Raw genomic sequence first — 115,343 nt, forward strand, 5'->3', positions numbered from 1 at the left:
GCCAATGTGCCGGGGTGGCGGAACTGGCAGACGCACAGGACTTAAAATCCTGCGATGTTAACTCATCGTACCGGTTCGATTCCGGTCCTCGGCACCAGTCTTTTTTTTTATATCGCGGGATGGAGCAGTTTGGTAGCTCGTCGGGCTCATAACCCGAAGGTCGTAGGTTCAAATCCTGCTCCCGCAACCATAAGAATAATCGAAAGATTATTCTTTTTTTATTGTATAAATTAGTAAATAACTATATTTATGGAGTTTATAATTTGATTTTAGAGATTATTTATGATAAAATTAAACAGTAAGGAGGCAGATATGAAAGAGAATTATCAGTTATTATTGGACAATATAATAAAAGAAAATGAAAAAAATAATTATGCACCAACTCTTCTACTACATTCTTGTTGTGGACCTTGTAGTAGCTATTGTCTTGAGTATTTGTCAAATTATTTTAGAATTACAATTTTTTACTACAATCCAAATATTTATCCAAAGGAAGAATATTTTTTCAGAGTTGAAGAACAAAGAAAACTAATAGAAAAAATTAACGGAAAGTATCCAATAGATATGGTTGTTGGTAAATATGATGTAGATAGATTTTATAAAACTGTTAAGGGAATGGAAAAGATGAAAGAGGGATCTGTTCGTTGCCATAATTGTTATGAACTCAGACTTAGAGAGGCTGCAATTTTAGCAAAAACAGAAAATTTTGATTATTTCACAACTACTTTAACTATAAGTCCTCATAAAAATTCACAAATTTTAAATGAAATTGGACAAAGAGTTGCTGATGAAGTTGGAGTGAAACATCTTCCATCTGATTTTAAGAAAAAGAATGGATATAAGAGAAGTGTTGAACTTTCATTAATGTTTGGAATGTATAGGCAAGATTATTGTGGTTGTATTTTCTCTAAGATGGAAAGAGAAGAATTTAAAAAGTTAAAAGAAAGCTCATAGCATTCTTTTCTTATGTTCTTGTAGTTAAATGGATATAACAGTCCCCTCCTAAGGGACCGTTGTGGGTTCGATTCCCGCCAGGAACGCCAAAAAAGTACATTTAAGAATGTACTTTTTATTTACAAATTTATTTTACATAGGAGATATAATGAAAAAATTTTTTAATTTTATTTTTAGTAGGATTTTTTTCATATTTTGTATGGTATTACTCCAGCTGGCTTTCTTAGCAGTATTTTTAATGTATTTTAGTAGATATTTTATTTACTTGTACAGTTTGAATTTAATAGTTGGAATGATTTTTACTTTTATTATAGTAAATGATAATATAAATCCTGCTTTTAAAATAACCTGGATATTAATTGTAATTGTAATACCATTTTTAGGTGGATTTATATATTTAACTTTTGGTGAGAAAAGACTTTTGAAATCTATTAAGAAGAGACTTTACGGATTTTCAATTAAGTTTAAAGATTCTATGGATCTTTCAAAAGACTATGACATTGAGAATTTAACTGATTCGGATATGAATGTGTATAGACAAGTAAAATATATAAATTCTGTAGCTGGTAGTCCTATATTTTTTAATACAGATACTAAGTACTATGGTTCTGGTGAAGAAAGTTTTGAAGATTATTTGAATGATTTAAGAACTGCTGAAAAGTTTATTTTTATGGAATATTTTATAATATCAGAAGGTTTTTTCTTAGATTCAATTTTAGAAATTTTTAAAGAAAAAGTTGAAAAAGGTGTAGATGTAAGAATTATTTTAGATGATGTTGGGAGCATTCTAACTCTATCTAATAAAAAAATTGAAGAAATTAGAAGTTTTGGTATAAAAGTTGTAGAATTTAATCCTATAAAAGGAATTATTCTACCAAAACATAATAATAGAACTCATAGAAAAATGACAATAATTGATGGAAGAGTTGGATATACTGGAGGAATTAATATTGCTGATGAGTATATTAATTTAATTGAAAAATATGGTTATTGGAAAGACTCAGTATTAAGAATTGAAGGTCATGCGGTTTGGCAATTTATAAATATGTTTATATCTCTTTGGGATTATTCAACTGGTGAGAATACAGATATTGCAACTTTGTATGATAAGAATAAAAGCGAAGAAACAGCTACTATAAAGAAAGAATTGGGAGTTGTTATTCCATTTACTGAAACCCCTATACAAGAATCTATAGGTGAAAATATGTATATAAATATGATTAGACGTGCTAATAGATATATTTATATTACATCCCCATATTTAATCATAACTTGGGAAATGGAAAAAGCTTTAATAAGTGCTGCAAAATCTGGTGTTGATGTAAGAATCATAACTCCTCATATTCCTGATAAAAAATATGTTCATTTACTTACAAGGTCTTTTTATAAAAATCTTGTTGAAAATGGAGTTAAAATTTATGAATTCGAAAAAGGATTTATTCATGCGAAAAACTGTATTTGTGATGATGAATTTGTAGTAATTGGTAGTATCAATCTTGATTATAGAAGTTTGTATCTTCACTTTGAATGTGCTGTTTGGACTTATGGAGCACCAATAATTACTGATGTAAAAGAAGATTTTGAAAATACATTAAAACAGTCATTAAAGATAACACCTGAGTGGGTTAAATCTAGAAATTTAATAACAAGAATCTTACAATCACTATTGAGGTTATTTGCACCACTTATGTAAATTTAGACTTTTACTTTTTAGTAAAAGTCTTTTTTTATTACAACTAAATAATTGTACTTATCAATAATATTATGATAAAATAATATTCTAGAAGAATATAGTAATGGAGTTGAATTATGAGAAATATAATGCTCACAGTTAGTTATGATGGAAGTTTGTTTTTCGGCTTTCAAAAGCAAGAAGATGTTGTAACTGTTCAAGGAGAGATTGAGAATGCCTTGAAAAAAATAACAGGCGATGATATAAATATTATTTCAGCAGGACGAACTGATAGAGGAGTTCATTCTCTAAGACATATTATTAATTTTTATACTGATAGCAATGTTGGAGTTTTGAATTTTAAAACTGCATTAAATCACTTTTTACCAATTGGAGTAAGAGTACTGGATTCAAAAGAGGTTTCTGAAGAATTTCATTCAAGATTTGATGCAAAGATGAAGACATATAAATATATTTTAAATTTGGATGAAGTTATGGATCCAATATACTATAATTATAAAGCTAATTTTCCATATCCTTTAGATATTGAAAAAATGAAAAGAGCTAAAGAATATTTTATTGGTAAAAAGAGTTTTAAAGCATTTATGGGACCAAGAACTGGTAATACTAATCCTGTTAGGGAGATTAAGTCTTTTGAAATTTATAAAGAAAATAATGATTTAATATTTTTAATTAAAGGACAAAGCTTCATTAGAAATCAAGTTAGAATAATGGTAGGAACTTTGGTTGATATTGGTAGAGGATTGATTAGAGAAGATGAACTTGAAAGAATTTTAGATAGCGAAGATAGGACTAAAGCAGGAGTAACGTTAAGTCCAAATGGTCTATATTTAATGGAGATTTTATATGATGAATTTTAAAGATTTAGATTTTCTTGTCGAAAAATTGAGAGAACTAGATAACGGAAAAAATCACATTTTAATAACAGGAAATATAAAGGTAGGTAAAAGTACTCTTTTAGATGCTTTTATCAAAAAATACTATAAAAATTCGAAAATAGATGGTATTATGACCGAGCTTGTCATCACAGATAAATTTAGAATTGAACTTTTTAGATATGGAACTGATAAGAGATTTATTATTGGAGAAAGAGTAAGTGATATGAAATTTTATGATGATGTTTTCTTAAAAAAAAGTTATGAGTTCATGGAAGATTTCAAAAATAATGATATTTTAGTATTTGATGAAATAGGAAACAAGGAAGGACATTTAATTGATTATTGCAAAAAATTAATTTCTCTTTTTGAAGAGAATAGAATTTTTGCTGTATTAAAAAAAGCAGGTAATCCAATAGTTGATAATTTGGATAAACTTGAAAATTATGTAATTTTTGATTTGGATAAGTTTTATGAATAGAGATGAATATTTTATGGATTTTGCTTTGAAAGAGGCAAAAAAAGCTTATAAAAAAGGGGAAGTTCCTGTAGGTTGTGTTATTGTAAAGAATGATAAGATAATTTCAAGAGGACACAATCAAGTTTTAAGCAAAAAAAGTGGAGTATATCACGCAGAAATTATTGCAATTAATAAAGCGGGAAAAAAACTCGGTGATTTTAGACTTGAAGATACTGAAATTTTTGTAACTCTTGAACCATGCTGTATGTGTGCAGGGGCAATTGTAAACAGTAGGATTAAGAGAGTGGTTATAGGTACAATGGATCCAAAAAGAGGTTTTTGTGGTTCTATAGAAAATGTACTTGATAGACAAGAAATGAATCATAAGTCAATTATAGAAACCAAAGTTTTAGAAAAAGAGTGTTTAGAAATACTGCAAGAATTTTTCAAGATTTTAAGGAGTGAGAAGAAAAATAAATGAAATTAGTAGTTTGTTTAGATAAAAATAACGGAATTAGTTTTTTTGGTAAAAGGCAAAGCCAAGACGAATTACAAAGAAAAAATCTTTTTGAACTAATAGAAGATAAAAAACTTTATGTATCTGAAAACAGCTATGATTTATATAAAGATTATGCATTTAATTTTGAAATAATAAATGAAAATACTGAAATAAATAATGATGCAGTATTTTTATATGAAGGCGATTATTTAGATAAATTTTTACCATATACTGACGAAATAATCTGTTATTTTTGGAATAGAGATTATCCTTTTGATAAAATTTTTGAAGAGCATTTAAAAAATATTTGGAAAGAAAATGAAAAGGTTGAATTTAAAGGAAAAAGTCATGATGAAATTACAAGAATAAGATATGTAAAGGAAGATTGATATGAATTATACTATTAAAATTAATAATAAAAATTTAAAGATAATTCTAACTATACTATTAGCAATTATTACTGTTGTGGCTGGATATCTTTATTATAAAGAGATATCAAATAAGAATAAAACTACAAATAATATAGTTGGACTAGATGTAAATAATTTACCAGAATATTCTGGTAAGCCTTATGTAGTTATAAATAATAATGAACCTAATTTTGACAAAAGTGAGTTAGTACCAAAATCTTTTGAAAAATATGCGGAATTAGATAACTTAAAAAGATGTGGAACTGCTGATTCTATAATTGGTCAAGATATTATGCCAACTTTAAAAAGAGAAAATATTTCTTCAGTAAAGCCGACTGGATGGAAGTCTGTAAAGTATAATGGAATAGAAGGTGGAAATTTATATAATCGTTGCCATCTTATTGGATTTCAACTTGCAGGTGAAAATGCAAATAAAAGAAATTTAATAACTGGAACTAGATATTTGAATACAAAAGGCATGCTACCTTTTGAAAATATGGTTGCTGACTATGTAAAAGAAACAAATAATCATGTTAGATATAGAGTAACCCCAATCTTCGTTGGTAATGAATTAGTTGCTAGAGGTGTTCAGATTGAAGCAATGTCAATTGAAGATAACGGAAAAGCTATTAAGTTTAATGTTTATTGTTTCAATGTCCAACCTAATATAGAAATAAATTACAAAACTGGAGATTCAAGGAGTAAGTAGTATATGAAAAAATTAAAAAAATATTCAATATTTATTTTACTTTTGATAGGATTAACTGCTTGTAGTAAGAAAAAAATTGAATTGCCAAAATCAAAAGATTTAGAAAATATTAAAGTAACCGAAGTATTAAAAGAAAAAAAAGAAGAACGAGATATTGTTAATATAGACAAAGAAGAAGATATAAATAATTTTATAGATTCAGTATCATCTGCAACAAAGACTAAGCAATCATCTATATCAGATGAGCCTACTAATGTAGATAAATATTTTATAATAAGTTTAAATCATAAAGACTCTAAAAATAACAATTCAAAATTTTATATTTATAAATCAAAAAAATATTCAGATGATAAATATGTATATTTGGAACAGCCATATAGAGGAATTTTTAGAATAAAGAAAGATAAATTAAAAGATATTAATTGGTTAAATGATTAAATTTGATTTTTTATTAAATAATATGATAGAATTATAACAGATAGTTTTTATTAAATAATGTAAAAAGTATTGAAATATAGAAGGAGGAAATTTAAATGATTGAGTTTAAAAACGTTACAAAAGTTTATTCTAAAGGTGTTAAAGCTGTTGATAATATTAGCTTTAAAATTGAAGAGGGAGAAATTTTTGGCTTTTTAGGACCTAATGGTGCTGGTAAGAGTACTAGTTTAAAAATGCTAGTTGGTATTTTAGAACAATCTGAAGGAAAAATTACAGTTAATGGAGTTGATACTTTAGAAGATTCTATAAAAGTTAAAGAAATGATAAGCTATGTTCCTGATAATCCAGATATCTATACAAAAATGACAGGCATAAAGTATTTGAATTTCATAGCAGATATTTATGGAATAGATGAAAAAGTAAGAAAAGAAAAAATTGAAGAATACAACAGAAAATTAGAGTTAGGAGATGCAATTTACAGTACAATTGAAAGTTATTCACATGGTATGCGTCAAAAATTAGTTTTGATTGGAGCGTTAATTACTTCTCCTAAGGTATTAATTCTTGATGAACCAATGGTTGGTTTGGATGTTAAAACTTCTTTCAATTTAAAGACAATTTTAAGGGAATTTGCAGATTCGGGAAATACAGTAATCTTTTCAACACATGTAATGGAAGTTGCTGAAAAAATCTGTGATAAATTAGTAATCATTAATAAAGGAAAAATTGCATTTTGTGGAAAATTATCTGAATTAAAAACTAAAGATAATTCAAATGAAGATTTAGAAAAAATATTCTTGGAGTTGACAGAAAATGAATAAATCTAAATTATTAACTTTAATAAAATATTTTGTTTCAATTGATTTTTTTGCAATTTTATCTATAAAACAAAATTTAAAAACAAAAGGCAAAAAAGCTGCAAGTTTTCAAGGAATCGCAGGTATACTAGTATTTCTAGTATTATTTATTTATGGAGCTCCTAAAGTGGGAGAATTTATAGCTAGGAATTTTCAAAGTCCACTTGGAAGAGCTAGTATTACAAGTATATCAGTAGGTGTTTTTATATTTACATTATTTTTATCATTGGCAACAGCATTTGTGTTTATTGAAAAAAATAATGAAACAGAAATATTACTATCATTACCTATTTCAGGTAGTGACATCTTTTTAGCTAGAATATACTCATTAGCAATAACATTTTATGTATCATTTTTTATAATGTTTTCAATAGCTATTGGAGTAACAGGATATACTGTTGGAAAGGGATTAGACTTCTATATTTTTAGTTTCATAGGTTTAATGATTTTAGATTTAGAAACAATTTTAATAACAGGAGTTATAATAATATTTTTTGGTAAACTATTAAAAACAAGTAAATTATTTAATAGATTTTTAAAACTAATCTATGGTATATTTATGGTTGGTCTATTTGTAATCTATATGATATTTACACAAGCTGCATCAAATCCAGCTTTAGGAATAAATATTAGTAAGTTTGTTGTAGATTTTGAAAATAAACTTTCATCAATTTTCTTCTTTGTAATCTGGATAAAGAAAATTATACTTTCAAATGATTTAATAACATCAATTACAAATTTATCAATAGGATTAGCTATTTGTATTGTATTAGCACTATTATTAAAATTCTTAGCTGAAAGAAATTATTTATCTATTTTAAGAAGTGTAAATGTTGTTTCAAAAGAAAGTAAATCAGTTATTGAAAAGAGAAAAAAACAAGGTGTTGCACAATCTAGACAATATAAATGGTTTGTGTTATTTAAAAAGGAGTTAAAAGAAATTATAACTACTCCAACATTTTTTATGCAAATATTTTTAATTGATTTAATGTTAGTGATTTTTGGAGGAGTTGGAATTTATTATGGAATTCAATATAAATCACAATTAGTTTTAGCTATAAATATATTTGTTTCAAATAATACATTAACTAACTTATTAGCCATTTCACTTGCTGCTGGTGCTGTTTTAGGATTGTTCTTTGGACTATCTTCACTTACAACAAGCTCAGTTTCAAGAGAAGGAAAAGCGTTCTGGGTATTAGCATCTGCGCCAATAAGTGTGGATACACATTTAATATCAAGAATATTTGCTTGCCAAGTATTACATTTTGCAACAGCAACTATTGTAATATTACTTTCAATGATTATTTATGTTTTTAATCCTCTTGTTTATGTAGCGATTATTTTAGGAATGATGTTAACTTTCTTTGTAAGTGGTAGTTTAAATATGATTTTAGGATTAGTGAATCCATATTTTGATTGGAAAACACCTAAGGAAGCATTAAATGGTGGTTCAGGTCAAATTAACGTATTTGTTTCAATTTTAATAAATTATGGATTATATGGAATACTGATATTTTTAACTGTAAAAATGGTAAAGATGAACCAAAAATTGATTCCAATAGTTTTAGCTAATTTAGGTTTGATTATACTTACAGGAATAATTTCATATATAATAGATAGAATATTATTTAAGAAACTATTAAAAAGATTATAAAAAAAATAGAGTGAATAAATCACTCTATTTTTTTTTAGATATTTTTACAGTTTCATTTAATAAATTATTTTTTAATTCCCAAAGATTTTTAGAAAGGTCAACTTTGTAAATGTGAGGGTTATCAAATCTTTTAAACTCATCCCAAAGACTTTCAACTTCACTTTTACAATATCCTCTAATTTCTTCTATATCAGGTAATTCATAAACTAATTCTCCAGACTTGAAGATTTGTTTTAACATAGGTCTTAAAATATAGTCTTCATAAGTCGTTGTCTTCCAAGTATAAATAGGGTGGAAGATTGAAATAGGTTTAGTTTCATCAATTTTTTCGTCGAATAATGTAATTAAATCAGCTTCAGCTTTCATTGTTTTTTTATCATATATTCTATATAATTTTTTAACTCCAGGAGTTGTTATTTTATCAACATTTTCTGAAACTTTAATTTTTGGAATTATTTTTCCGTTTTCTTCAACTGCAACTAATTTATAAACACCACCAAAAACTGGATTAGTTTTTGATGTTATAAGTCTTTCTCCAATACCAAATGAATCAATCATTGCACCTTGATGTAATAAATCTCTAATAGTATATTCATCAAGTGAATTTGAAACTACAATTTGGACATCTTCATATCCAGCTTCATCTAGCATAATTCTAGCTTGTTTTGAAAGATATGCTAAATCACCACTATCAAGTCTAATACCTTTTGGTCTAATTCCCATAGGTTTTAAAACTTCATCAAAAGTTTTTATTGCGTTTGGAACACCGGATTGTAAAGTGTTATAAGTATCAACAAGTAAAACACAGTTATTAGGGAATGATTTTGAAAATGCTTTAAATGCATCTAATTCGGTATCAAACATTTGAACCCATGAATGAGCCATTGTTCCAAGCACTGGAATATTAAATAATTTTCCTGTTAGAACATTTGAAGTTCCATCAACACCTGCAATATATGCAGCTTTTGCTCCATATACAGATGCATCAACTCCTTGTGCACGTCTTGCACCAAATTCCATAACTGCTCTGCCTTTAGCAGCTCTTTTAATTCTATTTGATTTTGTAGCTATCAAACTTTCATGATTGATAACTAATAGAGCAATAGTTTCAATTAATTGAGCTTGAACAGAAGTTCCTCTAACTGTCATAATTGGTTCGTAAGGGAAGATAACACTCCCTTCAGGAACAGACCAAATATCACAATCAAATTTAAAATTCTTTAAAAAATCTATAAATTTATCATCAAATGTATTTAATGATTTGAAATATTCTATATCTTCTTCATTGAATTCCATTGATTTAAGAATTTTTACTAAATGCTCTAGTCCAGAAAAAATTGCATAACTTGCACTATCAGGATTATTTCTATAAAAAATATCAAAATATGTAATTTTATTTTCCATATTTTCATTGAAATAACCTTGAGCCATTGTGTATTCGTAAAAATCTGCTAATATTGAAATATTGTATTCCTTAAAATTTCTATTCATAAAATTCCTCCAAAAAATTATATATTTGATATATCTTTTAAATCATGATTATAAAACATAATTCTACCACGTGCTAGTTTTTGCCATTCATTGTCTACAGTTCCATCTTCATTAACAAAAAAGTCAGAATCCATATATCGAATTGCAATAAATCCGGAATTTGATTGGTCAAAACCGTTACCACGAGAAAAATCAATTCCATTTCCAGTGTTTCTAGTAACAATCGCTTCAATTAAAGGCAAAGTAATTTCATTACAAGGAATTCTCATATCAGGAATATTCCAAAAAGTCTTTTTTTCACTTTTATAAATACCAAGATTTGAAATTGTTCCATTAGATACACATTGAACCCTACGAATGTCATTAATATTTATGCTATGCTTTGCACCGGAGATAACTCCATTAGAGAGGCGAATAGCTTTTTCTTTCAAACTACGAGCTAAATCAATGTCTAAAGTGTCAAGATTATTTGGGAAATCTTTTGTAAGTTTATATGCTGCGTGAGCTATAAGTATTGATTTGGTTTCTAAAATATTATGACAACCATTAATTATTGTAGTATCTGATGTAAATTCAACTGGAGTTGATTTATCTTTCTTTTCAAATCTTAAAATATAATTTGAATTAGAGTTACAATAGCTAATAGGTATTATATATGAAATTTCATCGAATGAAATATCAAAATTTTTGTTACTATTTTTTGCATCTTCATAAGATACACCATCTTTTTTTACTATTAAGATACTTCCGTTTTTTCGTGTAAACTTCATATGCTGTTTATCAAATATACTTTTCATAATTTTTCTCCTTATAAAATTTTTACTTTAATAGTTATTATATCACTTTTAATATTTTTTTGCTATTAGCATAAGAAATTATTAAAACTGTAAAATCATCAAGCTTACTATTTATATGCATTATAACAAAAAATATAAATGGAAATAAAAATTATTCTTATTTAGCTAGTTTTTTTTTATTTTTTGTGATACAATATAAAATAATTAGAGAAATTCTAATTTTTAAGGATATAAATTTTTCAAATAGGGGGTAAAATATGAAAAATATTTCAAAAAAAGTCTTTGGTTTAGTTTTAGCAGGAGCGGTATTTTTCACAGGCTGTAGTGCTAAAACTGAAAAAACAGATAAAGTAGAAAATAATAAAAATAAATTAAAAGTTGTTACGACAATTTTTCCAGAATATGATATAACAAGAGCAATTGCAAAAGATAAAATAGACTTAGAATTATTGATTAAACCAGGGGTTGATGTGCACTCTTTTAGTCCTACTCCTCAAGATATAAAAACTGTTGAAAGTTCAAATGTTTTTATTTATGGTGGAACAGACCATGATACATGGGTTGAAACTTTAACAAAAAGTATAGATATGAAAGACAAAAAAGTTGTTAAATTAGTTGACGGAATTGAACAACTTGAGGAAGAAACAGTTGATGGCATGAAACATGAACATGACCATGATCATGACGATAAAGAAGAAAAAGACGACCACGATCACGACCATGATGAAAAAGATGAGAAACATGACCATGATCACGACCATGATAAAAAAGATGAAAAACATGATCATGATCATGATGAAAAAAATGAAAAAGAAGAAAAACATAATCATGACCATGATGACGATGAATTAGATCCTCATTATTGGACTTCACCTAAGAATGCTATAAAAATGGTTAATACTATAACTAATGCATTGGTAGAAAAAGACCCTGAAAATGCAGAATTCTATAAAGAAAATGCTAAAAATTATATAAAACAATTAGAAGAAGTAGATAAAGAACTTCATAATGTAGTTGATAATGCAAAGATAAAAAAAGTAGTAGTTGCTGATAGATTTCCATTTAGATATTTATTCGCAGACTTAGGATTAGAATATCGTGCACTATTTTCTGCGTGCAGTGTTGAATCAACAGCTAGTGCAGGACAAATCAAAAAAATGGTAGATTATGTAAAAACAAATAAAATTCCTGTGGTATATCGTATAGAAATGGGTAAAGGAGAAATGGCGGAAACTGTTGCAAAAGATTCGGGAGCAAAAGTTAAACTTTTACATTCAATTCACACAGTAACAAAGGATGAATTTGATAAGGGTGTAACTTATATAGATCTTATGAAGCAAAATATTGAGGCGCTAAAAGAAGGACTTAATTAATGAAAGACAAAATATTAGTTTGTGAAAATTTAGAAATTTTTTACAAAAATAATAGAATTATTGATAATCTTAGTTTTTCCGTAGATGAGGGAGATTTTTTCCTCATTTTAGGGAAAAACGGTGTTGGAAAGTCAACACTTTTAAAAGGAATTTTGGGTTTAAAAAATATTTCTACGGGAGAAATAAAAAAGAACTTTAAAATTTGTGGATATATGTCTCAAGAGGTTTTATTAAAAAAAGAATTCCCATCAACAATATGGGAATTTGTTTTATCTTCTAGAGCAGTATATTCTAAATTTTTCTATAATTCAAAGGATAGAGAAATTGTTAAGGAAAATTTGAAAAAATTGGACCTTTGGGATATTAAAGACAAGAGTATAAGCTCACTGTCAATTGGACAAAGACAGAGAGTTTTACTTTGTAGATGTCTTTGTGTATCAGATAAAATTATATTTTTAGATGAACCAACAAATTCTTTGGATATTAAAGTTAGAAAAATGTTGTATGAAATTTTAGAAAAATTAAATAGAGAAGGACTTACTATTGTGATGATAAGTCATGATGAAGAGGCTTTTAAATATTCTAATAGAGCTTTAATTTTAGGAAAAGAAAATAAAGTTATTGAGAATGTTTTAGAAAACTTTGAAAAGGGGGAAATAAAATTTGATTAGTTTAATTTCAGAAATGTTAAGTTATCCCTTTATGGTAAAAGCCATCATAGTTGGACTTTTAATTTCAATAAGTTCTGCATTACTTGGAATAACTTTGGTTTTAAAGAGATACTCTATGATTGGAGTAGGACTTTCAAATGTTTCATTTGCAGCACTTTCGATAGCACTTTCTTTTGATATTTCTCCAATGGAATTTACAATGCCAATAGTAATTTTTGCAGGGATTATACTATTAAAATATGGCGAAAAATATAATATAAGTAGTGATACATCTATTGCTATTTTAAGTTGCATTTCCGTTTCAATAGGAGTAACATTTACGGCAGTTACAAAAGGACTAAATGTAGATGTTTGTAATTACTTATTTGGTAGCATATTGATAATGAAAAGAAGTGATATGTATATTAGTTTTGTATTAGGAATAGTTGTATTAATTTCATATATTTTATTGTATAATAAAATATATACTATTACTATTGATGAAGACTTTGCAAAAGCAAGTGGAGTAAATGTAAGCCTTTACAATACTTTAGTTACAATTTTAATATCTGTAACAATAGTTATTGGAATGAAATTTATGGGAAGTATGCTAATTTCTTGCCTAATTATATTTCCAGCTTTGACTTCGATGAGAATTTTTAGAAGTTATAAAGTTGTTGTAATATCCTCAGTGATAGTTTCAGTAACAGCATTATTTATAGGTATAACACTATCATATATCTATTCAACACCAACAGGTGCTAGTGTTGTATTAGTTAATTTAGTATTTTTTATTTTATCTTGTATAGTAAGGAGGTTTATTAGTGAATAAAAAATTATTGAGTTTAATTTTATCTTGTCTATTATTATGTTCTTGTGCGAAAACAGAAAATAATAATTTTGTAAAAAGCAAGGAAAATAAAAATGATTTAAAAACTGCTTTAAAAGAAGATCCTAAAAATGCAGGAACGGACAAAAATCAAAATCCAGATGATTACAAGATAGAAAGACATCAAAATCAAAATGATACAAATAATGAATATAAACAGCCTGAAAAAAAAGAAGAACTAACTAAGAAAGAATTAAATGAAAAAAGAGATTCAGAGTCAAAAGATGGTATAATTAATATCTCTGACGGAATATTTTTGGCTCTTGTAAATGATATATATGTAAATAAAGATGAGTATATCGGAAAAAAGGTTAGAATATCAGGCCAAAATGTTAGATTTGAAGATAAAGATACAGGAGAAGTTATATATGCTATATTAAGAGAAGGACCTGGATGCTGTTATAATGACAGTGTAATAGGTTTTGAATATATAACTGATGGAAAATATCCAGAAAAGGATAAATGGTATGAAATGGTTGGAGAAGTAATAACTGACAATTATAAAAGTGGAAAAGTTGTAAAACTAAAACTTATAGAGATAAAAGAAATAGAAGCAAAAGGAAAGTTAATTCACATACCAAATTAAAAAATTGGAGATTAAAATCTCCAATTTTTTTAAATATATCAAAAATGTGGTATAATTAATATAACTTTATGCCTTGTGATAAAGTTGTATTAATTTCACCATAACAACTATAAAAAGATTATCAAAATGCAGTTATGGTATAATTATTGTAACTTTATGCCTTGTGATAAAAGTACAATAATAATAAAAAATAAAAAGGATAAAAATATGGTTTTAGATAATTTATATTTAATAGTAGCAATTACTGAAAAGAGTAATGCGATTGGTAAAAATAATGATTTGTTGTATTTTCTAAAAGAAGATATGAACTTTTTTAAAGAAAAAACTTGTGGAAATTCTGTTATTTGTGGAAGAAAAACTTTTGATGGTTTTAAAATTAAGCCTCTTCCAAAGAGAAACAATATAGTTTTAACAACAAGTGATTTTTCTTTTGAAGGAGTTAGAGTTTTTAATAACATAGAAGATTTAATTGAGTTTGTAAAAGAAAATCCAGATGAGAAGTTCTTTGTATGTGGTGGAATGAGTATTTACAAACAATTGATAGGTTATTGTTCTAAAATGTATATTACAAAATATGAGGAAAAAGAAATAATAGAAGCTGATAGTCATTTCCCAGAAATTGACGAAAAGTTATGGAAGGTAGCTGAAAAAGTAGAAGGTAAAAATGAAAATCCTAAATTAACTTTCTATACTTATGAAAGGATTTAATATAGATGAAAAAAGAAGATATTGTAGTAAAGAAACGTAAGAAAAAACAAAGTAAAGCAAAAAATTGGTTTTGGAATATACTATTTGTAATATGTTTAGGAGTATTTATATATTCATCTGCCAATATAATTAAAGACTATTATGGTTCATATAAAGCAGGTAAAGATTTAAGCAATCTTAAAGAGTCAGTATTTAATGTGAGTGAAAAGAGTGCTGATGCTAAAAAAGAAGTTAATTTAGAGGAATTAAAAAAATTAAATTCAGATTCAATAGGTTGGTTGGAAGTACCAGGGACTAATATTGACGAGCCAGTAGTTCAGGGAAAAGACAATGATTATTATCTATGGAGAGATTTTAAGAAAAATACTTATCCTGTAACTGGAACATTTTTCCTAGATATGTATAATAAAGCTGATTTTACTGATAGAATTAGTTATATATTTGGACATAATATTTGGGATAAAACAAAATTCTATGACTTAAGAAAATTTGAAGATAAAACATTTCTAGAAAATAATAAGACAGTTTATGTTTATACAGAAAAAGGAAAATTGGAATATGAAATTTTAGGAGTTGACTTAGTTGATCCAGATACTTCACTGTATGAATTAACTTCTAAAAGAAACGAAGATGTTGAAGCAATGAAAAAAGAATTGACAAAACATATTTCAAAATCTGAAGTTGATAAAATTGACAAAAATTCAAAAATTCTAATGCTTGTAACTTGTAAAACACCTGATGACAATACTGCAAGAAGAATTTTATTTGCAAAATTAAAAGAGAAGTAAATTAACATGGAGATTTTACATCTCCATTATTTTTTTGAAAAATTGTAAATATTGTATATTTATAGTATAATTTACATTAACATTGAAATATAATTTTAATATATAAGGAGAGTTATGGACAAGATAAGTATTATAGTGCCCGTATACAATGTAGAAAAGTACGTAAAAAAATGTCTTGAATCTATTTCAAATCAGACATATAAAAATATAGAAATAATTATAGTAAATGACGGAGCTACAGATAGTAGTGAGAGTATATGTAAAGAATTTGTTGAATCAGAAGATAGGGCAAAACTTTATACAAAAGAAAACGGTGGACTTTCAAGTGCAAGAAATCATGGAATTAAATTTGCAACTGGAAAATATGTATTATTCATAGATTCAGATGATTATATTGATGAAGGCATGGTTGAAGAGCTTTATACGAATATAAAAAAAGAAGAAGCAGATGTTTCGGTTTGTGGTGTTATAAATGTTTATTCAGATAGACAAGCTCCACAATGTAGCGAAGAGCTTTATTTTTGCTGTGAAAAAGAAGAATTCTTAAAAGAATATTTTATTGGACAGAAAATTCCAGGAACAATTTGTAATAAGCTTATTTCTTATGAAATTGCAAAGAATATTTCATTTCCAGTTGGGAAGATTTACGAAGATGCATTTTATCATTTTGAACTTATAAAATATGCTAAAAAATATGTAGTTACGACAAAATCATATTATCATTATTTCCATAGAGAAAATAGTATTACAACAAAACCATATACTATTAAGAATATGGATTGTATTGAAATATATTCTAAATTCTATGAATATATAAAAGAAGAGACACCTTCTCTATTAAATTATGCATTTTTTAGAAAATCTTATTCATATTTTGTAGTATTTGATAAGATGTTAATTAGTGAAAATTATAAAAGTATTTCTGAATATGGACAAGTTTTAAGTTTTCTTAAAAGAAATTTTTGGAGAATTTTTAAAAATACAAATTTTAGAAAAGGAAGAAGATTAGCAACATTAGCATTAAAAATAAATGTTAAATTGTATAGATTTTTGCTTATAAAAGATTTGAATAAAAAAGGAGCAAATAAATAATGGAAATAAAATATCTTTCTATGGACGAAATAAAATCTGTAGAATTAGAAATTTTAAAATATGTACACGACTTTTGTGAAAAAAATGATATAAAATATTTTATAAATTATGGTACTTTAATTGGAGCAGTTAGACATAAAGGCTTCATTCCATGGGATGATGATATAGATATTTGTATGTTCAGAAAAGACTATGAAAAATTTATTGAGCTTTTTTCAAAAGATGATGGAAAATATAAGATATTGTCTTTAGAATCAAGCGATAAGTATTATAATAATTTTATAAAAGTTATAGATTCAAAAACAAAAATAGAAGATGAAAGAAATTATAAAACTTATGATTCTGGAATTTTTATAGATATTTTTCCAATGGACTTTTTTGATGATTTAAGTTTAGTTGAAAAAACATATAAATTGGAAAGTTTTAAGCTTTTATCTTTTTCAAAAAAAGAGAATATTCAGTATGGAGACAGCAAACTGAAAGATTTTATAAGATTGTTTTTCTGGGTAATGTTAAAACCTGTATCTCCAAGATTTTTTGCAAAAAAAATAAAAAAAGCTGTTGAAAGTTATTCCAAAGAAAATGGAAAGTATTTAGGACTTGTAGGCTGTTCAAAGTGGAAATATGATGATGTGTTTGACTATAATCCGTTTGAAGAATTAATAGAGCTTGATTTTGAAGATTGCAAATTCTTTGCTCCAAAGAATTACGATGAAATTTTAAGAAAATATTATGGAGATTATATGGAATTTCCACCTGTTGAAAAGAGAGTATATCCTCATGAAATTAAAGCTTATTATGTAGATTAGGAGATTAAGATGAAAGAGAGACTAACAGTTGATGAACTAAAAAAATATGAATTAGATATTTTAAAGTTCATCGACTATGTTTGTAAAAAATATAATATAAAATATTTTGTAAGTTATGGAACATTGCTTGGTGCTGTAAGACATAAAGGCTTTATTCCTTGGGATGATGATATTGATGTTGCAATGTATAGAGAGGATTATGAGAGATTTCAAAAGGCAGTAATTGAAGAAAATAATGACAGATATACAATTTTATCTAAAGACAACAGTGATTGGTATTTTCAAAATTTTCTTGTAGTAATAGATAAGCACACTCTGTTGGAAGATAGTGTAAAGAGAAATAGAAAAGACAGCAATGTTTTTGTTGATGTTTTTCCGGTTGATAGATTTAATGACTTAAATTTTGTGAAAAAAGCGCATTTGATGGTAACTTTGAAACATATTTGCTTCATAAAGAAAAAATATATAATTCATAAAGATAGCAGAATAAAAGATTTTTGCAGAGTTGTCTTTTGGCATTTGTTGGCATTTGTAAATCCAAGATTTTTTACAAAGAAAATTCAAAAACTTGTAGAAAGATATTCTGATGAAAATGGGATTTATGAAGCTGCTGTAGGAGTTGATAAAACTGGAATGAAGGAAGTTTTTGAAACAGGAACTTATGAAGAGTTGATAGAATTACCTTTTGAGGATATGCTGGTACCAGCTCCTAAAAATTATGATAAGATTTTAACTCAATTTTATGGAGATTATATGCAAAAGCCTTCTGATGCAGAAATTGAATATAAATCACATCTATTAGATGCTTATAGAATAAAATAGGGAGAATAATTTTAAATATGGCAAAAAATATAAAAGTAAATGCTTTAGCGAGTATTTTAGTTAGAGTTTTTAATATTCTGTTTCCTCTAATTACAGGGCCATACCTTGCTAGAATTTTAAGCAAGGAAGCTTATGGAGAATTCAACATTGCGAACTCTATATTAAATTTGTTTATTCCATTTGCTGCATTTGGAATTTATAGCTATGGAATTCGTTCGATAAGTAGAGTTAAAAATAATATGAAAGAAATAAGTAAAAATTTTACTGTTCTTTTTTCTATAAATGTTATAAGTTCTTTAGGTATTGGAATTTTGTATATTGGATATATGCTTTTAAATGTAAATTCTAATATGTATATGTTGTATCTTGCACTTAGTATTCAAATTTTTACGCAATTTGTAACTATAGAATGGATGAATGAGGCTTTTGAAAATTACGGTTTTATACTTTTTAAGACATTATTTATCCGTGTACTAATGCTTGTTTCGATTTTTGTATTTGTAAAAAAAGCTGATGATATTGTTAATTATGCTTTTATTTTATCAATTACAAATCTTATAAATTATTTAATAAGTTTTTATTTTATAAAAAGAAAAGTAAATTTTGTAAAAATAGAATTAAAGGACATTCTAATTCATATAAAACCATTATTAGGAATGTTATTATTAGCAAATTCATATATGTTCTATACGGCTTTGGATAGGGCTATGCTTTCATTATTAGATGCTAAAATTTCAGTTTCATATTATACATTTTCATTGTCGATTGCACAGCTTATAACAAGTGTTGTTTATTCAATAATTATGGTAAGTATTCCAAGACTTTCATATTATTATGGAAGTGGAGATGAAAATAATTATAGTGATTTATTAAATCAAGTTGCTAGGACATTTTTATTCCTAGTAATTCCAATGGGAATAGGATTGTGTTGTGTTTCTGATGAAGTAATGTTAATATATGCAGGTGAAAAATATTTAGAAGCTGGTTTTATTTTAAAACTGTTTTCGCTTAGAATAGTTATGTGGGCTTTGGATCAACTTCTTGCAAATCAAGTTTTATTTGTAAGAGGATATGAAAAAAATATAACTGCATTCTATTTTATAGGTGGATTTATGAACTTAATTTTAAATATAGTTTTATTTAAATTGAAAATTATTCAACCTGAATATTATGTATATACTACATTGATTTCAGAATTTGTAGTATTGGTAATTCAAGTTTACTTTATTCTTAAAAAGAAGATTATTCCTATTGATGAAATATTAAAATCATATATGAAATATATACTATGTGCATTACCATTCTTTGGAATAACTTATGGAATAAACCATTTGTTAAAATATTCATTGGTTATAAATTTACAATTATTAATTAGACTATTTGCAATAATTGTATCTTGTGTACTATATTATTTTGTGATTATGTTAATTACAAAAGACAAGATTTTATTTGATACACTTAATGCTATGAAGAGTAAATTAAGATCTATTAAATATAAATTAAAAGCAAAAAAATATAAAGAACAACAATAGCAAACTGTAATAAAAAGTTCTAAATAATATTTAGAACTTTTTTCTTGTTCGTTTGAATATTGTATGTTATAATTGAAGTCGATGCATTAAGGAGGTATTTATGTTATCATTACAGGAATTTGATATTTTAAATTTTTTATTTAAAAATCAAGATAAAGAATATACTCAAGAGGAAATTTCAAATAATACAAAAATTTCTTTAGAAAAAGTTGAAGAAATTTTAGAAAAATTAAAAAATAATGAAATTATAGATAAAGATTTTAATATTACAGATAAAGGTTTTGTTGAATTAGAGCCATATAAGGTTGATAATGCAATTATAATGGCTGCGGGAATGAGTTCAAGATTTGCTCCTCTTTGCTATGAGAGTCCAAAAGGTCTTTTAAATGTAAAAGGAGAAAGATTAATCGAAAGAGAAATTTTACAGCTAAAAGAAGCAGGAATTGAAGATATCACTTTAGTTGTAGGTTATATGAAAGAGAAGATGTTTTATTTGGCTGAAAAATTCGATGTAGATATAGTGGTTAATGATGATTATTACAGATTTAATAATACTTCCTCTTTAATTTTAGTAACTGAAAAATTAAAGAACACATATATTTGTTCTTCAGATAATTATTTTCCAAAAAATCCTTTTGAAAAATACGTTTTTAGAGCATATTATTCCGCCGTATATCAAGAGGGAGAAACTGATGAATACTGTATAGATTTAGATGAGAATGATAGAATTAAAGGTGTAACAATAGGAGGAAAAGATGCATGGATAATGTTAGGACATGTAATTTTCAATAGAGATTTTAGTTCTAAGTTTTCAAAATTACTAAAAGATGAATATCATGAACAAATAGTTCGTGATAATTTGTGGGAAACTTTTTACATTCGTCATTTAAAAGAATTAGATAATATGTATATTAGAAGATATGATATAGAAGATATAAAAGAATTTGATTCTTTAGAAGAATTAAGAGCATTTGATGAAAGATATATTTCTAATTCAGGATCAGAAGTATTTAAAAATATATGTAATATTCTAAAATGTAATGAAGAAGAAATAAAAGATATAAAACCTATTAAAAATAAAATGACGAGTACTTCTTTTGAATTTAATTATAATGGAGTTCATTATGTATATAGACATCATAATAGTAATTCTGAATTTGATTCAAAAAAATATATTGAAGAACTAGGTTTAGATGAAAATTATGTTCATAATGATGAAGAAAGTGGTTGGACAATTTATAAGTATAAAAATTAATCTAGAAATATTTAAGACAGCTTTAATAAGTTGTCTTTTTTGTTTGATTTTTGGGTATTCAATACTTGTTATTATTGAAAAAAAGTATTGTTTATGTTATCATAAGTTGTTAGTGGGTGATAAATTTTGAGTGAAAAAATAATAGATATAAAAGATTTAAGATATGAATATTCTGGAGAAGACGATAAGAAAAGTATCGCATTAGACGGAATAAGTTTTTCTGTGAATAAAGGTGAATTAATTTCTATTTTAGGACATAATGGAAGCGGAAAATCAACATTAGCAAAATTATTAAATGCACAGATTATTCCTACCGATGGAGAAATTGAAATATTTGGAATAAATACTAAGAATGAAGAAAGAGTATGGGATATAAGACAAAAATGTGCTATGGTTTTTCAAAATCCTGATAATCAACTCGTTGCGACAGTTGTTGAAGAGGATGTTGCCTTTGGCCCTGAAAATTTAGGAGTTCCTTCTGAGGAAATAAGACAAAGGGTAGATGAAGCTTTAAAAATTGTAGAGATGGAAGAATATAAAAAACATTCACCTCATATGCTTTCAGGAGGGCAAAAGCAAAGAGTTGCAATTGCGGGTATCCTTTCAATGAAGCCTGAAGTAATCATTTTTGATGAATCAACTGCAATGCTTGATCCTATCGGAAGAAAAGACATTATGAATACTATTTTAAAATTAAATAGAGAAGAAAATAAAACTATAATGTATATAACTCATTATATGGAAGAAGCAGTTCTTGCCGACAGAGTTATTGTTTTAAACGAGGGAAAGATAGAGTTTGATAATTGTCCTAAAAAAGTTTTTTCAAATGTTGAAACTTTAAGAAAATTAGGACTTTCAGTACCACAGGTTACAGAACTTGCATATCTTTTAAAGAAAGATGGAATAGAAATTCCTTCTGACATTTTAACTAATGATGAAATGATAGAATTTTTGGAGAGAAATTTAAAATAATGGATATAAATTTTAAAAATGTAAGTTTTATCTATGGGGAGAAAACTCCATTTGAAAAACTTGCTTTGGATAATATAGATTTAACTATAAAAAAGGGCGAATTTGTTGGGATTATAGGACATACTGGAAGTGGAAAATCAACATTGATTCAACATTTTAATGGTATATTAAAACCAACAAGTGGAGATGTTTTTATAGGAGATATGAATACAAAAGATAAGACACTGGCGAAAAGTGGTTTAAGATATAAGATTGGTCTTGTTTTTCAATATCCTGAATATCAACTTTTTGAAGAGACAATTGAAAAGGATATTGCTTTTGGACCTAGAAATATGGGACTTAGTGAAGAAGAAGTTACTGAAAGAGTAAAAGAAGCGATGGAGCTTGTGGGACTTGATTACGAAACTAAAAAAGATAAATCTCCTTTTGAAATTTCTGGTGGTCAAAAAAGAAGAGTTGCAATAGCGGGAATATTAGCTATGAAACCTGATATTTTAATCCTTGATGAGCCAACTGCTGGACTAGATCCAAAGGGTAGGGATGAGTTGTTCTTTCAAATCAAAAATCTTTATGAAAAAAATAATATTACAATAGTTTTGATTTCTCATAGTATGGAAGATGTTGCAAAACTTGTAAATAGAATAATAATAATGAAAGACGGACATATTCATTTAGATAAAAAAACAAAAGAAGCTTTTAGTGATGTTGATGATTTAAAAAAGGTTGGACTTAATGTTCCACAAATTACAGAACTTATGGATGTTTTAAGAAAAAATGGACATAATTTTAGTAAGAATATTTTAACAGTTGATGAAGCTTTTAGTGAAATCAAAAGAGAATTGAGGAATAATTAATGGTAAAAAATATATCAATAGGTAGATTTTTTCCGGGAGATAGTTTAATTCACAAACTAGATCCTAGACTAAAACTATATTTTATTTTTATGTTTATACTTTCTATATTTTTTATAAAAAGTTTCCTTGTATTTATACCACTTGCAATATTTTTATTTGCAATTATAAAAATAGCAAAATTGCCAATTATGATGGTCTTAAAAGGATTAAAAGGAATTTTTTATATCGTATTATTTACAGTAATTTTAAATATAATATTAACACCTGGAGAGGTTTTATTTAGAATATGGATTATAAATATAACCAAAGAAGGTATAGAATTAAGTGCATTTATGAGTGTTAGAATAATTCTTTTAGTTATAGGAACAAGTCTTTTAACTCTTACTACAAGTCCAATTGTACTTACTGACGCTTTAGAATATGTTATGAAACCATTTGAAAAGATTAAGTTTCCAGCCCATTCTGTAGCAATGATGATGACAATTGCACTAAGATTTATTCCTACAATTTTAGATGAAATGGATAAAATTACAAAGGCTCAAACTTCAAGAGGAGCAGATTTTGAAACGGGAAGTATAGTAACAAGAGCTAAGAGCTTAATTCCACTACTTGTACCACTATTTGTAAATGCTTTAAAACGTGCAGATGAACTTGCAGTAGCGATGGAAGCTAGATGTTATAGAGGTGGAGACGGAAGAACTAGAATGAATGTTCTAAAATATTCAAGAACAGATTATATAGTTATGGCATTTATAACAGTAGTTTTTGCACTCGTAATAGCATCCAGATTTTTTGTTAATATTTGGATTTTTAATTAGATAGAAAAGGAATAAAAATGAGTTTCGATGGAATTTTTACAAAAGCGGTTGTAGATGAAATATATCCGCTTTTATTAAATGGAAAAATAAATAAAATAAATCAACCAGATAAAAATGAAATAAATATACAGATATACAATAAAGAAAATTATAGATTATTAATGTCTTGTGCAAATAATCTTTCAAGAATTCATTTGAGTGAAAAAAACAAGAAAAATCCAATAACTGCATATAATTTTTGTATGTTACTTAGAAAACATTTAGTTGGGGGAACTATAAAAAAAATATACCAACATAAAATGGATAGGGTTGTTTGCTTTGAAATTGAGAACTTAAATGAGTTAAAAGAACTTAGTAAAAAACTTTTAATTATTGAAATTATGGGAAAACACTCAAATATAATTCTTGTTGATAAAGAAAGCAATAAAATTATTGACTCTATAAAACATATAGACTCAAGACAAAGTAGTATAAGAGAAGTTTTTCCAAACAAAGATTATTTTTTTGTTAAAGATGAAAAAGAGAATATTTTAGAAGAAAACTATAAATTACCTTCTGAAATACTAGAAGTTTCTGAACCAATTTCAATGAAAAAGTTCTTTTATACTAATTATTTAGGATTTTCACCAATTATTTCATATGAGTTATTACATAATTCAAATGTTGATTCAGATACTAATTATGCAAACTTAGATGCAGAGAGTATAAGAAGAATAGATGAAAATTTTGTAAAATTAGTAGATAATATAAAAAGTGAAAATTATTTTCCGATTTTTATAAAAGATGATGCGAATAACAATAAAGATTTCTATTGTTTTGATTTGAGTTTATATGAAAATAAAGAAAAAGTAGAAAGTATTTCTAGCTTAGTAGAAAACTTTTATCATAATAATTCTTTAAGAGATAGAATAAATCAAAAAGCATCAGGATTTAAAAAGATTTTAACTACAAAGTTAAACAGACTTACAAATAAGTATTTGGTAATGAATGATGAACTATTGAATAATCAAAGCAAAGAGGATTTAAAGATTTTTGCTGATTTACTATCTATAAATATCTATAAACTTCAAAAAGGAATGGAAAAAGTAACAGTTGAAAATATTTATGATAATATGAAAGAAATAGAAATTTCACTTGATGAAAAGAAATCTCCAAGAGAAAATATTGAAGCATATTATAAAAAATATAAAAAATTAAAAACTGCTGACGAAATAATAAAGGCTGAATTACCAAAAATTGAAGAAGAAATGAAGTATATAAAACAAATTTTGGAAACAATAGAAATAATTACAGAATTAAATGAGCTTTCTGAAATTGAAGAAGAGCTTATTTCTTTGGGATATGTTAGAAAAAATAAAAAGAATAAGCAAAAACTTGAAAAGTCAAAACCTTATGTCTTTGAAACTGATTCAGGAGCATTGATTTATGTAGGAAAGAACAATCTACAAAATGAAAATCTAACATTAAAATTTGCAAATAAAAATGACATATTTTTCCATGCTCAAGATGTACCTGGAAGTCATGTAATTTTAAGAGGATCAAATTTGACAGAAGATGACTATAAAATTGCAGGATTTTTAGCAGGATATTATAGTTATTTTAAAAATGAAGGATATGCAAATGTAGATTACACAGAAAAAAAACATATCAGAAAAGCAAAGGGAACAGGACTTGGAATGGTTTATTATGATAATTTTAAGACCTTATTTATTGATTTTAAAGATGAATTATTTGATAAGTATAAAAAGTAAGTATTGAGGGTATAACATTAAAGTAAGTAGAATTATTTTGAAATTATAATAGTTAGGAGAAAATATGAAGGAATATCTAAACAAGGTTGGAGATGAGTGTATTCATTGTTCTGCCTGCACAAAAAAATGTCTCTTTTTAACTAAATATAAAATGGATTTAGGTGAGTTTGCAAAAAGACCTGAACTTGCAAAGAGTTGCTTCATGTGTGATAGCTGTTTAAGAGCTTGTCCAATTGATTTAGATGGTGCAAAAGTAGCAATTAATCATAGAGAAGACTTAAGTGGATATGGTGCAGTAAAATTTATGAAATCACCATATAAGTTTAGAAATAACTCGAAGATTAAAACAAAAGATATTTTAATGTTTGGTTGTGCTTTCCCTGGACATTATCCTGAAACAACAAAATATTTAATTGATATGTTTGAAGGAAAAATGGATTTTTCTATAGATTGTTGCGGTAAGCCTTTAGAAGATAGTGGGCTAATCTCTGATTTTGAAAAAAATTTAGATAGATTAAAAGAGATGTATAAAGAAAAAGGTGTAGAGAGAATTGTAACAATGTGTCCAAATTGTTTTTACTTTTTTAAAGAAAAGTTGGATATGGAAGTTATTTCAATATACCAAAAATTAGAAGAAGAAAATTTACTAAATGTAATAGAAGATGAAGCTGAAATTTTCATGCCTTGTCCCGACAAAGAATCTAAAGAATTATTAAATCAAATAAAACCTTATGTTCCAAATGGTAAGGTAAAGTTTAAAAAAGTAATGTGTTGCGGAATGGGTGGAGGAGCAAAGTCCAAAGAGCCTGAATTAGCTAAAGAAATGATGAATACAGTAAAATCTGAGATTAATGAAAATATTTATACATACTGTGCTAGTTGTTCTGCAAGTTTTGGAAAATCAGAAGTAAAAAATGTAAAGCATATTTTGAGTGAAATGCTTGGAGTTAAAGAAAAAGTAGATTTAGGATATTTTAAAAATTCTTTAAAACTTAAGTATTATAAGAGAAATAGAAAGTAAGGATTGATATGAAAAATTTTAAGAAAATATTTAAAATAAGTAATATATTGATTGTTTTATTAACTGTTGTATTATGGGTTTGGAATAATTTAAGTATCAGTAGAATGGGTGTTGCAAGACATATTCACTATAAAAATGCCTCATTATTTCCTAAAATCTTCAGTCATACAGGATTAATAATACTTACAATAATACTGTTTTTAATTTTAATAATAGAATATATTATGTTAAATGCAAAAAATAATAAAAAATGTATAGTTTATATATTGTTTGTTTTTAATATATTATCTACAATATTTATGTTTACTTATGATATAAAGAAAATTTTTATTTTTTATTATGTAGTAATATATATAATTCTAATTAATTTAATTTTATTTTTTGAAATTTTAATTAAATATTTAAAAAAGAAATAATGAATTAAAAAAGGTTCAGCTCAGAAAGCTCAACCTTTTTTATATTTTTTAAATTATTTAAAATCATTTTTTGCATCTGGTTTTTTATCTCTATTTTGAGGGTCACCTTTTTGTACAGGAAGATTCTTATCCATATACCAAGAATTCCATCCACCATCATAAATTACAGTATCTTTCCATCCTGTCATTTGTGTCATAAACCAAGGAATACCTGCTCTCCAACCTGTTCCACAATAGAATGCGACTTTATCGTTTTGTTTAATTCCTTGAGTATCCCATAGTGCATATATTTCTTCTGGATTTCTTATAGTTCCATCCGGATCATAATAATCATCCATATTTTGAGCATCTGTACCAGCAAACCCATAATATGATCCTTTTGGTTCACCAGCTTCAGGTATATAGTCATAACCACTTATTTTTCCTATATATTCATCCCAAGCACGAATACTAACCAATTTATAATTTTCTTTTTCGATTTTTTCAACCATATCTTTAGCTAAAGGAATTGAAACATTTGGGTTTTGTGGAATAGTAACACCGAATTTAGAATCAGCTGTTGGTTTATTTACAGTTGTTTCAACTTCAAAACCTGCATTTTTCCACGCTTTAAATCCACCGTTCATGTATCTAATATCTTTAACTCCAGCCCATTTTAAAGCCCAGTAAACTCTAAAACCTGCAGATGCATCATCTGAATATATTATAACTGTTTTATCACTAGTAATTCCATTTTCTAGAAGAGCTTTTTCTATTTGTTCAGGACTTCTTAGATTCCATACAGGTTCTTCTTCAATCAAGTCTGTATTAAAGTGAATAGCTCCTTTGATGTGTTCTTTATAGTTCTTAGCTTTATCAACTTCTCCCCAAGAAACTTCTAAAATTGTAAATTTATCATTAGTATATGTTTCTGGTTTTTTATTATCCATAACGTCTTTAACCCATTGTGGAGAAACTAGCATTTGATAATTTGGATATTTAACTAATTTTGCATTTGAATCCTCAGAATATTTTACTAAATCTGAAAATATCTTTGCTTTAAAACCATTTTTCACAAGTACATCAGCAACTTTTGTAGCTCTTTGGGCATCTGTATCATATACTATTTGTTCTTTATCTTTTGAAATACCTTTATCCTCGATATATTTTACTAATTTAGAACTATTTACCTTTTCAACATTTTCTGTAGAAAGTTGAATTGCTTTTTCTAAATGTCCAGAATTTTTCATTTTTCCATCAGAAAATCCATTAAATTCTTCATCTTTTCTTGAATCAATAAATTGGATGTTATCTTTTCCGATTGATTCTTTAAATTCTTCAACAGATATGGATTTAATTTCTTCTGTCTTTGTATTTTCTGTGTTCTTAGTAGTATTATTATCTTTAGATTTGTTGCAACCAACAAATAAAGCAGAAACTATAACTAAAGATAATACCACTGTCTTCTTAAATTTCATAAATCATTCTCCTTTTTATTTATTTATAAGAGATTATAACATAAATACTAGCTTTGTCAAATAAAGAAAATTTATTCAAATTATTTATATTATAGAAAAAGTTTATAATAATAAATATAAAAATAATAAAAGATAGCCATCTAGTAAAATAGATGGCTATCTGTCTTTCATATTATTATAAATTTCATTTAACTTATCAGGACTTTCACCTTTAAAATACATAATTTTTAGTTTATGCATTTTAAATATTGTTCTTAAAGTACCATTTTGTTTAAATCTTCTTGATGAAGAAATAATTTTATTATTAAGTAATTTAAAGTATTTGGAATTACTTTCATGATTTTTTATGTCTATAAAAAATTGCAAATCTTCCATTATTGGAATATCTCTAAAACCATTAATTTCATCAAAGAGTTTTTTTGTTACAAAGATGCTCTGATCACCAAAACATATTCTAAATATTTTAGCTCTAAGGTTAGATAAACAAGCTATTAAAGATAGTAATATCGAATTTGGATAAAATTTTATTTTCAATCCACCACATTTGATATTTTCTTTTTCTATTAAATTTTTTATTTTTCCATCTACTGTATAATCTAAAAATTCAGAGTCTGAATGAATAAACCATAATATATCACAATCTGTATATTTAACAGCTGTATTCATTTGGATACTTCTACCTTTTTTAGATATTAGTAGCTTATAATTGATATTGTTAAAAGACTTTTCAAATATTTCATTTTTTTTGAAATTATCAACTGCCTTAGAAATAATAATTTCATCAATATTCTTAAATTTATTTAATTTTGTCAATAAGTTTTCTATCATTTTATCATCATTGTAGATTGGTATTATAACAGCTAGTTTCATATTTATTCCTTATCATACTTTTTAATTAAAACAAATGAGATTACAGTAAGTACTACAAAGCCTATAATTGCAATTGTAAATTCTTTACTATATACATTAATTGCTTTATCTCCAACATTCAAAAATACAAATGTTCCAGGAATTATTCCCAAAAAAGTAGCCATTGAATATTTTAGAAAAGAAATTTCTGTAAGACCTGATAAGTAATTTATTACATTATAAGGAGCGATAGGTAATAGCCTCATTAAAAAAATAATAAAAACTCCATTGCTTTTTTCTGCATTAATAATCTTGTTATACCATTTTTCACTTATTTTTTTTCTGAATATTTCTAAAACTTTATCTTTTGCAAACTTTTTAGCCATTAAAAACATTATTGAACTATTTATCATAGCACCAATCATCGTATATAAGACTCCTTCAAAAAGTCCAAAAGAAATTCCTGCAGCTAAAGCAAGAATCGGAACTGGGAAGAAAAAAATAGGTAGTATTGAAAATAACAATATATAAATTAAAGCAGCATTTTTTCCGTATCCTTGAATTATACTTCTTATTTTTTCTGGAGTAAATATTTTAAAGATAAAATACGTAATCACGACAAGAAGTATAAGAGAAGTAATAGTAATAATTTTCTTCTTATTTTTCATTGTAAAACTCCCTTAATAATTTATTTAAATTTGAATATTCTGAATATTGCATTTCATTTTTTACATAAAATTCTAAATCACTTTTTTCATCAATATCCATCAATATTCTTCCTGTAGAATAAGATAAATTTTGTTTTTTAAAAATTTCTACAGTATTTTCAAAAACATTTTCTCCTTTAAAAATATTTTCATCAAAAACTTCATCAACTATATTTTTTAAACCTATTAAGTAATATCCTTTATCAAATGTTTTGTGAATACAAACATCAAAGTTATCTAAACTCTTTAAAGCAAAACTAATATCCTCTTTTTTCAAAGTAGGAATATCAGTGCCAATTAAAATCACTTTTTTGTATCCCATTTCAAAAGTTTTCTTAAAGGCATTTTTCATTTTTTCTCCAAAAGAAAAATCACCTTGGGGATATATTTTATTTTCAAAATTAAAAAATTCTCTAGTATTATCATTTAGTTTTTCATATTCTGTTATAAATAAAATAACATCAGCAAAGTCATTTTTACAAACATTAATAGTATCTTTAATCATTGCTTTATGTATTTCTAGAACTAAATTTGAATCTAAGTTTTTACTTAATCTCGTTTTTACCTTGTTTATTGAAGGAAATCTAGTAAAAATTATTATTGCATTATCTTTCATATAAATCACCACAATAACTTTAACATAAAATTAAGAATATTAAAAGCCATTTATCGACTTATTAGAAAATTCTATTAATAGGTGTTGATTTATTAGTTAATCTTATTTGATATAGACTGATTAATATTGTATAATTTATTTGTTAAAAAATATAAAAAAAGGAGAAAAATTATGAGTAATAATTATTTTGAAAAGAAAGATTTAGGATGTTTTGCTAATGGAGAATTAGGAGAAGAAGCAAAAAAATTATGGGATGAATTTTTAACATATTATGGAGATAGCACTTCTGAAGGAGCTTTAACTAAAAAAGAAAAAGCACTTTGTGCATTAGCTGTAGCATTTGCTACTCGTTGTCCATACTGTGTAGATGCTTATACTCAAACATTAGTTTCTATGGGTGTAACTGAAGAACAACTTACAGAAGTATTACATGTTGCATCTTCAATGCAAGCGGGTATAACACTTGTAAATGGATTTACAATGAAAAATACTGTAAAAGAAATTAAATTATAAAAAGTTTTCTTTAACTATTAAATTAAAGAAGCTTTTAAATTTTTTTGAAGAGGGTGATTTTATCTTTAATTTAATAAAAAGAAATTTTGAAGAAGAAAAAGAAGAAAAGGAAGAGAAGATTTCCTTTTCTAACGGAATAGAATTTTCTAGAAAAGTTTTGGAATATATAAATTATATTCCAAAATTTTTTGAGAGAGTAGAAAATAAAAATAATCTATATACCACAAATATGGATATCATGCAACTTAATATCGGTAAAATTTGCAATTTAGCTTGTAAGCATTGTCATGTTGAAGCTGGTCCTCATAGAAAAGAGTATATGAGTAAAGAAATTATGGATGATTGTTTATATGTTTTTAAGAAACATGGATTTAAAATTATGGATATAACAGGAGGAGCTCCTGAGATGATGCCTAATTTTGAGTATCTTGTTGAAGAGTCAAGTAAGATAGCTAAAGAGGTTATAGTAAGAACTAATCTATGTATTTTATTAGATGAAAAATATAAACATTTAATAGATTTTTATGCAAAAAATAAAGTAACTATATTTTGTTCATTACCTTTTTATACCAAAGAAATTACTGATGGTGTTAGAGGTGAAGGAGTATATGAAAGTTCTATTGAAGTTTTAAAAAAATTAAATGATGTTGGATATGGAAAAACTTTAACTTTGAATTTAGTTTATAATCCGGATGGAGCTTTTTTACCTGATTCACAAGAATGTTTAGAAAAAGAATATAGAACAAAACTTCTTGAAGAATACGGTATTGTTTTTACAAATTTATTTGCAATTACTAATAATCCGATAGGCAGATTTGGTATGAGATTATACAAAAAAGATAAATTAAAGACATATATGACAAAGCTCTATAATGCCTATAATGAAGATACTGTTGAATTTTTGATGTGTAGAAATGAAATTAATGTATCTTATGATGGATATATTTATGACTGCGATTTTAATCAAGCACTTGATTTAAAGATTAATTCAAGTAGAGTTCATATTTCAGATTATAAAGAAAATAACTTTGAAAAAAGAAAAATTGCACTAGGAAACCATTGCTATGGATGCACAGCTGGAGCTGGAAGTTCCTGAGGTGGTGAAATCGGTTAGACGTGTTCTAAGGAGGAAAAATGAAATTAAAAAAATCTACGATTATTAAAATAGTAGCAGTTTTAGCTGTTGTTTTAATTTGTATTTTTGTAAAACCTGTAAATGATAAACTTAAAGAGTTTGTTGCTTTGTTTAAAGGATCCAGTACTGATGAGGTATTAGAAAATGTAAAGAAATATATTTTATCTTATGGAAAGTGGGCTATTGTTATTTCGTTTTTATTAATGGTATTTCAATCAATTGCTGCACCTATTCCAGCATTTTTTATTACTTTTGCAAATGCAGCTATTTTTGGATGGCAATTTGGAGCATTTTTATCTTGGTCAAGTGCAATGGCAGGAGCAATTCTATGTTTCTATATTGCTAGATTATTAGGAAGAGATGTTGCTGAAAAATTTGCAACTAAATTTGCTCTTAATGAAGTTGAAGTATTTTTTGATAGATATGGTAAATATACAATTTTGATAGCGAGACTTTTACCTTTTGTTCCTTTTGATCCAATAAGTTATGCAGCAGGACTTACATCTATGAGTGCTTGGAGTTTTATTTGGGCAACAGGATTGGGACAATTACCTGCAACTATAATTTACTCATATATTGGTGGAGCATTAACAGGAAGTTCAAAAACTTTTGTTACAGGATTATTTATTTTATTTGCAGTTTCAATTCTTGTATTTTTAATTAAAAAAGTTTATACAGAAAAACATAAGAATAGTGCTAAATAGGAGTTGTTTTGAAAGATATTTTAACATATATTGATAAAAATAAAGATATTTTGGGGATAGATGAATATAAGATTGATTTTTTACAACAAGGTGAATACAATATAAATTATTTAATTACAACTAAAGATAAAAAGTTTGTCTTGAGATTAAACTCTAAAAGTCAGATGAATTTACCTAATCAAATTAGATATGAATATGATACATTAAAATTTTTAGAAATATCAGGTGTAACACCAAAAGTTTATTATGTTGATGACTCAGATAGTAAATTACTTAATGGCGTAATATTAATGGAATATCTAGATGGTAGATCATTAATCTATGAAGAAGATAGAGAAAAAGCGGCATATATTTTTTCAAAGATTCATTCAATAGATGCTTCAAAAGCTAATAATTTTATAGTTGAAAAGAATTTATTTCAAGACAGAATATCTGAAGCTAATTTTTGGTTAAAAGAGGTTTTTGAGAGTAAAAAGGTAAGCAAAGAGCATAAAGAGTTTTTTGAAAAATTTTTAAATTATCTTGAGAATAACAAGTATAAAGAAAAATATTTTGAAGAAAATAGGATATTATGCTTAAATAATACAGAAGTTAACTCAGGAAATTTCATTATTGGCGAAAAACCGTATTTAATCGACTGGGAAAAAGCTGTAATCTCCGATCCTTGCCAAGATATAACACATTTTTTAGTTATTACAACTACAAAATGGAAAACAGATTTTATAGCAAGTAAAGAATATGAAGATAAATTTTTTGAAGAATATGAAAAGTTTTTAAATAAAAAAATAAATATTAAAGAAAGAGTGCATTTATATAAACCATATATGTATTCAAGAGCTTTAAGTTGGTGTATGAATGCTTATTTAGAATATCTTAAAGAAGATAAACTAATAAAGAATGAAGATACATTTAGAAAAATTAAAGAATTTACTGATTTAGATTTTATGAAAAATCTAATTAGAGATTATTTTTAAAATAGGTGTTATTTTTAGGAGGAATATGTAAATGTTTGAAAATAAATTTATTGTAAGAAAAGAATTTATTCTTGAAAACAGAGATAATGAAAATTTTGTAGTTATTGATGCAAGGGGAGATATGCTAAAGGCTGGAGACTTTGTTTACGATAGAGCTATTGTTTTGGATTGGAAAGAATTTACTTTTTTAACTGGAAAAGATAATGAATATGTTGGATTACCATTTGATAGAGAAATTTTACTTGAAAAATTTTCAAAATATGGAATTACTCCTAATAAAAAGGTTCTAATATATATTAATACTTGCCCTGGATTTGGAATGGGAGAAGACGGAAGATTTAAGTTTTTATTAAATTTCTGTGGCATTGAAGCATATATTTTAGATGGTGGAATAAGCGAAATATTAAAAACAGACTTTTATAAAAAAGTAGAAGATGATGAAGAGCTTAATAAAGCAAGTATAGATATTGATAATAAACCATTTTTATCTTATGAAAAATCAATCTTAACTGATGAATTAAAAAGCATATGTAAAGATGAATTTGTAAAGATTTTAGATGTAAGATATGAAGAAGAATACAATGGTAAAATTATTTTTGGAGAAAAATTTGGTGGACATATAAAGAGATCAAAAAGTTATCCTTATACAAAACTATATGACGAAAATGGTTATTTACTAAACAATTCTGATATAGAAAAAGATATATTAAATCTTGGTATTTCAAAATCTGATTTGATAATTGTTTATTGTACAACAGGAATTAGAGCTTCAATAGTTTATGAAATACTTAGTATGTTAGGATTTAATGTAAGAGTTTATGATGAATCATTTGGAAGATGGTGTATTACTGAAGAATTTGAAGTATAATATATAATAAAAAAAGAACAGGTTTCTGTTCTTTTTTGTTTGCTATTTTAAAACTAAATTATAAAGTATTAATTATTATTTTAATTCGTTTTTAACTACTTCTCCACCTTTTACTTCAAGTATAATTTTATCATCAACTGGAGATTTTACTATTACTGTAATATCACTACTAACATTTTTTGAAACTTTTACAGCAGGATCAAGAACGTATTTTTTCCAATTTTCACGGTCTTTATCAGTAACTTTGCCATCTTTTAAATTGCTAAGAGCTCCATTAATATCAGTTGCAGCAGGATTGTCAAGTTTAAATCTAATTCTTTTTTCATTTTTTTCATAAACAGCTTTACCAAAATCTTTTATTGTATTATTGAAACTTTCAAGGTATTTTTCGATTTTTTGTCCTGATTCATTACTAATAAGTTCCTTTTGATATTGACTAAGTTTTTCCTTTAATTCTTTATTTTCTTTTTCTAATTCTGCAATTCTTTCTTGTGCACCATTTTCAACATTTTTAGCTGTATCATTTTTTCCTGAACAACTAACTAGTGTAAATACAACTAGTAACAAAGCAATAATTTTTTTCATAAAAATTCTCCTTAAATAAAAAATTTGTAAATGTTTAATTTACTTATTAGTATTATAAAACATAAATATATAATAATCAATAATTAAAGGTAAAATATTATTTATTATTAACAACATCTTTAATAACTTCTCCACCTTTTACTTCAACTATGGTTTTGCTTTTATCTAATGGTTGTAAAATTTTTACTGTTATATCATTATTAATATTTTTTGAAATAGTTAAAGCAGTTCCGGTAACTTCTCTTTTCCATAAATCTCGAATATTCTCGTTAGCTCTGCCTTCATTTTTAGCATCAATCATTCCTGACACATCAGATGCAGCTTGTTCAACTAATTCAATATTAACTATTTTATTTTTTTCATCTAAAGTAGCCTTGGCAAAATGCTTATTAGAATTATTAAATTCTTGTAAATATTTATTAATTTTTGCAATAGATTCACTTGAAAGAGTTTCATTTCCTAAACTTCCTTGTTTTTCTTTTAATTCTTTATTTTCTTTTTCCAAAGAATTAATTTTTTCTTGTAATTCATTATTTTTATTTTCTAAAGAGTCTTTTTGTTCTTGTAACTCTTTGATAGCTTTATTCTCTTCGTTATTATCTTTACCAGAACAACTAACTAACATAATACTTATTAATAGCATAATAACAACTTTTTTCATATAAATTCTCCTTTAACAAATAAAAGTTTTCCTTTTCTTTATTATAAACTTAAATATATATAAAGGCAATTATTTTTTATTTAAATATAAGAACTTTCATATTTTTTTAAAAATGGTATAATATAGATGTTAATATATTCTACATTAAATAAAATGATTATATCAAAGAAAGAGAGTATTTATGAATAACATTGAAGAGTTAAGAGAATTATATAGAGAAAAATTCAATGATAATTTACCAAATATGACTATTTCAGAAGATTATGAGATAGAAATTATAAAAAGATGTCTGAAAGAAGAAAAAGATGCATATGAATTGGGATATTTTGATTTAAATTATATATACTAGTAAATATTATTCGTAATTAAGTATAATCATAAGGAGAAAATTAAAAAGAATGTTAAAATTTAAAAAAATATTAGGATATTATCCTACAGGCTCAGTTGTTTTTTTGCTTGAAGATGGAAGATATGCAATGACAAATGTTCACCAGTATTCTAATAGTTTAGGTGGAGGAGTAGAAATATCATCTACTAGTATATGTTTTCTTAGAGGAAAGGAAATTACAAATAATATTCCAGAAAATTATGAAGATAAAATAAAAAAAATTTTAAATAATCCTAACACAAAACTTAGGTTTGAATATGTGGGTGGACCAATTACAGGTCCTATCACAGTAAAAGAATATTTAAATGATTTAAATACCAAAGAAAAGGAATTATAAAAATGTTAATAGAAAAATTATTTAATGATGTAGATTTATTTTTTCAAGGTAAACACGAAGAAAAAGAAACTGATTATTTTGCTTTTTATGTTCAAGATTATTTATGCGATAATTATGATGAAATGCACAAAGAAAATGCAGAGATAACTGAATTTTTAAACGAAGATTTACCAGAAATAACAGATATAGCAGAGTATGGAGATGATAAACGTAATGAAGAATTTAAAAGACGTTTAAGAATTGAAATAGACAAAGCTAAAGAGTTGTTTTATAAATAAAGATTGGAGAAAAATATGATAGAAAAATTATTTAATGATGTAGATTTATTTTTTCAAGGTAAACACGAAGAAAAAGAAACTCATTACTTTGCTTTTTATGTTCAAGATTATTTATGCGATAATTATGATGAAATGTACAAAGAAAATGCAGAGGTTACTGAATTTTTAAACGAAGATTTACCAGAAATAACAGATATAGCAGAGTATGGAGATGATAAACGTAATGAAGAATTTAAAAGACGTTTAAGAATTGAAATATACAAAGCTAAAGAGTTATTTTATAAATAAAGATTGAAGAAAAATTTGATAGAAAAATTATTTAAAGAAATAGAATTAGCTATAAATAAAAAACATAAATATAATTCATTAGATTTTTCACTATATTTGGAAGATTTTTTATGTGATAATTATGATGAAATGTATAAAGAAAATGCAGAAGTTACAGAATTTCTAAACGAAGATTTACCAGATATTTGTGCTGAAATGGATTTAGGAATAGATGATAAACCATTTTTGGATAAATTATCCCAATAATTAAAACTAGCTAAAGAATTATTTTACAAATGGTAATGTAAAAAATTAGTCTTAAATTTAAGGGTTAGAAAGAATTTAATACTTTTAGATATGGTGATGAAAACTTCATAAGGGTTGTTTCAAATAAAGGTAATAGTATTTAAATTACTTTTATCATAGACAAAAAATCAAGTTAAAAATAAGTTAAAAAAGGGAGTATAGACAGAATATGACAATGGATAATTTTATAAAAGATATAAAAAAATATTTATCTAATGAAAAAACAAACTGGCAGTATTGTTTTGATTTTTATGTAAATTTAGAAAAAAATGCACCTTATCAAAATTTAACAAATGAAGAAGACGACTTTGTAGACTATATTCTTGAGGAGATATGTGAACCTATTGAACCAGATATAGATTTGAAATATTATAAAATATATGACGAACTTTTAGTACAAGCATTAAAAAAATATAATTATTAAAAACTAAATAGCTTAAAAAAAGACACTTTAAAAGGTGTCTTTTTTGTCAATGAGTAATTTTACAAATTCTAGCAAATCTTAGATTTTTTATGTATTTATAATTATTTTTTGAAGTTCTTACAATTTTTCTTTTTAGCTAAATTTCTTATAAATCCTCTAGCATTAGAACGTCTATTTAAGTAGTTTTTGTGTTCCTTATTTTTTCAATCTAACTTTTGTCAGCCTCTTTTTGTTGCTTAACTGTTTTATAGCCTTTTCTTATTTCTTTCATTCTTACCTACTAACGAAATATATAATTGTTATTAATACTATAACAGAGAATATAAATTATATTTTTTCTTTTAATGTAGTTTTTTTGATTTTAAACTTGATTTTCATAACTATTTTTGCTATAATGAAGTCGTAAGGGGGTTATTTTCCCCTTACGATTATAATTTCAAAACTAACAAAGAAAAGATTACTAACAAGGAAAAGATTTATTTTGAAGGTGAATTCTTTAATTGTTAGTTTTTTTCTTTTTTCAATTCCTCTCAAGTTATTATTCAAATTATTTTCTTAATAAATTACAAAACAAAACAATACAATACATTATAAAGGCAAAGAATTCAGCTATTATGAAGCAACACAAATTCAAAGACAAATGGAAAGAGATATAAGAAATATCAAAAAAAGTATTTTGATGTATAATGAAATTGACGACTAAGCGGAAAGAGTGTTATTGCTAATAAAGAATTTATTGATTTAGCTAATAAAAAGTATAATCTATCGAATAGTGGTCTTAATATAAAAATGTATGAATTAGATGAAAAATTAAGAAGAAAAATCAAAAATAATTATAATTTAATTATACATGAAGGTAAACAAGGTAAACATATAAGAAATCACAATAACTATTCTGGAAAAAGTTATATACTTGATACAACAAATCCTCAAGACTTAGTAGATAAATTTGCTGGGACTGGAGACATAAAAAGAATTCAAACTACTGGAAAATGGATCAATAAGCAATTTTTCATGAATGATGTTCCTATTGGATATGTTATTGATGAAGAAACTAAAAAAGAAATTTTAACTAGAAGATTTGCAATACATTATAGTAAAGATAAAGGGACTCATATTGTTCCTATACTAGAAAAGAGGTAAAGTATGGTTACAACACAAGAAATGAAAAGCTGTGTAGGCAAAAAAGTGAAAATTTATTTAATAAATGGTAAAAACTTAAATGTTATTTGTGATTGTTATATTCAAGCAGAAGATGAAGAAGACGAACCATTATTAGAGTTTGGAAATGAAATAGTTGTACAGTCAGAAATAGAAAAAATAGAAATTTTAAATTAAGACACTGTAAAAGGTGTCTTTTTTTGTCAATGAGCAATTTTATAAATTCTAGCAAATCTTAGATTTTTTTATGTTTTTATAATTATTTTTTGAAGTTCTTACAATTTTTCTTTTTAGCTAAATTTCTTATAAATCCTCTAGCATTCGAACGTCTATTTAAGTAGTTTTTGTGTTCCTTATTTTTTCAATCTACCTTTTGTCAGCCTCTTTTTGTTGCTTAGCTGTTTTATAGCCTTTTCTTTTTTCTTTCATTCTTACCTACAAACAAAATATATAATTATTATTAATACTATAACAGAAAATATAAACTGTATTTTTTCTTTTAATGTAGTTTTTTTGATTTTAAACTTGATTTTCAAAACTATTTTTGCTATAATGAAGTCGTAAAGGGGTTATTTTTCCCTTACGATTGTAAATTCTAAACTAACAAAGAAAAGATTGATTTTGAACTTGAATTCTTTAATTGTTAGTTTTTTTCTTTTTTCCGATGTTTCGTCGGCTTCATTATATCTTTCCTCCTTTTTTATATATTATTTCATATTATTATCATGATATCAATACTTTTTAAAAAAATTTTAAAAAATATTTATACATAAAACTTGAATATCTATTCAACAAAAAAATATGGCAAAAGTTTTATTGTTTAGGTTGCCATTGGTGTGCCATTTTATATAATTTTATATAAAGTTATATAATATTATATAAAAACTCAATAAAAAAGTTCTTGAAAATAAGCCATTTTATAAACTTATATAACAAGAACTTTTGATTGGTGGAGATGGTGGGTGTCGAACCCACGTCCGAAAAGGCATTCATATCACTTTCTCCGAATACAGTCAATTTTAAAATTCCCAATAACCTATAAATTAACAAAATCAGTTAAAGGTATCTTATAAATACAATTACAAATCTAAGAACTTTTGTAAAGGTTGCCCACGTAATTAATGATAGAGTTTAGTCTTTTGTGGGAAAAGAATAGACTCCAAATAGCTGTCTTAAGCAGCTAATGCAAAATTATTATTTTCTGCGTTTATATTTAATTTACCACTTTTTATGTTGATTGGATACAACAATTCGCTTATGATACTGCAACCTCCCCGTCGAAGCCAGTTCATCCCCATATTACTAGGTATAGTATACCCATATTTTTATATCATGTCAAATTAAAAAAAGAAAAATCAATTAGACTTTTTTAAAATTTTTGAAATTGATATAAAAATTGTAGCTATTGAAACAATAGCAAGGAAAAATAAAATCATAGTTATTCCATCGTGAAATAATCTTTTATAAAATCTATAAAAGTTATAAATTCTTAATATAAAAAATAAAATTATTCCTACATTTATTGTTAAAAGATATTTTGTCTTTTTAGTTACCAATAATAAAACAAAAACGAATATAAAAATTAGAGAAATACTCAATGGAATATTTTTAAATATTGTTAAACTATGCATATATGGTTCATCAGAAGGATAAGCTCCGGCTGATAATTCTAAGGTTATTAGATAAAATAAAAATATTAAAAAACTAAATATTGAGTAAATTTTTTCTTTTAGTATTGTCATAGACTCCTCCTATATCCTATCAATTTATAACTTTATTATAATGCATTATAGTGTTTTTGTAAAGTTTTTTAAAAAAATATTCAAAAAAGAAAATTATTAAATTTTCGTAACAAAGTATTGTAAAAATTTTTTAATACAAATATAATAGTTAAATATAAAAATAATATAAATTTTTAAGGAGAAAAATATGTTAAAATCAATGACTGGTTATGGTAGAAGTGAGTTCGTTGATGAAAATTATGATTTGTCTTTTGAGATGAAAGCTGTAAATCATAAATTTTTGGATATTCAAGTTAAGCTACCATATTTTTTAAATTTTTGTGAAGAAGATATTAAAAAAGTTGTAAGAAAAAAATTATCAAGAGGACGGGTTGATATTTTTATAAGAGGAAAACAAAAGTTTTCCGAAAATAACTCAGCTTTAGATGTTAATTACGAATTGGCTTCTGCATATTTTGAAGCATATAAAAGTATTTCAACTAAACTTGGAATAGATGCTTCTGTTGGTATTGGACATATTGTTAGAAATGACTATGTAGTTGAAGTTAAGACTTCTGAAATAGATGAAGAGTATTTAAAAAATAATGTTCTTGAGTCAGTTGAAAAAGCTGTAGATGAACTTGTATCAATGAGACTAGTGGAAGGTGAAAATCTGAACAAAGATTTACTAGATAATCTTTCTGCTTTTGAAAATAATTTAGAGAATATTATTGAAAGAAAAGAAGATGTTTTAAATAATCAAATTGATAGATTAAAATTAAAACTTAATGAGTTTTGTGGTGAATTGTCTGAAAGTGAAGTTAATAGATTAAATCTTGAAGTGATTTTTTATACTGATAAGCTTGATATAAGTGAAGAAATAACAAGACTTAATTCACATATTCAAAACTTTAAAAAGTTTTTAAATCTTGAAAGTCAAGTTGGTAAAAAAATTGAATTCTTATTACAAGAAATGAATAGAGAAATCAATACAATTGCAAGTAAATCAAATAATTATGCGATTTCAACTTATGTTATTGAAATGAAGGTCATTATAGAAAAGCTTAGAGAACAAATTCAAAACGTTGAGTAATTTTGGAGGCAATATGAAAAAGGGATTTTTGATGGTTGTTTCAGGCCCGTCAGGAGTTGGCAAAGGTACTATTTGTGATATTTTATTAAGAGATAATACAGATATTAAATACTCAATTTCTGCAACAAGCAGAAACAAGAGACCTAATGAAGAACATGGTAAAAATTATTTTTTCGTATCAAATGATGAGTTTGAAAAAATGATTGAAGATGGAAAACTTTTAGAGTATGCAAGAGTTCATGGAAATTACTATGGAACACCTAAGGATTTTGTTTTAAATTCTATTGAAAACGGAGATGTAGTAATTTTAGAAATTGACGTTCAAGGTGCATTACAAGTAAAGAAAAATTACCCAGATGCAGTTTTAGTTTTTGTTTTACCACCGGATTTTGAAGAGTTAAAAAGAAGACTTGTAGAACGTGGAACAGAAGATGAAGAAACTATAAATTTAAGAATGAACAATGCTAAAAAAGAAGTTGAGTTTTTAAATGAATATAATTATTCCATAGTGAATGATTTTATAGATGAAAGTGTTGATAAAATGAAGGCTATTATTGAAGCCGAAAGATTAAAGATTAAAAAATAGGAGGAATAAAAGATGATAAATCCATCATTTAAAGAATTAGAAAAAATTGATAAGAGTAGATATGCACTAGTTGTAATGACAAGTAAAAGAGCTAGAAGAATTGTAAACGGATCTAAAAATTTAATGGAAACAGATGCTCAAAAACCAATTACTCAAGCACTTCAAGAAATTGTAGCTGAAAAGGTAACTAAAAAAGAAAAGGAAGATTAAGATGAAAAAAAATATTTTAGTTGGGGTAACTTCTGGGATTGCGATTTACAAGTCTTTAGACTTAGTAAGTATGTTAGTTAAGGCTGGATATGAAGTTAATGTTGTTATGACTGAAAACGCAACTAAACTAATTAATCCTTTGATTTTTGAAACTATTAGTCAAAATAAGGTGTATAGTGATGTGTTTGAAAGAGATATGGACAGTGAAGTTAAGCATATAAAACTTGCAAAAGAAGCAGACTGTATAGTTCTTGCGCCACTTACAGCTAATACTATGGCTAAAATTGCTTACGGAATTGCAGATAATTTAATCACAAATATAGTACTTGCTCATACTAAAAAAATGATTTTAGTACCAACTATGAATGTTAATATGTATGAAAATCCAGCAACTCAAAAAAATATTGAGAGTTTAAAAGAAAGACATATTGTTTTAAGTCCTGATTATGGTCGTCTTGCTTGTGGAGATTATGGTAAGGGAAAATTCCCAAAAGTTGAAAGAATTTTTGAGGAAATAGAAAGTTATTTTGTGAAAAAAGATTTGCAAGGAAAAAAGATTTTAATTGGAAATGGTGCCACAATTGAAGATATTGATCCTGTTAGATATATCTCAAATTACAGTAGTGGAAAAATGGGAAATGAGTTAGCTCTTTGTGCAAAAAGACGTGGAGCTGATGTAAAAGTAGTATGTGGAAAGGTTAATAGTGATTATAGAAACTTTGGTATTGAATACATTGATGTAAAAACAAATGAAGATATGTATAATTCACTAAAAGAAAATTTTGATGATTCAGATATTTTAATTATGCCTGCTGCACCAGTTGATTTTAAGGTTAAAAACAAAAAAGATTTTAAAATCAAAAAGACAGAAAATTTTGAAAATATTGATCTTGAAAACAATCTTGATATTTTAAAAAGTATTTCAGAGTATAAAAAATCACAATTTGTTGTAGGCTTTGCGGCTGAAACAAACTCAGTTAAAGATTATGCAATTTCAAAGATGAATAATAAAAAATTAGATATGATAGTTGCAAATGATGTTTCATTAAAAGATAGGGGCTTTGGCTCTGATTTTAATAAGGTTACCATTATTACAAAAGACAGTGAGCTTGAAACAGAAGTGTTAACTAAAAGAGAAATTGCAGATAAAATTTTAGATGCTATTTTGGAGAAAATATGTTAGCAGAAGTTGTTGTTAAGTCTTTTTTACTATCAAGGGCTGAAAATATATTTACCTATAAAGTTCCACAAATTATTGAAGAAGAAATACAAATAGGTAAGAGGGTAATTGTTCCTTTTGGTAAAGGAAATAAGGGAACTGTTGGTCTTGTTATAAATATTTTAGATGAAAAAGAAATTCAGTCAGATATAAAATTCAAAGAAATTAATATGGTTTTAGATGAGAAGGAAATTGTAAGTAAAACACAGATTAAGCTAGCAAAGTTTATGAGTGAAAAGTACATTACAAATCTTTCCTATTGTCTAAATTGTGTTTTGCCTCCTGGAGATTGGAGTAAAATTGAAGAATTTTTTGTTCTAAATAAAGAAAAAACTACTGAACTTTCAACTGTTGAAACTGAATTTTTTTCAAAAAGGAAAAATATTTTAGAAATTAGGGAATTTTATAATGATGATAAAAAGGTAAATTATCTAATTGAAAATGAAATTTTAGTAAAAAAGTATAAATATAATAACTCGGAAAATAAATTTTTAGAAAAATTTGTTAAACTAAATGAAGATTTTGATTTTTCAAAAATTCGTAAAAACGCTGTAAAACAATTAGAACTTATAAATTTTTTAAAGGGAAAAGATTTTGTAAATGTTAAAGATTTAAGAGAAAATAACTTTTCTAAATCTGTTGTAGATTTATTGCTTTTAGTAAATGCACTTATTCAAACTGAAGATAAAGTTTATAAAAATTCTGTTGAAGATACAAATAGCTATATAAAATTAAAGTTAAATAAAGAACAACAAGATGTTTTGGATAATGTTTTGAGTTCTAAAAATGATAAGTTTTTAATTCATGGAATAACAGGAAGTGGAAAGACTGAGATTTATCTTCAACTTGTTGAAAATATGCTCGAACAGGGAAAAAGTAGTATTATTTTAGTTCCTGAAATTAGTCTTACACCACAGACTATTGAACGTTTTTCAGGACGTTTTGGAAATGATATTGCAATTATTCATTCCAGACTTACAACGATTGAAAAACTAAATCAATGGAAACAAATTCAAGATAAGGATATAAAGATCGTAGTTGGAGCTAGATCTGCAATTTTTTCTCCTGTAAAAAATTTGGGACTTGTTATTATTGATGAGGAACATGAGTCAAGTTATATAAGTGATCAAAATCCTAAATATTATACTCATGAAGTTGCAGAATATTTAGTTGGATTGACTGATGCAAAACTTGTTTTAGGTTCTGCAACTCCTTCCGTAAATATTTATGCAAGAACAAATAGTGATGATATTAAACTTTTGGAGCTAAAAAATAGAGCTACAAAAAATTCTTTGCCTAAAGTTGAAATAGTAGATATGAGGGAAGAATTATTACTTGGGAATAAAAGTATTTTAAGTAATAGTCTATTTGAAGAAATACAAAAAACTTTGGAAAGAAAAGAACAGGTAATTCTATTTTTAAATAAAAGAGGAAGAAGCTCTTTTGTTTTTTGTAGAAGTTGTGGTTACGTTCAAAAATGCGATTACTGCGATATTTCTATGACTTATCATAAGGATAATAGAAAAGATATTTGTATTTGTCATATGTGTGGAAGAACTAAACCCAAGCCTAAAATATGTCCAAATTGTTTTAAACAGTCCATAAAAGAATTTGGTTTTGGAACGGAAGCATTGGAAGACTATATTAAAAATGCTTTTAAAGATGCGAAAGTTTGTAGAGTAGATGCAGATACCTCTAAGGAAAAAGGAGTTTATGAAGAAGTTTATCGAAAGATGAAAAATAAAGAAATTGACATTTTAATCGGTACTCAGATGATATCAAAAGGACTTGATTTTCCTAATGTAACTTTGGTAGGAGTTGTACTAGCTGATATAAGTTTGAATATTCCGTCTTTTAAATCTGCTGAAAAGACTTTTCAACTTTTAACACAGGTTGCAGGTCGTTCAGGTCGTGGAGATAAAGAGGGAAAAGTAATAATTCAAACATATAAGCCAAGTCATTACAGCATTGTTAATTCTTCTGATCATAATTATGAAGAGTTTTTCAAAGAAGAAATTAATTTTAGAAAAAGTTTTCTCTATCCGCCAAAGGCACATATTGTAAATTTTCAATTTAAGAGTAAAAGTGTTGAAAATTGTATGGAAGAATTGAAAAAAATAAGAGATTTAATTTTTGATAAATTTAAAAAAGAAATAAATTTAAAAGATATAATTATTCTAGGACCTAATCCGGATGCAATAAAATGGGTAAATATGGTGTATAGATATAATTTAACAATAAAAGTTCTAAAAGACTATGATGTCTTTAGACAATTTTTAATGGAATTAATTTTTAATAAAAAGTATTCTTTCAATACTGAAAAAAATGGAAAATTAATTTTGACGATAGATTAAGGAGGAAAAATGGCATTAAGAAATGTTAGAATTGATGGCGATCCTGTTCTTAGAAAAAAGGCAAGGAAAGTCGAAGTTATAGATGATAAAATAAAAGATTTACTAGAAGACATGGTAGAAACAATGTATGATTCAGAAGGTGTTGGACTTGCATGTCCTCAAATTGGAATTTTAAAAAGACTTGTAACAATAGATGTTGGAGATGAGCATGGTTTACTTAAAATGGTAAATCCAGAAATATTAGAAATTTCTGGTGAACAAGTTGGACCAGAGGGCTGTCTTTCAATTCCAGATGTTAGAGGTTTTGTTAGAAGACCTGAAAAAGTAAAATTCAAATATACAGATATTGATGGAAATGAACAAATAATTGATGCAACTGGTCTTTTGGCTGTTTGTGTCTGTCATGAAATAGATCACTTAAATGGAATTTTATTTACAGATTTAGCTTTAGAAGGAGAAGAAGCTGAAATGTATGAAAAATTGTATTACGGTGAGGAAGAATAATGAAAAAAATAATTTTTATGGGAACTCCTGATTTTGCAGTTCCACCTTTAGAAACTTTAAATGAAAATTTTGAAGTTTCTTTAGTTGTTTCTCAAAAAGACAAACTTAGAAATAGAAAAAAATTATTACCAACTCCCGTAAAGCAAAGAGCATTGGAACTTGGTCTTGAAGTAATAACTCCCGACAGTGTAAAGAGTGATGAATTTTTTGAAATTGTAAAAAAAATAAATCCTGATTTTATTGTCGTGGTTGCATTTGGACAGATAATTGATAAAAGATTAATCGACTTTATGCATGGAAAAATTTTAAATATTCACGCTTCAATTTTACCAGAACTTAGAGGGTCTGCACCGATAAATTGGGCTATTGTAAATGGCCTAGAAAAGACAGGTGTTAGTATTATGTCAATAGATGTTGGGCTTGATACTGGTGATGTTTTAGATATTGAAGAAACAGAAATTTCTGATTTAGATAATGCTGAAACACTTTATGAAAGACTTTCAAAAATGGGTTCAAAATTGATTGTTAAAACTATTAATGACTTTGAAAACAAATACGAAAACAGAGTTAAACAAGGAGATAAATTTTCCTATGCTCCTATGATTAAAAAGGAAATGGGAAAACTTGATTTTAATGATACTTCAAGAAATATTTTTAACAAAATTAGAGGTTTTTATAATTGGCCTAGTACATTTTGTGAATATTTGGAAGAGAATATAAAAGTTCATAGAGCTGAAATTTCAAAAGAAAATCCAGATGAAAATGTTGGAACAATCTTTAAAGTTTCAGATGATGCAATTTTTGTTAAAACTATGGATGGAAGTATAAAACTTTTGGAAATACAATTTTCTGGTAAAAAGAGAGTTTTAGTTAAAGATTATCTTCGTGGTAACTCTATAAAAGTTGGAGAAATTTTAAAATAATGAGAAAACTTGCAGTTGAAATTCTTTGTGAAATCAAAGATGAAAATTCAAATTCAACAAATTTATTAAATAAAAACACAAAAAATATTTCTGATTTAGATAGCAAATTTTTAAGAGAACTAGTATATGGGACTTTGGAAAACAGAATTTATCTTGACTATATAATCAAAAAACTCTGTAAATTAAGAATTAAAAAGTTCAATCCATATATATTAAATATTCTAAGAATTTCTATTTATCAGATTATTTTTATGGATAAAATTCCTGAGTTTGCAATAATTAATGAGGCTGTTAATCTTACAAAAGTTTTTAAACTAAAAAAATTTTCCTCTTTTGTTAATGGATCTTTAAGAAATTTTTTAAGAAATAAAGAAGACTTTGTAAAGATTGAAGCTGACAATGTAGAGGAAGCTATCTCTATAAAATACTCTGCAAATATGGATATTGTAAAGATATTGCTTTTTGATTATGGTAGGGAAGAAACTATAAAAATTCTTGAAAATTCTATGTCCAAACCTCATTTTGCAATAAGAATTTCATCTTTTGAAAAGACGGAAGAAAAAGTTGTTAAGGACCTGGAAAAAGACGGATACAAGCTTAAAAAATCTGAAATTTCAAAACTAACTTATTTTGTAGAAAATCCTACTAATATACTGGAAACTGAAAGTTTTAAAAGAGGAGATTTTACGGTTCAAGATGTTGGAAGTATTCTAACGGGAGAAGTTTTAGCTCCAAGTAAAAATTCAAAAGTTTTAGATATCTGTTCTGCACCGGGTGGAAAAACTTGTCATCTAGCTTTTCAGATGAAAAATACAGGGGAAATTTTTGCAAATGATATTGTAAAGAGTAAATTAAAAAAGATAGAAGAAAATTGTAATAGACTTAATGTAAAAAATGTAAAATTACTAAATTTTGACGCTTCAATTTACAAAGAGGAATATAAAGAACAATTCGACTATATACTCTGTGATGTAATTTGTTCAGGAATTGGAGTTATGGACAGAAAGCCTGAAATAAAATTATTTAGAAGCAAAGAAACTATTGATGAAATAATTGAATTACAGAGAAAAATTTTTGATAATGCAGTAGAATATCTAAAAGATAAAGGAGAGATAGTTTACAGTACTTGCTCTGTTTTGAAATGTGAAAATGAAGAAAATGTCATATATTTTTTAGAAAAACATAAAAATTTAAAAATAAAAGATTTTGAATTTTTGGGTAAGTCAGAAAAATTTATAAAATTATTACCTGAAAAACAAAAACATAATGGATTTTTTATAATAAAATTTGTTAAATAGAATTAAGGGATTGAAGAGTAGTCTTCAATCTTTTTTTATAAGAAAATCGACTTGAACAAAAATTAGTAAATCGGAAGGAAATGAGTCAAGATGATGAACTATTTAAGGATAAAATAAGGCAAAAGAAAAAAACTTAAAAATCTTGTACTATTTTATATTGGATTAAAAAATATAGTTAGAAAAATGAATATTCAGCTTGATTGAATGACAATATGTGGGGAAAATGGTATAATAAAATGAATGAAAAATTGGCAAATTAGAATTTTATGAGGAGTTTATATGGAGTTTAATAGTTTGATTCCTGAATTATCAGTTTTTGATATTGTTCAGACTAGAAATTTTTATGAAGAATTAGGATTTAAAATAGAGTACGAACGACCGGAAGAGAAATTTGTTTTTATGTCTTTTCAAGATAGTCAGTTTATGTTTGAACAAATTCATGATGATGGCTGGAATACAGGGGAACTAATCTATCCTTTAGGAAGAGGAATAAATTTTTCAATATCAGTTGATGATATTGAGAAACTATATGAATTAGTGAAAAGCAAACAATTAGAGATTTACAGAGAACTGATTAGAAGTGTATATAGGGTTAACGGAATTGAAGAAATACAAATGGAGTTTCTGATTCAAGATCCTAATGGATATTTATTGAGGTTTACAAACTGATGACTCTTGATTTGAAGGGTAGGTAAACTCAGACTTGTCGCTCTAAAACAATTAAATAAAATGACAAAAAGAAAGTGTGGGTATTCAACTTAAATCGAAATAATATAAAATTATGAGGAGATTATAAGATGAACAATTATATAAAATTAAATGAAGATAGATGGAATAATGTAAAAAATGACTATACTGAGCCATTGACACACGAAGAATTAGAAGAACTTAGAAAAAATCCTATTTCTGTTGCATTAACTGTTGGAAAAAAAGTTCCAAAAGAATGGTTTGAAAAAGCAAACGGAAAAAAGATATTAGGTTTAGCTTGTGGTGGTGGACAGCAGGGACCAGTTTTTGCTATAAAAGGTTATGATGTAACCATAATGGATTTTTCTAAATCACAATTACAAAGAGATGATATGGTTGCTAAAAGAGAAGGCTTAAAAATCAACACAGTTCAAGGCGATATGACAAAACCATTTCCATTTGAAAATGAAACTTTTGATATTATTTTTAATCCGGTTTCAAATGTATATATAGAAGATTTAGAAAACATGTATAAAGAAGCCTCTCGAGTATTGAAAAAGGGTGGACTGTTAATGGTCGGATTTATGAATCCCTGGATATACATGTATGATGCTGACATTGTATGGGACAAACCCGATGAGGAATTACTTTTAAAGTTTTCAATACCTTTTAATTCAAAAGAGCTTGAAGAGGAAGGCAAGATAACCATAAATCCAGAATATGGATATGAATTTAGCCATACCTTAGAAACTCAGATTAGAGGACAACTTAAAAATGGTCTCGCTATGATAGATTTTTATGAATCATGTGACAAAAGAAATAGATTATCACATTATGGAAATGACTATATAGCTACACTCTGCATTAAACTATAATATTATAGAACATACTTCAGGAGAATAGCCCGTTTTATTTTCTGTAAGGATTGAAATCTAAATCTCAGTTTGTTGAAGTAAAACAATTAGTAAATTATTTAAGAGTAATTTTATCAGGAAAAGAAAACTTGCTTTTAGATGAGTTTTTTTTCTACGATTGACAAAAACTATATCAAATATTTGGAGAAAATTTATGGAATTTAATAAAGATAAATGGATAAAAGATGGTAAGATTTTAAATATGCCAAAAAAACAAAAAGATAAATATGAACTTTTTGTTTATTTAGCTTCTATTAGTTTTGATGAAAGAAAATATAAAGAAAAAGAAATTAATGAAATTTTAAAGAAATACTATGCAGATTTTTGCTATTTGAGAAGATCTATGGTTGATTTTAAACTTTTAAAAAGGACTGATGATGGAAGTGAGTATTTCTTTGATAAGTCGGTATTAGATTGAATTTAGTAGGAGAGATATGATAGATATTAGAGAAATTTCAGTTAATGAAACAAATGTGTTTTGGGATAAACATATAAAGTATTTAGTTGAAGATGAAATTGTTACAGATAAGGAAGATATAGAATATTTTTCAAGTAGCGAGTATAGAGATTTTTTAGAAAATAGTATGAATAATGATAAGGATAGACATTATATTGCATATTTTTTTGAAAATGATATAGAAATTGGGGCTGTTCAATTTACGATTTATACCAATGAAGATGGAAAATATTTTGGAGAATGTTTTATACTTGATTTTTGGATATATCCTGAGTTTAGAAATAAATTAAAAGGTTTGGAATGTTTTAAGAAGATAGAAAAATATACAAAGCCACTTGGAGCAACGCATTATGTTTTAAATTCAATGAAAGAAAATTCAATTCGATTTTGGAGAAAACTAGGTTTTAGAGAAAACGGAGTCGATGAATGGGGTATGAAATTGTTTAAATTGTATTAAAGTTTACAATATAATTTATATTTAATATATGATATAATACTTATAATAAATAAAAAGGGGAGATAGAATGTAGAGATTATTAAATTTTTAAGATTAAAATTTAATATATGTGAGGTAAAGGATGAAAAATTTTAGAGATAAACTATTATGCTTAAAAGGTTATTACTTTTTTTCAGCTTTAGTTTTTTATGCTCCTGTAGCTCTTTTTATTAGAACTTCAAGAGGAGTAAGTATATCAGAATTTTTTATTTTACAAGCAATTTTATCCTTTTTTATTTTCATTTTTGAAATACCTTTTGGAATGATTACGGATAAAATAGGTTATAAAAATTCTATCATTATTTCACATTTCTCTATGTTGTTGGCAAGAATTATACTTTTGTTTTCTTTTTGCTTTGAGTTTTTTGTACTTGAATCGATACTTGAGGCAGTTAGTATGGCGTTTGAGTCCGGAACCATGTCAGGTTATGAGTATGAAATCATAGGAGAAGAAAATTTTGCAGAAAAAACTTCTGTGCTTGGAAATTATTCAACTATCGGTTTTATAATTTCTACAATTAGTTTTTATTTTATTAATAACTATTTTGGGCAGAATTTTTTAATAATTTTTACAATTATTTCTACTTTTATTTCTTTTTTATTTACTTTGTTTTTTGAAAAGGAAAATAATGTTGAAAAAGATGAAAATAAATTTAGTTTTAAAAGTATTTTAAATATAAATCTGATTGTATTTATGATATTTAATGGAATAATAAGTATAACTTTTATTTTAATAAATTTCTTTTATGTCGTTATTTTGCAGAATATAAAATTAAGTGAAAATTATATGACTTTTATTATTTTGATGTATTCTGCAGTTGGACTTTCGAGTCCAAGGATTATAAAGATTTTTGGAGAAATTAAACTAAAGAGGAATTTGTTTATATTTTTAAGTGCAAGTTCTATTTTATTTATATCGTTGATTTCAATTAAAAACATTTTTGTAATAATACCAATGTGTTGTTTGCCAATGTTAATAGGTGTTATTGAAACGTATTTTTTAAAAGTGGAAAATCAATATGTTGATAATTTAAACGAGAAAAATCGTGCTACGATTTTGTCTACATTCAGTATGGGGGCAAATTTTGTAGATGTAGGGTTTTTGTTAGTATCTTCAAAATTATCTGAAACAAGTTTAGATTACAGTTTTATTTTTATAAGTATATTACTTTTAATATTTAGTCTATTTTTTATTACGACTAAATTTATAAAAGAAAGTTAATAGAGAAATGTTAAAGGAGCTTTTTATAAAGCTCCTTTATTTTTGTAGTTTATTCCTTGATATGAATTTCTTTGTTTTAGAATTTTACTAATTTCTCCAATTGTTTTAATTTTATCTTTTGACCAAAGGGGAGCAACAAGTTTTTCTTTGTCGCCATCTCCCGTGAGTCTATGAATTATTATATCTTTGTCTAAATTTTCTATTGCCATAATTAAAGCATCTATATATTCATCCCAAGTTATTGCTTTGAAACTGTTTTTTAGATATTCCTCATATAGTTCACAATCGTTCTGAATATAAAGGCTGTGAATTTTAATGCCCCAAGGTTTTTTTGTATTTACATAATCAATAGTATTTTTATAATCTTTTTTCGTTTCATTTGGAAGACCGAAGATTATGTGGAAAATAGTTTTTATATTTAATTTCTTTAATCTTTTCACACAATTTTCAAAAGTTTCCGTACTGTAACCTATATTCATATTATTTCTTGTTTTTTCATTTGAGCTTTGTAGTCCAAGTTCAATCCAGACTTCAATTTTTTCATTCAGTTCTTCAAGTAAATTATAAATTTCTTCATTAAAACAATCAGCTCTTGTAGCTATGGATATCACTTTTACATTTGGAAAATTTATTGCCTCATAGTACATTTTTCTAAGTTCTTCCACTGGTAAAAATGTATTTGTATAACTTTGAAAATAAGCTATATATCCATTGTATTTATCTTTATCTTTTAAAAATTTGATTTGAGCGTTTAACTGTTCGGTAATTGATTTTCTTCTAGTTGTAAATTCTCCACTTCCGCTTTCTGAACAGAATTTACAGCCTTTTTTTCCATTTTTTCTATTTGGACAAGAAAACCCTCCATCAATGGAGAGTTTTAAAAGCCTTGAGCCGAATTTTTCTTTTAGATAAGAACTTAAATCATTATATCTTTGCATATTATCTCTTTCTTAATTGTTCTTTTTGTTCTAATACATGTCGTTTTAATTCGTCTAAATATTCTATTTCATCATTTGAGAAATCAACATTCTTCAAGAATCTTCCTGCACCTTTAATTACCATTAATTCAGGAGTTTCAGGGTTGATTACTTCTAGATTTGTTCTATCTGTTATTAAATCAACTAGACCAGGTATTTGAGATGTACCACCAGTTAAAATTAATCCCTTTTCAGAAATATCTGCAATTAGTTCAGGTGGAGTTTTTTCCAATGTTTCAGTAATTGCATTTAAAATTTTATTTAATGTCATTCCAATTGCATGAGAAATATCTGAATCATTTACAAAAATATGCATTGGAAGACCATTCATAACATTTCTTCCTTTAATTTCATACATTGAGCCATCGTTTGTTGGATATGCTCTTGCAGCTGATAATTTAATAAGTTCAGCAGTATTTTCTCCGATTAACATATTGTATCTTGTACGAATAAAATCTGCAATTGCTTGGTCAATAGAATTTCCACCAATATTTAAACTTTTTGCAATTATGATTTCTCCGTTAGAAATTACTGAAATATCTGTTTTACCTGCTCCTATATCAACTACTAAAGTTCCTGATGGATCATTTACATTTATTCCACAACCTATAGCAGCTGTAATTGTTTGTTCTAAAAGAACAACATTGTTTGCACCTGCAAGTTTAACTGCTTGAGTTATTGCTCTTTTTTGTACTTGGGTCAATTCACTTGCAATACAAACTAATACATTAGGTCTAAAGAAATTTTTTCCTACAGATTTTTTAATAGCTCTTTTAATAATAGCTTCAGTTACGTTAAAATCTACTATATTTCCTGCAACTACTGGTCTTTTAGCAACTACATTTCCAGGAATTCGTCCTAATAATTTTTTTGCAGTTTCTCCATAAGATAATATTTTATTTTTATAAGTATCCATTGTAACAACTGATGGTTCATTTACAACGATACCTTTATTTTCTACGAAAGTTACAACCTTTGATGTACCAAAATCAATGGCTAGAGTTTTTCTAAAATACTTCATAAAATCTCCTAAAAATCTTCTATATATTTTTTTGAAAAAATTACCTTTTAATTTAGTTAAAGGTAATCTTATTGTTTTTAAAATTTAAGTTAAAATTTAGTTTAATTATCATAAACCAAACCATACTACTATAATTTTACACTAAAAATTACATATAGTAAAGGGAAAATTGAATATTAAAAAAATTTGATAAAATTTATGTAGTGTAGTAAAATAAGAATGATAAAATTAATATTAATATGGAGGCCTTTTATGTTTAGAATGAAAAATAAACTTAATAATTTATATAATGCAAATAAAGAAGTTAAGTTTGCTCTTGTTGGAGCCGGGAAAATGGGAAAAGGACTTGTTAATCAGCTTTCAAGAATTAAAGGTCTTACAAGTTCTGTTGTAATAGATGAAAAACCTGAAAAGGCTATGGAAGCTCTTATTTCATCTGGCGTTAGAAAGTCAGATATAACTACAAGTGATAATATAAAAATAATTGAAAATTCTATAAAAAATGGAATGTATGTTGTTTCAGATGATTATTCAATTGCATGTAAATTACCTGATATAAAAGGAGTTGTTGATGCTACAGGAAATCCTCCTTTTGGGGCAATTTTAGCTATGGAAGCTATTGAAAATAGAAAGCATACAATTATGTTAAATGTTGAATGTGATGCCGTAATTGGACCATATTTATACAATTTAGCTAAAAAGAAAAATGTAATATATACAGGTTCTGCAGGAGATGAACCCGGTGCGATTATGGAACTTGCAGATTTCGCATTAGGAGCAGGTTTTAAACTTCTAGCAGTTGGTAAGGGGAAAAATAATCCACTTAATTATTATATAACTGAAGACGATGTTAGAGAAGAGGCACTTTCAAAAGGACTTTATCCAAAAATGCTTGCTGGTTTCATTGATGGAACAAATACTATGATTGAACTTACAAGTGCAGCAAATGCTTTAGGTTTTGTTCCTGATGTAATTGGATGTCATGGTCCAACAACAACAGCAAATGAACTTGGAAAGCTATTTTCATTAAAAGAACAAGGTGGAATTTTAAATAATTATAAGACAGTTGATTTTGCTTTTGGAGTAGCTCCAGGAGTTTATGCAATTGTAACAAGTGATTCTGATGAAGTTCATGATTTAATGAAGTATCTAAAAATGGGAGATGGTCCAAACTATGCGATTTACAGACCTTATCATCTAACAAGTTTAGAAACTCCAATTACAATATATAATGCGATTGTAGAAAAAGAATCAACAATTGTTCCAGCTTGTGGACAAGTTTCAGATACAGTTACAGTTGCTAAAAGAGATTTAAAAGCTGGAGAAATCTTAGAAGGAATTGGTGGAAAGTCAGTTTTTGGAACAATAACAAGTCATGCTGATCAAAAGAATAGAAATCTTTTACCAATTGCTATGATTACTAAAAAAACTAAGTTGAAGGTCGATGTTAAAAAAGATGAGCTTATAACTTTAGATATGGTAGAATTAGATGAAGATCATATAATAACTAAACTTAGAAGAAAACAAGATAAATTAGGCTTATAGGAGAAAAAATGGAGATAATTTCAAAATATAAAAATAAAATAGTAATGGGAATTTCGGCTCTATTAGTATTCTTATTTATTGTTTTTATGAGTATAAAATTTACTGGTAATTCTAATAAAGAAGTATCATTTGATTTTTCAAAACCTTATAACAAAATTGCATTCATTAAGGATGAAATGTATACTTTTGAAAAAGATAAATTTTCTAGATACAATAAGAATGGGAAATTAAAAGTTGAAAAAGAAATTGCTAATAATGGTAAAATCGCAGTATCAAATGATGTTATATATTCTTTAATGAATAATGAAGTAATTATGTATTCTAAAGATTTTGACGAAGTAAAAAAAGTTTCATTAGAAAAAGAAAGTAAGGATATATTTATTGAAAATAATAAATTAATTCTTGTAAATAATGCTAGTTTTAGAATTTTAGATGAAAATTTAACTGAAATTTATGCTAATGATGATGTTCAAAATCCAGGATATGTAAAGTTTTCAAAGAGCAATAACAACTTTGTTTATACTGACTATATTAAAGCTGATAATTCAATAAAATCAAGATTTCATATTTTAAATTCTAAAGATAAGACAACAGTTTGTGACTTTACATTTTTTAATGAATTTATAATAGACTTAGGTTTTATAAACGATTCAGATGATAAACTTTATGTAGTAACAAATGAAAAATTATATATATTTGAAAAAAATATTATTAAAAATCAATACTATATAAATAATTTAAAAAATATAATTTACGACTCAGGAAAAATCTATTTATTCACAAATGATTTAAAAGTTTTTAATTCTAAGGATTTAAAACTTGAAAAAAGTGCTGAAATAGGTGAAGATTATTTGAATTCTTATATATTAGATGGAAATATTTTGTTAGTTAAAAAAACAGGGTATGTATTAATTGGCAAAAGTAACTTAAAAGCTAAAGAATTCCCTGCTGAAGTAACGGATTCAATTAAAGGTGATGATTCAGTTTATTTGATACTTAAAAATGGATATAAAAAAATAAAATAGGAGGAATTTTCTTTGAACGAGAAATATTTATTACTGACTTTTAATTCAGTTAATCATACAATGCAATTAGAAAAAGAACTTAAAAATTTAGAAAAGAAATTTAAAACAATTCCAACACCAAGAGAAGTAAGTCGTTCTTGTGGACTTGCAATCTTACTTGATCCAAGCGAGCTGGAAACTGTTAAATCTTTAAAAGAAGAAGGAAAAAATGTTGACTATCTTTGGTATTTTGAAAAGACACAAGATAGAGGGAATGTTGTAACGGAGATAAATATTAATGAATAATTTTTTTGAAAACTTAATTTACTCTGAATCAATCAGAAGTATTGTTTTAAAATTATTATTATCTTTTGTGGTTTTTATTTTTGCAAAAGTTTTAATCTACTTTTTTGCAAAAGTTTTAAAAAAAGTAGTTAAGACTTATAAGAAAAATGACCACAGCAATATAAAAAAAGTAAATTCAATTGTTTCAATATTGTCAAGTGTATTTAAGTATATAGTTTATTTTTTTGTAATAGTTATAATTTTAGGTATTTTTGGTGTAAATACTTATTCTTTAATAGCTACTGCTGGAGTTGGTGGAATCATAATAGCATTTGGTGTTCAAAGCATTGTAAAAGATTTGTTTAGTGGAGTTTTCATTCTTTTAGATGATCAATATAATGTTGGAGATGATGTTATTATTAATAGTGTTTCTGGTAGTGTTTTAGCTATTAATATGAGAAATACACAGATTCAAGGATATGATGGAAGTGTTAATACAATTTCAAATGGAAGTATTACAACTGTTACTAATTTTAGTAAAGGAAATCAAAGATCTGTTGTTACTTTTTGTTTCCCAGTTGATGTAGATGTTGAAAAGATTAAAAAAATAATTAGTACTTATTCAATAGAGTTTACTGAAAAGAATGATTCTGTTATAAAAGCTCCTGAATTTTTTGGTGTTACAGAGATTCAAAGCTATTATATAAAAATTGCTGTTTCTCTTTGGAGTAAACAGTCAACACAATGGAATAATGAAAAGAATTTAAGAGAAGAATTATATAAAAAATTTAAAGAAGAAAATATTGAATTTTTGAAACTTGAAAAGGGTGATATAATTGTATAAATATCAAATATCGGATATTGTTGTACTAAAAAAAGAGCATCCCTGTGGAACTAACAAATGGCAAATTCTAAGAACAGGAATAGATATAAAATTGAAATGTTTAGGCTGCGACAGGGAAGTTTGGGTTAAAAGAATAGATTTTGAAAAAAGACTTAGAAAAGTTGAAATAGATGGTAAACTTTATAAAGTTGCAAATCTTTAATTGGAGGTAGTTATGGACTTTTTAGAATTAGCAAAAAATAGATATTCTGTAAGGGAGTTTTCAAGCAAGAAAGTTGAGAAAGAAAAAATTTTAAAGATTTTAGAATCAGCTAAAGTTGCTCCTACTGCCAAAAATAAACAACCAATAAAAATTTATTATTGTACTGATGATGAAAAGTTAAAATTATTAAATGAGTCTTCACCATGTGAATATAACTCACAACTTATGTTTGTTATAACATATAATTTAGATGAATGTTGGTATAATAGTCATACTGGAATTCCTAGTGGAATTGTTGTTGCTACAATTGCATCTACACATATGGTGCTAGAAGCAGAAGATTTAGGGCTTGGTTCAGTTTATATTGGGGCATTTAATCCTGAAATTGTTAAGGAAAAATTTGATATTCCTAAGCAAAATCAAATAGCAATGCTTTTATTTATGGGCTATAAGGCTGAAAGTTCAGAACCTTCTGATATGCATGAAACTTTTAAATCAGATGAAGAATTGTTTGAGGAACTAAAAATAAAATAAATTTAAAGGAAAATATATGGATAAAATATTAAAAGATTTATTTTCTTTTCAAGATATCGAATATAAAGACTTTACATCAAAACTTATTCCAACAGTAGATAAAGACTTAATAATTGGAGTTAGAACTCCAATTTTAAGAAATTATGCAAAAAAATTATTTAAAGAGAATGAAAAACAAACTTTTAAATTTTTAAATAATCTACCTCATAAATATTATGAAGAAAATAATTTACATGGCTGTTTGATAGAGCAAATTAAAGATTTTGATTTGGCAATGGAATATACAGAAAAATTTATTTCATTTATCGATAATTGGGCAACTTGTGACTTATTTTCTCCAAAAGTTTTTAAAAAATATCCAAATGAAACATATAGTTATATTTTAGATTGGATAAAAGATGAAAAAACTTATGTTATAAGATATGGGATAGGTCTTTTACTTTCAAATTATTTGGATGAAAATTTTAAAGAAGAACATTTGGAAATTGTTTCAAATATAAGGTCTAAAGAATATTATGTAAATATGATGATTGCTTGGTATTTTGCAACTGCTCTTGCAAAACAACAAAAATATGCTATAAAGTATATTGAAAATAAAAAACTTGATGATTGGACTAATAATAAAGCCATTCAAAAGGCAATTGAGAGTAGAAGAATTACTGATGAACAAAAGGTGTATTTAAGAAGTTTAAAAGTTAAATAGAGAAGTAGAATGAAAAGAGCGAACAGCTCTTTTTCATTTAAATAAAAAATATCCTTTAAAATTTGTACCTACATTATAGGGTAGTACAATCTAAAAAATGTTAAACTATATCTAGAAAGGGGAAATCAAATGAGTATAATAAAATCTTTTAATAGTACGATAGATTATATAGAAACTGTTTTAGAAGATGAAATTGATGAAAAGAAAATAACTCATTTATCTGGATATTCATATGCGATGTTTAGTCGATTGTTTTCTATTTTAACTGAAACAACACTTTCAGAATATTTGAGAGGAAGAAAATTAACAGAGGCTGCGATTGCTTTAAGAGATACGGATGAAAAAGTAATTGACATTGCATTTAGATTTGGATATGAGTCATCAGACTCTTTTGGAACAGCTTTCAAGAATTTTCATGGATTTACTCCTTCTGAAGTAAGAAATGGAAAACCATTCAAATTGGTTTCCAGAATTCAATTAGCTTTAACAGTTAAAGGAGGAAGAAGTATGAATGTTACAATTCAAAAGAAAGGTTCATTTACAGTTGCAGGTTTCAATGAAGAAAATATTAATTCATCATTATGTCCAAAAGTTTGGAATAAATTATATGAAAAATATAGCCAAGCAGAACTTGCAAGTCTAGGAGATGGAGAAAGTGTAGGCATTTGTCATGACGTGGAAAGTCCAAATGTAATAAATTACATGGCAGGATATATTGTTACGGATGTAGATAAAGCAAAAAGTATGGGACTTGATATCATAGAAGTAAAAGAGGCTGAATATGCTATTGTTGAACTAAAAGGAGTAGTTCCTGAATGTATTCACAATGGTTGGAAGTATGTAATGGAAGTGTTTTTCCCGGAACATGGATATGTTCATTCTGGAAGTCCTGACTTTGAATATTACTATGAAGGAGATATGGATAGTAAAGATTATAAAATGGAATTATGGATCCCAATTGTAAAAGCATAATATATTAAAAATAAAAGAGCCAATGGCTCTTTTTTTGACTTGACGAAAATATTTTAATATTATAAAATAAAGTATTATATATTGTTGTTGGGGGAGAGATGGAAAATTTAAGTACAGTAATCGAAAGATTAAAAAAACTGCAACAAAATTTATCAGAAATTGGTGATTCACTTTGACATTTCAAAGTTGAAAAAAAGATATAAAGAGTTAGAAGCTAAAAGTTTTAAAGAAGATTTTTGGAATGATTCAAAAAATGCAAAATCAATTTTAGATGATATGAAGCATTTAAAGTTTAAGATAGAAACATTTAGCTGTCTAAGTCAAAAAATTTTAGACTCAATAGAATTTTTAGAAATTTTATCTGACGAAGAATTTATGGAATATGAAAAAGAAGCGTTAAAAAATATTCAAAACATTGAAAAAGAGTATTTTTCATTGAAGTTGAATACTTTAATGGTTGGAGAATATGACTCAAATAATGCGATTTTAGAAATTCATGCTGGAGCTGGTGGAACAGATGCTCAAGATTGGACAGAAATGTTACAACGTCTTTATACTAGATGGATAAGTAGTAAGGGATTTTCGTTTTCGATTTTGGACTACAATTCTGATACTGAAGGTGGTATAAAGTCTGTTACTTTAAAGGTTGAGGGTGAAAATGCCTATGGATTTTTAAAAGGCGAAAAAGGGGTTCATAGACTTGTTAGAATTTCTCCTTACGATTCTTCAAATAAAAGACATACAAGTTTTGCAAGTGTTGATGTTTTTCCGGAAATAGAAGAAATTACTGATATTGAAATAAATCCTAAAGATTTAAGAATTGATACTTATAGATCTGGAGGAGCTGGAGGACAACATGTTAATAAAACAGACTCTGCTGTAAGAATAACTCATATTCCTACTGGAGTTACAGTTTCTTGTCAATCTGAGAGAAGTCAAATGTTCAATAGAGATACGGCTATGAGACAACTTATAGCAAAACTTTTAATTATAAAACAAGAAGAAAATAGGGAAAAAATTGAGGATATTCAGGGTAAATATTCTCAAATAGCATGGGGCTCACAGATAAGATCTTATGTTTTCCAACCTTATACTCTTGTTAAGGATCATCGTACAGGATATGAAACAGGAAATGTTGAGTCTGTTATTAATGGAAATATTGATGAATTTATAAATCAATATCTATGTGAGTTAGTAAAAAAAAGCAGGTGATTTAATGAAAAGAGAAACGGCTATTAGAATTGTTGCACTTGTATTAGCTTTCATGATGGTAGTTGGAATATTACCAACAATTATAGGATTTTTTAGATAATGCAAGTTACAAATATTAGTTATAGTAAATCTAAAGAAGTTTTTGAAGTAGTTTTTGAAGATGAAACAAAACTTCTTTTGAATTACAATATTTTTGAAAAATACAAAGTTTCAGTTGACATGGATTTTTCAGAAAATGAAATTCAAGAAATGAAGTATTTTTCAGATATTGAAAGAGCAAAGTCAAGAGCTATTAATTATATTTCAGGAAAGTTAAAAACAAAATATGAAGTAAGATTAAAGCTTAAAGAGAAAGATTTTACAGAAGATATTATTGATGAAGTTATAGATATTTTAGAAAAAGAAGAATATCTTAACGATAGACTTTATTGTGAAGTTTTTATTGAAGATAAAAAACAATTAAATGGTTATGGAAAAAATAAAATAAAATCTTTATTGATACAAAAAGGTGTTTCAAAAAGCGTGTTTGAAGACTTTTTAGATGAGTTTGAATATGAAGAAGAATTTGACAATGCACTAAAAATGGGTATAAAAAAACTGAACCTATTGTCTAATGAAGAAGATGTTTTTAAGAAAAAACAGAAGTTAATAAACTATTTAGCTTATAGAGGTTTTAGTTTTGATGTTATAAATGATGTTTTAAGGGAAATTTTATGATGACTTTTGTATATATGTTAGAGTGTAATGATGGAACTTTTTATACTGGTTATACAACTGATTTAAAAGCTAGAATTGAAAAGCATAACTCAGGTTGTGGAGCAAAGTATACAAGAGGAAGAACTCCCGTAAAATTACTTTATTTTGAAGTTTATGAAACAAAGTCTGAGGCGCTTAAAAGAGAAATAAAGATTAAGAAGATGACTAGGTTAAAAAAGGAAAAATTGGTATTAAATTTTGATAAAAGCAAATTTTCTACTTATATGGAAGGTGATGTCTAATGATTAATAAAAACTTATATGAAAAATATAATGATTTAAGAGAAAATTTAGCGGAATTATTACTTTTAAAAGAAGACATTATTTCAATTAGAAATGACTTAGTTTTAGAAGATGAGGAAAAGTTTAAGCTTTTATATAAAAAGAATATGGAAAGCCTTGTAAAAATTCAAAAATCTCTTGAAAGAGATGTAATGAATCTTTTTAGGGCAGGAGAGATATTAAAAACTCTTGAATTTTCAGATAATTTCGTAGATGTAAGTCAAGTCTACACAATTATCGATTCAGAAAATAGAAATAGTAAAAAATTTAACTCAAATGAAGTTAAAAATTTTGTTGGACTATTTGATGAACTAGATTATGAGGAAAACAAGGGTTGTGATGATGTATTCAAGGCAATTGCAAAGGAAATTTCTCCTCAAGCAAATAATAAAAATTGGAATAAAGAACTTTGGAAAAAGACGCTAAAAGCAAAAGCTGATGATAGCAAAAGAACAATGAATAAAATATTTAAAACAATTGAGGAAGAAAAATTGACTACAAATCCTTTGGATTTTGATATTGATGAGTACTCAGAAAATATTCGTACTTTGGAAAAAAATTTGGAATTCCTTCAAAGAGAAGTTAGAAACTTAGGAGAGTCATGTAAGGATACTCTTGATGAAGAAAAGGTTAAAAGAATGGAAAAATTGTTGAAAAATGTAGAAGAAAAAAAATCTGAAATTAATCATTCAATTGAAATTTTAACAAAAATTAGAAATGGACTAATGGATGGATTTATGGCATCTTTACCAACGAATAAAAATGGAATTTTAAATTAGGAGGAAAAAATGGAACTAAAATATGAAATTGCAGAGGAATTAGGGGTTCTTTCTGAAAATGAAAAAGGATGGAGAAAAGAATTAAACTTAGTTAGTTGGAATGAAAGAGAACCTAAGTATGATATTAGAGATTGGAATCCTAATCATGATAGAATGTCAAAGGGTATAACTCTAACTAAGGAAGAAGCAGAAGCTCTTTATGAAATATTAAAAGAAGAATTTGGAGAATAATGTGAAAAAACTTTTTGGAAAATTTATTTTAGGACTTTCTAAGGTGTTAAATAAGATTTTTGGTGCAACCATAAATGGTTTATCCTATATTGTAAATTTATTGAGTAATATAGCAGTTCTCTTAGTGTTAGCCGGTGTGGTACTTCTTGCTTTAAGTTCATTTTTGCTTCCGGTTATAATAACAATTTTATTGTTTCATCCTGCTTTTTGGATTATTATATTTGTATTTTTTATTGTTCCATTTCTTGGAAAGAAATTTATTTCATTTCTTAGATATTTTAACTATTCATTATGTGAGTATTTAAATGATTATGGTAATTTTTTAATTGGTAATAACAGTGGTTTCTCATCTTTTAAAGAATATAAAAGAAAATATGAAGATGCACAAGAAGAACAACGTCAAAGAGAACGTGAAGAAAGACAAAGAAGAGAACAAGAAGAATGGGAAAGAAGATTTAATGCTTTCAACGAATATTTTTCAAGTCAAGGAAGCTACTATGGAAATTATAATGGAAATTATAATGGCTACTATCAAAATACAGGTGGTGCAAGTTATGACCCATATAGTGACTTTAAAAATAAATTTGAAAATGCTTGTAAAGTGTTAGAATTTGATTCTTATGATATTGATTTTTATCAAGTTAAGTTACAATATAGAAAACTTGCAAAAAAATATCATCCTGATTTAAATAGAGATACAGATACAACAGAAAAATTTCAAGAAATTAATTCAGCTTTTGAATTTTTAACTGAAGAAAATATTAGAAGATATAATCAAATGAAAAGATAGTGAAAGATAATCACTATCTTTTTTAAATTGTAAAAATGTGGTAAAATAAATATATAATATATTATTTGGAGGTAGTTATGAATATAGTAGATCGTTTTGTGGAATATGCAAAAATAGACACTCAATCAAATCCTAAGTCTGAAACTGTTCCTTCAACAGAAAAGCAAAAGAATTTAGGAAATTTACTTGTAAAACAATTAAAAGAAATGGGAATTGAAAATGCTCATATTGATGAAAAAGGTTATGTTTATGCGCATTTAAAATCAAATGTAGATAGAGATTTAAAGAAAGTTGGTTTTATTGCACATATGGATACTGCAACAGAACTTACTGGAGCAAATGTAAATCCACAATTTGTTGATTACAAAGGTGGAGATATTAAATTAAATGATGAAGTAACAATGTCTGTAAAGGAATTTCCTTGTTTAAATGAAGTTGTAGGAGAAAGACTTATTACAACTGATGGAAATACTTTATTAGGTGCAGATGACAAATCAGGTATTGCAATAATAATGGATGCAATTCAAAATATAATTTCAAACAATTTACCTCATGGAGATATTTCAATTGGGTTTACTCCTGATGAAGAAATTGGACGTGGAGCGGATCATTTTGATGTTGCAAAATTTGGAGCTGATTTTGCTTATACTATTGATGGTGGAGCAATTGGAGAACTTGAATATGAAAGTTTCAATGCTTGCAGTGCTATTGTAGATATTAAAGGAAAAAATGTTCATCCAGGATCTGCAAAAGATATAATGAGAAATTCACTAATAGTTGCTCATAATCTTTTATCAATGTTACCTGCAAATGAAAGACCTGAACATACTGAAGGCTATGATGGATTTTATCATTTGTTAGAAATGAACGGAGATACTGAAAATACTCATATGGAATTTATCATAAGAGATTTTGATAGAGAAAAATTTGAATACAAAAAAGAATATATGAAAAAGGTAGTTGAAGTTTTAAATTTCAAATATGATAATTCAATTAAATTAGAACTTGAAGATTCATATTACAATATGAGAGAAAAATTAGAAGATAGAAAAGATATTATTGATCTTGCATATAATTCAATGGTTGAAGTTGGTATTACTCCAAAAGTTAAGGCTATTAGAGGAGGTACTGACGGTTCAAGACTTTCTTTCATGGGACTACCTTGTCCAAATATTTTTGCTGGTGGATTTAACTTCCACGGTAGATATGAATTTGTACCGGTTTCATATATGGAAAAAGGTTCAGAATTACTTGTAAAAATCGTTGAAAATATCGTAAAAGGAGAATAATATGAATTTAAAACCTGAAAGAGTTTTTCACTATTTTAGAGAAATATCAGATATTCCTCATGAATCACATAATGAAAAAGCAATATCTGATTATATCTATAATTTTGGGAAAAAATTAGGACTTGAAACTAAACAAGATGACTTACTAAATGTTTATATAAGAAAACCTGCAACAAAGGGCTATGAAAATAAGCCTGGAATTATCTTACAAGGCCATATGGATATGGTTTGCGAAAAAGCTACAAGCTCAAATCATAATTTTGCAACTGATAAAATTGAGTGGGTTATAAAAGATGATTTGATTTTTGCTAATGACACTACACTTGGAGCTGATGACGGAATTGCAGTTGCTATGGCAATGGCTATTTTGGAAGATGAAAATTTAGTTCATCCAGAACTTGAAGTTATTATAACAGTTGCTGAAGAAACTACAATGGGAGGAGCTTTAGGACTTGAAAAAGGTCTATTAAAGGGAAAATATTTATTTAATATAGACTCTGAAGAAGAAGGAATTTTAACATTAGGTTCAGCAGGAGGAACTCTTTTTAAAACAAATCTAGAATTAAAATTTGAAAATAGAGAAGTAGAACTTGTTAAACTTCATTTCGATGGATATTTCGGAGGACATTCTGGAATGGAAATTGGAAAAAATAGAAGAAATATGATTAAGACAATCGCTGAATTCATTAAAGAAAGTGGACTTTCAATAGCTAGTGTTGACTGTGGAAATAAAGATAATGCAATCCCTAGAGTTGGAGAATTGGTAATCGAAAATTCTTCTAGTTTAGATGAATTAATTGCCAAATTTACTGAAAAATATAATGGTGAAGAACAACTTACAATTGATAAAAAAGAGATTTTCAAAGGAAAAGTTTTAACAAATGCACTAAAAGATGTATTAGTTGAAGTTTTAGAAGCTTTACCAACAGGCGTAAATACACAAGATGAAACAGGTATTATAAGTTCTTCAAATCTTGCAATAGTTCAAACTACAGAAAATGAAATTTTAATTCGTGATTCTATACGTTCAGCTTCTATTAGTATTTTAGAAGAAATGAAAAATTCTTTTGCAAAAATCGCTGAAAAATTCTGTTTAAATTATGAATTTGCTGGAGGTTATCCATCTTGGGAAAAGAAAGAAAACTCAAGTTTGCAAAAATATGCAAATAAAGTTTATAAAGATTTAACAGGTAAAGAATTCGAAAATATTATTATACATGCTGGCTTAGAATGTGGAGCAATTTACGAAAAATATCCAAATCTTGAATTAATTTCATTCGGACCAGATATTAGAGGAGCTCATACTCCAAAAGAAAATATTTCAATTTCATCAACTGAAAGAGTTTATGACTTTACTTTAAAATTGATAGAAGAAATTGCTAAAAACTAATTTAAAAATCAGTTAACTTAAGTTAACTGATTTTTTTTATAAATAAATAAGTTTTAAAAATTCAATTTTCTAGAATTATTGAAAAAATAGAGTTTTTATGTTAAGATTATTATATATAATGAAAATTTAGGAGGTATTTTTATGACACCACATAATAGAGCAATAAAAGGAGAAATTGCAGAAACTGTCTTAATGCCAGGAGATCCTTTAAGAGCTAAATTTATTGCAGAAAACTTTTTAGAAGATGTTACTCAATTTAATGATGTAAGAGGAATGTTAGGATATACAGGTACTTATAAGGGTAAAAAAGTTTCAGTTATGGGAAGTGGAATGGGTGTTCCATCAATTGGAATTTATTCTTATGAATTAATTCATTTCTATGGAGTTAAAAATCTAATTAGAATTGGATCTTGTGGAGCATATAGTGATAAATTAAAACTTTATGATGTAGTTGTAGGAATGGCTTCATCAACAGATTCTAATTTTGCTCATCAATATAAATTAGATGGAACTTATTCAGCGAACTGTTCATGGGAACTTTTAAGAAAAACTTACGAAGCATCAAAAGACTTAAATATAGATATCAATGTTGGTAATATATTCTGTTCTGATATTTTCTATAATGCTGCTCCAGAAGTTTGGAAAAACTGGGAAAAATTAGGAGTTCTTGCAGTTGATATGGAAAGTTATGCTCTTTACTGTAATGCAAATTATGCAGGAGTTAATGCTATTACTATATTAACTGTGTCAGATTCATTCCATTTCAAAGAAATCACAACTCCAGAAGAAAGACAAAATAGTTTTACAACAATGATGAAATTAGCATTGGAGATAGCATAATGGAATTAAATAGGTATATGGATCATACTGCTTTAAAAGCAGATACCACTTACGAAATGATAGATAAGCTTTGTGAAGAAGCTAAAAAATATAATTTCTTTTCAGTTTGTGTTAATGGCTGTCATGTAAAAAGATGTGCTGAAAATCTAAAAGGTTCAAATACTAAAGTTTGTACTGTTGTAGGTTTCCCTTTAGGAGCAATGACAACTGAAAGTAAAGTGTTTGAAGCTGAAAATGCGATTAAGAATGATGCAACTGAAATTGATATGGTAATCAATATTGGTGCATTAAAATCAAATGATTTAGATTTTGTATATAATGATATTAAAGCGCTTGTAGATGTTACAAGAAATAAGGCGTTACTAAAAGTTATTTTAGAGACTTGTCTATTAACTGATGAAGAAATTATAAAAGTTTCAGAACTTTGTGTTAAAGCAGGGGCTGAATTTGTAAAGACTTCAACAGGATTTAGCACTTCAGGAGCTAATGAACATGTAGTAGCACTTATGAAAAAAACAGTTGGAGAGGATGCAAAAGTTAAAGCTAGTGGTGGAATCAGGGATAAGGCAACTGCTTTAAAAATGATTGAACTAGGTGCAGACAGACTGGGAGTAAGTGCAAGTGTACAAATAATTACTGAATAATTGGAAGTTGTAAAACAACTTCCTTTTTTATTTTGAGTAAAGAAGATTTTAGGGTATTCACTTTAAAAAAAGTGTGGATGAAGGAATACTTATTATTTTTAAATAAATTTGATTATCGTTTTCTTTTATAGGGTATATCTTTTATAAGAATTAAGGAGATGATTTTATGAAAAAAATTTTAATACCTTTAATTATTTGTGTATTAATATTTGGATTTATTATAACATATAAAGGAAATGCTAAAAAAGGAGATAATACTATGGAAAAACCAAAAGTTGATTTAAGTTCAATTAAAAATAAAGGAGAAATATATTTAGCAGGAGGTTGTTTCTGGGGTGTTGAGGGATATTATTCAAAAATTGAAGGAATATTAGACACAACAGTAGGATATGCCAATGGGAATGGAACAGATACAAATTATAAAAAAATTAAAAGTACAGATCATTCTGAAACTGTCCATATTGTTTATGATAAGGATATAATCTCCCTTGAAGAAATTCTACAACATTATTTTAGAATAATAGAACCTACAAGCGTTAATAGACAAGGTAATGATATTGGTAGACAATATAGAACGGGAATATATTTTGTTGACGAAAACGACAAGAGTATTATAGAAAAATTTATTGACAGTCAAAGAGCAAATTATGATAAATCTATAACGGTAGAAGTAGAAAATTTAAAAAACTTTGTTGTTGCAGAAGAATATCATCAAGATTATTTAAAGAAAAATCCAAATGGATATTGTCATATTGATTTAGATCTTGCTGATAAACCACTTGAAAGGGTAGATGGTAAATATAAAAAGCCATGTAACGAAGAATTAAAAAATAAACTAACTGAATTGCAATATAATGTAACTCAAAATTCTGCTACAGAAAGACCTTATACAAGTGAATACGATAAGTTTAATGAAAAAGGAATATATGTAGATATTGTTACAGGAGAACCACTTTTCTCATCTAAAGATAAATATGATGCAGGTTGTGGATGGCCAAGTTTTACAAAGCCAATTGATGAAAATATAAATTATAAAAGAGATACTAGTCATGGCATGGAAAGAATAGAAGTAAAAAGTAAAGGTGGAGATTCCCACTTGGGTCATGTATTTGATGATGGTCCTAAAGATAAAGGTGGAAAGAGATATTGTATCAATGGCGCTTCATTAAGATTTATTCCATTAGAAGATATGGAAAAAGAAGGATATGGAAAATATATTGATAAAGTTAAATAAAAGTAATTTCAAAATTTAATTAGGAAAAGGTATATAATTAAAAAAATATGATTATATACCTTTTTTATTTTTTTGTACAATTTCACCTATAAATATTTGTAAAATACAGAGATTTAAGTTTTTAGCATATACAAAGTGATATATAGATAAATAAAAAATTAATAAAAAAATAAAAAAGTTTTCCTAAAAATATATTGACTTATATTTCAATAAAGTGTATAATACAAGTAATAAATTTTATAGGAGGTATTATATGAACTTATTATCTAATTTTGTATTACTAAGCGGTTCAAATTTTGTTGAAACTATCAACAAAATAAACGATTTTATCGCTGGTAAGATTTTGGTAACAGGTTTGTTATTTGCGGGATTATTCCTTTCATTTATTTTGGGCTTCCCACAAATTACAAAAATGGGAAGAGCATTCAAACTAGTTTTTGGAGGACTTTTCAAAAAACAAGAAGGACCTAAAGAAGAAGGTTCTATGTCATCATTCCAAGCATTAGCTACAGCAGTAGCTGCTCAAGTTGGAACAGGTAACGTTGCAGGGGTTGCAACTGCTATTACTGCAGGTGGACCTGGAGCTGTTTTCTGGATGTGGGTATCAGCATTCTTTGGAATGGGAACAATTTTCGTAGAAGCAGTTTTAGCTCAAAAATACAGATCTAAAATTGATGGAGAATATGTTGGTGGACCTGCTTACTACATATCAAAAGGTCTTAAGAAAACAGGTGGATTTGCTAAAGTTTTAGCTGGATTTTTCTCAATCGCTATCGTATTAGCTTTAGGATTCATGGGAAATGCTGTTCAATCAAACTCAATAGCATCAGGTATTCAAGGTATTAAAGGACTTGAAAATATTAACCCAGCAATTGTTGGTGTTGTTATTGCTATCCTTGCTGCTTTAATCTTCGTTGGTGGTATGGACAGAATTGCAAAATTCGCAGAATTAGTTGTTCCTGTAATGGCAGCTGTTTATATCTTAGGAAGCTTAGTAATCTTAGTATTATATGCTAGTCATGTTGGACCTACATTTGCTTGGATTTTCAAGAGTGCATTTAATGGAACTGCAGTAGCTGGTGGTATCGCTGGGGCAGCAGTTAAAGTTGCTGTTCAAAAAGGTGTTGCTAGAGGATTATTCTCTAACGAAGCTGGTATGGGTTCTACACCACATGCTCACGCTGTAGCACATGTTAAACACCCTGCTGAACAAGGTTTAACAGCTATTATCGGTGTATTCATTGATACTGTTTTAGTATGTTCTGCAACTGCACTTGCAATCTTAGTAACAGGTGCTTATGATGTTAAAGGTGCTGATGGAAAATTCTTAGCAGGTGCTCAATTAACTCAACAAGCATTTAGATCTGCATTTGGTTCAGGCGGAGCTATTTTCTTAGCAATATGTCTATCATTCTTCGCATTTACAACTATCGTTGGTTGGTACTATTTCGGAGAAGCAAACATCAAATATCTATTTGGTAAAGCTGGTCTATTACCATATAGAGCAATAGTTCTTATCTGTATCGTAGCTGGTTCTCTTGGAGAAGTTGCTATCGTTTGGTCATTAGCAGATATCTTCAATACTTTAATGGTAATACCAAACTTAATTGCTATCCTTTGGTTATCATTTGAAGCTAGAGCTATTATGAAAGATTACAATAAGTGCTTATTAAATAATGATGTTCATTATGATTATGAAGTAAAATAATTTATTAAAAATTAAGGAGAGATTAAATCTCTCCTTTTTTATGCTTAAATTTAATATTTTTGTAACACTTTTGTAATATTTTTGTAATTTTTATCGTTTATTTTTAGCTATTTCTTGTTTTTGTATTAAAAATATGTTAAAATTATCAGTAATATTATATTTTTGATATTAATAGGAGGAATTTATGAAATTAACTAAGAAAGTTTTACTATGTTCTCTAGTTGTAAGTAATCTATTAGTTTTTAATAATACACTTGGAAATGAAAAGATTGTAAAAGCTTCTGAGTACAGAAATAGAATTTTTTATGATAATAGTGGAAAACCTGCAACTGGTTGGTATGATGATGGTAAGGCTTGGTACTATTTTAAAAATGGTAAAAAACTTACTGGTTATGCTACAGATGGAAATGGTAAAAAATATTTTTATGAAGGTAAATATGCATCTGGTTGGTTCGATGACGGAAATGCATGGTATTTCTTCAAAGACGGTTCTAAACTTGTAGGTTACGGTGTAGACGGAAATGGAAAGAAATATTTCTACAATGGAAAGTATGCATCCGGTTGGTTTAATGATGGAAATGCATGGTATTTCTTCGAAGACGGCTCTAAACATAGTGGCTATGGAACAGATGGAAACGGAAAAAAATATTTCTACAATGGAAAGTATGCATCTGGTTGGTTTGATGATGGAAGTGCTTGGTACTTCTTTAAAGACGGATCTAAACATCGTGGATATGGTGTAGATGGAAATGGAAAGAGATTTTTTGATAATGGTAAATATGCTAACTGGTGGTATGATGATGGAACTGCTTGGTATTTCTTCCAAGATGGAGTAAAATTCACAGGTAGAGCAAAAGATGCATCAGGAACAAAAGATTTCATTAATGGTAAATATGCTTCATCAGCAAGAAATAAATATAAAGATGGTATTTTCTATGATGAAAATGGTGGTCCTGCTAACGGATGGTATAGTGACGAAACTGCATGGTATTTCTTTAAAGACGGATACAAACATCGTGGATATGGAGTAGACGGAAATGGAAAGAAATATTTCTACAATGGAAAGTATGCATCTGGTTGGTATGATGATGGAAGTGCTTGGTACTTCTTTAAAGACGGATCTAAACATCGAGGATATGGTGTAGATGGAAATGGAAAGAGATTTTTTGATAATGGTAAATATGCTAACTGGTGGTATGATGACGGAACTGCTTGGTATTTCTTCCAAGATGGTGTGAAATTTACAGGTAGAGCAAAAGATTCATCAGGGACAAGAGATTTTGTAAATGGTAAATACTCAACAAATGTAAAGAAAAAATATAAAGATGGTTTATTCTATGATGATAATGGAGTTCTTGCATCTGGTTGGTATGATGATGGAAGTGCATGGTATTTCTTTAAAAATGGAAATAAACTAAGTGGATACGGATATGATGCTAATGGAAAGAAATTTTTCTATAATGGGAAATATGCTGCTGGTTGGTATGATGACGGAACAGCATGGTATTTCTTCCAAGACGGAGAAAAATTTACTGGAAAAGCAAGAGATGAATCTGGACTAAGAGATTTTGTAAATGGTAAGTATAGAAAAGTTACTTCTCAATCAGAATTTATAGATAAGATTACTCCAAGTGTCTTAAAAGCTGTAAAAGGTAAGGGATTATTCCCTTCAATTGCTATTGCACAAGCTTGTTTAGAAACAAGATATGGTAATGACGGATTATCACCTGCGCCAATTTACAATTTATTTGGAATAAAGGCTGCTAAGAATACACCTGCTTCCAGATATGTTGAAATAAAGACAGCTGAATATAATGATAATGGTGAAAAATATTATATAATTGCTAAATTTATGAAGTTCACCGATTATGATGATTCTTGTGAATATTATTCAAATTTATTTACAAGAAATAGTTGGCTTAGAGATTACTATAAAGGTGTTTTAGCTGCTAAAACTCCAGAAGAAGCTGCAAATGCATTAACTGGAACTTATGCAACAGATCCAAATTATGGTAAAAAACTATTAGAAATAATAGAAAAACATGGTTTAAAAGCTTTAGATAAAAAAATATATAAAAATGGAGTAAAACCTTAATGAAAAAATTTAAGAATGAATTTATTGGTATTTCCTCAGGTTTTCTATGGGCAGTTAATGGCTTGGTATTATCCGTATTACTAGGAAGTGAGTTAATGAAAAACTATAGTGAGGCAATTGTGTTTTTCCTACCATTAGTTTTTGCAGGATTCAACGATTTGTTTGCGGGATTACTAGTACTTGGATATGATAAGTTTTTAGGAAAATTGAAGCTATTTTTACCTTCATTAAAAACAAAAACTGGAAAATGGGTTTGCTTAGCAGGCTTGATTGGAGGACCTGTTGGACAATGTTCATATATAATGGGAATTTCTCTTGCAGGACCAGCTTATGCTATTCCAATTTCAGCATTGTGTCCAATGTTTGGTACAATTTTATCTTTTATATTTTTGAAAGAAAAAATTAATTTAAAAACATTTATTTGTATTGTTGGTTGTATAATAGGAACATTTGTACTTTCTTATGAAGAACCTTCAGGAAATTATCCTTATTTTTACTTAGGAATATTATTTTCTCTAATAGCAGGTTTTAGTTGGGGACTTGAAGCTACTATTGTAACTTATGCAACCAAGGAAGAACTTGATGAAGAAATAATACTAACAATAAGGGAATTAATTTCAGGAATAAGTATATTATTCTTAGTATTGCCTTTTATGAAACTTTTTGGTGGTTTTGTTACTACAATACAAAGTTTTGATATATTAAAATATTTATTCTTTGCAGGTTTCTTTGCAGGTTTAAGTTATCTACTTTACTATAAGGGAATGAACTTAAATGGTGTATCAAAAGGAATGGCATTGAACAGCACATTTAGTTTATGGAGTGTTGTATTATCAGTAATATTTTTATCAACACCTCTTACTATGTTTTTAGTAGTAGGGGTAATAATTGTAACAATATCAATAATTGGCCTATCATTTAATGGCTAACATTCTTAATACGATTTATAAAAAAATTTAATTATTTTACTATAAACTATTTATTTAAAATTAAAAATGTAGTATAATAAATATATATGAAAAATAAAAGGAGGAAATTTGTATGCATCCAATGTTACAAAAAAGCGTAGACACAGGTTACATGAAAGAAGAACATGGTCTATATATCGAAGAAGCTATTGCTAAGGGAGAAACTTTAATTATTTCAGGACATAGATCTGCTGGAATTAGACCATTCATGGCAGCTATTATGGCTGTTGCTAAAGGTTCACATAAGACTGTTCAAGTTAAAGATGAAGCTGGAATCGAAGCTGCAAGTGATGTAGATTATATTTTAATTCCTGCACTTACAGAAGAAAACTGCGAATCAATGGTTCAAGCAGCTTTCAATAAAAAAGGAATGTCAACTATTACTTTCAAAGAAACTGAACTTAAATATTCAATGATGAAAATCATGAAAACTCAAGCTAAAGAAGTTGGAGATTTAAGCAAAGTTGTTCATTTAATTGAATGTAGAAAATTAGATGGTATTCCACATTTAATTAACTTTAGTAAAATGACTTATGACGAAAAAGGAAAAGTTAAGAGAGAAGATTTACTAAGCTGTGAAGATTACGAATAAGATTAAGAGCAAGAATTTAATTCTTGCTTTTTTTGTGCATAAAATTACTTTATTAGATAATTATAAAATAATCTTAATTGAAAAATTATGTGTTTTATGTTATCATATTTGTTAGTATTGGAGGATTTTTTGTGATTATTTTTGGATTAGACCCTGGACTTGCAATAGTTGGGTACGGGATTATTGAAGCTATCGGAAATAGAGTGAGACTTATAGATTATGGAGTAATTGAAACTAAAGCAGGAGTTCCACTTCCAGATAGACTTAAAATTATTGATGAAGAATTGAATAAATTAATTGAATTGCATAATGTTGATGAATTAGCAATTGAAGAACTTTTCTTTAACAAGAATGTTAAGACTGTAATAAATGTTGCACAAGCTAGGGGTGTTGAAATTTTATCCTTTACAAAGAAAAATATATTAGCTTATGAATATACTCCTTTACAAGTTAAACAAGCAATTACAGGCTATGGTAGAGCGGATAAAAAGCAAATGCAAGAGAGTATTAAGATGATTTTTAAACTTCAATCTGTTCCAAAGCAGGATGATGCAGCAGATGCTTTGGCAATTGCTCTTTGTCATTTTTTTAGTTTGAAATTTAAAGATCAATTTAGAATGAAATAGGTGTTTTATGTACGAATATATTAGTGGGGAACTTAAATTTATCTACAATGATTATATCGTTATAGATAATGGAGGAATAGGTTATAAGATTTTTACTTCTAACAATACATTATTCAATGTAACTGTTGGAGAATATTATACGATTTATACAGATTATATAGTAAAAGAAGATTATGTTGCTTTGTTTGGATTTAAAACTATGGACGAGCTATCAATGTTTAAATTACTTATAAGTGTAAATAGCATTGGTCCAAAAGTGGCTTGTGGGATTTTATCCTCAATGTCTGTTGATAGTCTAAAATTGACAATAGTTAATGGAGATGCCGTTGCTCTTGCGACTGCAAAGGGTGTTGGAAAGAAAACTGCACAAAAAATTATTTTGGAATTAAAAGATAAAATTTCAATTGATAGTATTAGTAGCAAAGATATTTCTGGAATAGAACCAACTGTAGAAAGTGGAAAAGACTTAGAAAAGAGAGAACTTGTATCTGATGCTCTAGTTAATTTAGGATTTATGAAAAATGATATTGAGAGATTTCTTTCAAGTATAAACATTGATGAAATGGAAATTGAAGATATTATTAAACTTAGTATGAAACAATTATAGGTGTAAGTATGTTTGAAGATTTTGAAGATAGAATTATTGGTACTGGATTTTCAAGAGAAGATATTGAAATAGAAACCAGTTTAAGGCCAAAATGGATTGATGAATACATTGGTCAAGAAAAAGCAAAAGAAAGACTTAAGATTTTTATTGAGGCTGCAAAAACAAGAAATGAGCCACTAGATCACTGTTTACTTTATGGACCACCGGGACTTGGTAAAACAACTCTTGCAAATATTATTGCAAATGAAATGGGTGTTAATATTAGAGTTACATCAGGACCTGCAATAGAAAAGCCAAGTGATCTTGCAAGTATTTTAACAAATTTAAGTAAAGACGATGTTTTGTTTATAGATGAAATTCACAGAATAAACAGAAGTGTTGAAGAAATTTTATATCCAGCAATGGAAGATTATGCTCTTGATATAATAATTGGTAAAGGACCAAGCGCTAGAAGTCTTAGAATTGACCTTGAAAAATTTACATTGATAGGAGCTACAACAAGAACAGGACAATTAACAGGACCACTTCGTGATAGATTTGGAATTATGTTGAGTCTTGAATTATACAGTATTGAAAATTTACAAAAAATAATTACAAGATCTGCTGGAATTTTAGGAGTTGATATTGAACCTGAGGGAGCTCTTGAAATTGCAAGACGTTCAAGAGGAACACCAAGAATTGCAAACAGACTTTTAAAGAGAGTTAGAGATTTTGCACAGGTTAAGAGAAATGGTAAAATTGATTATCAAACAAGTAAAGATGGACTTGATATTTTAGAAGTAGATTCTCTTGGACTTGATACAATAGATAGAAAGATAATAACTACAATAATAGATAATTTTTCAGGTGGGCCTGTTGGAATTGATACAATTGCTGCTTCCACTGGTGAGGAGAGAATAACAATTGAGGATGTTTATGAACCTTATTTACTACAAATAGGATTTCTAAGTAGAACAAGCAGGGGAAGAATTGTAACAGATAAAGCATATAAACATTTTGGTAGAATGAAAAAGTAAAATATATTATTAGTGTATTTCAGAGTATGGACAAAATCTTTACTTTGTCCACACTCTGAGAATTAGCTATATTTTTATATTGTTAATTCTCTTTTTTTTGGAGGATGTAATGAAAAAGATTATTTATTTTCTTTTAGCTTTAATATTTTTAACTTCTTGTGGGTCTTTTGGAAATAAGAATTCTAATGTAAATACAAATGAACTCATATTTTTTAAGGGAGAAAATAGGGAAGTTAGAAACAAAAAACTTATTGAGGATTTAGAGCATTTTGAAAGTGTAATGCTTGAAAAACATCAAAAGGAATATAGATATATTACAGATGAAGATTTTAAAAATAGAATAAAAGAATTAAAATTAAATATAGATAATATTTCTGACAGTGAGTTTGTAGTTGAAATTCAACGAATAATGAGCTATTTTAAAGAAGGACATCTTAGTTTTTTAAATCCAAGTCAGGCTATATTACCTTTTTATTTGAAAACTTTTGATGATGGAACATATATAATCGGAATTGAAAAAGAGTATGAAGAGTATAATTTTAGTAAAGTAAAAAGTATAAATGGAATTAAAATAAAAGATATTAGGGAAAAAGCAAAGGAAATAATTTCTGGAGATAACAAATATAATATTGATTATTGGGTTGACTATTATATAACAGATTTGGATTATCTTGTAGGACTTAAATTAATTTCAAATGTAAATGAAATAAATGTAGTGATTGAAAAAGATAAAAAAGAATTTAATGTAAAGTTTAAACCTAAGATTAATAGGGATGTTAAAACAGAAAAAAGTGAATATTCAAAAACAGAGGAATTTAAGAAAAATAAAGAAAATTATAAAAAATCAATATTAAAATTAATTGAAAAATCATCAGGAAAAGAAAGAGAAAAATTAGAAAATGATTTTAAAAAAATAGACAATTTGGAGTTTGTTACTTGTAATTATATTGGCAAATCTTTTTTAGAAATTGATAATATTCCATATAAGATGAATCCAACACAATCTTATACTTTTGAAACTTTTCCAAAGAGCAATGCAATGGTTCTTCATTATAATAAATGTTTTAGTGAAGAACATAAACCTTTTGACAAATTTTCAGCTGAATTTTTTAATTACATTCGAGATAATAAAGGTTTATTGAAAATTAATAATATAATAATTGATTTAAGATATAATGAGGGAGGAAGCGAAACAGTTTTTCTATCTTTTTTAGATGAGTTAGAAAAGTATGAGAAGGAAAACAAAAATTTAAAAATTCATATTTTAGTAGGAAGAAATACTTTTTCTGCAGGAACAAGTGTAGTATATTCTCTAAAGAAAAAATTTAGAGATGCTACAATTTATGGAGAACCTTTGGCAGGTGGAATATATTCGTCAGGAAATGTAACACAAGATATTTTGCCAAATAGTAAATTAATATTCAGCTATGGACAAAGCTTTTTTGACAAAACAAAAGGTAATAAAAACTTATTTACAGAAAAAGAAATCAAAGAAAATGTATTAATTCCAAATGAAATTTTAAAACCTACAATAAAAGATTATATTGACAATAGAGATTATGTTTTAGAAGAAATATTGAATAGAATGAAAAAGTAACGATTATTACACCGTTACTTTTTTATTGTTAATGAATATTGTATTATTAAAAATTTGAAAAATATTGAAAAACAATATATAATATTACATTGTAGAAGTATTTTATATTTTTTAATAAAGGAAGAGAGTTAATGAATAATTTAAAAACAGATGATTTTGATTTTGAGCTTGATGAGTCTTTGATTGCTCAGTTTCCGCTTAAGGATAGATCAAGTTCAAAACTTTTAGTTGTAAATAGAGAAAATTTTGATTTAGAACATAAAAATTTTAAAAATATTATTGATTATATAAAAAAAGATGATGTTTTAGTAATTAATGATACTAAAGTTATTCCTGCAAGACTTTTTGGAGCGAGACCGGGTAAGGACGAAGCAATTGAAGTTTTACTTTTGAAAAAGCATGAGGATAATACTTGGGAAACTTTGGTTAAGCCCGGAAAGAAAATGAAAATAGGCTCAAAAGTTGAGTTTGGAAATGGAAAATTACTTGGAGAAGTTGTAGGTATAAGTGAAGAGGGAGAGAGATTTGTAAAATTTTCTTATGATGGAATTTTTGAAGAAATTTTGGATGAGCTTGGAACAATGCCACTTCCACCATATATTCACGAAAAATTGGAAGAGAGAGACAGATACCAAACTGTTTATGCAAAACATAATGGCTCAGCCGCAGCACCAACAGCAGGACTTCATTTTACAGATGAACTTTTAAAAGAACTTCAAGAAAAGGGAGTAAAGATTGCAAGAGTTACATTACATGTTGGACTTGGAACTTTTAGACCTGTTAAGGTTGATAATGTTTTGGAACATAAGATGCACAATGAGTACTATGAAATTTCAGAAGAAAGTGTTGAAATAATAAATACAGCAAAGGAAAATGGAAATAGAATTTTTGCAGTTGGAACAACAAGTGTAAGAACTTTGGAAACAGTTTATAAAGAATATGGAAAGATTGTAGCTTGTAAAGGAAATACGGATATTTTCATTTATCCAGGTTTTGAGTTTAAGGTTGTTGATTGTCTTATAACAAATTTTCATTTACCTAAATCAACATTAATTATGCTTGTTAGTGCTTTTGCATCAAAAGAGATAATAATGAATGCATATAATGAGGCTACGAAAAACAAATACAGATTTTTCAGTTTTGGCGATGCAATGCTTATTAAAAAGGAGAAGTAATGGAGTTAAAATACGAATTGATAAAAAAGTCTTCTGACTGTAATGCAAGACTTGGAAAAATATATACAAATAGGGGTGTTATCGAAACTCCAATTTTTATGCCCGTAGGAACGAGAGCCACTGTAAAGGCTATGAATGTAGATGAGTTAAAAGAAATTGGCTCACAAATTATTTTAGGAAATACTTACCATTTATATTTAAAACCTGGTCAAGAAATTATTAGAATGGCTGGTGGACTTCATAAGTTTATGAATTGGGACAAGCCGATTTTAACAGATAGTGGCGGTTTTCAAGTTTTCAGTCTTGGAGATATTAGAAAAATAACTGAAGAAGGTGTAGAATTTAGATCTCATATTGACGGTTCAAAGCATTTTATTTCTCCAGAAAAATCAATGGAAATTCAAAATGATTTAGGCTCTGATATTATGATGGCTTTTGATGAATGTGCACCATACCCTGCAAGTTATGATTATGTAAAAAATTCTATGGAAAGAACTTTACGTTGGTTAAAAAGATGTAAAGATTATCATAAAAATACAGATAATCAAGCGCTTTTTGGAATTATTCAAGGTGGAATGTTCAAAGATTTAAGAAGAGAGTCAGCACTTGCTACAATAGAAATGGATTTACCGGGATATGCTATTGGCGGACTAAGTGTAGGTGAGCCTAAAGATATTATGGTTGAATATCTAAATTATACAGTACAATTTATGCCTGAAAATAAGCCTAGATATTTAATGGGAGTAGGAACTCCGGATTATTTATTTGAAGCTGTTGAAGCTGGAATTGATATGGCTGACTGTGTTCTTCCTACAAGAATTGCAAGAAACGGAACTGCAATGACTTCAAAGGGAAAACTTGTTATAAAAAATGCAAAATACGCAAAGGACTTTGCTCCACTTGATGATGAATGTGATTGCTATGCTTGTAGAAATCATACAAGAGCTTATATAAGACATTTAATAAATGTTGATGAAATATTAGGGGCAAGACTTCTTTCAATTCACAATTTAAGATTTTTACTTAAAACAATGGAAAATATAAGACAAGCAATTAGAGAAGATAGATTTTTAGAATACAAAAAAGAATTCTATAAAAAATATGGATATGAGGACTAAAAATGAATAAATTTTTAAAATTATTGTTAATTTTAGCGATTACTCCGATAATTTTGGCTACAACAGGTTTTGTTGTATTACCATCATCAGTTTTTGCTTATATCAAAGACGGAAAAGAAGTTTTTATCGGATCATATATGATTTTTACATTTGCCATAGCAAATACAGTATTATCATTCTTTGGAATAACATATTTAAGAAGAGTAAAAAAGAAATTTAATGACGAAAATTATCCAATGGGAGTAACAGTTGTTGCATTTATAAACTTACTAATCTCTATTATGTGTAATTACTTTACATTTTCAGTTTTAAAACTAATGTTAAAAAATTCAAAAATGGAAATTCTATTTTATGTAATTAGATTAGTTTTCACTTTAATTGCAATTTTGACTACAATATACGGAATTTATTTGAGAAAAGTAAATAAAGAAAGTGAGTTTGCAATAAGAAACAAATGGACATTAACAAATGATATAGTTTTTACATTAGTAAATAAATTTTCAGGAGTTGTATTTATTGCAGGAGGAGTTTTTATTTCAATTGTAACTTGGATAATAACAAATCAAAATCAACTATATATAACAACAATGTTTACTTTGGGAATTTGTGCTTTATCCTCAAACTATATAAGTAGAACAGTTGGTATGAGATATAAAATGATGTATAAAGAGAAAAAATAAAAATAAAAAAGAAGTCGTTTAAGCGACTTCTTTTAATTTGTAATTTTTTATAAATACTGCTAATAGTAAATAAAACATAATAAATACAGCTTGTGAGCCTATGAATATTAAAAATTGTTCTGAATTTATATTTTGTAAAAAGTGTATAAAATAATATTGTGGCATAAACTTTGAAAGATTTACAACTCCTTGTGGCAATAATCTTACAGGGAAGAATACTCCTGATGAGAATGCCATTACTAGTGTAAAAGCTGCATTTATACCATTTATAACTTTTACATTTTTTGATAATGATACAAATAGTTGTCCAAGTGAAATTGCAGTAAATGAGAAAACTAGAACAGCTAATATAGTATAAATTATATTTGCTTTTGACATATCCAGATTTATTCTTAAAAGTACAATGGAGATGTAGATTGTAGATATAAATATTGCTATAATAATTTGAGCTGCAAATTGTTGTAACATTTGTGATTTTTGAGAATAAGGGGATAGTCCCATTCTCTTTAATAAACTTTCTTTTTTAAATTCTGAATCTATATTAATAATTATAGAAATAACATCCATAAATACAACATAGCTTAGTACTGCAAAAGATGCTGCAAATGCTTCATTTGATTCTTCTTGGTTGTATAATTTTGTATCTACTATTTTAACATCTATTTCTTTATTTAAGGTATCTATAACTTCTTTTTGATCTACATTTGATTTATATCCAGCTAGTGTATAATTCATATATTTGTTTAAATCTATCTTTAAAAAAGTTATATAAGCAGTTTTTGTTGAAGCTAAAAGGGATATAGCTTTTTTATCATTTAGTAAATTTTGTTTAAAATCTTTTTTTATTTCAATAAAAGCTGTAATTTTATTTTCAACTATTTGTTTTTTTGCTTCGTCTTCAGTTATTTGTCCTTCTGTTACATTATGTTTTTCTTTTATATAATTTATAAAAGCTTTTGAATCTTCACTTTTGTCTTGGTCATTAATCATTATATCGAGTTTCATTGCTTTGAATTCTGTTTCTTTAGAGCTTTGACTAGTAAATATAATTAACAAAAGCATAAAAATCATGAAAGAAAATAAAATAGTTTTTATATTTTTAAAACATATTTTTAAATAATTTTTAAAAATCATTATATTTATGCCTCCTTAAGTAAATTAGTGTAATTCCAAATAATATCAATGAAAAAGGAATTATATATTGAATCATTGATATTAAGTAATTTGTATCATTTGCTATATTAACACCCAATAGAGCATTTTCCATATATATTGTTGGATTTATTTTTTTTATGATAGGGAAATTAGTAGTAATTATATTTGTAACTCCTGTTCCCATCATTCCGGAAGTGTAGTTCATTAATAAAATAAGTCCAAGTCCTAACGCCGTTTTCTTTTCTGTTCCCGATTTTATTGATACTGAAAGTAGCATTCCCATTGTTATACCAAAAAACATAATAATTATTATGGTAACAAATGTAGCGAGATAGTTTGTTATTAAAGTTATTCCAAAAACAAATTTTACATATAAAATTAGAAGCAAAGTGTTAAAACCTGAAACTAATAATGTAGATAAAATACCATTAATCAAATATATTGATTTTTTAAGTGGTGAAGCCAGCATTCTTACTGCAAAATCTGATGTTCCATATAAAATGTTATCAATATAAGCAACACCATCAAACATAGTATAAAGACTTGTCATAATTACGATTGAAAAAAGCATCATTTCAACTCCACTTGAGCTTTGATTTTTATTTTCAATGAATTCTTTATTCATATTTTTAATTATTTCAACTTGATTAATTTTTGTTTCTTTTAATTGTTTCACTTGATCAAGTATATTTTTAACAATCATAACTTCAGAATCAGATGATACTATTTTCATTGATAAATCATCTTCGATATATGCTTTATATTCTTTATTTTTTAAATCTGTTAAAACATCTTCTTTAACTTCTTTTAAGTTAAGATGAGGAATTTGTTTTAAAATTGTTATATTTGGGTTATTTTTGTCAATACCAACATTTACAGATTCGAATGATTTTCCAACATTAGGCATAACAATGCAGAAAAATGTTGCTAAAATTAATGGAAAAAAAGTATTCCAAAAAAAAGCCATTTTATCTCTTACTAAAGTAAGTAAGTTAATTTTTAAAGCAGATAAAATTCCCATTATTCTCTAAGCTCCTTTCCAGTCATTTCTAAGAATATATCTTCTAATTTTGGTTTCTTAGAAAAGATTTCTTCATATACAACATTGTTATCATCAAGTAAGTAAATTAATCTTTTAATATTTCCAACATCGTTAGAATAGTTTAAAGTTACTTGATTTTCTTTTACTTCAACGTCAACAACGTCATCTTGATTTTCTAAAATTGAAATAATTTCAGGTTTTATATAACCTACAACTGTAATTTTTTCTTTTACACTAACACCATTAATTAAAGTTTGCATATCTCCTGTTAATATATTTTTTCCATTATCCATAATTGAAATTTTGTTACAAAGATATTCAGCTTCATCTAGATAATGAGTAGTATATAGGATTGATGCTCCGTTATCAGCTAAATTTTTTATTCCGTCTAAAATGAATTTTCTACTTTGAGCATCAACTGCAACAGTTGGTTCATCAAGAATAACTAATTCTGGTTTGTGTGAAATTCCACAAGCGATATTTAAACGTCTTTTAAGTCCACCGGAAAGTTTCTTTTGTAACATTTTTTCATGACTTTGAAGTCCAGTAAATTCTATTGCTTCGTTAACAAGTCTTTTTCTTTCGTTTTTATTTTGAACATATAGTCCGCAAAAATAATCTATATTTTCTCTAACATTTAAGTTTTCAAATACTGCTAGTTCTTGGGGAACAATTCCTATTTTTCTTTTTATATCATATTCGTTTTGAATATCTTTTTTTCCAAAAACCTCGATATTTCCACTATCATATTTTAAAAGAGATAGTATACACATTATTGAAGTTGTCTTTCCACAACCGTTAGGACCTAGTAGTCCAAGAACATCTCCTTTCTCAAGAGATAAATTAAAATGGTCTAAAACAATTTTTTCCTTATATTTTTTTATTAAGTCTTCTACTTTTATAATCATAATTATCACCTCGCAATAATTATATCAATTATTTTTTTGCATTTTTAGTGTAAGATGTAATTTTATGAATATGACAAATGTAATTTTTTAAAAAATATGGTAAAATATATGTATAATATAAATAAAGATAATATTTTTTGATAATAATATGGAGATTTTATGGTATTTTTAAAATATTTTTTACTAAATTTTTTATATTTATTTTCAGATGAATTAAGTTTTACAAATGTAGCAATTTTTAGTTTTGTTTCTTTAATTTTTGTACTTATTATAGAGATTAGGGAAAATTTTTATTCTAGCACAGTTTTGTCAGTTGTTTTTTTAATTGTAATTTACTTTTTTCCTGAATTTAGATTTTTTATGTTCTCTTTTATTTATGCAATATATAGTAAATCAATTTACAATATTCCTATATTTTTTGTATTTTTAATAACTAGAGAATTGAACTTTTTTGCATTGGCATTACTAATCGTTTGTCTTTCACAATATGATAGAGAACTTTATGAAAGAAAAGTCAACTATTATAGAGAATTTTTAAATTTTTATAAATCAAATTATAAATTAAAAAAAGATTTAAAGACATTATATCTTGAAGAAGAAAAAAAGAATTATGAAAATATCTTAAAAGAGAGAGAAAAAATTTCAAGAGAATTGCATAATTCGATAGGTCATACTATTTCAGCATCTGTTCTAGAGCTTAGAGCTTTAGAATTTATGACAGATGATGAAGATGTAAAAACCGCTCTAATTAGAGTTAGAGAAAATCTTTCTGTTGGTCTTGTAGATATTAGAAAAATAATTCACAATATGTATAAATCAGCTTTTGATTTGCAAAGCTCGATAGAAAAAATTATAAATGTTCCAAATGTTAATACGAAATTAATATATAAAATAAAGAATAAAATGAATGAAAATTTAAGTTTTGACATTCTTAGTATAGTAAAAGAAGCATTTACTAATTTTACTAAGTATTCTAATGGAGATACATTTACAGTTAGAATTATAGAGAATGAAAGTTCATATATTATAACAATTTTTGACAATGGAAAGAATATTAATTTTAAAAAAGATGAAGGCTTAGGAATCTCATCTATGGAAGAATTGGCTAGAAAATATAAAGGTCTATTTAATATAATTACCGATGATGGTTTTAAAATAAATATTACAATAGGTAAGGGTGAATAGAGTGAAATTAATAATGGTTGATGATGATGTTCTTGTATTAAATGCACTAAGTACAATTTTAGGCAAAAGTGGTTATGAAATTGTGCTGGCAACAACAGATTCAAAAAAAGCTATTGAAACATACAAAGAAAATAAAGTTGATGTTGTTATTTTAGATATAAGAATGAAAGAAATAAATGGTGTTGATGTTGCAATAGAATTATTAGAATATGATAAAGAAGCTAAGATAATGCTACTTACAACTTTTAATGATAGTGATGATATTATGAGAGGAATTGATAGAGGAGTCTTAGGGGTTATTTTAAAAGATAATGTAGCATCTCTAATTCCTGCGATAGAGAGTGTAAGTCTTGGAAATAAGATTATTGATAATGAATTAAATATTAAGAGTCTTTTTAAAACGACAAAAAAAGAATTTGATCTTTTAACACAAAAGGAAATAGAAATTTTAGAACAGATTGCAAAAGGACTTTCAAATAAAGAAATCTCTGAAAAATTATTTTTAAGTGAGGGAACTGTTAGAAATTATATTTCTGGAATATTAGAAAAATTAGATCTTAGAGATAGAACACAACTTGCAATATATTATTATACAAAATAAAAAAGCCAACTATGTTGGCTTTTTGTTTTTAATAAATATTTAATTATTTAAAGCAAATAAAATTAATAATTGCTTTTGTGAAATGAAAACAATCAAATATTTATTATTTTGATATTAATTAATCTCTATGACTGTTACTATTTAATTCATATACAATTGCTTGAAGTAAATTTGGTTTATGAACAAATGCCTTTTGTGGTAATTTAAATACAGTCTTACCTTGATCATTTCTTACAACAACATTACCTATTTTAGCATAAATATCATATTCATCCCAGTTATATTCTTTACCATTAACTTTGAAATAGTTTTTTGTGATTTCAATCTTTAGACCTTCTTCTAGAATTTTTCTAACAGTTTTGAAGCCTAATCTACGATTCTTTGGATCGTGATATAAGAATTCTACAGTTTCTCCATCATATATTTTTTTCATATATATTGGATAGTTAACTTTAACAAAATCTTCTTGCCAAAGTTTAAATGCTTTTTTAGAATATCCATTACCAGATAAAGATTTCCACTTTCCATTTGCATAATACCAAATTGCTAGAAATTCAATAGGATTAACTGGATTAGATATAAAGAAATAATCTAAATCTTTATAAAGAATCTTTTCGTTATCTTGTTTACCAATAACAACACCATCGTCGTAATAATATAATTTAGGGAATAATACGAATAAATAATATGGTAATACATATGCACATAATATTAAAAATAAAGAAATTCCTCCTACAAGAAGAATAGCTGGTGTCATAGATCCCTTTTTTGTAATATTGTCAATATTACGTACAAAAAGTCTAATAAATGCGAATAAGAAACCATTAAATAATACAAAACATGCTAAAGCAATTAATTTTAAGAATAATTTAAGTCCTTGAGTTTCCTTTTCTGTTCCAAAATTTTTCAAAATGTCACCTCCTTATAAAATATCAAAATTATATAACTATATTGATTATTATTATATAATTAATGATATTTTAGCATAATTAAATTTTCAGTTCAAGATGCTGTTTTTTTAAAAATTTTATAAAATATTAATATTATATAGAATTGCATAAATATTTATTTTTAATTGAATAAATTTACAATTTTTGGTATAATACTTAGTAAGTGGAGGTGTATTAATTATGAATAAAAATAAATATGAAAACGGCAGTATTAAAATATCAAATGATATTTTTTATATGATAACAGCTATGGCAACTCTTGAAGTTGATGGTGTTAAACATATAGTTGGAATCCCTGAAGATGCTGAAAAAATTAATGCAAAAAATTCTAAAAAAGGAATTGAAATTGAATTATCAGAAAATGGAATTCAAGTTTCTGTTAAAGTTGTCGTAGAATATGGACAAAAATTTGAAGAAATTGTTAAGAAAATTCAAGAAAATATAAAATTAAAGATAGAAATAATGACAAGTATTAAAGTATTAGGTGTGAATATTTGTATTGAATCTATTGAAAAGTAGAGAGCTTATATGACAAGAAGTGAAGCACGTGAATGGTGTATGAAGTTGATTTATCAACTAAGTATTAAGGACAGTTTTAAATGTGATGAGATTGAAAGTTTTATAGAATATTTTGAGTTGCCTAGTAGTGAACTTAAATATATTAGAAAAAATTGTAAATCTATAATTGATCACATTGATGAGATTGACAATATAATTAAAGATAATTTAGAAGGTTGTTGGAATTACAATAGAATAGCTAAAATAGATTTGGCAATTTTAAGAATTGCTGTTAATGAAATCTATTACTTAGATGATATTCCTGAGAGTGTTGCAATAAACGAAGCTATAGAAATTGCTAATAAGTATTCTACAGAAGCTTCATATAAATTTATAAACGGTATTCTCGGAACTATAGTAAGATCTAAAAATAACATTTAATTTTAGGAGGCAATTATGGGAATTATTAATACTTTATTGCTTATTGGTTTTGCTGGAATTGTTTGTTCTGGCATTGCAGTTTCAACTTATTTAATTGGAACGGAAGGTACAAAAAGATGGATAGTCTATCCGATTTTTTGTATTGTGTGTTTTGCAATATTCTTGTTTTTTAAACATACAATGATTCCTAAATTATTACCATGGAGAAATGCATATTTAATACTATCATACTATGTTCCATTGGTTTGTAGTTTGAGTGCATTAATTGCAATTCCTAAAAAATCTTTAAAAGCATTAATTGAACATGTATTACCTGCAATAAGTATATTTGCAATTTTTGGAGTTCTTTTAGTGTTATTCTAAATAGGAGAAATTTGATGACAACATTTAAGGTTAAAGAAGTAAGTAAGTATATTGCAAATGTACTTAGAAGAGATTCTTTTTTATCCAATATTAGTGTTGAAGGCGAAGTATCTAATTTTAAAAAATCGGGAGGACATAGTTATTTTAGTATAAAAGATGATGAAGCTATGCTAAAATGCGTTGTTTTTAAAACAGTACCGATTGCACAAAATTTAAATCTTACTGACGGACAGAAGGTTGTTGTAACCGGAACCGTTATGACTTATGAAAAGGGTAGCTACTATCAAATCCTTTGTAAAAATGTTGAAGAGGTTGGGCGTGGAAATTTATATGAACAATTTCTAGCTCTTAAAGAAAAACTTTCAAAAGAAGGCCTCTTTAATGCTGAATTTAAAAAACCTATTCCGAAATTTCCAAAGAATATCGGAGTTGTTACAGCTAAAAATGGAGCTGCTATTCGTGATATCTTAAATACTTTAAGAAGAAGATATAGGATTGCGAATATCTATTTTTATCCTGCAAAAGTTCAAGGAATTGGTGCTAGTGAGGAAATAGCTGAAGGTGTTAAATACTTAGATTCACTCGATTTTATTGATACAATAATAGTCGGTAGAGGTGGTGGTTCTTTTGAAGATTTGAATGCGTTTAATGATGAAAATCTTATTAGAACCATTTTTAATTGTAAAAAACCAATTATTTCAGCAGTAGGTCATGAGATAGATACAATGCTTACGGATTATGTTGCAGATAAAAGAGCAGCGACTCCGACAGCAGGTGCAGAGCTTTCATCAGTGAGTATGGATGAGTTAAAAGAATTTTTAAGTCAAGCTGAGAAAAAACTTAATAAAAATATTTTAGAGGAAATTTCTGCTGAAAAAATTCAGCTAGAACATTTTAAGAAAGAATTGGAATATTATAATCCAGTTAATAGAATTACTACATTAAAAGAAAATCTAGAGAATTTAAGAAAATCATTGGACGAAAAAATAAATGCTGTATTTAAGTATAATAAACAATTACTAGACTTTAAAAGACAATCTTTGGAGATTATTAATCCAACAAGTGTTTTAGAGAGAGGATATAGTATTATTTATAATGATAAAAATGAAATTGTAAAAGATATTAAGGATGTAAATGTAGGAGATTCTTTGAAACTTAAGGTTTCTAATGGAGAAATTATTTCCGATATTAAGGAGATTATAGATGGCAATTAAGTTAGAAAATTACGATAAGGGAATTGAAGAGCTTATAAAAATTGTAAATACTTTAGAAAAAGAACAATTAAGTCTTGAAAAGAGTATTGAATTATATAAAAAGGGAATTAAACTTCATAAAGAATTAGTTGAAATTCTTGAAAAAGAAGAGGGAAGACTTTTCTTATTTGATGAAAATTCAGAGTCTGAAGTTCAAAAATTTGTTGAGAAAACATTAGAAGATGGACAAGTGAGTTTAGAGTTATAATGGACAATTTTTTAAGTTTGATTGAAGAAGATAAAAGAATTATTGAAGATAGACTAGATTTAGTTTATAAAAATCAAAATGAATTCGAAAAAATGTGTGCATATTCTTTTTCTGTTGGTGGAAAGAGGATAAGAGCAATTTTACTTTTAGAGTCTTTTAAAAGTTATAAGGAAGTTTCTGATTTAGCTTTAGACTTTGCTATTTCTCTTGAGCTTATACATAATTACTCTCTTGTTCATGATGATTTACCTGAAATGGATGATGACAAATTTAGAAGAGGAGTTCTTTCTGTTTATGGTAAATTTGGACAATCAAATGCAGTATTGGTTGGAGATGAACTTTTAAATAATGCAAATTTAATTATGTTTAAAGCTATTAAAAAACTTGATAATATTCAAGAGATAAAAAATGCAGTTAGTGCAAGTGAAATTATTCTTAATTCTAGTGGAATAAATGGAATGATTTATGGTCAATTTTTAGATCTTGAAAATAAGGTAGAAGATTTAAGCGATATTGAAAAAATAAATGATTTAAAAACAGGAGAGCTTTTTAAAGCTGCTATTTTATCAGGAGCAAAACTGGCTGGAGCTAGTGATGAAGATTTGCTTCACTTAGAAATCTATGCAAAAAATTTGGGACTTGTTTTCCAACTTCAAGATGATTTATTCGATTTTGAAGAGGATGTTAAACTTAATAAAAAGACTTTTGCAACTGTTCTTGGGAAAAATGAAGTTGAAAAGAAAATTAATGATTTAAATCGTATTTCTTTTGAAGAAATAAATAAAATTTCTGGGAATAAAGATTTCTTTATAGACTTTATAGACTTTATGGCAAAAAGGACATACTAATGGAAAGAGCAGATATTTGTTTAGTAAATTTAGGGCTTGCTAAGTCTAGAACTTATGCTAAAAAGATTATTTCTGAAAAAAGAGCATTTTATGATGGAAAAGTAATAGAAAAAGTGTCCATGCTAATTGAAGATGAAAAGTTAATAACAATAAACTCAACATTTGAAGATACTTATGTTGGCAGAGGGGCAATTAAATTGGACTGTGCAATTAAAAATTTTAATCTCAATTTGAATAATTTAGTTTGTATGGATATAGGAGCCTCAACTGGTGGTTTTACTCAAATCATGTTAAATGAGAATGCTAAAAAAGTTTATGCAATAGATGTTGGTAGAGATCAACTTGTAGATAGTTTATTAAATGATAAAAAGGTTATAAGTCTTGAAAATACAAATTTTAGATATTTAGATTTTGAAATAATTGGAGAAAAAGTCGATTTTATTTCGATAGATGTCTCATTTATTTCTTTAAGATATATCTTTGAAAATTTGCATAAATTTTTAAAAGAAGATAGCTTAATTGTTGCATTAATTAAGCCACAATTTGAATGCGAAGGAAAAAGTCTTAGTAAGAAAGGTATTGTCAAGTCTGAAAAAGTAATTGATAATGTTATTGAGAAAATTAGACTGTATGCTTTAGCTAATAAATTAGAAATTATTTCCATCATTGATTCTCCAATTCTTGGAGGAGATGGGAATAAAGAAAAATTAGCACTTATTAAAGGAGTTTTTTAAGAGGTTTTTATGAAAAAATATACAAGACAAAGAATTATTCTAGATTTAGTTGAAAATAATGAAATAAAAACGCAGGAAGAACTATCAGAATGTTTAGAAAAGAAAGGTATTCGTTCTACACAAGCAACTGTTTCTAGAGATATTAAGGAATTAAAAATTTTAAAAGTTCAAAATAAAAAAGGTGAATATAAGTATAAAGTTGTGGACTCAATTTACGAATCCTTAGATGAAAGATTAAATAAGATTTGTAAACTTGCGATTTTGTCTATAAAACATAATGAAGATATGATACTTATAAAGACTATTCCACATACGGCAAGTATTTGTGGATCATATATTGAAAGTGCCAAGTTGAAAATGGTTAGTGGTATTGTAACTGGTACTGATACTATTTTTATTGCAGTTGATGACAAATCTTTTTTAGATTCTGTAATTGAAGATATAAAGAAACTAGTAAGGTAGGGATTTTATGTTATCTGAATTATATATAAGGAATTTAGCGATTGTTGATGAAATAAAAATTTCCTTTACTGAAGGACTTAATATTTTAACGGGAGAAACAGGAACTGGTAAGTCTATAATTATCGGTGCTATTTCTTTGCTTTGTGGTGGGAGAGCTAATACTTCATCCATAGGCAAACGTGGTGATACTGCTTATGTGGAAGGAGTTTTTTTCCTTTCAGAATATGACGAAACAATAATGAAAAATAAATTTGAATTGCTAGAATTAGATATAGAAATTGAAGATAATATGTTAGTTATTTCAAGAACTGTAAGTAAAAATGGAAGATCAGTTTCAAAGATAAATAATAGAACTGTAAATAATTCTATTCTATCAGAAATAATGATAAATATTTTAAATGTTTGTGGACAACATGATAGCTACACTCTATTTAATAGAACAGATTTTGTTGAGGTTTTAGACAGTTTTTGTGATGATGAATTTAGAAAAAAATTAAGAGAAATAGAAGTACTATATGGAAAAATTAAAAAGACTAGTACTGATTTAAAGAAGTTAAAAAATAGAGTTAATAATTTTGATGAAAATATTGAAGAAATAAAAGCTGAGATTGAAGAGCTTAATAGCTTAGACTTAGAAACATTAGATGAAGAATTCATTGAAAATGAGCTTGATAAATATAATAATAGTCAAGCTATTTTAGGTTGTTGTGGAAATTTAATTGAACTTTTTGATGGCGAGACTTCAGAGGTCAATGCTTTTTCTATTTTGAACGAGATAAATAGAAATATTGCACTTCTTGAAGAAAATGATAAAACTGTTAAATTAAGTGAAGACTTTGAAAATCTTTCTTTTGGTCTAAAAGAGATTTATGCAAAAATACAAGACTATTATTCAAATATTTATATTGATGAAGAAAGTTTAATGATTTTACAAGAAAAATTCAATCTTTTGAACGACTTAAAGAGAAAACTTAAGACGGATAAAAACGGATTAATAAAATATAAAAATTCATTAGAAGAAGATATATATTTACTTGAACATTCAAAAGATTTACTACTGGAAGAAAACAATAAACTTAAAAATTTAAGTGAAGAATATAAAAAACTTGCAAATGAAATTTCAAGTTCTAGAAAAGAAGTTGCAAGAAGAATAGAAAAATTAATTGAAAAAGAACTTTTAGATTTGGATTTAAAAAATTCAATATTTAAAATAGATATAAAAACTAATAATAAAATTACAAATATTGGTTTTGATGAAGTTACTTTTTTAATCTCTACAAATAAGGGAGAAGAGCTTCAAGAAATTTACAAGATTGCATCAGGTGGAGAACTTAGTAGAATTATGTTAGGTTTTAAAAAAGTTTTATCTGATAGAGATAAGATTGCAACTCTTGTTTTTGATGAAATTGATACGGGTATAAGTGGAGTAACTGCTCAGATAGTTGGAGAAAAACTTGCAGAGATTTCTAAAAATCATCAGCTTCTTGTAATTTCGCATTTACCACAAATTTCTGTTTTATCTGATACTCACTTTATAATAAGTAAAGAAACTATCGGAAATGTAACTTTATCTAAAGTTGTATGTGCGAATTATGATGAAAAAGTTATGGAAATTTCAAGGCTTATTGGTGGTGCAAATATTAATGATACAACTATAAGACAATCAAAGGAAATGATTGAAATTGCAAACGAAAAAAAGGAAAGATTAAGATGTACAGAAAAGTAAAAACTGAAGAAATTTTTGATGGTAAAATTTTGAATTTAAAACTAGAATATTTTGAAAAAGATGAAAAAATTTTAAAGAGGGAAATTGTTGAACATAAAGATGCAGTAGCAATTTTTCCAATAGATGAAGAAGGTTTTGTATATTTAGTTAAACAATATAGATTTCCTATTCAAGAAGAATTTCTGGAAATACCAGCAGGACTTGTAGAAGTTGGAGAAAACTATGAACAGACAGCTCTTAGAGAGTTACAAGAAGAAATTGGATTTAGTTCAAAGACTTTAGAAAAAATTTTTGAAGGATATAACAGTGTGGGTTTTTGTACTGAAAAAACAGTAATTTACAGAGCTGATAGTCTATTTGCTTCTAAATTACCAGAAGATGATGACGAGAATTTAAGTATAGTTAGAATTCATTTTGAAGACTTAAAAAGAATGTATTTTAATGGAGAAATAAATGATTTTAAAACAGCAATGGCTATTTTAAATGAGATAAATAGGGGGGTAGTATGGACAGTATAATGGAGCATGTAATCGTTGGAATTGCAGTAATGTTTGTAATTGTTGCTTGTAGAATTTTCCAAGCAAATGTAGCATTAGCTTTGGGAGATGATACACCTAAGAACAATGGTGCAACAAGTTTAAATCCTGCAAATCATATTGATTTAATGGGTTTTATTTGTTTTATAATCTTTAAGTTTGGTTGGGCAAAACCAATGGAAATTAAGATGTCAAATTTTAAAAATAGATTTTGGGGGAAAATAATTTACTCTTTATCAAATGCTTTTATGTGTTTTATAATTGCTTTAATATCAGCGATTTTATATATCAAGATTGGAAAGGATAATGAACTATTATTTTTACTATTTAGAGATATTTTTTCAATAAGTATAGTTTTTGGAATTATTGGATTAATACCTTTACCACCATTTGACGGTGCAATTTTTATAAGTGCTTTTTTATCAAGTGATGTAGAGTATGAATATTTCAAACTTTCAAGTTACACAACTCTAATTTTATTAGCTTTAATAGTTACAAGAACATTTGGAACTTTCCTAACACCTATTGTTTCTGAAGTTGGGAAGCATATACTTAATCTTGCAATTTTGTTGGTGATGTAATGCAATTAATGGTAAATTTAGATGCCTATTCAGGTCCTTTGGATTTATTACTTGACTTAATTTCAAAACAAAAAGTTGATATTTATGATATAGAAATAAGCAAAATAACAAGACATTATTTAGAAGTAATTGAAAATTCTATTCATAGTGAAGATACTGATATTTCTGCTTTTTTGATTATGTCTAGTACTTTAGTTGAAATTAAATCTAGAAGTTTAATTCCAAAAAATACAGACGAAGATGAGGATGAAATTGTTACAAGAGAACAATTGATTGAAAGACTTGTAGAATATAGAAAGTTCAAAAAAGTTGGAGAGTATTTTAGAAATCTTGAAGCTGATGGAAGTAAAGCATATTCAAAAATGCAATCTGATATAACAGAATATATAACAGAAGATAAAGAAATTATTTTGAATACTGACGTAAATGTTTTATTAAATTTAATGGAAAATATTATTAATCAGTATAAAGAGAAAAACGATGAGAGTTCTTTTGATAAAATCATAGAAAAAGATTTATTTCCAATTGAAAAGTATATTTCTATGATAAAGTCAAAATTATATGAGAAAAAAGAAGCCTATTTTGAAGAATTAATTTTTCAAAATGGAACAAAAAGTGAGCTTATAACAATATTTATATCTATTTTGGAACTTGTTAAAAATAATTTTGTTAGGATTTTTCAAGATAAAGATAATAAAATTAAGCTTAATTTAGTGGGGGAAGAAGTTGAATAGTAGAGAATATAAGCAAGTAATTGAACAGTTATTATTCGTTTACGGAGATCCTTTAAAAATTGATGATATTGCAAAAGTATTAGAAATTTCTGTAAAAGAAGCTACTGTTTTAGCTGATGAGTTGGTAGAAGAATTTGAGTTTCAAAAAAGAGGACTTGTTATTCAAAAAATTTCTAACCATTATCAAATAAAGACCAGAAAAGAATATCATGAAACAATTTCAAAGCTGTTTGAAAAAGTTACAATGAAACATTTAACTAACTCAACTTTAGAAACTTTGGCTATAATTGCATATAAACAACCAATTACTAGACAAGAAATTGAAGAGATTAGAGGAGTTAAATGTAATAGTTCTATTGATACTTTACTTTCAAAAGACTTTATTGAAGAGGCTGGAAGACTTGATAGAATTGGAAAGCCAATTATCTATAAAACAACTTTAAATTTTTTAAATCAATTTAATTTAAAATCGTTAAAAGATTTACCTGATATTGAGAAATTCATTTCAGATGAAGAAAAAAATCAAATAGTTGATGATGAAATAAATATGGAAATTGAAGATGAGAATAAATAAATTTATTGCAAATACAGGCTATTGTTCTAGAAGAAAAGCAGATTTGTTACTAGAACAGGGAAAAGTTTTTGTAAATGGAAAACTTGCAGAAAAAGGAATGGAAGTATCTGAACAAGATGAAATAACAGTTGAAGGTAAAAAAATAGCTTTAGAAGAGGTTAAAAGATATTATCTACTAAATAAGCCTATTGGATATTCCAGTACGGCTAAGGCACAAAATCAGGAAAAAATAGTTTTAGATTTAATAGATTCCAAAGAGAGAATATATCCAGTAGGTCGATTGGATAAGGATAGCTTTGGACTTTTACTTTTAACAAATGATGGTGATTTAGCTTTTAGATTAACTCATCCAAAGCATAATGTTGAAAAAGAATACATTGTTCAAGTTGATAAAAAAATTAAAGATGGTGATTTAAATAAACTATCTGAGGGAATAATACTTGAGGGTAGAATGACTAGAGAAGCAAGGTTTGAAATATTTGATTTTAAAAATAATATAGTTAAAGTTTTTCTAAAAGAAGGAAGAAATAGACAGATAAGAAAAATGTTTAAAATATTAGGATATAATGTTGTTTCTTTAGAAAGAGTTGCTTTTGGAAAGATAAAACTTGGAAATTTAAAAATAGGTACTTACAGAAAACTTTGTAAAGAAGAAATAGAATATTTAAGGAGTTTATAATGATAGGATTAAAAAATGCTACGCCAGAAGAATTTGAAGAACTTTATGTTAAATATGGAATTGGCGGAAGTATGGACTTATCTGTTCCAACTTTTTATTTTAGTTTAGTTATGGAAGAAAATATAATTGGATATGTAAAACTAACATTTAGAGATGAAGATTATTATTTAGAAGAGATAAAATACGATGAAGGAATGGAAAAATTTAATAGATTTTTTATAAAATGTATTGCTTATAAAGTATATACAAAAGAAAAGAAGAGCTTTTATTCTAGAATATTCTTTGATGGAATTTCAGGAGTAACTAAAATAAAAGATGATTTATACATTTATGATGTAGACGAAATTTTAGAACAAGGAAAGTGTTGTAGTGGCTGTAATAATAAATAATACTAAGAATTTAATAGAATTTTTTATGGGTAGTTATATCAAAGATGTAAAAGTTGCTGTCGATATGACGGTAGGTAATGGATTTGATTCCAAAAATATTTTGGAAATTGTAAAGCCAGAAAAACTATATTGTTTTGATATACAACAAGAAGCTTTGGATAATTCAAAAAATTTACTTAAAGATTTTTCTAATTATGAATTAATATTAGATAATCATAGAAATTTTGATAAATATGTTAAAGATTATGTTGATTTTGCAATTTATAACCTAGGATATCTACCAAATGGAGATAAATTAATAACTACAAATTCAGTAGATGTTGAAGAAAGTGTAAGAAAATTATTGGATAAATTAAATTCAAAAGGAGTAATTTTTATAACATTTTACATTGGACATCTTTGCGGACAAATTGAGAGCGCAGAAATGTCAAGCTTTTTAAAAACTCTTGATCAAAAAGATTATATAGTTTTGAAGTTTACATTTGAAAATCAAAAAAATTTACCTCCTTATGTAGTTATGATTCAAAAGCGTTAGAGGTATTTATGATTGAGATTTTAGTTGTTGGATTAGGTGGAGCTATTGGAGCGATTTTAAGATATTCAATTAGCTTAATTCCATATAAGAATACATTTCCGGTTTTAACACTAATAACAAATTTGCTTGGAGCAATATTGATTGGGATTGTTGTTGGTATTTCGGTTAAAAATAATTGGTCAAAAAACTTAACTTTGTTTTTCAAAACTGGAGTATGTGGAGGCTTTACAACTTTTTCAACTTTTTCACTAGAAGCAAATAACTTATTTCAAATTAATAAGCCCGTTATGGCAATAATTTATATAATATTGAGTGTTGTATTATGTTTGCTTGGCGTTATGTTTGGGATTTTCATTTCAAGTAGAAATTAAGGAGATAATTTTATTAAATATGGAGAAAATATATTTTTTATCTGGATTAGGTAGTAAAATTGAAACTACAATAGAGTTTAATTTAGAATTAAATAAATATGGATATGAAATAAAATATATAGATATTCCGGGACAATATTCAAATATTGATGTAAATATAAAAAATGAAAAAGAATTTTTAGATTGGATTAAATCGGTTATTCCAAAAAATTCTTTAGTAGTGGGTTATTCCTTAGGAGCAGACTTATTATTAAAGTTTTCAAGATTTTTATATGCGAAAAAAAAAATTATCTTAGATGGTGGAATTTTTGAAGATGATTATATGAAAACTACCTTAGAGGAAGAAAAAGAATACTCAAGAAATTATATTTTAGAAAATAGTTTGAATATGGATATAAATATAATATCTTCTTTATTTGACATAAGGTATGATGATTACAAAGATATATTTTCACTAGGATTGAAAGATGAAATTTTATTGCTTTTATCTGATTTACCTAAAGATGCTTATGAGTATAAAAATAAAAAGGTTGAAAAATATAAAAAGACAGGAAGTAAAAATATAAAAGTTTATTTTATAGAAAATACTACACATAATTTTTATACAGAAAAGCCAAAAGAAATAGCAACTAAAATTTCAGAGTTTTTAAAGTGAAATTAAAAATTATTGACTAAATTTAAAAAATACATTATAATATATTGGTATCTTGGAGAGCTGTCCGAGTGGTCGAAGGAGCACGATTGGAAATCGTGTAAACGTCAAAAGCGTTTCGAGGGTTCAAATCCCTCGCTCTCCGCCATGCGCTAGGCGGGGTGATAGCAGTACCTTGTAACCTGTAATCTGCTATAGCAGGGCTGAATTCCCAAGTGAGATTTTCAAGGGGTGTAGCCGACTTTTGTAAGTGGTGTTGACAAGTGGGTCCTTACGCAATAGAGCTTTATGAATCTGGTCAGGTCTTGACGGAAGCAGCCATAAGTAAAATACTCTATGTGCCGTAAGATTGCTTACTTAGAGCTAACTGCAAAGGCACCGTGCATTTCTTGTTAAGCGACCTTGGGTGTGCTTACATATTAAAAGAGTTATCTGTAAAGATAGCTCTTTTTTTATTGTGAAACAACAAGGTTCCCGGGAACCCACCCGATGCGAAGCATCGTGGAAGGGTGGGGTTCTTATTGTCTTGCTTTATATTTATTTTATGCTAAAATATACTTAAGAGGTATATTATGATAGTTAAGGATAGTATTAAAGAATTATTAGGTATTAAAACTGAATTATCTAAAATAGAGTTTTCAAAACACGGATTAAAAAGACATTTAGAAAAGAGAAAGCATTATGATGTTTTAAAATACTTAGATGATATAGATGAAATAATAGATAATCCAGATTATGTTGGAGTTAATGAAAAAGACAATAAAATAGCTTTAGAATATGTAAAATGCTTTAATAAAAATGTTCTCTTAGTTTTAAAAGTTAATAAAAGTAAGGATAAGTTTTTTATCGCAAGTATGTATAGTATAAATGATTTTAAACTTAATAACAGAAAATTTAGTGGAAGGCTAAAAAAGGTTGACAAAGAGTAAAAAAGAGGGTATACTATAGTTAAGTAAAGAAGTAGTTGAGGGCAGAAAAGGTTCCTGCCGCACCTTCAATTAGGTATTTGAGATGTTGGGTACACCGACCAACCGACTGCTTAATTCAAATTTATGAGAGTTGGTTTAATCTAACTCTTTTTTTGTAACTAAAAAATTAATATTAAACTAGGAGGAGCTATGAAAAATTTTAAGCTTTATAATGTGTTTTTTCCAATTTGGTTTTTACTATTGATTCCAATTACTTGGCTAATCGCAATTCCAATTAATTTTGTTGTTGACTCAATTGTAATTCTATTATCTTTAAAAGTTTTAAAGATAGATGATTCATTTAAAAAGTATAAAAAAGTAATCTTTAAAGTATTCTTATTTGGATTCTTTGCAGATTTTATAGGAGCTATTTTACTGTTTTTCATAGTAGATTTAATAGGAAGACTTCCTGAATCCTCTAGTATTTTTGCTTGGTTAAATTCAAATATACTAATTCCTGTAATGGAAAATCCTTTTAGTAATCTTTATGGATTTTTATTTATGACAGTTATTATAGCAATGGTTGGATTTTTTATATATTTCTTTAACTTAAAATTTAGTTTTTCAAAACTAGATGTAGAAGAACGAGAAAAGAAAAAAATGGCATTATATATGGCAGTCTTTACAGCACCATATTTATTCTATATTCCAACAGCATTAATATTCAATTTGCAAAAGTAATTAAATATAAGATATAAACATTTTCAAAAAGAGTTAGAATGACTAACTCTTTTTTTATATCTCTAAAATATGTGCATATTGACAAAAACATTATATTGTTTTATAATTTAATTTAATTTAATTTAATTGTAATAAGTTGTACACTTCAATGAAAATGCGACTGAAACAATGCAAGATAGTAAAAAACATACTTACATATTATATAGGAGCTATAAAATAGGGATATTGATTTGGTAATGAGATCATTATCACTATTAAACTAAAAATAATTTACATAATGGCTTGCGAATAATATAATTTAAACGTAAAAGATGTTGATGTTTTTTTGTATTGTGGTTAGAAAAACTTATGCAGTCAGAAAGAAAGGAGAATCAATGATGATTACAAAGAGATTTGAAAGAGAATTAGAAAAACTTGGTGCATTTGAAATTAGCTTTGATATGTTGAAATTATCAGAAAAGAATGAGAAACATTTGAAATTTTTGAATGCAGGAAGAGGAAATCCTAATTGGATTAATACCTTGGGAAGATTAGCTTTTGCAAGACTGATGGAATTTGGCGTGTCAGAATGCAAAAGAACTGTAGATAAAGGAGATTTAGCTGGATATGTTGACTCCAATGGAATTGAGGAGAGGTACAATGCTTTTTTAAATCGTGACGATGAGGTGGATGTATTTCTTAAAAAGATCGTGGAGTATAGCGTAGACCATCTAGATTTAGATAAGAAAAGCCTTATTTTGGAGCTTACAAATGGCATTATAGGAAACAATTATCCGGTTCCTAGCCGTTGTTTGGAGAATACGGAGCACATCATCAATGCATTTCTTCAAAGCATTCTATATGGGAAGGCTGATTTAAGAAAAAATACTAAGGTATTTCCAGTAGAAGGCGGTACGGCTGCAATTGTTTATATATTTGATTCCTTAAAGCATAATGGACTGCTTAATGATGGAGACCACATTGCAATCAACACACCGGTATTTACTCCTTATATTCAGATTCCGAGACTATCAAATTTTGATTTAGCAGAGATCAATCTTCAAGCAATGGAAGAAAATCAGTGGCATATTCCAGATTCTGAATTTGAAAAGCTTTTGGACCCTTCTATCAAGGCATTTTTCTTAGTGAATCCATCAAATCCGGGTTCTCGTAGTCTTACAGATGAGAGTTTGGAACAGTTAAGAAAGGTAGTTGTAAAGCGTCCGGATCTTATTATTATAACAGATGACGTATACGGTACTTTTGTAAATGGATTCCGCACTGTTTATTCCGTTTGCCCAAGAAACACTATTTTGGTTTATTCGTATTCAAAGCTTTATGGTGTTACAGGATGGAGACTCGGAGTTATAGCAATTAATGAAGATAATGTTTTTGATGAACTAATTAAGAAGCTTCCTGAGAAGAAGAAAAAAGAACTAGAAAGCGATTATTCTATCGTTACATTAAATCCTTCGGAAATGGGCTTTGTTGATAGGATATGTGCAGACAGCAGATCTATTGGATTGTATCATACAAGCGGGCTATCTACACCACAGCAGATTATGATGGTTCTTTTATCTATGACTCATTTGGTTCTTGAAAATGAAAAGGATAAATACATTGAAGCTTGTAAAGAAATTACAGCGATTCGTTACCACAATTTAATGTCTACATTAGGCTTACCTGAGGATAACAGTGATTCCAATGCTAAATATTATACACTGATTGACATATATCAACTTGCAGAGACAAATTATGATAAGAACTTCGCAACATGGCTTAGAAATGAATTTGAGGAAATAGATTTTCTTTTACATCTAGCAAAGGAAGATGGTGTTGTGTTGATGGAAGGAGTTGGTTTTGGAGCAACTCCTGGTACAGTTAGAATTTCAGAAGCAAACCTAGAGGACAATGATTATAAGGAAATAGCAAACCGTATTATATCCCTTTTGAAAGAATATTACGAAAAGTATACAAAAGAGAAAAAAAAGCTATAGAATGGAGTAATTTAAAATGAATATAGATTTAATCTCACATGAAGTGTTGGAAACAGCACAACGTGTTACGGTAACAGGTTTCTCTGATATAGCCCATTATTTGATTGCTAATCCAGTTATTTCTATCTTTATATGTCTTGCACTTGGATATTTTATTGGAAAGGTAAAGATAAAATCCTTTACGGTAGGTGCCACTGTAGGAACTTTGCTGGTAGGACTTCTCATTTCCCTAATATTGAAGGGGGCAGGAACTTACGAAATTGACGGAACGGTGAAGACAATCTTTTTCTCACTATTTATTTTTACTATCGGATATGAGGTTGGACCTTCATTCTTCGCAAGTTTAAAAAAATCTGGCCTTAAAATTATTATCCTATCCATATTCTTCGCCGTGGTAGCTTTTGTAGTTTCGATTGTTTTGTTTAAGACTTTTGATATTGGACCTGGAGAAGCTGGCGGAATTTTGGCAGGTAGTCTTACACAGTCAGCAATCTTAGGAACAGCGGATTCTACTATGAAGGCTATGCTTTCAGGAACAGAACTGAAAACGGCTGAAAGTCAAATGGCAGTTGCATATGCACTTACCTATGTTTTTGGAACGATTGGGGTAGTTGTGTTTTTGAGAAATGGTGCATCAAAGTTAATTGGTGCAAATTTGACAGATACAGTTAAGAAGAAAATTGAGCAAACAAATTTCCATGAGTCTTCTTCGGAAAACACTGTGGTTGGAAATATTAAAGCACGTGCATTTTGCTTAGGAAAAGGTGCAGAACTTATTGGCAAAACAATAGGTTCCATTGAAGAACAGTACGATGATTCTCTTACAATAATTCAGATTCTTCGAGATGGTAAACAGGTGAATCTTACACCGGATGTGCAGCTGCTTGAGAAGGATACAGTTACGATTATAGGACTTCTTGATGCAGTATTAAATTTTGAAGGTTCTGGCATGGAGGAAACTAATGCTTCAGAAGCTCTTAGGCTAGATGTGGTAAAGCAAGAAATAGTTTTAACTAACAATTTCTCTCTAGATGTTATAAAGAATCTTTCAGAAAATGGAATCGTCATTTCAAAAAGGATGAGAGATAACAATATTCTCCCTGAAGAGGATGAGTTAAAGGCTCTTGATCACTTGATATTGGTGGGACCAAAAGCTGCTATTTCTAAGGCTGTAAAGAAACTTGGGTATGTGAAGGATACAGGAACTGAGACAGATGTATCTTTTATCAGCATCGGGCTTGTAGTTGGTTTATTAATAGGTGCAATCAGCTTCGTTGTATCCAAAATTCCGATCACACTTGGATCTGGTGGAGGAGCTTTAATTGGAGGACTTCTGTTCGGATATTATCAAGATAGACATTCTAACTATGGATTGATGCCGAAAGCAACTCGATGGTTTTGTAAGAGTGTTGGATTAAATCTCTTTATAGCTATTGTGGGACTTACTTCTGGAGCTTCCTTCATATCTGCATTGCAATCTATGGGCTTAAAGGTACTATTAATTGGTGTTTTGGTAACCATTTTGCCTCATATTGCTTCCGTTTACTTTGGAAGATATGTGTTAAAGTTAGATGCTGTAGATATCATTGGTGCTCAATGTGGTGCTGGAACGTGTACAGCAGCACTTAACGGAGTTGTGGAGGAATATGATTCAAGTATTTTTGCTATAGCATATACACCAGGATATGCAATGGGAAATATTTTACTTACAGTTTTAGGTCCTCTTGTAGTAGCAATATGCATACATTAGTTATTTGAGTAGATAAGATAGATAGATTCATACATTTATTTTAAGGAAAAGTGGTTATATAAAATTTAGCGTTGGTGAGAGAAAAATTCTCTCCCAACGCTAATTTTTTGCTAAAAAATAGGATTATTTAGTAGAAAGGATGAAATGATATGATTGTTATTTTTATAGCCTTAATTATACTATATTTGGGAGTTATCCTGTTTGTAGGAACAACATTTGTAAAAATAAGCTTATTTGCAATGGATAAGCTTGCGGTATTTATAGCAAGCTGGTACTATACCCATCATTATTTTTCCATCAAGTTTTCATCCGGATATGCAGTATATTTTTTGGATATATTAGCGGCAATAGTGGCTGTAGTGCTATATTCTGTCTTATTTAAGCTCATTAATGATAAATTGTTTGAGAGTAATGTAATATAGGTACTAAATAATTTTTAAAAGTTAAGTTGACTTTTTCGTAAATTGTGGTATTATATAGATGAGATAAGAATTTTTTAGAGGTCAATTCTTCTCACATAATTGAATGCAAATAAAAAAGCAAGGTTGGCAGACCTTGCTTTTTATGTTGATTATTCAAATTTTTTTAGCAATTTTAGTAACGCAATCAACAACGTTAATAAAATTATAGCTTCAATAGAGGTCAATAGCTTCACCTCCTTACATATAGAATGCAAAATAATTATATACTAATATAAAATTTTAGTAAACTGTATCTAACTAAATAGATGTAGGTATTAATTTTCAAGTTTTTATAGCAAGTTTTATAGCTTGTTTTTTTATTGTATAAACAATATGCTAATGGTTGAAATATTGACAAAAATCATTTATAGTTTTATAATTTAATTGTGTTATTATATTAAAATTGATTTAATTTACACAATGAGAATATAATAATAGGAGGTAACATCGTGAGAGCGTTAAGTAGATTAATTTCAAGAACAATTACAAATAGTATAGAAAATAGCAAATATAGAGATCATATTTGGTTTGCTTTTTCTATTGCTGTGTCTTTAGTGCTTATTTATACAATTTATTATAATTTTACTAATGGTAAAATGGATACTACTAAGATTATAGGTGTTGTACTTTGTAGTATAATTTTACTTTTAATGATAATGTCTGCAATTGTATTTTTTAAAAAGATTAGAGAAAAATAGTTTACGCTATAGATGTAATCAAAATTTAAGGAGGGAGATAGAATTCTTACCTCCTTACTTGTATATTTTAATATTAGTTAAAGCAATTGCTTTATTTATGATATGGAGGAAATATGAATATAAACTGGTATCCTGGTCATATGAAAAAGACTATGGATAATATAAGAGCGTCATTAAAATTGGTTGATATTGTTGGAGAGATTATAGATGCAAGAATTCCAATAAGTAGTAAAAATCCAGTTATTGATGATGTTTTAAAGGATAAGCCTAGAATAATGATTTTAAACAAATCTGATATGGCAGATGAAAACGAAACTAAAAAATGGCTTAGTTATTATAGAAAACAAGGGTATGGTGCAGTTGTTGTAGATGCTCTTCATTCAAAGGGATTAGATAAGATTTATTCTGTTGCAAAGGAAATGTTAGCTGACAAGTTTAAAAAACTTGAGGAAAAAAATCTTTCAGCTAAGACTATTAGAATGATGATTGTAGGAATACCAAATGTTGGAAAATCTACATTTATAAATTCAATTTCTAAGAGAAAGAGTGCTAAAATAGGCGACAGACCTGGTGTTACTAAACAAGTTCAATGGATTAAGACAAAGAACGATTTAGAACTTTTAGACACTCCTGGTGTTCTTTGGCCAAAGTTTGAAGATGAGAGAATCGGTTTACATTTAGCTTTTACTGGTGCAATTAAGGATGAGATTATGGATATTGAAAATTTAGCTTTTCGTTTTATTGATGAGTTAAATAAAAAAGATGTAAATATTTTAAAAAATAGATATAATTTATCTGAAGACTCTTATGAAGAAACTATATTTTTAATGGATGAGATAGGAAGAAATAGAGGAGCAATTTTAAAGAAAAATGAAATAGATTATTTTAAGGTTGCAAATTTAGTTTTTGATGATTTTAGAAAAGTTAAACTTGGAAGAATAACTTTAGAAACTGTAGAAGATATTGAAAAGTTTGAGGAAGATAATGGAAATTAGAGAAGAACTTGAGAATATTTACAAAAACTACAATTTAATCATCGGAGTTGATGAAGTTGGTAGAGGCTGTCTTGCTGGTCCTGTTGTTTCTTGTGCAATTATTATGAAAAAAGATAGTAAGATTGATGGTGTAACAGACAGTAAGAAACTTTCTAAGAAAAAGAGAGTTGCACTTAATGATAAGATTTTAGAAGAATGTGTTGGCTATGGGATTGGAATTGTAGATAATGTAAAAATTGATGAGATTAATATAAAACAAGCTAGTAGACTTGCTATGAAGATTGCAATTTCAAATATTAAAGATTCTTCTGGAAATAAGGTTTCAGGAGATTTCCTTATAACTGATGCAGAAAAAGTTGATGTTGATATTCCACAGTTAAATTTAATTCATGGTGATGAGCTTTCTTATGTTGTTTCTTGTGCTTCGATAATTGCAAAAGAATATAGAGATAATATGTTTGTGGAATATGAGGAAAAATATCCAAACTACAATTTTATTAAAAATATTGGGTATGGTACAAAAGATCACTATAAAGGTATTGATGAGTTTGGTGTTACACCAATTCATAGAGTAACTTTCTTAAAGAAATATTTTGAAAAGAAAAAAGAAAATGAAAGCTAAAGATATTGGAAATTATGGGGAAGATATGGCTGTAAAATTTCTTTTAGAAAAAGGATATGAAATTATTGAAAGAAATTTTTTAAAGCCTTTTGGAGAAATAGATATTATTGCAAAAGATAAGGATTTTCTAGTTTTTATTGAGGTTAAAGCTAGAAAAAATGTAAATTTTGGTTTCCCTAGAGAATTTGTAAATAGAAGTAAGATAAAAAAGATACAAGATGTAGCACAGATATATATGTTAGAAAAAAATTTGTTTGGTTCAAAAATTCGTTTTGACGTTATAGAAATAATTTTTGATGAACATAAAATTACACATATAGAGAATGCTTTTTAGGAGGTTTTATGTTTACTGCTTATGTAATTACTGTATCCGACAAGGGATCAGTTGGAGAGAGAATAGACACTTCTGGTGAAGTAATCGTTGATATTTTAAAAGAAAATAATTATGAAGTTATTGATAAAATTATAATTCCGGATGATCAAGCTACGATTGAGGAAAAACTAAAATATGCTAGCGATGTTTTAGGAGCTAATTTAATTTTGACAACGGGTGGAACTGGTTTTAGTAAAAGAGATGTTACACCTGAAGCCACTTTAAATATTGCTACAAAAAATGCCTTTGGTATTTGTGATTCTATAAGACAATATAGTTTAACAATTACTAAGAGAGCAATGCTTTCAAGAGCTATTTCAGTTATAAGAAATGATAGCTTGATTGTAAATCTACCGGGTAGTCCTAAGGCTGTTAAAGAATCTTTAGAGTATATTATAGATTCTGTAGAACATGGACTTCAAATACTTTTAGGAACAGCATCAGAATGTGCTAGAAAGTAGGTAAAAAATGTATTCAAAGACTAAGACTTGTGTGTTAAATGGATTGAATGGTTACGATATTGATGTTGAGGCCGATTTAGCAACTGGACTTCAGGCCTTTAATATCGTTGGGCTTCCTGATTTGTCTGTAAAGGAATCAAAAGAAAGAGTCAAATCAGCAATTTCAAACAGTGGATATTCTATTCCACCAGGAAGAGTAACAATAAATTTAGCTCCGGCAAATTTGAGAAAAGATGGTTCTCAAATAGATTTAGCTATTGCAGTTAGTATGTTACTTGCTATTGGTGTGATTGAATATTTACCTGATGAAAAGACTGTTTTTTTAGGTGAGCTTTCACTTGACGGTAGAGTTATAACTTTTGATGGGGCTTTACCTATGATTATTTCTCTAAAAGAACTTGGTTTTAAGAAATTCTATATTCCTTTTGCGATAAAAAATGAAGTAAATATTGTGCAAGGAATAGAAATTTATCCTATTTCGCATTTAAAAGAATTAGTCGATTGTTTAAATGGAGTTATTGAAATAAAAAAAGAAGAAATAGTAAAAGTAAATTTAGATGAAGAGATTAAATATGATATAGATTTTTCAGATATTAAAGGTCAGGAAAATTTAAAGAGAGCTATGGAAATTTCTGCAGCTGGCGGACATAATCTATTGATGGTTGGGCCTCCGGGAAGTGGAAAAACTATGATAGCAAAGAGATTACCAACAATTTTGCCTAAATTAACTTTTGAAGAATGTATTGAATGTACTAAGATTTATTCGATAGCAGGAAAACTTAAGAATAATAAATTGGTTACACAAAGACCTTTTAGATCTCCACATCATACGAGTAGTCCTATTTCTCTAGTAGGAGGAGGTAAGATTCCAAAACCTGGAGAGGTTTCACTTGCTCATAATGGAGTTTTGTTCTTGGATGAATTCCCAGAGTTTTCAAAACAAGCTATTGAAGTTTTAAGACAGCCAATGGAAGATGGGAAAGTTACTATTTCAAGAGCTAATTCTTCAATTACATATTATTCAAACTTTGTGACTGTTTGTGCGTTGAATCCTTGTCCTTGTGGAAATTATGGATTCCAAACTGAAAAATGTACTTGTTCACAGTTGCAAATTCAAAGATATTTAAGTAAAATTTCAGGACCAATACTTGATAGAATTGATATTCAGGTTGAAGTTGAACCTGTAAAATTTGATGATTTATCTTCAAAAGAAGTTTTAGAGACTTCTTTTGAAATTAGAAAAAGAGTTGAAAAAGCTAGAAAAATTCAACTTGAAAGATATAAAAACGAAAAAATATATAATAATGCAAATCTTTCAGCAAGACAGATAAAGAAGTATATTATTTTGGATGAAAAACTTGAGAAAATTATAGAATTTGCTTTTAAAAAGTTTAAGTTTTCAGCAAGATCTTTTAATAAAATTTTGAAGTTAACAAGAACAATTGCAGACTTGGACGGAAGTGAAGAAATCAAGGAAGAACATCTGTTAGAAGCTATCAGATATAGAAGTTTAAGTAATAAATATTGGGGTTAGTTTTTATTAATTAAGAATTTGATGTATTTAAATAATCATAATATAGAATCTAATATTTAGAATTTGCATTATTATAAATAAAGATTAAGAGTTCAAAAAAATTTAGAAATAAACGGGAGATTATTTATGTCATTTTTAGAATACCATAAGGAAGAGAAATTAGAATTTAACCATAAGAAATCATGTGGGTTATGGTTAATCGTAGTTGGTTTAGTTATTGCATTGGCTACTTTAATAGGAGGAAAACAAATAATAAACATGCAAGTATTTAGTTTTGGATATATTATTAGTTTTCTTTCAATTAATATGAATAAAAAGCTTATTAATAAATTATCAACTGGAAATTCAACTAAATTTCAAAATAAAGTTTCTTTATATTCAGTAATTTTATTATTCATATTGATGTTTTTATTAGGGGGACCATTTTTCGCAACAGAAAATTGGAGATTAATTTGGTTGGGTGCATTGATGGCTACTGCAATACATTTTATTCCATTTTATTTTGTTCACGGTAAATCAATGATTTTATTAGGAATAGTTTGTAGTATAAATATTGCAATAGGATATATTTATTCTGATATGTCTTTGTCAATTATTGCATATATTGATGCTTTAATTAAATTGTTATTTGGATTATATCTTTTCTTTTTATCAAAACCAACAAAAAGATAAAATCCTATTTATTGAATTAAATAATTTATGAAGTATTTAAGTTATATAGAAGTTTAAGTAATAAATATTGGAGTTAGTTATGAGAAATGAAGATGCTTTGTTATTTTTAAGTTATTTGAATTTTGATTATAAAATCAAAGATGAATTATTAAATCATTTTACATTGGAACATATTGAAGATATTTTTGAAATGTCAGAAGAATATTTTAAAGAGAATAAACTTTTAACTAAGAATAATATTGATAAATTAGTTGAGGAAAGAAAAAAATTTAATTCAGATGCTTATAGAGAGTTTTTAGAAAAAAAGAAAGTTAAGTTTGTAAGTGTCCTTAGTGAAAATTATCCTGTTAATTTAAAGGATATTGAATATATTCCACAAGTTATTTACTATAAAGGGGAAATTTTACCAGAGGATGAATTTGCACTGTCAATTGTAGGTTCTAGAAAATGTACTAATTATGGAGCTTGGGCAACAGAATATTTTGCAAGGTCAATTTCTGAACTTGGAATAAGAATAGTTTCTGGAATGGCTTTAGGTATTGATTCTATTTCACATAGAGCTGCTTTGAAATCAGGTGGAAGAACTATTGCTGTTTTAGGTTGTGGTGTTGATATGGCATATCCAAAGACTAATTATAGGCTTTATGAAGAAATTATAGAAAATGGTGCTGTTATGAGTGAGTTTCCAGTTGGAATGCCACCATTAGCACATAATTTTCCTGTTAGAAATAGAATTATTTCTGGACTGTCAAAAGCATTGTTAGTAATTGAAGCACAAGATCGTTCTGGTACACTAATAACTTCAAGATTTGCAAATGAACAGTCAAAAGAAATTTTTGCACTTCCTGGAAATATTAACAGTCTATATAGTAAAGGAACAAATAAATTGATAAAAGATGGAGCTTTAATAGCAACAGATTATCAAGATATAATAGATGGAGTTATTGATTTTTCAGAATTTATTTTAAACAAAAATAAGGAAGAAAAAGATTTAAACATTTTAGATGCAAAGGAACTTTTGATTTATAATTTAATAAATGAAGAACCAAAATCTCAAAATAAAATTTCAACAATAACTGGTTTTTCAATTATAGAAACAAATACAATTTTAACTTCATTAGAGCTTAAAGGCTTTATAAAAGAACTTAATGGGGGAATATTTGTAGTTGATTAATATAAGAGATGGAATACATCTCTTTTTTTATAAAAAATGGAGGATTTATGATTAAAATAATATTTTTAATTTTACCTTTTCTTATTATGCTTTTACCTAATAGAGATTATGATTTGATGTCAAAGGAAGATACATTGGCATTTAAAGGTATTTTTTCTATAGTAGTAATTTTACATCATGTATCTCAAATAGAGAATACTATACCTTATATACATCATTTTGCAAATTTTGGTATGTATGCAGTTAGTTTCTTTTTCTTTATTTCAGCTTATGGAATGACAAAACAAGTAAAGCTTAATAGAGAAAAATATTTGAAAGGATTTTTTAAAAAGAGATTTTTAAAATTACTTTTACCAATATTTGTAGTTACAGTCTTGCATATTGTTGTAAATATATTTGTTTTCAAAAGTGAATATACATTAAACTCTATTATTAATATATATAAAAATGGATCTTCTTTAATAAATAATGGATGGTATTTAAATTCAATTTTAGTTATTTATTTGATATTTTATCTTAGCTTTAAAATAACTAAAAATCAAAATCTATCATATATTATTTTTACCATTTTGACAATTAGTTATATACTAGTTTTGAAAAATATCGGTTTTGGAATTTGGTGGTATAACAGTATGATAGGTATGATATTTGGAATGTATTTTGAAATATTTGAAGGAAAAATTAAAAAAATATTAAATACTCATATTTATAAACTACTATTGATTTTATCTGTATGGACTTTTTATTTTTGGAATAATAAGGAGGCTGATTTAGTAAGCTTCTTTTCAAGTTTTGGAATATACTCAAATTATCCTATAGTACAAAATTTAATATGTTTTAATTTTATAGTCATGGTAATTCTAATTTCAAAGAAAATTAATTTTAGAGGATTTGTTATTAATAAAGAAAGTATGAAGTTATATTCTAAATTTGTTTTGATTAGGAATGAAGTACTATCATTTCTAGGTAAAATTTCTTTTGAAATGTATATGATTCATGGCCTTATTATGAGTTTGTTATCAATATATCTAAAAGCAAATATTGTTTATTTACTAACTTTATTTGGTTTAACAATTTTACTTTCATATATTCTAAATATATTTTTCAATAAATTATATATAATTTTAAAATTGAATAAATAGGAGATATTATGAATTATACAGTTTTTGATTCACCAGTTGGAAAAATTAAAATAATGGAAGAAAATAATAGAGTTGTCGAAATAAGATTTGTAAAGGATGAGAAAAACTATAATCCTAAAACAGAAGTTTTAAAACTTGTAAAAAAAGAATTGGAAGAATACTTTACTGGAAAAAGAAAAGTATTTACATTTCCAATTAAGTTAGATGGAAGAGAGTTTTCGCTAAAAGTTTATAAGGCTTTAATGGAAATACCTTATGGAGAAACTTGTAGCTATAAAGATATTGCTATAAAAATTGGTAATGAAAATTCACAAAGGGCAGTAGGTGGAGCAAATAATAAAAATAAATTACCGATTGTAATTCCATGCCATAGAGTAATAGGTAGTAATGGAAAGCTTGTTGGTTATGCTGAAGGATTAGAAATAAAACAAAAACTTTTGGAATTGGAAAGAAAAAATAAAAATAATTAGAAATTATAAGAATTTTTGTAAAAAATTCAAAAAAAAGTAAAAAAGTGTAAAAAAAGTGAAAAAAATTAAAAAAAATCACAATAAAGTGTTGACAAAGTAAATTTTATGGGGTATAATATATACAACAAACAAGATAACGCGTTAAATAGTTTGATGACTGGAGGTAAGACCAATGAAAATTTTAAAAACAATTTCATCTGAGTTGCAGTATCATTGGTTTTTAGAAAAAACTTACGATGCCAGCAACTTGAATAGCAGATAATATATTTTGTGAATTAAGAGGTTGATAATAGTATAATTAAATATTAAAAACTAATCATAAAAATTTAGAATGTAAGTTGTATGATTAAGATTATATAAATTATATATAAGATAATTGAGATATTAAGAAATCTATAAAGTTATATCTAGAATTTTTGGAATATTATAATATTATAACAGTATGAACTAGATAGTTGAGACGAAGGTTAAGAAACTTGAGTACGTATGAGTTAAATATTATGAGATGAAATTAATAGGTTTTTAAATCAGATTATTGATATTAAGAAATTTGAGTATTTAAAGGAGTAAAATTTTGTATAAAAAAAGATTAGTTAGAATAAATTATACTTAAGATACAATGTGAAGTAATATAAAGACACAAAAGATATTACAAGCAGTTGTGGTTGTAGATTTATCATAAGATTGTATGAATATAGTATTAAAAGAAAAAGAAGGTTGTTGATATAAATATTTATCGGTGATTAGCTAGTTTATGCTAAAGTATTATTTTGATGGGTTTACAAAAACAAAATTGAAGTTCAAGTGTAAAGAAATTTGGATTTCGCTGAAATAACAATTAAATATTTTAAATATAAAAAGTGCATCTAAAAGATGCACTTTTGTATTGTGAAAGTTTTATTATCTGCTATTTGCTTTTTGTTTTAATTCTCTTAAATATGTTACTGTATCTCTATCTAATTCTTTTGCATATTCAAATCTTAAATTAATTGCTATTTGTAAAGATAATTTTCTAAATAATCCACAAATATTAAATAGGGCTATCCAAAGAGATTCTAATTCCAATTTTGAATAACATTGTAAATATTTTTCAAAAATTTCAGTATCAACATAGTTAAATACTAATTTATTATCTT

General features: G+C 26.8%; 135 protein-coding genes, 4 tRNA genes and 2 other RNA genes (1 of these 141 running past the window's edge). 124 read left to right on the plus strand and 17 right to left on the minus strand.

Features of this window, described 5'->3' with window-relative positions; translation table 11 throughout:
• The first annotated feature begins 8 nt into the window (after window positions 1-8).
• The 13 genes from LW893_RS00005 (at window position 9) to LW893_RS00065 (ending at window position 8,552) form a co-directional block, all read left to right on the plus strand.
• Window positions 9-97 (plus strand) — tRNA-Leu (locus LW893_RS00005).
• A gap of 16 nt (window positions 98-113) precedes the next feature.
• Window positions 114-190: transfer RNA gene (locus LW893_RS00010), tRNA-Met, on the plus strand.
• A 122-nt stretch (window positions 191-312) separates the two neighbouring features.
• Window positions 313-954, plus strand: a complete 642-nt coding sequence (locus tag LW893_RS00015) for an epoxyqueuosine reductase QueH (RefSeq protein ID WP_233055187.1) — start codon at window positions 313-315, stop codon at window positions 952-954.
• A gap of 14 nt (window positions 955-968) precedes the next feature.
• Window positions 969-1,043, plus strand: a tRNA-Arg gene (locus LW893_RS00020).
• A 59-nt stretch (window positions 1,044-1,102) separates the two neighbouring features.
• Complete coding sequence (gene cls, locus LW893_RS00025; protein ID WP_233055188.1) at window positions 1,103-2,647, plus strand: cardiolipin synthase; 1,545 nt, start codon at window positions 1,103-1,105, stop codon at window positions 2,645-2,647.
• Between the two features lie 116 nt (window positions 2,648-2,763).
• Complete coding sequence (truA, locus tag LW893_RS00030; protein ID WP_233055189.1) at window positions 2,764-3,507, plus strand: tRNA pseudouridine(38-40) synthase TruA; 744 nt, start codon at window positions 2,764-2,766, stop codon at window positions 3,505-3,507.
• Complete coding sequence (locus LW893_RS00035; RefSeq protein ID WP_233055190.1) at window positions 3,494-4,003, plus strand: nucleoside-triphosphatase; 510 nt, start codon at window positions 3,494-3,496, stop codon at window positions 4,001-4,003. Before truA ends, LW893_RS00035 begins: the two co-directional genes overlap by 14 nt.
• A complete protein-coding gene (gene tadA / locus LW893_RS00040; protein WP_233055191.1) occupies window positions 3,996-4,463 on the plus strand; it encodes a tRNA adenosine(34) deaminase TadA in 468 nt (155 codons plus the stop codon). Before LW893_RS00035 ends, tadA begins: the two co-directional genes overlap by 8 nt.
• Window positions 4,460-4,870 (plus strand): hypothetical protein, encoded by a 411-nt coding sequence (locus tag LW893_RS00045; RefSeq protein WP_233055192.1) that lies wholly within the window; start codon window positions 4,460-4,462, stop codon window positions 4,868-4,870. The genes tadA and LW893_RS00045 overlap by 4 nt, the downstream gene beginning before the upstream one ends.
• A 1-nt stretch (window position 4,871) precedes the next feature.
• On the plus strand, window positions 4,872-5,600 hold the full coding sequence (locus LW893_RS00050; RefSeq protein ID WP_233055193.1) for a DNA/RNA non-specific endonuclease: 729 nt from the start codon (window positions 4,872-4,874) through the stop codon (window positions 5,598-5,600).
• 3 nt (window positions 5,601-5,603) lie between these two features.
• Entirely contained in the window at window positions 5,604-6,038 is a 435-nt protein-coding gene (locus LW893_RS00055; protein ID WP_233055194.1) for a DUF5301 domain-containing protein, read from the plus strand.
• 95 nt (window positions 6,039-6,133) lie between these two features.
• Window positions 6,134-6,859: an ABC transporter ATP-binding protein gene (locus tag LW893_RS00060; RefSeq protein WP_233055195.1), complete on the plus strand. Its 726-nt coding sequence runs from the start codon at window positions 6,134-6,136 to the stop codon at window positions 6,857-6,859.
• Window positions 6,852-8,552, plus strand: coding sequence for a hypothetical protein (locus LW893_RS00065; protein ID WP_233055196.1), 1,701 nt, complete (start codon window positions 6,852-6,854; stop codon window positions 8,550-8,552). The genes LW893_RS00060 and LW893_RS00065 overlap by 8 nt, the downstream gene beginning before the upstream one ends.
• 24 nt (window positions 8,553-8,576) lie before the next feature.
• On the opposite strand, the gene LW893_RS00070 is transcribed toward LW893_RS00065, so the two are convergent.
• Entirely contained in the window at window positions 8,577-10,043 is a 1,467-nt protein-coding gene (locus LW893_RS00070; protein WP_233055197.1) for a nicotinate phosphoribosyltransferase, read from the minus strand.
• A 17-nt stretch (window positions 10,044-10,060) separates the two neighbouring features.
• Window positions 10,061-10,840: a hypothetical protein gene (locus LW893_RS00075; RefSeq protein WP_233055198.1), complete on the minus strand. Its 780-nt coding sequence runs from the start codon at window positions 10,838-10,840 to the stop codon at window positions 10,061-10,063.
• Window positions 10,841-11,097: 257 nt separating this feature from the next.
• On the opposite strand from LW893_RS00075, the gene LW893_RS00080 reads away from it, so the two are divergent.
• From LW893_RS00080 to LW893_RS00160, 17 genes are all read left to right on the plus strand, one after another.
• Window positions 11,098-12,213, plus strand: coding sequence for a metal ABC transporter substrate-binding protein (locus tag LW893_RS00080; protein WP_233055199.1), 1,116 nt, complete (start codon window positions 11,098-11,100; stop codon window positions 12,211-12,213).
• A complete protein-coding gene (locus tag LW893_RS00085; RefSeq protein WP_233055200.1) occupies window positions 12,213-12,884 on the plus strand; it encodes a metal ABC transporter ATP-binding protein in 672 nt (223 codons plus the stop codon). The genes LW893_RS00080 and LW893_RS00085 overlap by 1 nt, the downstream gene beginning before the upstream one ends.
• Window positions 12,877-13,695, plus strand: a complete 819-nt coding sequence (locus LW893_RS00090) for a metal ABC transporter permease (RefSeq protein WP_233055201.1) — start codon at window positions 12,877-12,879, stop codon at window positions 13,693-13,695. Before LW893_RS00085 ends, LW893_RS00090 begins: the two co-directional genes overlap by 8 nt.
• Window positions 13,688-14,338 carry a DUF1980 domain-containing protein gene (locus LW893_RS00095; protein ID WP_233055202.1) on the plus strand — a complete coding sequence of 217 codons (651 nt, stop codon included), beginning with the start codon at window positions 13,688-13,690 and terminating at the stop codon, window positions 14,336-14,338. Before LW893_RS00090 ends, LW893_RS00095 begins: the two co-directional genes overlap by 8 nt.
• A gap of 207 nt (window positions 14,339-14,545) precedes the next feature.
• Window positions 14,546-15,046, plus strand: coding sequence for a dihydrofolate reductase (locus LW893_RS00100; RefSeq protein ID WP_233055203.1), 501 nt, complete (start codon window positions 14,546-14,548; stop codon window positions 15,044-15,046).
• A gap of 5 nt (window positions 15,047-15,051) precedes the next feature.
• A complete protein-coding gene (gene srtB / locus LW893_RS00105; protein WP_233055204.1) occupies window positions 15,052-15,834 on the plus strand; it encodes a class B sortase in 783 nt (260 codons plus the stop codon).
• 114 nt (window positions 15,835-15,948) lie between these two features.
• Window positions 15,949-16,926, plus strand: a complete 978-nt coding sequence (locus LW893_RS00110) for a glycosyltransferase family 2 protein (protein ID WP_233055205.1) — start codon at window positions 15,949-15,951, stop codon at window positions 16,924-16,926.
• Entirely contained in the window at window positions 16,926-17,735 is an 810-nt protein-coding gene (locus LW893_RS00115; protein WP_233055206.1) for a LicD family protein, read from the plus strand. The genes LW893_RS00110 and LW893_RS00115 overlap by 1 nt, the downstream gene beginning before the upstream one ends.
• Before the next feature lie 9 nt (window positions 17,736-17,744).
• Entirely contained in the window at window positions 17,745-18,557 is an 813-nt protein-coding gene (locus LW893_RS00120; RefSeq protein WP_233055207.1) for a LicD family protein, read from the plus strand.
• Between the two features lie 17 nt (window positions 18,558-18,574).
• Window positions 18,575-20,089 (plus strand): oligosaccharide flippase family protein, encoded by a 1,515-nt coding sequence (locus LW893_RS00125; RefSeq protein ID WP_233055208.1) that lies wholly within the window; start codon window positions 18,575-18,577, stop codon window positions 20,087-20,089.
• A gap of 100 nt (window positions 20,090-20,189) precedes the next feature.
• The gene (locus tag LW893_RS00130; protein ID WP_233055209.1) at window positions 20,190-21,344 is read left to right on the plus strand and encodes an NTP transferase domain-containing protein; all 1,155 of its coding nucleotides are present in this window, start codon (window positions 20,190-20,192) and stop codon (window positions 21,342-21,344) included.
• A gap of 126 nt (window positions 21,345-21,470) precedes the next feature.
• The gene (locus tag LW893_RS00135) at window positions 21,471-22,316 is read left to right on the plus strand and encodes an energy-coupling factor transporter ATPase (RefSeq protein WP_233055210.1); all 846 of its coding nucleotides are present in this window, start codon (window positions 21,471-21,473) and stop codon (window positions 22,314-22,316) included.
• On the plus strand, window positions 22,316-23,170 hold the full coding sequence (locus LW893_RS00140) for an energy-coupling factor transporter ATPase (RefSeq protein ID WP_233055211.1): 855 nt from the start codon (window positions 22,316-22,318) through the stop codon (window positions 23,168-23,170). Before LW893_RS00135 ends, LW893_RS00140 begins: the two co-directional genes overlap by 1 nt.
• Window positions 23,170-23,988: an energy-coupling factor transporter transmembrane component T family protein gene (locus tag LW893_RS00145; protein WP_233055212.1), complete on the plus strand. Its 819-nt coding sequence runs from the start codon at window positions 23,170-23,172 to the stop codon at window positions 23,986-23,988. The genes LW893_RS00140 and LW893_RS00145 overlap by 1 nt, the downstream gene beginning before the upstream one ends.
• Before the next feature lie 17 nt (window positions 23,989-24,005).
• The gene (locus tag LW893_RS00150) at window positions 24,006-25,739 is read left to right on the plus strand and encodes an Rqc2 family fibronectin-binding protein (RefSeq protein ID WP_233055213.1); all 1,734 of its coding nucleotides are present in this window, start codon (window positions 24,006-24,008) and stop codon (window positions 25,737-25,739) included.
• A gap of 64 nt (window positions 25,740-25,803) precedes the next feature.
• Window positions 25,804-26,760 (plus strand): (Fe-S)-binding protein, encoded by a 957-nt coding sequence (locus LW893_RS00155; RefSeq protein ID WP_233055214.1) that lies wholly within the window; start codon window positions 25,804-25,806, stop codon window positions 26,758-26,760.
• Between the two features lie 8 nt (window positions 26,761-26,768).
• A complete protein-coding gene (locus LW893_RS00160; protein ID WP_233055215.1) occupies window positions 26,769-27,176 on the plus strand; it encodes a hypothetical protein in 408 nt (135 codons plus the stop codon).
• Between the two features lie 53 nt (window positions 27,177-27,229).
• On the opposite strand, the gene LW893_RS00165 is transcribed toward LW893_RS00160, so the two are convergent.
• The 4 genes from LW893_RS00165 to LW893_RS00180 form a co-directional block, all read right to left on the minus strand.
• Window positions 27,230-28,633 (minus strand): rhodanese-like domain-containing protein, encoded by a 1,404-nt coding sequence (locus LW893_RS00165; protein WP_233055216.1) that lies wholly within the window; start codon window positions 28,631-28,633, stop codon window positions 27,230-27,232.
• 156 nt (window positions 28,634-28,789) lie between these two features.
• Window positions 28,790-29,503 (minus strand): TIGR04283 family arsenosugar biosynthesis glycosyltransferase, encoded by a 714-nt coding sequence (locus LW893_RS00170; protein ID WP_233055217.1) that lies wholly within the window; start codon window positions 29,501-29,503, stop codon window positions 28,790-28,792.
• A 2-nt stretch (window positions 29,504-29,505) separates the two neighbouring features.
• Complete coding sequence (locus tag LW893_RS00175; RefSeq protein ID WP_233055218.1) at window positions 29,506-30,150, minus strand: TVP38/TMEM64 family protein; 645 nt, start codon at window positions 30,148-30,150, stop codon at window positions 29,506-29,508.
• Window positions 30,140-30,805, minus strand: coding sequence for a TIGR04282 family arsenosugar biosynthesis glycosyltransferase (locus LW893_RS00180; RefSeq protein ID WP_233055219.1), 666 nt, complete (start codon window positions 30,803-30,805; stop codon window positions 30,140-30,142). The genes LW893_RS00175 and LW893_RS00180 overlap by 11 nt, the downstream gene beginning before the upstream one ends.
• Window positions 30,806-30,976: 171 nt before the next feature.
• Between LW893_RS00180 and LW893_RS00185 the strand changes: the two genes are divergently transcribed.
• The 5 genes from LW893_RS00185 (at window position 30,977) to LW893_RS00205 (ending at window position 34,999) form a co-directional block, all read left to right on the plus strand.
• The gene (locus LW893_RS00185) at window positions 30,977-31,318 is read left to right on the plus strand and encodes an arsenosugar biosynthesis-associated peroxidase-like protein (RefSeq protein ID WP_233055220.1); all 342 of its coding nucleotides are present in this window, start codon (window positions 30,977-30,979) and stop codon (window positions 31,316-31,318) included.
• Between the two features lie 157 nt (window positions 31,319-31,475).
• Window positions 31,476-32,414: an arsenosugar biosynthesis radical SAM (seleno)protein ArsS gene (gene arsS / locus LW893_RS00190; RefSeq protein ID WP_233055221.1), complete on the plus strand. Its 939-nt coding sequence runs from the start codon at window positions 31,476-31,478 to the stop codon at window positions 32,412-32,414.
• A gap of 38 nt (window positions 32,415-32,452) precedes the next feature.
• On the plus strand, window positions 32,453-33,157 hold the full coding sequence (locus LW893_RS00195; RefSeq protein WP_233055222.1) for a TVP38/TMEM64 family protein: 705 nt from the start codon (window positions 32,453-32,455) through the stop codon (window positions 33,155-33,157).
• Window positions 33,158-33,165: 8 nt separating this feature from the next.
• Window positions 33,166-34,131, plus strand: a complete 966-nt coding sequence (locus LW893_RS00200) for an aminoglycoside phosphotransferase family protein (protein ID WP_233055223.1) — start codon at window positions 33,166-33,168, stop codon at window positions 34,129-34,131.
• 31 nt (window positions 34,132-34,162) lie between these two features.
• Window positions 34,163-34,999, plus strand: a complete 837-nt coding sequence (locus LW893_RS00205; RefSeq protein ID WP_233055224.1) for a sulfurtransferase — start codon at window positions 34,163-34,165, stop codon at window positions 34,997-34,999.
• Window positions 35,000-35,074: 75 nt separating this feature from the next.
• On the opposite strand, the gene LW893_RS00210 is transcribed toward LW893_RS00205, so the two are convergent.
• Together LW893_RS00210 and LW893_RS00215 are read right to left on the minus strand one after the other, a co-directional pair.
• Window positions 35,075-35,584, minus strand: a complete 510-nt coding sequence (locus LW893_RS00210) for a hypothetical protein (RefSeq protein ID WP_233055225.1) — start codon at window positions 35,582-35,584, stop codon at window positions 35,075-35,077.
• A gap of 97 nt (window positions 35,585-35,681) precedes the next feature.
• Window positions 35,682-36,245 carry a hypothetical protein gene (locus tag LW893_RS00215; RefSeq protein ID WP_233055226.1) on the minus strand — a complete coding sequence of 188 codons (564 nt, stop codon included), beginning with the start codon at window positions 36,243-36,245 and terminating at the stop codon, window positions 35,682-35,684.
• Between the two features lie 181 nt (window positions 36,246-36,426).
• Here LW893_RS00215 and LW893_RS00220 point away from each other — a divergent pair, with 181 nt between their 5' ends.
• From LW893_RS00220 to LW893_RS00255, 9 genes are all read left to right on the plus strand, one after another.
• Complete coding sequence (locus LW893_RS00220) at window positions 36,427-36,594, plus strand: serine/threonine protein phosphatase (RefSeq protein ID WP_233055227.1); 168 nt, start codon at window positions 36,427-36,429, stop codon at window positions 36,592-36,594.
• Window positions 36,595-36,643: 49 nt separating this feature from the next.
• On the plus strand, window positions 36,644-36,970 hold the full coding sequence (locus tag LW893_RS00225) for a hypothetical protein (RefSeq protein WP_233055228.1): 327 nt from the start codon (window positions 36,644-36,646) through the stop codon (window positions 36,968-36,970).
• 2 nt (window positions 36,971-36,972) lie between these two features.
• A complete protein-coding gene (locus LW893_RS00230; protein WP_233055229.1) occupies window positions 36,973-37,248 on the plus strand; it encodes a hypothetical protein in 276 nt (91 codons plus the stop codon).
• 15 nt (window positions 37,249-37,263) lie between these two features.
• The gene (locus LW893_RS00235; protein ID WP_233055230.1) at window positions 37,264-37,536 is read left to right on the plus strand and encodes a hypothetical protein; all 273 of its coding nucleotides are present in this window, start codon (window positions 37,264-37,266) and stop codon (window positions 37,534-37,536) included.
• Between the two features lie 15 nt (window positions 37,537-37,551).
• On the plus strand, window positions 37,552-37,782 hold the full coding sequence (locus tag LW893_RS00240; RefSeq protein ID WP_233055231.1) for a hypothetical protein: 231 nt from the start codon (window positions 37,552-37,554) through the stop codon (window positions 37,780-37,782).
• Between the two features lie 208 nt (window positions 37,783-37,990).
• Window positions 37,991-38,245 carry a hypothetical protein gene (locus LW893_RS00245; protein ID WP_233055232.1) on the plus strand — a complete coding sequence of 85 codons (255 nt, stop codon included), beginning with the start codon at window positions 37,991-37,993 and terminating at the stop codon, window positions 38,243-38,245.
• Between the two features lie 562 nt (window positions 38,246-38,807).
• Window positions 38,808-38,948, plus strand: coding sequence for a phage minor capsid protein (locus LW893_RS07180; protein ID WP_420094852.1), 141 nt, complete (start codon window positions 38,808-38,810; stop codon window positions 38,946-38,948).
• A gap of 86 nt (window positions 38,949-39,034) precedes the next feature.
• On the plus strand, window positions 39,035-39,388 hold the full coding sequence (locus tag LW893_RS00250; protein WP_233055233.1) for a polymorphic toxin type 50 domain-containing protein: 354 nt from the start codon (window positions 39,035-39,037) through the stop codon (window positions 39,386-39,388).
• Between the two features lie 3 nt (window positions 39,389-39,391).
• Window positions 39,392-39,583 carry a hypothetical protein gene (locus LW893_RS00255; RefSeq protein ID WP_233055234.1) on the plus strand — a complete coding sequence of 64 codons (192 nt, stop codon included), beginning with the start codon at window positions 39,392-39,394 and terminating at the stop codon, window positions 39,581-39,583.
• 770 nt (window positions 39,584-40,353) lie between these two features.
• On the opposite strand, the gene ssrA is transcribed toward LW893_RS00255, so the two are convergent.
• Window positions 40,354-40,702, minus strand: a transfer-messenger RNA (tmRNA) gene (ssrA, locus tag LW893_RS00260).
• A gap of 59 nt (window positions 40,703-40,761) precedes the next feature.
• Window positions 40,762-41,148 (minus strand): hypothetical protein, encoded by a 387-nt coding sequence (locus LW893_RS00265; RefSeq protein ID WP_233055235.1) that lies wholly within the window; start codon window positions 41,146-41,148, stop codon window positions 40,762-40,764.
• Between the two features lie 187 nt (window positions 41,149-41,335).
• Here LW893_RS00265 and LW893_RS00270 point away from each other — a divergent pair, with 187 nt between their 5' ends.
• The 13 genes from LW893_RS00270 to LW893_RS00330 all read left to right on the plus strand — a co-directional run bounded on the left by LW893_RS00270 (window position 41,336) and on the right by LW893_RS00330 (window position 53,090).
• Window positions 41,336-42,220 (plus strand): YicC/YloC family endoribonuclease, encoded by an 885-nt coding sequence (locus tag LW893_RS00270; RefSeq protein WP_233055236.1) that lies wholly within the window; start codon window positions 41,336-41,338, stop codon window positions 42,218-42,220.
• Window positions 42,221-42,233: 13 nt separating this feature from the next.
• Window positions 42,234-42,806, plus strand: a complete 573-nt coding sequence (gene gmk / locus LW893_RS00275; protein WP_233055237.1) for a guanylate kinase — start codon at window positions 42,234-42,236, stop codon at window positions 42,804-42,806.
• Between the two features lie 12 nt (window positions 42,807-42,818).
• On the plus strand, window positions 42,819-43,016 hold the full coding sequence (gene rpoZ / locus LW893_RS00280) for a DNA-directed RNA polymerase subunit omega (RefSeq protein WP_068473103.1): 198 nt from the start codon (window positions 42,819-42,821) through the stop codon (window positions 43,014-43,016).
• A gap of 1 nt (window position 43,017) precedes the next feature.
• Window positions 43,018-44,199, plus strand: coding sequence for a bifunctional phosphopantothenoylcysteine decarboxylase/phosphopantothenate--cysteine ligase CoaBC (gene coaBC / locus LW893_RS00285; RefSeq protein ID WP_233055238.1), 1,182 nt, complete (start codon window positions 43,018-43,020; stop codon window positions 44,197-44,199).
• Window positions 44,193-46,589, plus strand: a complete 2,397-nt coding sequence (priA, locus tag LW893_RS00290; protein WP_233055239.1) for a primosomal protein N' — start codon at window positions 44,193-44,195, stop codon at window positions 46,587-46,589. Before coaBC ends, priA begins: the two co-directional genes overlap by 7 nt.
• 9 nt (window positions 46,590-46,598) lie before the next feature.
• On the plus strand, window positions 46,599-47,093 hold the full coding sequence (gene def / locus LW893_RS00295) for a peptide deformylase (protein WP_233055240.1): 495 nt from the start codon (window positions 46,599-46,601) through the stop codon (window positions 47,091-47,093).
• Window positions 47,093-48,016, plus strand: a complete 924-nt coding sequence (fmt, locus tag LW893_RS00300; protein ID WP_233055241.1) for a methionyl-tRNA formyltransferase — start codon at window positions 47,093-47,095, stop codon at window positions 48,014-48,016. The genes def and fmt overlap by 1 nt, the downstream gene beginning before the upstream one ends.
• A complete protein-coding gene (rsmB, locus tag LW893_RS00305; protein WP_233055242.1) occupies window positions 48,016-49,314 on the plus strand; it encodes a 16S rRNA (cytosine(967)-C(5))-methyltransferase RsmB in 1,299 nt (432 codons plus the stop codon). Before fmt ends, rsmB begins: the two co-directional genes overlap by 1 nt.
• Before the next feature lie 279 nt (window positions 49,315-49,593).
• The gene (locus tag LW893_RS00310; protein ID WP_233055243.1) at window positions 49,594-49,983 is read left to right on the plus strand and encodes a bleomycin resistance protein; all 390 of its coding nucleotides are present in this window, start codon (window positions 49,594-49,596) and stop codon (window positions 49,981-49,983) included.
• Window positions 49,984-50,111: 128 nt separating this feature from the next.
• Complete coding sequence (locus LW893_RS00315) at window positions 50,112-50,876, plus strand: class I SAM-dependent methyltransferase (RefSeq protein ID WP_233055244.1); 765 nt, start codon at window positions 50,112-50,114, stop codon at window positions 50,874-50,876.
• 193 nt (window positions 50,877-51,069) lie between these two features.
• The gene (locus LW893_RS00320; RefSeq protein ID WP_233055245.1) at window positions 51,070-51,333 is read left to right on the plus strand and encodes a DUF2087 domain-containing protein; all 264 of its coding nucleotides are present in this window, start codon (window positions 51,070-51,072) and stop codon (window positions 51,331-51,333) included.
• A 16-nt stretch (window positions 51,334-51,349) separates the two neighbouring features.
• Complete coding sequence (locus LW893_RS00325) at window positions 51,350-51,829, plus strand: GNAT family N-acetyltransferase (protein ID WP_233055246.1); 480 nt, start codon at window positions 51,350-51,352, stop codon at window positions 51,827-51,829.
• 121 nt (window positions 51,830-51,950) lie between these two features.
• The gene (locus LW893_RS00330; protein WP_233055247.1) at window positions 51,951-53,090 is read left to right on the plus strand and encodes an MFS transporter; all 1,140 of its coding nucleotides are present in this window, start codon (window positions 51,951-51,953) and stop codon (window positions 53,088-53,090) included.
• 23 nt (window positions 53,091-53,113) lie between these two features.
• On the opposite strand, the gene LW893_RS00335 is transcribed toward LW893_RS00330, so the two are convergent.
• Together LW893_RS00335 and LW893_RS00340 are read right to left on the minus strand one after the other, a co-directional pair.
• Window positions 53,114-54,028, minus strand: a complete 915-nt coding sequence (locus tag LW893_RS00335; protein ID WP_233055248.1) for a TIGR01212 family radical SAM protein — start codon at window positions 54,026-54,028, stop codon at window positions 53,114-53,116.
• A 1-nt stretch (window position 54,029) separates the two neighbouring features.
• The gene (locus tag LW893_RS00340) at window positions 54,030-55,088 is read right to left on the minus strand and encodes a rod shape-determining protein (RefSeq protein ID WP_233055249.1); all 1,059 of its coding nucleotides are present in this window, start codon (window positions 55,086-55,088) and stop codon (window positions 54,030-54,032) included.
• A 252-nt stretch (window positions 55,089-55,340) separates the two neighbouring features.
• Between LW893_RS00340 and LW893_RS00345 the strand changes: the two genes are divergently transcribed.
• The 30 genes from LW893_RS00345 to LW893_RS00490 all read left to right on the plus strand — a co-directional run bounded on the left by LW893_RS00345 (window position 55,341) and on the right by LW893_RS00490 (window position 82,805).
• Window positions 55,341-56,633: an NAD(P)H-dependent oxidoreductase gene (locus tag LW893_RS00345; protein WP_233055250.1), complete on the plus strand. Its 1,293-nt coding sequence runs from the start codon at window positions 55,341-55,343 to the stop codon at window positions 56,631-56,633.
• A gap of 8 nt (window positions 56,634-56,641) precedes the next feature.
• Window positions 56,642-57,658, plus strand: coding sequence for a hypothetical protein (locus tag LW893_RS00350; RefSeq protein ID WP_233055251.1), 1,017 nt, complete (start codon window positions 56,642-56,644; stop codon window positions 57,656-57,658).
• 12 nt (window positions 57,659-57,670) lie between these two features.
• Window positions 57,671-57,943: a DUF3343 domain-containing protein gene (locus tag LW893_RS00355; protein WP_233055252.1), complete on the plus strand. Its 273-nt coding sequence runs from the start codon at window positions 57,671-57,673 to the stop codon at window positions 57,941-57,943.
• Window positions 57,936-58,766, plus strand: a complete 831-nt coding sequence (locus LW893_RS00360; protein ID WP_233055253.1) for a mechanosensitive ion channel family protein — start codon at window positions 57,936-57,938, stop codon at window positions 58,764-58,766. The genes LW893_RS00355 and LW893_RS00360 overlap by 8 nt, the downstream gene beginning before the upstream one ends.
• Window positions 58,759-58,968, plus strand: a complete 210-nt coding sequence (locus LW893_RS00365; protein ID WP_233055254.1) for a DUF951 domain-containing protein — start codon at window positions 58,759-58,761, stop codon at window positions 58,966-58,968. The genes LW893_RS00360 and LW893_RS00365 overlap by 8 nt, the downstream gene beginning before the upstream one ends.
• 12 nt (window positions 58,969-58,980) lie before the next feature.
• Entirely contained in the window at window positions 58,981-59,502 is a 522-nt protein-coding gene (locus LW893_RS00370; RefSeq protein WP_233055255.1) for a nitroreductase family protein, read from the plus strand.
• Window positions 59,503-59,518: 16 nt separating this feature from the next.
• Entirely contained in the window at window positions 59,519-60,205 is a 687-nt protein-coding gene (locus LW893_RS00375; RefSeq protein WP_233055256.1) for a DNA alkylation repair protein, read from the plus strand.
• A gap of 129 nt (window positions 60,206-60,334) precedes the next feature.
• The gene (locus tag LW893_RS00380; RefSeq protein ID WP_233055257.1) at window positions 60,335-61,177 is read left to right on the plus strand and encodes an AraC family transcriptional regulator; all 843 of its coding nucleotides are present in this window, start codon (window positions 60,335-60,337) and stop codon (window positions 61,175-61,177) included.
• A 98-nt stretch (window positions 61,178-61,275) separates the two neighbouring features.
• Window positions 61,276-62,389 (plus strand): peptide chain release factor 2 gene (gene prfB, locus LW893_RS00385; RefSeq protein ID WP_233055258.1). Its coding sequence is split into 2 segments (ribosomal slippage): window positions 61,276-61,350 and window positions 61,352-62,389, totalling 1,113 coding nucleotides; the frame shifts between segments, so codons are not numbered across the junction.
• 99 nt (window positions 62,390-62,488) lie between these two features.
• Complete coding sequence (locus tag LW893_RS00390; protein WP_233055259.1) at window positions 62,489-63,106, plus strand: regulatory protein RecX; 618 nt, start codon at window positions 62,489-62,491, stop codon at window positions 63,104-63,106.
• Complete coding sequence (locus LW893_RS00395; RefSeq protein WP_313961991.1) at window positions 63,103-63,387, plus strand: GIY-YIG nuclease family protein; 285 nt, start codon at window positions 63,103-63,105, stop codon at window positions 63,385-63,387. Before LW893_RS00390 ends, LW893_RS00395 begins: the two co-directional genes overlap by 4 nt.
• On the plus strand, window positions 63,387-64,205 hold the full coding sequence (locus tag LW893_RS00400) for a hypothetical protein (RefSeq protein WP_233055260.1): 819 nt from the start codon (window positions 63,387-63,389) through the stop codon (window positions 64,203-64,205). Before LW893_RS00395 ends, LW893_RS00400 begins: the two co-directional genes overlap by 1 nt.
• 9 nt (window positions 64,206-64,214) lie before the next feature.
• Window positions 64,215-64,436 (plus strand): YdbC family protein, encoded by a 222-nt coding sequence (locus LW893_RS00405; RefSeq protein WP_233055261.1) that lies wholly within the window; start codon window positions 64,215-64,217, stop codon window positions 64,434-64,436.
• 1 nt (window position 64,437) lies between these two features.
• The gene (locus LW893_RS00410) at window positions 64,438-65,226 is read left to right on the plus strand and encodes a J domain-containing protein (protein WP_233055262.1); all 789 of its coding nucleotides are present in this window, start codon (window positions 64,438-64,440) and stop codon (window positions 65,224-65,226) included.
• A 77-nt stretch (window positions 65,227-65,303) separates the two neighbouring features.
• Window positions 65,304-66,515, plus strand: coding sequence for a peptidase T (gene pepT, locus LW893_RS00415; protein WP_233055263.1), 1,212 nt, complete (start codon window positions 65,304-65,306; stop codon window positions 66,513-66,515).
• A 1-nt stretch (window position 66,516) separates the two neighbouring features.
• Window positions 66,517-67,905: a beta-Ala-His dipeptidase gene (pepD, locus tag LW893_RS00420; RefSeq protein ID WP_233055264.1), complete on the plus strand. Its 1,389-nt coding sequence runs from the start codon at window positions 66,517-66,519 to the stop codon at window positions 67,903-67,905.
• Window positions 67,906-68,046: 141 nt separating this feature from the next.
• Entirely contained in the window at window positions 68,047-68,745 is a 699-nt protein-coding gene (gene deoD / locus LW893_RS00425; RefSeq protein WP_233055265.1) for a purine-nucleoside phosphorylase, read from the plus strand.
• A complete protein-coding gene (gene deoC / locus LW893_RS00430) occupies window positions 68,745-69,389 on the plus strand; it encodes a deoxyribose-phosphate aldolase (RefSeq protein WP_233055266.1) in 645 nt (214 codons plus the stop codon). The genes deoD and deoC overlap by 1 nt, the downstream gene beginning before the upstream one ends.
• Before the next feature lie 166 nt (window positions 69,390-69,555).
• On the plus strand, window positions 69,556-70,623 hold the full coding sequence (gene msrB / locus LW893_RS00435) for a peptide-methionine (R)-S-oxide reductase MsrB (RefSeq protein ID WP_233055267.1): 1,068 nt from the start codon (window positions 69,556-69,558) through the stop codon (window positions 70,621-70,623).
• Window positions 70,624-70,876: 253 nt separating this feature from the next.
• Complete coding sequence (locus LW893_RS00440) at window positions 70,877-72,331, plus strand: alanine/glycine:cation symporter family protein (RefSeq protein WP_233055268.1); 1,455 nt, start codon at window positions 70,877-70,879, stop codon at window positions 72,329-72,331.
• Window positions 72,332-72,515: 184 nt separating this feature from the next.
• Window positions 72,516-74,426, plus strand: coding sequence for a glucosaminidase domain-containing protein (locus LW893_RS00445; protein ID WP_233055269.1), 1,911 nt, complete (start codon window positions 72,516-72,518; stop codon window positions 74,424-74,426).
• On the plus strand, window positions 74,426-75,355 hold the full coding sequence (locus LW893_RS00450) for a DMT family transporter (protein ID WP_233055270.1): 930 nt from the start codon (window positions 74,426-74,428) through the stop codon (window positions 75,353-75,355). Before LW893_RS00445 ends, LW893_RS00450 begins: the two co-directional genes overlap by 1 nt.
• 112 nt (window positions 75,356-75,467) lie before the next feature.
• On the plus strand, window positions 75,468-75,986 hold the full coding sequence (locus LW893_RS00455) for a hypothetical protein (RefSeq protein ID WP_233055271.1): 519 nt from the start codon (window positions 75,468-75,470) through the stop codon (window positions 75,984-75,986).
• 131 nt (window positions 75,987-76,117) lie between these two features.
• Window positions 76,118-76,612, plus strand: a complete 495-nt coding sequence (gene ruvC / locus LW893_RS00460; protein ID WP_233055272.1) for a crossover junction endodeoxyribonuclease RuvC — start codon at window positions 76,118-76,120, stop codon at window positions 76,610-76,612.
• 7 nt (window positions 76,613-76,619) lie between these two features.
• Window positions 76,620-77,219, plus strand: a complete 600-nt coding sequence (gene ruvA / locus LW893_RS00465) for a Holliday junction branch migration protein RuvA (protein ID WP_233055273.1) — start codon at window positions 76,620-76,622, stop codon at window positions 77,217-77,219.
• 8 nt (window positions 77,220-77,227) lie between these two features.
• Window positions 77,228-78,235 (plus strand): Holliday junction branch migration DNA helicase RuvB, encoded by a 1,008-nt coding sequence (gene ruvB, locus LW893_RS00470; protein WP_233055274.1) that lies wholly within the window; start codon window positions 77,228-77,230, stop codon window positions 78,233-78,235.
• Window positions 78,236-78,344: 109 nt separating this feature from the next.
• Window positions 78,345-79,832 carry a hypothetical protein gene (locus LW893_RS00475; protein ID WP_233055275.1) on the plus strand — a complete coding sequence of 496 codons (1,488 nt, stop codon included), beginning with the start codon at window positions 78,345-78,347 and terminating at the stop codon, window positions 79,830-79,832.
• Window positions 79,833-79,963: 131 nt separating this feature from the next.
• Window positions 79,964-81,007, plus strand: coding sequence for a tRNA preQ1(34) S-adenosylmethionine ribosyltransferase-isomerase QueA (queA, locus tag LW893_RS00480; RefSeq protein ID WP_233055276.1), 1,044 nt, complete (start codon window positions 79,964-79,966; stop codon window positions 81,005-81,007).
• Window positions 81,007-82,125 (plus strand): tRNA guanosine(34) transglycosylase Tgt, encoded by a 1,119-nt coding sequence (gene tgt, locus LW893_RS00485; RefSeq protein WP_233055277.1) that lies wholly within the window; start codon window positions 81,007-81,009, stop codon window positions 82,123-82,125. The genes queA and tgt overlap by 1 nt, the downstream gene beginning before the upstream one ends.
• A gap of 2 nt (window positions 82,126-82,127) precedes the next feature.
• Entirely contained in the window at window positions 82,128-82,805 is a 678-nt protein-coding gene (locus LW893_RS00490; protein ID WP_233055278.1) for an SdpI family protein, read from the plus strand.
• Between the two features lie 18 nt (window positions 82,806-82,823).
• On the opposite strand, the gene LW893_RS00495 is transcribed toward LW893_RS00490, so the two are convergent.
• The 3 genes from LW893_RS00495 to LW893_RS00505 are packed head-to-tail and all read right to left on the minus strand — an operon-like array spanning window position 82,824 to window position 85,910.
• Window positions 82,824-83,939: an ABC transporter permease gene (locus LW893_RS00495; protein WP_233055279.1), complete on the minus strand. Its 1,116-nt coding sequence runs from the start codon at window positions 83,937-83,939 to the stop codon at window positions 82,824-82,826.
• Window positions 83,929-84,981 (minus strand): ABC transporter permease, encoded by a 1,053-nt coding sequence (locus LW893_RS00500; protein ID WP_233055280.1) that lies wholly within the window; start codon window positions 84,979-84,981, stop codon window positions 83,929-83,931. The genes LW893_RS00495 and LW893_RS00500 overlap by 11 nt, the downstream gene beginning before the upstream one ends.
• Complete coding sequence (locus LW893_RS00505; protein ID WP_233055281.1) at window positions 84,981-85,910, minus strand: ABC transporter ATP-binding protein; 930 nt, start codon at window positions 85,908-85,910, stop codon at window positions 84,981-84,983. Before LW893_RS00505 ends, LW893_RS00500 begins: the two co-directional genes overlap by 1 nt.
• A 159-nt stretch (window positions 85,911-86,069) precedes the next feature.
• Here LW893_RS00505 and LW893_RS00510 point away from each other — a divergent pair, with 159 nt between their 5' ends.
• Both LW893_RS00510 and LW893_RS00515 read left to right on the plus strand, forming a co-directional pair.
• Complete coding sequence (locus tag LW893_RS00510) at window positions 86,070-87,095, plus strand: sensor histidine kinase (protein WP_233055282.1); 1,026 nt, start codon at window positions 86,070-86,072, stop codon at window positions 87,093-87,095.
• A gap of 1 nt (window position 87,096) precedes the next feature.
• Window positions 87,097-87,696: a response regulator gene (locus LW893_RS00515; protein ID WP_233055283.1), complete on the plus strand. Its 600-nt coding sequence runs from the start codon at window positions 87,097-87,099 to the stop codon at window positions 87,694-87,696.
• Window positions 87,697-87,814: 118 nt separating this feature from the next.
• Here the strand turns inward: LW893_RS00515 and LW893_RS00520 are convergent, their stop codons facing one another.
• On the minus strand, window positions 87,815-88,606 hold the full coding sequence (locus tag LW893_RS00520; protein WP_233055284.1) for a hypothetical protein: 792 nt from the start codon (window positions 88,604-88,606) through the stop codon (window positions 87,815-87,817).
• Between the two features lie 220 nt (window positions 88,607-88,826).
• Between LW893_RS00520 and LW893_RS00525 the strand changes: the two genes are divergently transcribed.
• The 35 genes from LW893_RS00525 (at window position 88,827) to LW893_RS00695 (ending at window position 114,207) form a co-directional block, all read left to right on the plus strand.
• Window positions 88,827-89,165, plus strand: coding sequence for an Asp23/Gls24 family envelope stress response protein (locus tag LW893_RS00525; protein WP_233055285.1), 339 nt, complete (start codon window positions 88,827-88,829; stop codon window positions 89,163-89,165).
• 9 nt (window positions 89,166-89,174) lie between these two features.
• A complete protein-coding gene (gene nusB / locus LW893_RS00530; protein ID WP_233055286.1) occupies window positions 89,175-89,585 on the plus strand; it encodes a transcription antitermination factor NusB in 411 nt (136 codons plus the stop codon).
• 15 nt (window positions 89,586-89,600) lie between these two features.
• Window positions 89,601-89,948, plus strand: coding sequence for a hypothetical protein (locus LW893_RS00535; protein ID WP_233055287.1), 348 nt, complete (start codon window positions 89,601-89,603; stop codon window positions 89,946-89,948).
• Between the two features lie 14 nt (window positions 89,949-89,962).
• Window positions 89,963-91,162, plus strand: coding sequence for an exodeoxyribonuclease VII large subunit (gene xseA, locus LW893_RS00540; RefSeq protein WP_233055288.1), 1,200 nt, complete (start codon window positions 89,963-89,965; stop codon window positions 91,160-91,162).
• Window positions 91,152-91,409 (plus strand): exodeoxyribonuclease VII small subunit, encoded by a 258-nt coding sequence (xseB, locus tag LW893_RS00545; RefSeq protein ID WP_233055289.1) that lies wholly within the window; start codon window positions 91,152-91,154, stop codon window positions 91,407-91,409. Before xseA ends, xseB begins: the two co-directional genes overlap by 11 nt.
• Window positions 91,409-92,257, plus strand: coding sequence for a polyprenyl synthetase family protein (locus tag LW893_RS00550; RefSeq protein ID WP_233055290.1), 849 nt, complete (start codon window positions 91,409-91,411; stop codon window positions 92,255-92,257). Before xseB ends, LW893_RS00550 begins: the two co-directional genes overlap by 1 nt.
• The gene (locus LW893_RS00555) at window positions 92,257-92,991 is read left to right on the plus strand and encodes a TlyA family RNA methyltransferase (protein WP_233055291.1); all 735 of its coding nucleotides are present in this window, start codon (window positions 92,257-92,259) and stop codon (window positions 92,989-92,991) included. The genes LW893_RS00550 and LW893_RS00555 overlap by 1 nt, the downstream gene beginning before the upstream one ends.
• Before the next feature lie 9 nt (window positions 92,992-93,000).
• Window positions 93,001-93,453 carry an arginine repressor gene (locus tag LW893_RS00560; protein WP_233055292.1) on the plus strand — a complete coding sequence of 151 codons (453 nt, stop codon included), beginning with the start codon at window positions 93,001-93,003 and terminating at the stop codon, window positions 93,451-93,453.
• Between the two features lie 7 nt (window positions 93,454-93,460).
• Window positions 93,461-95,179 (plus strand): DNA repair protein RecN, encoded by a 1,719-nt coding sequence (gene recN / locus LW893_RS00565; protein WP_233055293.1) that lies wholly within the window; start codon window positions 93,461-93,463, stop codon window positions 95,177-95,179.
• Entirely contained in the window at window positions 95,164-95,697 is a 534-nt protein-coding gene (locus LW893_RS00570; protein ID WP_233055294.1) for an NUDIX hydrolase, read from the plus strand. Before recN ends, LW893_RS00570 begins: the two co-directional genes overlap by 16 nt.
• Entirely contained in the window at window positions 95,685-96,296 is a 612-nt protein-coding gene (locus LW893_RS00575) for a site-2 protease family protein (RefSeq protein WP_233055295.1), read from the plus strand. The genes LW893_RS00570 and LW893_RS00575 overlap by 13 nt, the downstream gene beginning before the upstream one ends.
• A complete protein-coding gene (locus LW893_RS00580) occupies window positions 96,296-97,030 on the plus strand; it encodes a segregation and condensation protein A (RefSeq protein ID WP_233055296.1) in 735 nt (244 codons plus the stop codon). Before LW893_RS00575 ends, LW893_RS00580 begins: the two co-directional genes overlap by 1 nt.
• Window positions 97,023-97,604 (plus strand): SMC-Scp complex subunit ScpB, encoded by a 582-nt coding sequence (gene scpB / locus LW893_RS00585; RefSeq protein ID WP_233055297.1) that lies wholly within the window; start codon window positions 97,023-97,025, stop codon window positions 97,602-97,604. Before LW893_RS00580 ends, scpB begins: the two co-directional genes overlap by 8 nt.
• Complete coding sequence (locus LW893_RS00590) at window positions 97,591-98,283, plus strand: pseudouridine synthase (protein WP_233055298.1); 693 nt, start codon at window positions 97,591-97,593, stop codon at window positions 98,281-98,283. The genes scpB and LW893_RS00590 overlap by 14 nt, the downstream gene beginning before the upstream one ends.
• On the plus strand, window positions 98,283-98,672 hold the full coding sequence (locus tag LW893_RS00595; protein WP_233055299.1) for a hypothetical protein: 390 nt from the start codon (window positions 98,283-98,285) through the stop codon (window positions 98,670-98,672). Before LW893_RS00590 ends, LW893_RS00595 begins: the two co-directional genes overlap by 1 nt.
• Window positions 98,653-99,207: a tRNA (mnm(5)s(2)U34)-methyltransferase gene (locus tag LW893_RS00600; protein WP_233055300.1), complete on the plus strand. Its 555-nt coding sequence runs from the start codon at window positions 98,653-98,655 to the stop codon at window positions 99,205-99,207. Before LW893_RS00595 ends, LW893_RS00600 begins: the two co-directional genes overlap by 20 nt.
• Before the next feature lie 8 nt (window positions 99,208-99,215).
• The gene (gene crcB / locus LW893_RS00605; RefSeq protein WP_233055301.1) at window positions 99,216-99,578 is read left to right on the plus strand and encodes a fluoride efflux transporter CrcB; all 363 of its coding nucleotides are present in this window, start codon (window positions 99,216-99,218) and stop codon (window positions 99,576-99,578) included.
• A 19-nt stretch (window positions 99,579-99,597) separates the two neighbouring features.
• On the plus strand, window positions 99,598-100,233 hold the full coding sequence (locus LW893_RS00610) for an alpha/beta hydrolase (RefSeq protein ID WP_233055302.1): 636 nt from the start codon (window positions 99,598-99,600) through the stop codon (window positions 100,231-100,233).
• 54 nt (window positions 100,234-100,287) lie between these two features.
• A tRNA-Ser gene (locus LW893_RS00615) sits at window positions 100,288-100,378 on the plus strand.
• Window positions 100,378-100,644, plus strand: an RNA gene (ffs, locus tag LW893_RS00620) — signal recognition particle sRNA large type. Before LW893_RS00615 ends, ffs begins: the two co-directional genes overlap by 1 nt.
• A 158-nt stretch (window positions 100,645-100,802) precedes the next feature.
• Window positions 100,803-101,159, plus strand: a complete 357-nt coding sequence (locus LW893_RS00625) for a PBECR2 nuclease fold domain-containing protein (RefSeq protein WP_233055303.1) — start codon at window positions 100,803-100,805, stop codon at window positions 101,157-101,159.
• 189 nt (window positions 101,160-101,348) lie between these two features.
• Window positions 101,349-101,879 (plus strand): hypothetical protein, encoded by a 531-nt coding sequence (locus LW893_RS00630; protein ID WP_233055304.1) that lies wholly within the window; start codon window positions 101,349-101,351, stop codon window positions 101,877-101,879.
• A 374-nt stretch (window positions 101,880-102,253) separates the two neighbouring features.
• Window positions 102,254-103,855 carry a bifunctional aspartate transaminase/aspartate 4-decarboxylase gene (locus LW893_RS00635; protein WP_233055305.1) on the plus strand — a complete coding sequence of 534 codons (1,602 nt, stop codon included), beginning with the start codon at window positions 102,254-102,256 and terminating at the stop codon, window positions 103,853-103,855.
• A gap of 16 nt (window positions 103,856-103,871) precedes the next feature.
• Window positions 103,872-105,605 (plus strand): aspartate-alanine antiporter, encoded by a 1,734-nt coding sequence (aspT, locus tag LW893_RS00640; protein ID WP_233055306.1) that lies wholly within the window; start codon window positions 103,872-103,874, stop codon window positions 105,603-105,605.
• A 149-nt stretch (window positions 105,606-105,754) separates the two neighbouring features.
• Window positions 105,755-106,027: a hypothetical protein gene (locus LW893_RS00645; protein ID WP_233055307.1), complete on the plus strand. Its 273-nt coding sequence runs from the start codon at window positions 105,755-105,757 to the stop codon at window positions 106,025-106,027.
• A gap of 488 nt (window positions 106,028-106,515) precedes the next feature.
• The gene (locus tag LW893_RS00650) at window positions 106,516-106,764 is read left to right on the plus strand and encodes a hypothetical protein (RefSeq protein WP_233055308.1); all 249 of its coding nucleotides are present in this window, start codon (window positions 106,516-106,518) and stop codon (window positions 106,762-106,764) included.
• Window positions 106,765-106,877: 113 nt separating this feature from the next.
• Complete coding sequence (gene ylqF / locus LW893_RS00655) at window positions 106,878-107,759, plus strand: ribosome biogenesis GTPase YlqF (RefSeq protein ID WP_233055309.1); 882 nt, start codon at window positions 106,878-106,880, stop codon at window positions 107,757-107,759.
• A complete protein-coding gene (locus LW893_RS00660; protein ID WP_233055310.1) occupies window positions 107,749-108,381 on the plus strand; it encodes a ribonuclease HII in 633 nt (210 codons plus the stop codon). Before ylqF ends, LW893_RS00660 begins: the two co-directional genes overlap by 11 nt.
• Entirely contained in the window at window positions 108,371-108,715 is a 345-nt protein-coding gene (locus LW893_RS00665) for a YraN family protein (protein ID WP_269836872.1), read from the plus strand. Before LW893_RS00660 ends, LW893_RS00665 begins: the two co-directional genes overlap by 11 nt.
• Before the next feature lie 8 nt (window positions 108,716-108,723).
• Complete coding sequence (locus tag LW893_RS00670) at window positions 108,724-109,215, plus strand: MogA/MoaB family molybdenum cofactor biosynthesis protein (RefSeq protein WP_233055312.1); 492 nt, start codon at window positions 108,724-108,726, stop codon at window positions 109,213-109,215.
• Window positions 109,216-109,222: 7 nt separating this feature from the next.
• Window positions 109,223-110,749, plus strand: coding sequence for a YifB family Mg chelatase-like AAA ATPase (locus LW893_RS00675; protein WP_233055313.1), 1,527 nt, complete (start codon window positions 109,223-109,225; stop codon window positions 110,747-110,749).
• 126 nt (window positions 110,750-110,875) lie between these two features.
• Window positions 110,876-111,421, plus strand: a complete 546-nt coding sequence (locus LW893_RS00680) for a DUF6609 family protein (RefSeq protein ID WP_233055314.1) — start codon at window positions 110,876-110,878, stop codon at window positions 111,419-111,421.
• A gap of 79 nt (window positions 111,422-111,500) precedes the next feature.
• Window positions 111,501-112,595, plus strand: a complete 1,095-nt coding sequence (dprA, locus tag LW893_RS00685) for a DNA-processing protein DprA (RefSeq protein WP_233055315.1) — start codon at window positions 111,501-111,503, stop codon at window positions 112,593-112,595.
• Between the two features lie 47 nt (window positions 112,596-112,642).
• A complete protein-coding gene (locus tag LW893_RS00690; RefSeq protein ID WP_233055316.1) occupies window positions 112,643-113,737 on the plus strand; it encodes an acyltransferase family protein in 1,095 nt (364 codons plus the stop codon).
• An 8-nt stretch (window positions 113,738-113,745) separates the two neighbouring features.
• Window positions 113,746-114,207: a methylated-DNA--[protein]-cysteine S-methyltransferase gene (locus LW893_RS00695; protein WP_233055317.1), complete on the plus strand. Its 462-nt coding sequence runs from the start codon at window positions 113,746-113,748 to the stop codon at window positions 114,205-114,207.
• Window positions 114,208-115,107: 900 nt separating this feature from the next.
• On the opposite strand, the gene LW893_RS00700 is transcribed toward LW893_RS00695, so the two are convergent.
• Window positions 115,108-115,343: the final stretch of an aminoglycoside 6-adenylyltransferase gene (locus tag LW893_RS00700; RefSeq protein WP_233055318.1), read on the minus strand. Its footprint extends 595 nt past the window's final position; 236 of the gene's 831 nt are visible here — the last part of the coding sequence; the start codon falls outside the window, past its right edge; the stop codon is at window positions 115,108-115,110.

The organism is Parvimonas micra, assembly GCF_021300775.1.
Classification (GTDB): Bacteria; Bacillota; Clostridia; order Tissierellales; family Peptoniphilaceae; genus Parvimonas.

Coding starts and splice junctions, on each gene's coding strand:
- LW893_RS00015 (WP_233055187.1), top strand. CDS start 313: ATGAAAGAGAATTATCAGTTATTATTGGACAATATAATAAAAGAAAAT.
- cls (WP_233055188.1), top strand. CDS start 1,103: ATGAAAAAATTTTTTAATTTTATTTTTAGTAGGATTTTTTTCATATTT.
- truA (WP_233055189.1), top strand. CDS start 2,764: ATGAGAAATATAATGCTCACAGTTAGTTATGATGGAAGTTTGTTTTTC.
- LW893_RS00035 (WP_233055190.1), top strand. CDS start 3,494: ATGATGAATTTTAAAGATTTAGATTTTCTTGTCGAAAAATTGAGAGAA.
- tadA (WP_233055191.1), top strand. CDS start 3,996: ATGAATAGAGATGAATATTTTATGGATTTTGCTTTGAAAGAGGCAAAA.
- LW893_RS00045 (WP_233055192.1), top strand. CDS start 4,460: ATGAAATTAGTAGTTTGTTTAGATAAAAATAACGGAATTAGTTTTTTT.
- LW893_RS00050 (WP_233055193.1), top strand. CDS start 4,872: ATGAATTATACTATTAAAATTAATAATAAAAATTTAAAGATAATTCTA.
- LW893_RS00055 (WP_233055194.1), top strand. CDS start 5,604: ATGAAAAAATTAAAAAAATATTCAATATTTATTTTACTTTTGATAGGA.
- LW893_RS00060 (WP_233055195.1), top strand. CDS start 6,134: ATGATTGAGTTTAAAAACGTTACAAAAGTTTATTCTAAAGGTGTTAAA.
- LW893_RS00065 (WP_233055196.1), top strand. CDS start 6,852: ATGAATAAATCTAAATTATTAACTTTAATAAAATATTTTGTTTCAATT.
- LW893_RS00070 (WP_233055197.1), bottom strand. CDS start 10,043: ATGAATAGAAATTTTAAGGAATACAATATTTCAATATTAGCAGATTTT.
- LW893_RS00075 (WP_233055198.1), bottom strand. CDS start 10,840: ATGAAAAGTATATTTGATAAACAGCATATGAAGTTTACACGAAAAAAC.
- LW893_RS00080 (WP_233055199.1), top strand. CDS start 11,098: ATGAAAAATATTTCAAAAAAAGTCTTTGGTTTAGTTTTAGCAGGAGCG.
- LW893_RS00085 (WP_233055200.1), top strand. CDS start 12,213: ATGAAAGACAAAATATTAGTTTGTGAAAATTTAGAAATTTTTTACAAA.
- LW893_RS00100 (WP_233055203.1), top strand. CDS start 14,546: ATGGTTTTAGATAATTTATATTTAATAGTAGCAATTACTGAAAAGAGT.
- srtB (WP_233055204.1), top strand. CDS start 15,052: ATGAAAAAAGAAGATATTGTAGTAAAGAAACGTAAGAAAAAACAAAGT.
- LW893_RS00110 (WP_233055205.1), top strand. CDS start 15,949: ATGGACAAGATAAGTATTATAGTGCCCGTATACAATGTAGAAAAGTAC.
- LW893_RS00115 (WP_233055206.1), top strand. CDS start 16,926: ATGGAAATAAAATATCTTTCTATGGACGAAATAAAATCTGTAGAATTA.
- LW893_RS00120 (WP_233055207.1), top strand. CDS start 17,745: ATGAAAGAGAGACTAACAGTTGATGAACTAAAAAAATATGAATTAGAT.
- LW893_RS00125 (WP_233055208.1), top strand. CDS start 18,575: ATGGCAAAAAATATAAAAGTAAATGCTTTAGCGAGTATTTTAGTTAGA.
- LW893_RS00130 (WP_233055209.1), top strand. CDS start 20,190: ATGTTATCATTACAGGAATTTGATATTTTAAATTTTTTATTTAAAAAT.
- LW893_RS00140 (WP_233055211.1), top strand. CDS start 22,316: ATGGATATAAATTTTAAAAATGTAAGTTTTATCTATGGGGAGAAAACT.
- LW893_RS00145 (WP_233055212.1), top strand. CDS start 23,170: ATGGTAAAAAATATATCAATAGGTAGATTTTTTCCGGGAGATAGTTTA.
- LW893_RS00150 (WP_233055213.1), top strand. CDS start 24,006: ATGAGTTTCGATGGAATTTTTACAAAAGCGGTTGTAGATGAAATATAT.
- LW893_RS00155 (WP_233055214.1), top strand. CDS start 25,804: ATGAAGGAATATCTAAACAAGGTTGGAGATGAGTGTATTCATTGTTCT.
- LW893_RS00160 (WP_233055215.1), top strand. CDS start 26,769: ATGAAAAATTTTAAGAAAATATTTAAAATAAGTAATATATTGATTGTT.
- LW893_RS00165 (WP_233055216.1), bottom strand. CDS start 28,633: ATGAAATTTAAGAAGACAGTGGTATTATCTTTAGTTATAGTTTCTGCT.
- LW893_RS00170 (WP_233055217.1), bottom strand. CDS start 29,503: ATGAAACTAGCTGTTATAATACCAATCTACAATGATGATAAAATGATA.
- LW893_RS00175 (WP_233055218.1), bottom strand. CDS start 30,150: ATGAAAAATAAGAAGAAAATTATTACTATTACTTCTCTTATACTTCTT.
- LW893_RS00180 (WP_233055219.1), bottom strand. CDS start 30,805: ATGAAAGATAATGCAATAATAATTTTTACTAGATTTCCTTCAATAAAC.
- LW893_RS00185 (WP_233055220.1), top strand. CDS start 30,977: ATGAGTAATAATTATTTTGAAAAGAAAGATTTAGGATGTTTTGCTAAT.
- LW893_RS00195 (WP_233055222.1), top strand. CDS start 32,453: ATGAAATTAAAAAAATCTACGATTATTAAAATAGTAGCAGTTTTAGCT.
- LW893_RS00205 (WP_233055224.1), top strand. CDS start 34,163: ATGTTTGAAAATAAATTTATTGTAAGAAAAGAATTTATTCTTGAAAAC.
- LW893_RS00210 (WP_233055225.1), bottom strand. CDS start 35,584: ATGAAAAAAATTATTGCTTTGTTACTAGTTGTATTTACACTAGTTAGT.
- LW893_RS00215 (WP_233055226.1), bottom strand. CDS start 36,245: ATGAAAAAAGTTGTTATTATGCTATTAATAAGTATTATGTTAGTTAGT.
- LW893_RS00220 (WP_233055227.1), top strand. CDS start 36,427: ATGAATAACATTGAAGAGTTAAGAGAATTATATAGAGAAAAATTCAAT.
- LW893_RS00225 (WP_233055228.1), top strand. CDS start 36,644: ATGTTAAAATTTAAAAAAATATTAGGATATTATCCTACAGGCTCAGTT.
- LW893_RS00230 (WP_233055229.1), top strand. CDS start 36,973: ATGTTAATAGAAAAATTATTTAATGATGTAGATTTATTTTTTCAAGGT.
- LW893_RS00235 (WP_233055230.1), top strand. CDS start 37,264: ATGATAGAAAAATTATTTAATGATGTAGATTTATTTTTTCAAGGTAAA.
- LW893_RS00245 (WP_233055232.1), top strand. CDS start 37,991: ATGACAATGGATAATTTTATAAAAGATATAAAAAAATATTTATCTAAT.
- LW893_RS00250 (WP_233055233.1), top strand. CDS start 39,035: ATGTATGAATTAGATGAAAAATTAAGAAGAAAAATCAAAAATAATTAT.
- LW893_RS00255 (WP_233055234.1), top strand. CDS start 39,392: ATGGTTACAACACAAGAAATGAAAAGCTGTGTAGGCAAAAAAGTGAAA.
- LW893_RS00265 (WP_233055235.1), bottom strand. CDS start 41,148: ATGACAATACTAAAAGAAAAAATTTACTCAATATTTAGTTTTTTAATA.
- LW893_RS00270 (WP_233055236.1), top strand. CDS start 41,336: ATGTTAAAATCAATGACTGGTTATGGTAGAAGTGAGTTCGTTGATGAA.
- gmk (WP_233055237.1), top strand. CDS start 42,234: ATGAAAAAGGGATTTTTGATGGTTGTTTCAGGCCCGTCAGGAGTTGGC.
- rpoZ (WP_068473103.1), top strand. CDS start 42,819: ATGATAAATCCATCATTTAAAGAATTAGAAAAAATTGATAAGAGTAGA.
- coaBC (WP_233055238.1), top strand. CDS start 43,018: ATGAAAAAAAATATTTTAGTTGGGGTAACTTCTGGGATTGCGATTTAC.
- priA (WP_233055239.1), top strand. CDS start 44,193: ATGTTAGCAGAAGTTGTTGTTAAGTCTTTTTTACTATCAAGGGCTGAA.
- def (WP_233055240.1), top strand. CDS start 46,599: ATGGCATTAAGAAATGTTAGAATTGATGGCGATCCTGTTCTTAGAAAA.
- fmt (WP_233055241.1), top strand. CDS start 47,093: ATGAAAAAAATAATTTTTATGGGAACTCCTGATTTTGCAGTTCCACCT.
- rsmB (WP_233055242.1), top strand. CDS start 48,016: ATGAGAAAACTTGCAGTTGAAATTCTTTGTGAAATCAAAGATGAAAAT.
- LW893_RS00310 (WP_233055243.1), top strand. CDS start 49,594: ATGGAGTTTAATAGTTTGATTCCTGAATTATCAGTTTTTGATATTGTT.
- LW893_RS00315 (WP_233055244.1), top strand. CDS start 50,112: ATGAACAATTATATAAAATTAAATGAAGATAGATGGAATAATGTAAAA.
- LW893_RS00320 (WP_233055245.1), top strand. CDS start 51,070: ATGGAATTTAATAAAGATAAATGGATAAAAGATGGTAAGATTTTAAAT.
- LW893_RS00325 (WP_233055246.1), top strand. CDS start 51,350: ATGATAGATATTAGAGAAATTTCAGTTAATGAAACAAATGTGTTTTGG.
- LW893_RS00330 (WP_233055247.1), top strand. CDS start 51,951: ATGAAAAATTTTAGAGATAAACTATTATGCTTAAAAGGTTATTACTTT.
- LW893_RS00335 (WP_233055248.1), bottom strand. CDS start 54,028: ATGCAAAGATATAATGATTTAAGTTCTTATCTAAAAGAAAAATTCGGC.
- LW893_RS00340 (WP_233055249.1), bottom strand. CDS start 55,088: ATGAAGTATTTTAGAAAAACTCTAGCCATTGATTTTGGTACATCAAAG.
- LW893_RS00345 (WP_233055250.1), top strand. CDS start 55,341: ATGTTTAGAATGAAAAATAAACTTAATAATTTATATAATGCAAATAAA.
- LW893_RS00350 (WP_233055251.1), top strand. CDS start 56,642: ATGGAGATAATTTCAAAATATAAAAATAAAATAGTAATGGGAATTTCG.
- LW893_RS00360 (WP_233055253.1), top strand. CDS start 57,936: ATGAATAATTTTTTTGAAAACTTAATTTACTCTGAATCAATCAGAAGT.
- LW893_RS00370 (WP_233055255.1), top strand. CDS start 58,981: ATGGACTTTTTAGAATTAGCAAAAAATAGATATTCTGTAAGGGAGTTT.
- LW893_RS00375 (WP_233055256.1), top strand. CDS start 59,519: ATGGATAAAATATTAAAAGATTTATTTTCTTTTCAAGATATCGAATAT.
- LW893_RS00380 (WP_233055257.1), top strand. CDS start 60,335: ATGAGTATAATAAAATCTTTTAATAGTACGATAGATTATATAGAAACT.
- LW893_RS00390 (WP_233055259.1), top strand. CDS start 62,489: ATGCAAGTTACAAATATTAGTTATAGTAAATCTAAAGAAGTTTTTGAA.
- LW893_RS00395 (WP_313961991.1), top strand. CDS start 63,103: ATGATGACTTTTGTATATATGTTAGAGTGTAATGATGGAACTTTTTAT.
- LW893_RS00400 (WP_233055260.1), top strand. CDS start 63,387: ATGATTAATAAAAACTTATATGAAAAATATAATGATTTAAGAGAAAAT.
- LW893_RS00405 (WP_233055261.1), top strand. CDS start 64,215: ATGGAACTAAAATATGAAATTGCAGAGGAATTAGGGGTTCTTTCTGAA.
- pepT (WP_233055263.1), top strand. CDS start 65,304: ATGAATATAGTAGATCGTTTTGTGGAATATGCAAAAATAGACACTCAA.
- pepD (WP_233055264.1), top strand. CDS start 66,517: ATGAATTTAAAACCTGAAAGAGTTTTTCACTATTTTAGAGAAATATCA.
- deoD (WP_233055265.1), top strand. CDS start 68,047: ATGACACCACATAATAGAGCAATAAAAGGAGAAATTGCAGAAACTGTC.
- deoC (WP_233055266.1), top strand. CDS start 68,745: ATGGAATTAAATAGGTATATGGATCATACTGCTTTAAAAGCAGATACC.
- msrB (WP_233055267.1), top strand. CDS start 69,556: ATGAAAAAAATTTTAATACCTTTAATTATTTGTGTATTAATATTTGGA.
- LW893_RS00440 (WP_233055268.1), top strand. CDS start 70,877: ATGAACTTATTATCTAATTTTGTATTACTAAGCGGTTCAAATTTTGTT.
- LW893_RS00445 (WP_233055269.1), top strand. CDS start 72,516: ATGAAATTAACTAAGAAAGTTTTACTATGTTCTCTAGTTGTAAGTAAT.
- LW893_RS00450 (WP_233055270.1), top strand. CDS start 74,426: ATGAAAAAATTTAAGAATGAATTTATTGGTATTTCCTCAGGTTTTCTA.
- LW893_RS00455 (WP_233055271.1), top strand. CDS start 75,468: ATGCATCCAATGTTACAAAAAAGCGTAGACACAGGTTACATGAAAGAA.
- ruvA (WP_233055273.1), top strand. CDS start 76,620: ATGTACGAATATATTAGTGGGGAACTTAAATTTATCTACAATGATTAT.
- ruvB (WP_233055274.1), top strand. CDS start 77,228: ATGTTTGAAGATTTTGAAGATAGAATTATTGGTACTGGATTTTCAAGA.
- LW893_RS00475 (WP_233055275.1), top strand. CDS start 78,345: ATGAAAAAGATTATTTATTTTCTTTTAGCTTTAATATTTTTAACTTCT.
- queA (WP_233055276.1), top strand. CDS start 79,964: ATGAATAATTTAAAAACAGATGATTTTGATTTTGAGCTTGATGAGTCT.
- tgt (WP_233055277.1), top strand. CDS start 81,007: ATGGAGTTAAAATACGAATTGATAAAAAAGTCTTCTGACTGTAATGCA.
- LW893_RS00490 (WP_233055278.1), top strand. CDS start 82,128: ATGAATAAATTTTTAAAATTATTGTTAATTTTAGCGATTACTCCGATA.
- LW893_RS00495 (WP_233055279.1), bottom strand. CDS start 83,939: ATGATTTTTAAAAATTATTTAAAAATATGTTTTAAAAATATAAAAACT.
- LW893_RS00500 (WP_233055280.1), bottom strand. CDS start 84,981: ATGGGAATTTTATCTGCTTTAAAAATTAACTTACTTACTTTAGTAAGA.
- LW893_RS00505 (WP_233055281.1), bottom strand. CDS start 85,910: ATGATTATAAAAGTAGAAGACTTAATAAAAAAATATAAGGAAAAAATT.
- LW893_RS00510 (WP_233055282.1), top strand. CDS start 86,070: ATGGTATTTTTAAAATATTTTTTACTAAATTTTTTATATTTATTTTCA.
- LW893_RS00525 (WP_233055285.1), top strand. CDS start 88,827: ATGAATAAAAATAAATATGAAAACGGCAGTATTAAAATATCAAATGAT.
- nusB (WP_233055286.1), top strand. CDS start 89,175: ATGACAAGAAGTGAAGCACGTGAATGGTGTATGAAGTTGATTTATCAA.
- LW893_RS00535 (WP_233055287.1), top strand. CDS start 89,601: ATGGGAATTATTAATACTTTATTGCTTATTGGTTTTGCTGGAATTGTT.
- xseA (WP_233055288.1), top strand. CDS start 89,963: ATGACAACATTTAAGGTTAAAGAAGTAAGTAAGTATATTGCAAATGTA.
- xseB (WP_233055289.1), top strand. CDS start 91,152: ATGGCAATTAAGTTAGAAAATTACGATAAGGGAATTGAAGAGCTTATA.
- LW893_RS00550 (WP_233055290.1), top strand. CDS start 91,409: ATGGACAATTTTTTAAGTTTGATTGAAGAAGATAAAAGAATTATTGAA.
- LW893_RS00555 (WP_233055291.1), top strand. CDS start 92,257: ATGGAAAGAGCAGATATTTGTTTAGTAAATTTAGGGCTTGCTAAGTCT.
- LW893_RS00560 (WP_233055292.1), top strand. CDS start 93,001: ATGAAAAAATATACAAGACAAAGAATTATTCTAGATTTAGTTGAAAAT.
- recN (WP_233055293.1), top strand. CDS start 93,461: ATGTTATCTGAATTATATATAAGGAATTTAGCGATTGTTGATGAAATA.
- LW893_RS00570 (WP_233055294.1), top strand. CDS start 95,164: ATGTACAGAAAAGTAAAAACTGAAGAAATTTTTGATGGTAAAATTTTG.
- LW893_RS00575 (WP_233055295.1), top strand. CDS start 95,685: ATGGACAGTATAATGGAGCATGTAATCGTTGGAATTGCAGTAATGTTT.
- LW893_RS00580 (WP_233055296.1), top strand. CDS start 96,296: ATGCAATTAATGGTAAATTTAGATGCCTATTCAGGTCCTTTGGATTTA.
- LW893_RS00590 (WP_233055298.1), top strand. CDS start 97,591: ATGAGAATAAATAAATTTATTGCAAATACAGGCTATTGTTCTAGAAGA.
- LW893_RS00595 (WP_233055299.1), top strand. CDS start 98,283: ATGATAGGATTAAAAAATGCTACGCCAGAAGAATTTGAAGAACTTTAT.
- crcB (WP_233055301.1), top strand. CDS start 99,216: ATGATTGAGATTTTAGTTGTTGGATTAGGTGGAGCTATTGGAGCGATT.
- LW893_RS00610 (WP_233055302.1), top strand. CDS start 99,598: ATGGAGAAAATATATTTTTTATCTGGATTAGGTAGTAAAATTGAAACT.
- LW893_RS00625 (WP_233055303.1), top strand. CDS start 100,803: ATGATAGTTAAGGATAGTATTAAAGAATTATTAGGTATTAAAACTGAA.
- LW893_RS00630 (WP_233055304.1), top strand. CDS start 101,349: ATGAAAAATTTTAAGCTTTATAATGTGTTTTTTCCAATTTGGTTTTTA.
- LW893_RS00635 (WP_233055305.1), top strand. CDS start 102,254: ATGATGATTACAAAGAGATTTGAAAGAGAATTAGAAAAACTTGGTGCA.
- aspT (WP_233055306.1), top strand. CDS start 103,872: ATGAATATAGATTTAATCTCACATGAAGTGTTGGAAACAGCACAACGT.
- LW893_RS00645 (WP_233055307.1), top strand. CDS start 105,755: ATGATTGTTATTTTTATAGCCTTAATTATACTATATTTGGGAGTTATC.
- ylqF (WP_233055309.1), top strand. CDS start 106,878: ATGAATATAAACTGGTATCCTGGTCATATGAAAAAGACTATGGATAAT.
- LW893_RS00660 (WP_233055310.1), top strand. CDS start 107,749: ATGGAAATTAGAGAAGAACTTGAGAATATTTACAAAAACTACAATTTA.
- LW893_RS00665 (WP_269836872.1), top strand. CDS start 108,371: ATGAAAGCTAAAGATATTGGAAATTATGGGGAAGATATGGCTGTAAAA.
- LW893_RS00670 (WP_233055312.1), top strand. CDS start 108,724: ATGTTTACTGCTTATGTAATTACTGTATCCGACAAGGGATCAGTTGGA.
- LW893_RS00675 (WP_233055313.1), top strand. CDS start 109,223: ATGTATTCAAAGACTAAGACTTGTGTGTTAAATGGATTGAATGGTTAC.
- LW893_RS00680 (WP_233055314.1), top strand. CDS start 110,876: ATGTCATTTTTAGAATACCATAAGGAAGAGAAATTAGAATTTAACCAT.
- dprA (WP_233055315.1), top strand. CDS start 111,501: ATGAGAAATGAAGATGCTTTGTTATTTTTAAGTTATTTGAATTTTGAT.
- LW893_RS00690 (WP_233055316.1), top strand. CDS start 112,643: ATGATTAAAATAATATTTTTAATTTTACCTTTTCTTATTATGCTTTTA.
- LW893_RS00695 (WP_233055317.1), top strand. CDS start 113,746: ATGAATTATACAGTTTTTGATTCACCAGTTGGAAAAATTAAAATAATG.